101 protein-coding genes, 1 pseudogene and 1 riboswitch are annotated in these 103,538 nt (G+C 65.1%); of the genes and pseudogenes, 41 read left to right on the top strand and 61 right to left on the bottom strand.

Annotated elements, in window-relative coordinates; all coding sequences use genetic code 11:
* Positions 1-366: 366 nt before the first annotated feature.
* From LQG66_RS37220 to LQG66_RS37165, 12 genes are all read right to left on the bottom strand, one after another.
* A complete protein-coding gene (locus LQG66_RS37220; RefSeq protein ID WP_231321992.1) occupies positions 367-2,106 on the bottom strand; it encodes a nitrilase-related carbon-nitrogen hydrolase in 1,740 nt (579 codons plus the stop codon).
* A gap of 15 nt (positions 2,107-2,121) precedes the next feature.
* Positions 2,122-3,111 carry an acetamidase/formamidase family protein gene (locus tag LQG66_RS37215; protein ID WP_231321989.1) on the bottom strand — a complete coding sequence of 330 codons (990 nt, stop codon included), beginning with the start codon at positions 3,109-3,111 and terminating at the stop codon, positions 2,122-2,124.
* Positions 3,112-3,150: 39 nt separating this feature from the next.
* Entirely contained in the window at positions 3,151-3,867 is a 717-nt protein-coding gene (locus tag LQG66_RS37210) for an ABC transporter ATP-binding protein (RefSeq protein ID WP_231321987.1), read from the bottom strand.
* Positions 3,860-4,576, bottom strand: a complete 717-nt coding sequence (locus LQG66_RS37205) for an ABC transporter ATP-binding protein (RefSeq protein ID WP_231321985.1) — start codon at positions 4,574-4,576, stop codon at positions 3,860-3,862. The genes LQG66_RS37210 and LQG66_RS37205 overlap by 8 nt, the downstream gene beginning before the upstream one ends.
* Positions 4,576-5,640, bottom strand: coding sequence for a branched-chain amino acid ABC transporter permease (locus LQG66_RS37200; RefSeq protein WP_231321968.1), 1,065 nt, complete (start codon positions 5,638-5,640; stop codon positions 4,576-4,578). Before LQG66_RS37200 ends, LQG66_RS37205 begins: the two co-directional genes overlap by 1 nt.
* 11 nt (positions 5,641-5,651) lie before the next feature.
* Positions 5,652-6,524 carry an ABC transporter permease subunit gene (locus LQG66_RS37195; RefSeq protein ID WP_231321965.1) on the bottom strand — a complete coding sequence of 291 codons (873 nt, stop codon included), beginning with the start codon at positions 6,522-6,524 and terminating at the stop codon, positions 5,652-5,654.
* A gap of 93 nt (positions 6,525-6,617) precedes the next feature.
* On the bottom strand, positions 6,618-7,856 hold the full coding sequence (locus LQG66_RS37190) for an urea ABC transporter substrate-binding protein (protein ID WP_231321963.1): 1,239 nt from the start codon (positions 7,854-7,856) through the stop codon (positions 6,618-6,620).
* A gap of 9 nt (positions 7,857-7,865) precedes the next feature.
* A complete protein-coding gene (locus tag LQG66_RS37185; protein WP_231321961.1) occupies positions 7,866-8,531 on the bottom strand; it encodes an ANTAR domain-containing response regulator in 666 nt (221 codons plus the stop codon).
* A complete protein-coding gene (locus tag LQG66_RS37180) occupies positions 8,528-9,688 on the bottom strand; it encodes a transporter substrate-binding domain-containing protein (protein ID WP_231321952.1) in 1,161 nt (386 codons plus the stop codon). The genes LQG66_RS37185 and LQG66_RS37180 overlap by 4 nt, the downstream gene beginning before the upstream one ends.
* Before the next feature lie 299 nt (positions 9,689-9,987).
* Positions 9,988-10,248: a hypothetical protein gene (locus LQG66_RS37175; RefSeq protein WP_425601271.1), complete on the bottom strand. Its 261-nt coding sequence runs from the start codon at positions 10,246-10,248 to the stop codon at positions 9,988-9,990.
* A gap of 268 nt (positions 10,249-10,516) precedes the next feature.
* On the bottom strand, positions 10,517-10,726 hold the full coding sequence (locus LQG66_RS37170; RefSeq protein ID WP_231321951.1) for a PRC-barrel domain containing protein: 210 nt from the start codon (positions 10,724-10,726) through the stop codon (positions 10,517-10,519).
* A gap of 143 nt (positions 10,727-10,869) precedes the next feature.
* A complete protein-coding gene (locus LQG66_RS37165) occupies positions 10,870-12,537 on the bottom strand; it encodes a tannase/feruloyl esterase family alpha/beta hydrolase (protein WP_231321949.1) in 1,668 nt (555 codons plus the stop codon).
* Positions 12,538-12,735: 198 nt separating this feature from the next.
* On the opposite strand from LQG66_RS37165, the gene LQG66_RS37160 reads away from it, so the two are divergent.
* Positions 12,736-14,118, top strand: a complete 1,383-nt coding sequence (locus tag LQG66_RS37160) for an LLM class flavin-dependent oxidoreductase (RefSeq protein WP_231321947.1) — start codon at positions 12,736-12,738, stop codon at positions 14,116-14,118.
* Between the two features lie 26 nt (positions 14,119-14,144).
* Here the strand turns inward: LQG66_RS37160 and LQG66_RS37155 are convergent, their stop codons facing one another.
* On the bottom strand, positions 14,145-14,795 hold the full coding sequence (locus LQG66_RS37155; protein WP_231321945.1) for an aspartate/glutamate racemase family protein: 651 nt from the start codon (positions 14,793-14,795) through the stop codon (positions 14,145-14,147).
* Positions 14,796-15,112: 317 nt separating this feature from the next.
* Positions 15,113-15,775 carry an O-methyltransferase gene (locus tag LQG66_RS37150; RefSeq protein ID WP_231321943.1) on the bottom strand — a complete coding sequence of 221 codons (663 nt, stop codon included), beginning with the start codon at positions 15,773-15,775 and terminating at the stop codon, positions 15,113-15,115.
* Between the two features lie 92 nt (positions 15,776-15,867).
* Between LQG66_RS37150 and LQG66_RS37145 the strand changes: the two genes are divergently transcribed.
* A complete protein-coding gene (locus LQG66_RS37145) occupies positions 15,868-16,515 on the top strand; it encodes a TetR/AcrR family transcriptional regulator (protein ID WP_231321940.1) in 648 nt (215 codons plus the stop codon).
* Positions 16,516-16,717: 202 nt separating this feature from the next.
* Positions 16,718-17,401, top strand: a complete 684-nt coding sequence (locus LQG66_RS37140; RefSeq protein ID WP_231321938.1) for a hypothetical protein — start codon at positions 16,718-16,720, stop codon at positions 17,399-17,401.
* 247 nt (positions 17,402-17,648) lie between these two features.
* Here the strand turns inward: LQG66_RS37140 and LQG66_RS37135 are convergent, their stop codons facing one another.
* Both LQG66_RS37135 and LQG66_RS37130 read right to left on the bottom strand, forming a co-directional pair.
* Entirely contained in the window at positions 17,649-17,861 is a 213-nt protein-coding gene (locus LQG66_RS37135; RefSeq protein WP_231321935.1) for a hypothetical protein, read from the bottom strand.
* A gap of 370 nt (positions 17,862-18,231) precedes the next feature.
* Positions 18,232-18,447: a hypothetical protein gene (locus tag LQG66_RS37130; RefSeq protein WP_231321932.1), complete on the bottom strand. Its 216-nt coding sequence runs from the start codon at positions 18,445-18,447 to the stop codon at positions 18,232-18,234.
* A 21-nt stretch (positions 18,448-18,468) separates the two neighbouring features.
* Between LQG66_RS37130 and LQG66_RS37125 the strand changes: the two genes are divergently transcribed.
* From LQG66_RS37125 to LQG66_RS37105, 5 genes are all read left to right on the top strand, one after another.
* Entirely contained in the window at positions 18,469-19,470 is a 1,002-nt protein-coding gene (locus tag LQG66_RS37125) for an aliphatic sulfonate ABC transporter substrate-binding protein (RefSeq protein WP_425601270.1), read from the top strand.
* Positions 19,471-19,572: 102 nt separating this feature from the next.
* Positions 19,573-20,193 carry a nitroreductase family protein gene (locus tag LQG66_RS37120; protein WP_231328083.1) on the top strand — a complete coding sequence of 207 codons (621 nt, stop codon included), beginning with the start codon at positions 19,573-19,575 and terminating at the stop codon, positions 20,191-20,193.
* Between the two features lie 367 nt (positions 20,194-20,560).
* Positions 20,561-21,856 (top strand): O-acetylhomoserine aminocarboxypropyltransferase, encoded by a 1,296-nt coding sequence (locus tag LQG66_RS37115; protein ID WP_231321930.1) that lies wholly within the window; start codon positions 20,561-20,563, stop codon positions 21,854-21,856.
* A gap of 3 nt (positions 21,857-21,859) precedes the next feature.
* Positions 21,860-22,642, top strand: coding sequence for an alpha/beta fold hydrolase (locus tag LQG66_RS37110; protein WP_231321928.1), 783 nt, complete (start codon positions 21,860-21,862; stop codon positions 22,640-22,642).
* A 220-nt stretch (positions 22,643-22,862) separates the two neighbouring features.
* A complete protein-coding gene (locus LQG66_RS37105) occupies positions 22,863-23,384 on the top strand; it encodes a hypothetical protein (protein WP_231321926.1) in 522 nt (173 codons plus the stop codon).
* 170 nt (positions 23,385-23,554) lie between these two features.
* Here LQG66_RS37105 and LQG66_RS37100 read toward each other — a convergent pair whose 3' ends face one another.
* The 11 genes from LQG66_RS37100 to LQG66_RS37050 form a co-directional block, all read right to left on the bottom strand.
* The gene (locus LQG66_RS37100) at positions 23,555-24,463 is read right to left on the bottom strand and encodes a flagellin (RefSeq protein WP_231321924.1); all 909 of its coding nucleotides are present in this window, start codon (positions 24,461-24,463) and stop codon (positions 23,555-23,557) included.
* 15 nt (positions 24,464-24,478) lie between these two features.
* The gene (gene flgK / locus LQG66_RS37095) at positions 24,479-26,236 is read right to left on the bottom strand and encodes a flagellar hook-associated protein FlgK (protein WP_231321922.1); all 1,758 of its coding nucleotides are present in this window, start codon (positions 26,234-26,236) and stop codon (positions 24,479-24,481) included.
* Positions 26,237-26,263: 27 nt separating this feature from the next.
* The gene (locus tag LQG66_RS37090; protein ID WP_231321905.1) at positions 26,264-26,716 is read right to left on the bottom strand and encodes a flagellar protein FlgN; all 453 of its coding nucleotides are present in this window, start codon (positions 26,714-26,716) and stop codon (positions 26,264-26,266) included.
* Positions 26,717-26,732: 16 nt separating this feature from the next.
* Positions 26,733-27,002, bottom strand: a complete 270-nt coding sequence (locus LQG66_RS37085) for a hypothetical protein (protein WP_231321903.1) — start codon at positions 27,000-27,002, stop codon at positions 26,733-26,735.
* 2 nt (positions 27,003-27,004) lie between these two features.
* Complete coding sequence (flgE, locus tag LQG66_RS37080; RefSeq protein WP_231321901.1) at positions 27,005-28,243, bottom strand: flagellar hook protein FlgE; 1,239 nt, start codon at positions 28,241-28,243, stop codon at positions 27,005-27,007.
* A gap of 22 nt (positions 28,244-28,265) precedes the next feature.
* Positions 28,266-28,931 carry a flagellar hook assembly protein FlgD gene (locus tag LQG66_RS37075; RefSeq protein ID WP_231321899.1) on the bottom strand — a complete coding sequence of 222 codons (666 nt, stop codon included), beginning with the start codon at positions 28,929-28,931 and terminating at the stop codon, positions 28,266-28,268.
* Positions 28,932-29,385: 454 nt separating this feature from the next.
* Positions 29,386-29,658, bottom strand: a complete 273-nt coding sequence (locus LQG66_RS37070; RefSeq protein ID WP_231321898.1) for an MATH domain-containing protein — start codon at positions 29,656-29,658, stop codon at positions 29,386-29,388.
* Positions 29,659-29,892: 234 nt separating this feature from the next.
* Entirely contained in the window at positions 29,893-30,318 is a 426-nt protein-coding gene (locus LQG66_RS37065; RefSeq protein ID WP_231321896.1) for a flagellar export chaperone FliS, read from the bottom strand.
* On the bottom strand, positions 30,318-32,030 hold the full coding sequence (fliD, locus tag LQG66_RS37060; protein ID WP_231321884.1) for a flagellar filament capping protein FliD: 1,713 nt from the start codon (positions 32,028-32,030) through the stop codon (positions 30,318-30,320). Before fliD ends, LQG66_RS37065 begins: the two co-directional genes overlap by 1 nt.
* Before the next feature lie 61 nt (positions 32,031-32,091).
* On the bottom strand, positions 32,092-32,916 hold the full coding sequence (locus LQG66_RS37055) for a flagellin (protein ID WP_231321882.1): 825 nt from the start codon (positions 32,914-32,916) through the stop codon (positions 32,092-32,094).
* 138 nt (positions 32,917-33,054) lie between these two features.
* Positions 33,055-33,759: an RNA polymerase sigma factor gene (locus LQG66_RS37050; protein WP_231321880.1), complete on the bottom strand. Its 705-nt coding sequence runs from the start codon at positions 33,757-33,759 to the stop codon at positions 33,055-33,057.
* A gap of 298 nt (positions 33,760-34,057) precedes the next feature.
* Here LQG66_RS37050 and LQG66_RS37045 point away from each other — a divergent pair, with 298 nt between their 5' ends.
* The 3 genes from LQG66_RS37045 to LQG66_RS37035 all read left to right on the top strand — a co-directional run bounded on the left by LQG66_RS37045 (position 34,058) and on the right by LQG66_RS37035 (position 36,785).
* A complete protein-coding gene (locus tag LQG66_RS37045; protein WP_231321878.1) occupies positions 34,058-34,396 on the top strand; it encodes a hypothetical protein in 339 nt (112 codons plus the stop codon).
* 302 nt (positions 34,397-34,698) lie between these two features.
* Entirely contained in the window at positions 34,699-36,033 is a 1,335-nt protein-coding gene (locus tag LQG66_RS37040; protein ID WP_231321876.1) for a hypothetical protein, read from the top strand.
* A gap of 26 nt (positions 36,034-36,059) precedes the next feature.
* Positions 36,060-36,785, top strand: coding sequence for a formyltransferase family protein (locus LQG66_RS37035; protein ID WP_231321874.1), 726 nt, complete (start codon positions 36,060-36,062; stop codon positions 36,783-36,785).
* 1 nt (position 36,786) lies between these two features.
* Here the strand turns inward: LQG66_RS37035 and bluB are convergent, their stop codons facing one another.
* Positions 36,787-37,443, bottom strand: a complete 657-nt coding sequence (gene bluB, locus LQG66_RS37030; protein ID WP_231321870.1) for a 5,6-dimethylbenzimidazole synthase — start codon at positions 37,441-37,443, stop codon at positions 36,787-36,789.
* Entirely contained in the window at positions 37,440-38,780 is a 1,341-nt protein-coding gene (locus tag LQG66_RS37025) for a cobyrinic acid a,c-diamide synthase CobB (protein ID WP_231321867.1), read from the bottom strand. Before LQG66_RS37025 ends, bluB begins: the two co-directional genes overlap by 4 nt.
* Before the next feature lie 47 nt (positions 38,781-38,827).
* Here LQG66_RS37025 and LQG66_RS37020 point away from each other — a divergent pair, with 47 nt between their 5' ends.
* Positions 38,828-39,958, top strand: coding sequence for a cobalt-precorrin-5B (C(1))-methyltransferase (locus LQG66_RS37020; protein WP_231321865.1), 1,131 nt, complete (start codon positions 38,828-38,830; stop codon positions 39,956-39,958).
* Here the strand turns inward: LQG66_RS37020 and cobM are convergent.
* From cobM to cbiE, 3 genes are read right to left on the bottom strand one after another with little or no spacing between them, the layout of a single operon-like run.
* Positions 39,928-40,689: a precorrin-4 C(11)-methyltransferase gene (cobM, locus tag LQG66_RS37015; RefSeq protein WP_231321863.1), complete on the bottom strand. Its 762-nt coding sequence runs from the start codon at positions 40,687-40,689 to the stop codon at positions 39,928-39,930. The two genes, LQG66_RS37020 and cobM, sit on opposite strands and share 31 nt — an antisense overlap.
* A complete protein-coding gene (locus LQG66_RS37010) occupies positions 40,686-41,084 on the bottom strand; it encodes a cobalamin biosynthesis protein (protein ID WP_231321852.1) in 399 nt (132 codons plus the stop codon). The genes cobM and LQG66_RS37010 overlap by 4 nt, the downstream gene beginning before the upstream one ends.
* Positions 41,081-42,316: a precorrin-6y C5,15-methyltransferase (decarboxylating) subunit CbiE gene (gene cbiE, locus LQG66_RS37005; protein WP_231321849.1), complete on the bottom strand. Its 1,236-nt coding sequence runs from the start codon at positions 42,314-42,316 to the stop codon at positions 41,081-41,083. Before cbiE ends, LQG66_RS37010 begins: the two co-directional genes overlap by 4 nt.
* A 14-nt stretch (positions 42,317-42,330) precedes the next feature.
* On the opposite strand from cbiE, the gene LQG66_RS37000 reads away from it, so the two are divergent.
* A complete protein-coding gene (locus tag LQG66_RS37000; RefSeq protein ID WP_231321847.1) occupies positions 42,331-43,104 on the top strand; it encodes a cobalt-precorrin-6A reductase in 774 nt (257 codons plus the stop codon).
* On the opposite strand, the gene cobJ is transcribed toward LQG66_RS37000, so the two are convergent.
* From cobJ to LQG66_RS36965, 7 genes are read right to left on the bottom strand one after another with little or no spacing between them, the layout of a single operon-like run.
* Positions 43,068-43,835 carry a precorrin-3B C(17)-methyltransferase gene (gene cobJ / locus LQG66_RS36995; RefSeq protein WP_231321845.1) on the bottom strand — a complete coding sequence of 256 codons (768 nt, stop codon included), beginning with the start codon at positions 43,833-43,835 and terminating at the stop codon, positions 43,068-43,070. The genes LQG66_RS37000 and cobJ overlap by 37 nt on opposite strands.
* Positions 43,832-44,590, bottom strand: coding sequence for a precorrin-2 C(20)-methyltransferase (locus tag LQG66_RS36990; RefSeq protein WP_231321842.1), 759 nt, complete (start codon positions 44,588-44,590; stop codon positions 43,832-43,834). The genes cobJ and LQG66_RS36990 overlap by 4 nt, the downstream gene beginning before the upstream one ends.
* On the bottom strand, positions 44,587-45,219 hold the full coding sequence (locus LQG66_RS36985) for a precorrin-8X methylmutase (protein ID WP_231321840.1): 633 nt from the start codon (positions 45,217-45,219) through the stop codon (positions 44,587-44,589). Before LQG66_RS36985 ends, LQG66_RS36990 begins: the two co-directional genes overlap by 4 nt.
* Positions 45,212-46,492 carry a precorrin-3B synthase gene (cobG, locus tag LQG66_RS36980; RefSeq protein ID WP_231321838.1) on the bottom strand — a complete coding sequence of 427 codons (1,281 nt, stop codon included), beginning with the start codon at positions 46,490-46,492 and terminating at the stop codon, positions 45,212-45,214. The genes LQG66_RS36985 and cobG overlap by 8 nt, the downstream gene beginning before the upstream one ends.
* Positions 46,489-49,911 carry a cobaltochelatase subunit CobN gene (cobN, locus tag LQG66_RS36975; RefSeq protein WP_231321836.1) on the bottom strand — a complete coding sequence of 1,141 codons (3,423 nt, stop codon included), beginning with the start codon at positions 49,909-49,911 and terminating at the stop codon, positions 46,489-46,491. The genes cobG and cobN overlap by 4 nt, the downstream gene beginning before the upstream one ends.
* A 9-nt stretch (positions 49,912-49,920) precedes the next feature.
* Positions 49,921-50,958: a cobalamin biosynthesis protein CobW gene (gene cobW, locus LQG66_RS36970; protein WP_231321834.1), complete on the bottom strand. Its 1,038-nt coding sequence runs from the start codon at positions 50,956-50,958 to the stop codon at positions 49,921-49,923.
* Positions 50,955-51,374, bottom strand: a complete 420-nt coding sequence (locus LQG66_RS36965; RefSeq protein WP_231321831.1) for a DUF1636 domain-containing protein — start codon at positions 51,372-51,374, stop codon at positions 50,955-50,957. Before LQG66_RS36965 ends, cobW begins: the two co-directional genes overlap by 4 nt.
* 204 nt (positions 51,375-51,578) lie before the next feature.
* A riboswitch (cobalamin riboswitch) is annotated at positions 51,579-51,770 on the bottom strand.
* 47 nt (positions 51,771-51,817) lie between these two features.
* Here LQG66_RS36965 and cobU point away from each other — a divergent pair.
* From cobU to LQG66_RS36950, 3 genes are read left to right on the top strand one after another with little or no spacing between them, the layout of a single operon-like run.
* Positions 51,818-52,354, top strand: coding sequence for a bifunctional adenosylcobinamide kinase/adenosylcobinamide-phosphate guanylyltransferase (cobU, locus tag LQG66_RS36960; RefSeq protein WP_231321828.1), 537 nt, complete (start codon positions 51,818-51,820; stop codon positions 52,352-52,354).
* Positions 52,355-52,375: 21 nt separating this feature from the next.
* Positions 52,376-52,984, top strand: a complete 609-nt coding sequence (gene cobO / locus LQG66_RS36955; protein ID WP_231321826.1) for a cob(I)yrinic acid a,c-diamide adenosyltransferase — start codon at positions 52,376-52,378, stop codon at positions 52,982-52,984.
* Between the two features lie 3 nt (positions 52,985-52,987).
* Positions 52,988-54,481, top strand: coding sequence for a cobyric acid synthase (locus tag LQG66_RS36950; RefSeq protein WP_231321824.1), 1,494 nt, complete (start codon positions 52,988-52,990; stop codon positions 54,479-54,481).
* Here the strand turns inward: LQG66_RS36950 and cbiB are convergent.
* The gene (gene cbiB, locus LQG66_RS36945; protein WP_231321812.1) at positions 54,468-55,439 is read right to left on the bottom strand and encodes an adenosylcobinamide-phosphate synthase CbiB; all 972 of its coding nucleotides are present in this window, start codon (positions 55,437-55,439) and stop codon (positions 54,468-54,470) included. The two genes, LQG66_RS36950 and cbiB, sit on opposite strands and share 14 nt — an antisense overlap.
* Before the next feature lie 22 nt (positions 55,440-55,461).
* Between cbiB and cobD the strand changes: the two genes are divergently transcribed.
* Positions 55,462-56,487 carry a threonine-phosphate decarboxylase CobD gene (gene cobD, locus LQG66_RS36940; RefSeq protein ID WP_231321801.1) on the top strand — a complete coding sequence of 342 codons (1,026 nt, stop codon included), beginning with the start codon at positions 55,462-55,464 and terminating at the stop codon, positions 56,485-56,487.
* A gap of 6 nt (positions 56,488-56,493) precedes the next feature.
* On the opposite strand, the gene cobS is transcribed toward cobD, so the two are convergent.
* From cobS to cobT, 3 genes are read right to left on the bottom strand one after another with little or no spacing between them, the layout of a single operon-like run.
* Positions 56,494-57,216 (bottom strand): adenosylcobinamide-GDP ribazoletransferase, encoded by a 723-nt coding sequence (gene cobS, locus LQG66_RS36935; RefSeq protein ID WP_231321788.1) that lies wholly within the window; start codon positions 57,214-57,216, stop codon positions 56,494-56,496.
* Positions 57,213-57,806 (bottom strand): histidine phosphatase family protein, encoded by a 594-nt coding sequence (locus LQG66_RS36930; RefSeq protein ID WP_231321785.1) that lies wholly within the window; start codon positions 57,804-57,806, stop codon positions 57,213-57,215. Before LQG66_RS36930 ends, cobS begins: the two co-directional genes overlap by 4 nt.
* Complete coding sequence (gene cobT / locus LQG66_RS36925) at positions 57,806-58,861, bottom strand: nicotinate-nucleotide--dimethylbenzimidazole phosphoribosyltransferase (RefSeq protein WP_231328082.1); 1,056 nt, start codon at positions 58,859-58,861, stop codon at positions 57,806-57,808. The genes LQG66_RS36930 and cobT overlap by 1 nt, the downstream gene beginning before the upstream one ends.
* A gap of 205 nt (positions 58,862-59,066) precedes the next feature.
* Here cobT and LQG66_RS36920 point away from each other — a divergent pair, with 205 nt between their 5' ends.
* The 5 genes from LQG66_RS36920 to LQG66_RS36900 all read left to right on the top strand — a co-directional run bounded on the left by LQG66_RS36920 (position 59,067) and on the right by LQG66_RS36900 (position 64,678).
* On the top strand, positions 59,067-61,424 hold the full coding sequence (locus LQG66_RS36920; protein WP_231321776.1) for an Orn/Lys/Arg family decarboxylase: 2,358 nt from the start codon (positions 59,067-59,069) through the stop codon (positions 61,422-61,424).
* Positions 61,425-61,432: 8 nt separating this feature from the next.
* Entirely contained in the window at positions 61,433-62,008 is a 576-nt protein-coding gene (locus LQG66_RS36915) for a GNAT family N-acetyltransferase (RefSeq protein ID WP_231321773.1), read from the top strand.
* Between the two features lie 192 nt (positions 62,009-62,200).
* Positions 62,201-62,737: a TetR/AcrR family transcriptional regulator gene (locus LQG66_RS36910; RefSeq protein WP_231321771.1), complete on the top strand. Its 537-nt coding sequence runs from the start codon at positions 62,201-62,203 to the stop codon at positions 62,735-62,737.
* 70 nt (positions 62,738-62,807) lie between these two features.
* Positions 62,808-63,752 carry a DMT family transporter gene (locus LQG66_RS36905; protein WP_231321768.1) on the top strand — a complete coding sequence of 315 codons (945 nt, stop codon included), beginning with the start codon at positions 62,808-62,810 and terminating at the stop codon, positions 63,750-63,752.
* On the top strand, positions 63,749-64,678 hold the full coding sequence (locus LQG66_RS36900; protein ID WP_231321757.1) for an alpha/beta fold hydrolase: 930 nt from the start codon (positions 63,749-63,751) through the stop codon (positions 64,676-64,678). The genes LQG66_RS36905 and LQG66_RS36900 overlap by 4 nt, the downstream gene beginning before the upstream one ends.
* Before the next feature lie 29 nt (positions 64,679-64,707).
* Here LQG66_RS36900 and LQG66_RS36895 read toward each other — a convergent pair whose 3' ends face one another.
* Positions 64,708-64,920, bottom strand: a complete 213-nt coding sequence (locus LQG66_RS36895; protein ID WP_231321755.1) for a hypothetical protein — start codon at positions 64,918-64,920, stop codon at positions 64,708-64,710.
* A gap of 418 nt (positions 64,921-65,338) precedes the next feature.
* The gene (locus tag LQG66_RS36890) at positions 65,339-66,388 is read right to left on the bottom strand and encodes a hydroxyacid dehydrogenase (RefSeq protein WP_231321753.1); all 1,050 of its coding nucleotides are present in this window, start codon (positions 66,386-66,388) and stop codon (positions 65,339-65,341) included.
* 155 nt (positions 66,389-66,543) lie between these two features.
* Between LQG66_RS36890 and LQG66_RS36885 the strand changes: the two genes are divergently transcribed.
* From LQG66_RS36885 to LQG66_RS36875, 3 genes are all read left to right on the top strand, one after another.
* A complete protein-coding gene (locus LQG66_RS36885) occupies positions 66,544-67,095 on the top strand; it encodes a thiamine pyrophosphate-binding protein (RefSeq protein WP_231321751.1) in 552 nt (183 codons plus the stop codon).
* The gene (locus LQG66_RS36880) at positions 67,092-67,706 is read left to right on the top strand and encodes a thiamine pyrophosphate-dependent enzyme (protein ID WP_231321749.1); all 615 of its coding nucleotides are present in this window, start codon (positions 67,092-67,094) and stop codon (positions 67,704-67,706) included. Before LQG66_RS36885 ends, LQG66_RS36880 begins: the two co-directional genes overlap by 4 nt.
* Before the next feature lie 122 nt (positions 67,707-67,828).
* Positions 67,829-68,182, top strand: coding sequence for a VanZ family protein (locus LQG66_RS36875; RefSeq protein ID WP_231321747.1), 354 nt, complete (start codon positions 67,829-67,831; stop codon positions 68,180-68,182).
* A gap of 59 nt (positions 68,183-68,241) precedes the next feature.
* Here LQG66_RS36875 and LQG66_RS36870 read toward each other — a convergent pair whose 3' ends face one another.
* Positions 68,242-68,631: a DUF1236 domain-containing protein gene (locus LQG66_RS36870; protein WP_231321743.1), complete on the bottom strand. Its 390-nt coding sequence runs from the start codon at positions 68,629-68,631 to the stop codon at positions 68,242-68,244.
* A 1,019-nt stretch (positions 68,632-69,650) separates the two neighbouring features.
* Between LQG66_RS36870 and LQG66_RS36865 the strand changes: the two genes are divergently transcribed.
* Positions 69,651-71,051 carry a TAXI family TRAP transporter solute-binding subunit gene (locus LQG66_RS36865; protein WP_231321741.1) on the top strand — a complete coding sequence of 467 codons (1,401 nt, stop codon included), beginning with the start codon at positions 69,651-69,653 and terminating at the stop codon, positions 71,049-71,051.
* A gap of 266 nt (positions 71,052-71,317) precedes the next feature.
* Here the strand turns inward: LQG66_RS36865 and LQG66_RS36860 are convergent, their stop codons facing one another.
* From LQG66_RS36860 to LQG66_RS36840, 5 genes are all read right to left on the bottom strand, one after another.
* Entirely contained in the window at positions 71,318-73,120 is a 1,803-nt protein-coding gene (locus tag LQG66_RS36860; RefSeq protein WP_231321739.1) for an adenine deaminase, read from the bottom strand.
* 161 nt (positions 73,121-73,281) lie between these two features.
* Entirely contained in the window at positions 73,282-73,530 is a 249-nt protein-coding gene (locus tag LQG66_RS36855) for a hypothetical protein (protein WP_231321737.1), read from the bottom strand.
* 63 nt (positions 73,531-73,593) lie between these two features.
* Positions 73,594-74,421 (bottom strand): hypothetical protein, encoded by an 828-nt coding sequence (locus tag LQG66_RS36850; RefSeq protein ID WP_231321735.1) that lies wholly within the window; start codon positions 74,419-74,421, stop codon positions 73,594-73,596.
* Between the two features lie 32 nt (positions 74,422-74,453).
* Positions 74,454-75,065: a hypothetical protein gene (locus LQG66_RS36845; protein WP_231321733.1), complete on the bottom strand. Its 612-nt coding sequence runs from the start codon at positions 75,063-75,065 to the stop codon at positions 74,454-74,456.
* 188 nt (positions 75,066-75,253) lie between these two features.
* Positions 75,254-77,398, bottom strand: coding sequence for an acetate--CoA ligase family protein (locus LQG66_RS36840; protein WP_231321730.1), 2,145 nt, complete (start codon positions 77,396-77,398; stop codon positions 75,254-75,256).
* 190 nt (positions 77,399-77,588) lie between these two features.
* On the opposite strand from LQG66_RS36840, the gene LQG66_RS36835 reads away from it, so the two are divergent.
* The 3 genes from LQG66_RS36835 (at position 77,589) to frc (ending at position 81,471) form a co-directional block, all read left to right on the top strand.
* The gene (locus LQG66_RS36835) at positions 77,589-78,320 is read left to right on the top strand and encodes a GntR family transcriptional regulator (RefSeq protein WP_231321727.1); all 732 of its coding nucleotides are present in this window, start codon (positions 77,589-77,591) and stop codon (positions 78,318-78,320) included.
* Positions 78,321-78,394: 74 nt separating this feature from the next.
* The gene (oxc, locus tag LQG66_RS36830; protein ID WP_231321724.1) at positions 78,395-80,128 is read left to right on the top strand and encodes an oxalyl-CoA decarboxylase; all 1,734 of its coding nucleotides are present in this window, start codon (positions 78,395-78,397) and stop codon (positions 80,126-80,128) included.
* Between the two features lie 65 nt (positions 80,129-80,193).
* The gene (frc, locus tag LQG66_RS36825) at positions 80,194-81,471 is read left to right on the top strand and encodes a formyl-CoA transferase (protein ID WP_231321711.1); all 1,278 of its coding nucleotides are present in this window, start codon (positions 80,194-80,196) and stop codon (positions 81,469-81,471) included.
* Positions 81,472-81,940: 469 nt separating this feature from the next.
* On the opposite strand, the gene LQG66_RS36820 is transcribed toward frc, so the two are convergent.
* From LQG66_RS36820 to LQG66_RS36795, 6 genes are all read right to left on the bottom strand, one after another.
* Entirely contained in the window at positions 81,941-82,459 is a 519-nt protein-coding gene (locus tag LQG66_RS36820; protein ID WP_231321708.1) for a protein phosphatase CheZ, read from the bottom strand.
* 946 nt (positions 82,460-83,405) lie between these two features.
* Positions 83,406-83,885: a peptidoglycan-binding domain-containing protein gene (locus LQG66_RS36815; protein ID WP_231321699.1), complete on the bottom strand. Its 480-nt coding sequence runs from the start codon at positions 83,883-83,885 to the stop codon at positions 83,406-83,408.
* Positions 83,886-84,212: 327 nt separating this feature from the next.
* Positions 84,213-84,992, bottom strand: a complete 780-nt coding sequence (locus LQG66_RS36810; protein ID WP_231328081.1) for an alpha/beta fold hydrolase — start codon at positions 84,990-84,992, stop codon at positions 84,213-84,215.
* Between the two features lie 2 nt (positions 84,993-84,994).
* Complete coding sequence (locus LQG66_RS36805; RefSeq protein WP_231321696.1) at positions 84,995-85,582, bottom strand: hypothetical protein; 588 nt, start codon at positions 85,580-85,582, stop codon at positions 84,995-84,997.
* A 107-nt stretch (positions 85,583-85,689) separates the two neighbouring features.
* On the bottom strand, positions 85,690-86,184 hold the full coding sequence (locus LQG66_RS36800; RefSeq protein ID WP_231321694.1) for a DUF302 domain-containing protein: 495 nt from the start codon (positions 86,182-86,184) through the stop codon (positions 85,690-85,692).
* Between the two features lie 123 nt (positions 86,185-86,307).
* A complete protein-coding gene (locus LQG66_RS36795; RefSeq protein WP_231328080.1) occupies positions 86,308-87,078 on the bottom strand; it encodes an alpha/beta fold hydrolase in 771 nt (256 codons plus the stop codon).
* Positions 87,079-87,294: 216 nt separating this feature from the next.
* Here LQG66_RS36795 and LQG66_RS36790 point away from each other — a divergent pair, with 216 nt between their 5' ends.
* From LQG66_RS36790 to LQG66_RS36735, 12 genes and pseudogenes are all read left to right on the top strand, one after another.
* A complete protein-coding gene (locus LQG66_RS36790) occupies positions 87,295-88,257 on the top strand; it encodes an AraC family transcriptional regulator (protein ID WP_231328079.1) in 963 nt (320 codons plus the stop codon).
* A pseudogene (locus tag LQG66_RS36785) lies at positions 88,257-88,657 on the top strand (CoA transferase); the annotation flags it as partial. The gene LQG66_RS36790 and the pseudogene LQG66_RS36785, both read left to right, overlap by 1 nt.
* A gap of 234 nt (positions 88,658-88,891) precedes the next feature.
* The gene (locus tag LQG66_RS36780; protein WP_231321692.1) at positions 88,892-89,029 is read left to right on the top strand and encodes a hypothetical protein; all 138 of its coding nucleotides are present in this window, start codon (positions 88,892-88,894) and stop codon (positions 89,027-89,029) included.
* A gap of 269 nt (positions 89,030-89,298) precedes the next feature.
* Positions 89,299-90,585 (top strand): oxalate/formate MFS antiporter, encoded by a 1,287-nt coding sequence (gene oxlT, locus LQG66_RS36775; RefSeq protein WP_231321683.1) that lies wholly within the window; start codon positions 89,299-89,301, stop codon positions 90,583-90,585.
* Positions 90,586-90,840: 255 nt separating this feature from the next.
* A complete protein-coding gene (gene oxlT, locus LQG66_RS36770; RefSeq protein WP_231321681.1) occupies positions 90,841-92,157 on the top strand; it encodes an oxalate/formate MFS antiporter in 1,317 nt (438 codons plus the stop codon).
* A gap of 183 nt (positions 92,158-92,340) precedes the next feature.
* Positions 92,341-92,760: a CBS domain-containing protein gene (locus LQG66_RS36765; protein WP_231321679.1), complete on the top strand. Its 420-nt coding sequence runs from the start codon at positions 92,341-92,343 to the stop codon at positions 92,758-92,760.
* A 139-nt stretch (positions 92,761-92,899) separates the two neighbouring features.
* Positions 92,900-93,868 carry a quinone oxidoreductase family protein gene (locus LQG66_RS36760; RefSeq protein WP_231321669.1) on the top strand — a complete coding sequence of 323 codons (969 nt, stop codon included), beginning with the start codon at positions 92,900-92,902 and terminating at the stop codon, positions 93,866-93,868.
* 108 nt (positions 93,869-93,976) lie between these two features.
* Positions 93,977-95,365 carry a cation diffusion facilitator family transporter gene (locus tag LQG66_RS36755; RefSeq protein ID WP_231321667.1) on the top strand — a complete coding sequence of 463 codons (1,389 nt, stop codon included), beginning with the start codon at positions 93,977-93,979 and terminating at the stop codon, positions 95,363-95,365.
* A 207-nt stretch (positions 95,366-95,572) separates the two neighbouring features.
* Entirely contained in the window at positions 95,573-97,900 is a 2,328-nt protein-coding gene (locus LQG66_RS36750; protein ID WP_231321665.1) for a sensor histidine kinase, read from the top strand.
* Positions 97,901-98,109: 209 nt separating this feature from the next.
* Positions 98,110-98,280: a hypothetical protein gene (locus LQG66_RS36745; protein WP_231321656.1), complete on the top strand. Its 171-nt coding sequence runs from the start codon at positions 98,110-98,112 to the stop codon at positions 98,278-98,280.
* Positions 98,281-98,492: 212 nt separating this feature from the next.
* A complete protein-coding gene (locus tag LQG66_RS36740; RefSeq protein WP_231321654.1) occupies positions 98,493-99,020 on the top strand; it encodes a thermonuclease family protein in 528 nt (175 codons plus the stop codon).
* Positions 99,021-99,246: 226 nt separating this feature from the next.
* Positions 99,247-100,350 (top strand): D-alanine--D-alanine ligase family protein, encoded by a 1,104-nt coding sequence (locus LQG66_RS36735; RefSeq protein ID WP_231321652.1) that lies wholly within the window; start codon positions 99,247-99,249, stop codon positions 100,348-100,350.
* Between the two features lie 54 nt (positions 100,351-100,404).
* On the opposite strand, the gene LQG66_RS36730 is transcribed toward LQG66_RS36735, so the two are convergent.
* The 4 genes from LQG66_RS36730 to LQG66_RS36715 all read right to left on the bottom strand — a co-directional run bounded on the left by LQG66_RS36730 (position 100,405) and on the right by LQG66_RS36715 (position 103,533).
* Entirely contained in the window at positions 100,405-101,073 is a 669-nt protein-coding gene (locus LQG66_RS36730) for a transposase (protein WP_231321650.1), read from the bottom strand.
* Between the two features lie 57 nt (positions 101,074-101,130).
* Positions 101,131-102,420, bottom strand: coding sequence for an extracellular catalytic domain type 1 short-chain-length polyhydroxyalkanoate depolymerase (locus LQG66_RS36725; protein WP_231321648.1), 1,290 nt, complete (start codon positions 102,418-102,420; stop codon positions 101,131-101,133).
* 4 nt (positions 102,421-102,424) lie between these two features.
* Entirely contained in the window at positions 102,425-102,844 is a 420-nt protein-coding gene (locus tag LQG66_RS36720; protein WP_231321647.1) for a CopG family transcriptional regulator, read from the bottom strand.
* 275 nt (positions 102,845-103,119) lie between these two features.
* Entirely contained in the window at positions 103,120-103,533 is a 414-nt protein-coding gene (locus tag LQG66_RS36715; protein WP_231321645.1) for a GFA family protein, read from the bottom strand.
* Positions 103,534-103,538: the final 5 nt, after the last annotated feature.

Genomic DNA, 103,538 nt, shown 5'->3' with positions numbered 1-103,538 from the left:
CACTTATTAGTTCACGAACTAATTAGTGCATCATCTTCGATCGTCTGTTTCGCCGAAGAAGTCCCGATGTCCGGGGCGCTTCAAATAGCTGATTTTCAGAGACCGTCAAGAGCAATTCCGAAGAAAAACTCAGGAGCCAGTCGGAAGAAAAAACATCGAAAGAAAACAACGTCGGTCCCGAAAGTCGGGTGCCTCAGTCATCAGTGATGTCCGGCTGGCGTGGTGGTGAGATAGTGCGATGCCGCATCCCGTGCAAGAACTTTTTGCGACGGCTGTGCAGAATTGTGGATAGCGCTGTCGCACCCCGCTCTGCGCCCCGTCACACGCCGTTTCCGTTCCATTTTGGAACGGATGGCGCGTGCAGCGTCAGAAGTTGCTCGCTTTCGCTTGCACCAGACCGCGGTAGGCGTGGGGCATGCGCATGCAGACGAGATCTTTCCGCCGGACGACGTTGGTTGGATAGACGCTGTCGAGATTGCTGGTGTCGATCTCGATGCTCGCGATCCCCTCCCCGCCTGCGATGATCGCCTCGCGGCGCGGAAACGCGAACGTATCCGGACCGAACACGCCGCTGAGCCCGGGATAGCCGTTCGCGGCATCGCACACATTCGCGAATGCGAAGTAGGCGTTGTTCTCGCCACCGCGAACTCGGAAGTGGTGCCAGTGATGCGGATCGGCGCCGGTCGGGATCGGCGCGGGCTGCGCCACCTCCGTCCCGGCATGCGCCGAGCTGAAGGAGCCCTTCACCGCGGCCGGACACACGATCAGGTCGCAGCCGCGCAATGCGAGCACGCGACCTGCCTCCGGAAACGTCGCATCGTGGCCGATCAAGACGCCGATCCGCCCCAGGGGGGTGTCGACGACGGTCCACGCATCCCCGGCGCTGGCCCAGCTGCGCTCGGCCGTCGTGAGATGGGTCTTGCGATAAATTGAGATTGTCCCGTCCGGTGCCACCAGGACGGCCGAATTATAGGTGGTATCTCCGTCACGTTCTGCAAGCCCGCAGACGATGGTCAGCCCCTGCTCTGCCGCGATGGCGGCGAGCCTTGCCGTGATGGGGCCCGGGATCAGCTCGGCGGCTGCCGCCGGATCGGTCAGCCCTGTTGCCGCAAGTTCCGGGAACACGACGAGCTCGGCGCCGTCGACCTTCGCCGCGGCAGCCAAGTCTCCAATGCGCGCCAGGTTGGCAGCGACGTCGGACGCCGGCGCAAATTGCGCCACGCTGATGCGGGAGCGTTTGCCCACGGGCCACGGCTGATGGCCGTACAGACCAAAGAAGTCGCGCGGGTTCCAGCTGTAGGTGTTGGTCAGCAGATCCGGATACAGCTCCGGCCGGCGCTGCGCGAACACGGGCTCGCCGAGCACGCGCCGCGCTCGCGTTGCCGCGAGATCGATTTCGGCCAGCGCGACGCCGTCGCCCTTGTCGATCACGGCCGGATGCGTGCCGTCGGGGGCAATGACGCAGCTGCCGCCGGAGAACTGCACGGTGCGCTCCAGCCCCCAGCGGTTGCTCTCGATCACGTAGCAGGAATTTTCGAAAGCGCGGCTGATCCAGTATGGCGCCGGCGTGCGCTCGGCGAGCCAGTTCGAGATGTGGCAGATGATGTCGGCGCCGCCGAGCGCCATCAGCCGCGCCGTCTCGACGAAATGAATGTCCATGCAGATCAGCAGCGCGATCCGGCCGATGGGAGTTTCGAACACCTGGTTGTGCAGGTCGCCCGCCGCCGCCCATTTCGGCTCGGAGATATAGGGATGCGTCTTGCGGTGCCGGCCGATGACGCCGTCGGGACCGATCAGCACCGCGCTGTTGTAGTAGATGTCGTCGTCATCGACCTCGGGCATGCCGATCACGATGGTGCAGCCGTGACGCTTCGCCAGCGCCGCGAAGCGGTGCGTGGTCGAGCCCGGCACCTTCTCGACGAACGGCGCCACCTCTGCGCGGTCGTACCAGCAATAGCCGGTCGTGCCCATCTCCGGCGTCACGATCAGCTTCGCGCCCGACAGCGCCGCCTGCTCGCAGAGCTCGAGCAGGCCCGCGACGTTGCGCTCCTTGTCGCCCAATGTCGGCTCGAACTGGACGGTGGCGACCTTGACCTTCGACGACATCTCCGCCCTTCCCCGTCAGACCAGGAACGATTTCTTGATCGAGGCGCCGAGCGTGTATTTCGGATCGACCATGTTGCCGAGACGGACGCGCCCGGCCTGCGTCAGCAGCATGTAGGCGTCGATCTCCTCGAAGCCGTAGTCGGCCGCCATCCAGCGGCACAGCTCGCGATAGGCGATGCGCGCAGCATCCTCCATCGGCCGCGCCGAGCCGATGGTCATGATGACATCCTTAGTTTCGAGCCGCGGCCACGCAATGTGCCAGCCCTTGATCAGGTCGACCTGCACCGTCGTGACCGTCGGGTGCTCGATCGCAACACCGCACAATTCGCCGTCGCCCTGCGCGGCATGGCAGTCGCCGAGATAGAGCAGCGCGCCCTTGGTGTTGACCGGCAGATAGATGACCGCGCCGACGCCGACATCCGGCAGGTCCATGTTGCCGCCATAGTAGTCCGGGACCAGCGAGGAGATCGCCTCGATCTCCGGCGAGGTGCCGATGGTGCCGATGAACGGCTCATAGGGCAGCGTGATCTTGTCGTTCCAGACGGTGCCCTTTTCGGCCGTGATTTCGAGCTTTTTCACCCGCTCCGGCAGCGCCGGATTGAGCAACGCGGTGCTGCCGGTCGAGACCAGCCCGCCGAAATCCGGCATGACCACGGTGGTGCCACGCGGCTGCGGTCCCCGCGGCACGATGCTCTCGATGTAGACCGCGAGCGTGTCGCCCTTCTCGGCGCCGTTGACGTAGATCGGGCCGTTCTGCGGATTGAGGAACGGGAAGTTCAGGATCTTCGACGGACTGTCGGTCTCGTATTTGATGGCGCCCTCGAAGGCGTCGTGCGTCTCGGCGGAGACAACCGCACCGGGATCAATGGTCAGCACCGGATCGACATAGGGTCCGTAGACGTAGTGATACTTGCCCTGGTCCTTCTCGGTGATGACGTGGTGCACGCCGCGCGCACCCTTGGCGACGCCCTTGCGGGCCATGATCGACTCCGACTGCCAGGCCATGCTCGTTCTCCTTGTGCTCGTTGTTCAAGTTTCTTCAGCTTAGACGGCGAGGTGGCGGCGCATCTCGGTGGCGTCGTCGAGCGCCTCGCGCGCCAGGCTCGCGGTGATGCGGCCCTTGTCCATGACGTAGCAGCGCTGCGCCATGGCCCGGATCATGTCGAGATTCTGCTCGACCAGGATGATGGTGACGCCGGTCCTGCGGTTGAGCTCGACCATGTTGCGCGCGATGTCCTGGACGATGTTGGGCTGGATGCCTTCCGAGGGTTCATCGAGCAGGATCAGATGCGGATCGGCGATCAGCACGCGGCCGATCGCGAGTTGCTGCTGCTGGCCGCCGGACATGGTGCCCGCCCTTTGCGTCCAGCGTTCCCCCAGAATGGGGAATGCGCCGACGACGCGCTGCCGTCCCTCTTCCGGAATGCCGCCGCCCTTGATCGCCGCACCGACGGCGATGTTCTCGCCCACGGTCAGACGTGGAAAGACGTCGCGGCCCTGCGGCACGTAGCCCATCCCGAGCCGCGCCCGCTTGTGCGCCGGCAGATGCTCGACGGCCTCGCCGCGATAGACGATCGAGCCCGACATCGCCGGCACGAGACCGATCAGGCTCTTCATCAGGGTCGATTTGCCGACGCCGTTGCGGCCGATCACCGCGACGATCTCGCCTTCGCGGACCTCGATCTCGAGCCCCTGCAGCACCGGCTTGCCACCATAGCTGGCACGCAAGCCGAGCGTCGTGAGGATGACTTCCTTACGCATGCGCCTGCCCCAGATAGATCGCCGCGACCCGCTCGTCGGCCACGATCTCGTCGATCGAGCCCTGCGCGAACACCTGGCCGAGATGCAGCACGGTGACGCGCTGCGCGACCTGACGCACGAAGGCCATGTCGTGCTCGATCGCGAGCACGGTCATGCCGGCCGCATTCAGCCGGCGTACCATCTCGCCGGTCATGTGCGTCTCCTCCGGCGACATGCCGGCGGTGGGCTCGTCGAGCAGCAGCAGCCGCGGCTTCAGCGCGATCGCCATGCCGATCTCCAGCCACTGCTTCTGGCCGTGGCTGAGATTGCCGGCCAGCTGCGCCCGCTCGGCTTCGAGATTGAGGAAGGCCAACAGCCGGTCGATCTCCCTGGCGAGCGCCACGCCGTGGAGCCGGCTCTGCAGCGCGATCTCGAGGTTCTGCCGAACCGACAGGCCCTTGAACACGCCGGGCACCTGGAACTTGACGGAGAGGCCGCGGCGGATGCGCGCGAAGGATTTTAGCGCCGTGATGTCCTCGCCGGCGAAGCAGATCTGACCGCTGCCCGGATGATGCTCGCCGAGGATCAAACGGAACAGCGTGCTCTTGCCGGCGCCGTTCGGTCCGATCAGACAGTGGATCTCGCCCTGCTCCAGCACGAGGTTGACCGAGTTCGTGACGTGCAGGCCGCCGAAATGCTTGTTGACGTCGCGCAATTGCAGCAGCGCCATCACGCCGCCTCCTGCTTGCGCTGGGTCACGAGTTTCGTGATCCAGGTGATCACACCGAGCACGAGCCCGCTGGGCGCGATCAGCACGGTCAGCACCAGCAGCACGCCCATGAACACCAGCGCGTACTGGCTGCCATAGATGGTCAGCGCCTGGAAACCTGAGAGCACCACCAGCGTGCCAATGATGGTGGCCGTGAGGTCGCTGCGGCCGCCGACGGCGACCCAGATCAGCGGCAGCGACGCTGCCGTCATGCCCATGCTGGAGGGCGTGATGTACTGGCCCCACACGGTGTAGAGGACGCCGGAGAGGCCGGCGAGGGCAGCGCCGATGACGAAGGTGATCAGCTGATATTTTCTGATATCGTAGCCCAGCATCTCCGCACGCTCGGGATTTTCCCGGATCGCGACGATGACGTTGCCGAACGCGGAGTTCATCAGGATGCGCAGGCCGAGATAGACCAGCACGAGCATCGCGAGCACGACGTAGTAGAGCCCGACATCGGCGAACAACACGATCGGCCCGCCGAACCAGGGAATGGTCAGCGGCGGCATCGCGCTCATGCCGTTGAAGCCGTTGAGTCTGGCAGCGCCGATGCGCCATTCGGGACCTGCGGTCTGCGCCATGAAGCGCTCGAGCATCAGGGTCACGGCCAAGGTGACGATGCCGAGGAAGACGCCGGCGATGCGGCCGAAGAACATGAAATAGCCGAGCAGCGCCGCGATCAGTGCGGCCATGGCGACGGCAAGCAGCAGCGCGATCCAGGTGAAGCCGTAAGATGCGCCGAAATTGATGGTGAGGATGCCGTAGCTGTAACCGGCGATGCCGAAGAACGCGGTCTGGCCGAACGACAACGAGCCGCCATAGCCCCAGATCAGGCTGAGGCTGAGCGCGATGAACACCCAGACGAAGAAGTAGACGGTGTTGCCGACGGTGTAGCCGTCGCTGAATAGCGGATAGGCCACCGCGCCCGCCAGCACCAGCGCGAACAACGCCCAGAACGCGCGGCCTCGGCCGAGCGTCTGCGGTCCTTCGAGACGGCGAAACAGGGAGAGAAATCCGGTCATCGCGGCACTCCTCACGTCCGCTCGCGCAGCACGAAGCCGGAGATGCCTTTCGGCAGCACCCGGACCACGATGATCACCGCGATCAAGAGCCCGATCTGGCCGAACAACTGGCCCTGCCAGGACGTCATGCCCGATTTCACGATGGCGAGGATGCCGCCGGCCGGCGCGGTGCCGAGGAAGACGTCGGCGCCGCCGATCACGACGGTGACGAAGGCCTCCATGATGAAGGTCGCGCCCATGGTCGGCACCAGGGTCATGGTCGGCGCGTAGAGCCCTCCGGCGAGACCGGCGAGCCCTGCCCCGCAGGCGAAGGTCAGGCTGTAGATCAGGCGGGTATCGACGCCCAGCGCCGCCGCCATGTGCGGCACCTGGATGGTGGCGCGCGCGAGCACGCCGAATCGGGTCCAGTTGAACAGCGCATAGAGCGCACCGAGCACGGCCAGTGCCGCGACGAACAGGACGATGCGATAGATCGAGTACGAATAGGCGCCAACCTGGAAGCTGCCGAACGGCGTACCGACCCCGGCCATCGTCGACCCGACCAGGATCAGCGTGCCTTGCGTGGCGATCAGGCTGAGACCCCAGGTCGCGACGATGGTGTCGAGCGGCCGGTCATAGAGATGCCGGATGACCAGCAGCTCGACGAGGACACCGACCAGCGCCGAGACCAGCGTGCCGCAGACGATGCCGAGCGGCAGCGGTAGGCCGGCATGCACGGTCGCTGCGGTGACATAGGCGCCGCACATGATGAACTCGCCATGGGCGAGATTGATCACGCCCATCATGCCGAAGATCACCGCGAGCCCACAGGCCGACAGCACCAGGAAGGCGAACGCGTCACCGAACTGGTAGAGCGCAGAGAATGCGAGGGTTGCGATGTCCATGGGTCCGTCGGGTCTGACTGGGAAGCGGAGTGGCGCGATGAGCGTGTCATCGTTGCCCCGGCGTGAGGGGACGCCGGGGCAACGACCCGCCGATCAGGGCTTCGGCGGCGGATTCGACGGCGTGTATTGCGCCATCGGATCCTTCTTGGTCAGGTCGCAGCCGGCGTCGCCCAGCCAGTACGGCTTGATGTCCTCCCAGACCTTCGGGAACGAGATCGAATGATCGGCGCCGACCTTGGCGAGATAGATCGTGTGGGACATGTGCTGGCTCTTGGGGTCGATGCAGACCTTGCCTTCCGGCGCATCCATGCAGACGTCGCCCGTCGCGATCACCTTGCGGATCTCGTCGCGATTGGTCGACTTCGCCCGCTCCACCATCTGCTTGTAGAGATAGAGCGCGAGATAGGAATTCTCGGCCTCCTGGTTCACGTAGGGCTCGTTCGGGAACTTGGCCTTGAACTTGGCGTAGAATTCCTTGCTTTTCGGGCTATCGATCTCCTCGATGTAGTTGGTGGTGACGTACATGTCCTTCAGGCTCGGCGGCTTGAAGCGCTTGTGCTCGTAGCCCTGGCCGACATTGACGGACGACGCCATCGGCAGGTTGACGTTGGCGGAGGCCGCCTGCTCGTAATAGGAGGCCTGCGCGGTGCCGACCAGCAGGGTCACGACGAAGTCGGGCTTGGCCTTCTGGATGTTCTGGATGCTCTGCGAGAACTGCGACACGCCGAGCGGGATGAACTCCTCGCCGGCCATCTCGCCGCCGTTCTCCTTGACGATCTTGCGCACCCACTCGGCCGAGATCTGACCGAAATTGTAGTCGGCGGCCAGCGTGTAGACCTTCTTGCCGTAGGCCTGCATCATGTAGGGGATCAGCGTCGAGAACTGCTGCTCGGGGACTGCGCCGGTCACCACCATGTGGCCGTCGCAGACACCGCCTTCATACTGGTTGTTGTAGAAGGCGAAGCCGTTGAACTGGTCGACGATCGGCCGATAGGCCTCGCGCGAGGCCGAGGAGAAGCCGGCGAACACGGCGTCGACCTTGTCACGCTGCAGCACGCGTCGCATGAATTCCTGGTAGCGGGTGTTGTCCGACTGGGTGTCGTAGGTCACGAGTTCGAGCGGCCGGCCCATGATGCCGCCAGCCTTGTTGATCTCCTCGGCGGCGAGCTGGATCGCGTGGACCTTGCCGATGGTGGCGGCGGCGAAGTCGCCGGACTGGTCCTCCAGCACGCCGAGCTTGATCGGGTTTTCCGCAGCAAATGCGCCTGACGCGAAGACAAGCGTCCCCGAGAGGGCCGCGGCGCGCAGCCCTCGCACTACAGATCTGGTCATGTGATGCTCCTACATCGCTTGCTTGTTGCCGCCTTGCAGCGTGACGCTGCTCGTGCGGTCCGGCGTATCGGGCGGCCTCGCCCGTCTCTTCAGGAACTCCTCGCAGTAGAGCTCCAGGCTCTGCCGCGCCCGCATGCTGTCGCGGCGAAGCGCGGAATAGGCGTCGTCGTCGTTGAGACCCGTCTCCTGCATCAGAGCCACGACGGCGCGGATGACCGCGCGGCGGCCGCGACGGCGGCTCTCGAGATCCTGCAGCTTCTCGTACATCTCCGTGCGCAGCAGGAACTGGTTGATGCCCAGGAACAGCGACGTGTAGACGGCGCCGCCATGCACGGGCTTGCGCAGGAACGAGGTGGCGCCGAGATTGACCAGCGCCTTGAGCCGGCTCGGCGCCTCGACGCCGACCAGACCGATCACCGGCACCGGCGGCAGCCGCGACGCCGGATCGACCTCGATCGCCACGGCGCCTTCCAGGTCGCCATCGATGAACAGGATGTCGCGCTCCGGAAGCAAGGCGGCAATGTCGATCTGCGCGCGGCTATCGACGATGTCCGGGTAGTCACAGGCAACGCCCAGCTTGGCGAGCGTCGTTTCCAAGGTGGTTTCCCACCCCGCCCGCTTCGTGATCACGAGCGCGCGGCCGCCCTTGAAGTTCTGCAGCAATCGGAAGGTCATGACTTCACCATTCGGAGCAGCGGAGGACGCATTGATGTCGCGAAGCGCGGCGACGACTGCACGAGATAGGGATCGGGCGCGATCGGCTGGCGCGCCTCCAGCAGCAGTTCGAACTGGCCGTCGGCCGCGGACCGGCCGATGCGCGGCGTCAGCCAGGCGTGATAGGTCTGCGGATCGATCCGCACCTCGCCCTGCGGCGCCAGCAGGCGCTGGTTGGCCACGGCTGATCGCACCAGGCGCGATTCGTCGCTGCCGGCCTGTGTCAGAGTGGCAGCCAGCAGTTTCACGGCGATGTAGGACGCCTCGGCGTCGGCCGAGACGACCGGACCGTCGGGAAACGCGGCCGTGTAGGCCTGCATGAAAGCCGCGTTCTCGGCCGTGTTCAGCGACGCGAAATACACGCTCGACGACAGGTGGCCGTCGACGGCAGCGGTGCCGATCTCCTGCAGTTCGGGCTCCGACAAGGTGCAGCTGGCGACCGGGATCTGCTTCGCCTGGTCGATACCGGCGGCGCGGCAGGCGGCACGGAAGGCGCGGAAGAACGCGTAGGCGCTGGTGCCGATCAGGTTGTTGAAGACGAAGTCGGGGCGCTGTTCGAGAATGGCGGCGATCACCTGGTCGAACTCGGTGTCGCCGACCGACAGATAGCGCTCGGCCAGCACCGTGCCGCCCCGCGCGGTCAGCGCCTCGCGAAAGATGCGGTTGTTCTCCCAGGCCCAGATGTAGTTCGAGCCGACGCAGAAGGCGCGCTTGCCGACGCGAGAGGCGAGGTAGTCGACCAGCGGCAGCACGTGCTGGTTCGGTGCGGCGCCGGTATAGATGACGTTGTCCGAGCTCTCGAAGCCTTCATAGTGCGACGGATACCAGAGCAGCCCGTCGAACTTCTCGAAGCAGGGAATGACTTCCTTGCGGCTCGACGAGGTGTAGCAGCCGACCACCTGATGGATGCCGGAGCTCAGGAGCTCCCGGGCCAGCGCACGATATTGCGCGAGATCGCCGGCCGGGTTGACCACCACGGGCTCCAGCGCGATCGGACCGTTCGCGGCGTTGATCTCCGCGAGCGCGAGCTGCGCGCCGTTCAGCATCGAGCGTGCGACGACGCTGTACGAGCCGGTCGTCGAGAACATCACCCCGATGCGAAACGTCGTCCGTGTCATTCCGCGTCCCAAAACAAAAAAGCGCCCGTCGGCTGTGAAGCCGAGGGCGCCCTCGCCGCCAACCAAACACGCTTCAAGCAGCGCGGTGTTGGAAATGGTTTGATCGTGTTGCGTCAACGGGCTGCTTTGCCCAACGCATGGACAATACGGTCCCTTAGAACACCTATCCTGTCAAGCGCGTTGTTGCAGCGATGGCTGCACCAATTCATGCTCCCGTGCAGCAAAATGATGCAGGGTGCGACAGACTGGCCCGGCGCATGCAGCGCGTCGACAATTCCGCGTTCGCGCGAGCAGAGAGTTCAGCGCGAACGCGGCACGTCCTGACGGACCGGACTCCTCAGGAACTGATCGAGGTCGGCAATCGCTTCGGCTTCACGCGCCCGGCGCAATTGCTCAGCCTGTTCGACGCCCGGCGGCAAGAGCTCCGCCGTCTCGCGCGCCTTGCGTGCCATCTGCTTCAGACGCTCGCCCAAGGATAAAGTTTGCTTGACGCGCCGACGCCGTTTCTTTTGATCTTCTATTTCCATTTCTTCTGATCTTCTATTTCCGCCCGAACTCATGTCCAGTTTCGCCTGTCATACTACTCAACCGTAGATAATACGTCCACATTCATGCATCAACATAGGTGAATCAAGGATCGGGGAGTGCTCGCTCCGCCATTCGGAAGCTCCCGACACGCACACGATCGCTCCGATGCTAGCTGCGGCACTCGGCAGCACCCGTATCAAATGATACAGAATCGGATCATCGGCCAGCCCGCCGGGAACCGATCGGACCAGAACAGCCTCGCCCGCGCGCATGCGCTGAACATGCCGGCGCCGACCGACGTCACGTTTGCGCGAACTTGATGGTCGAGACCGGCCAGCGTCCCTCATGGCCGCTCAGCTCGATGCGCAGCCCGTGGAACTCGTCGAGATAGAGGTGCTTCACCGTGCCGGCCTTGCCGTCGCTCAACGCCACCGCTTTTCCGATCAGTTCGGCCTGCGCCTGTTCGAATTCGCGCAGGATGCAGAAGGCTCGCGATTTGACGGCAACCATGAGGACCTGTGATGGACTGACGGCGACGATGCAGGGCACGGCTGCGCATGCAGCCGCCCCCGCCGCTCAAGTCGGCATGCGACGGACCAGGGTCAACCGCTCATCAAGCGATCGTGCAGGCCAGTGAAGGCGGCGCCCGACGCTCAGCGGCACTCGAAACTGGCCGCGTCCTCGAGGCTGCCGGTCCCCTTGTAGGCCAGCACCTTCGGGAACGCGCAGATATCCCGCGTCCGGCCCGGCCACGGCACATCCGGCGCACGCCGTGCGGTGGCGCGGATCGACTCCGGCGCCGAGCCGGTGCCCTCCACCCATGTGTCGAGCGCGCTCAGCAGGTCGAACTGGTCGGTCGCAGGCCCCCCGCCGCAATGGTTCATGCCGGGAACCAGGAACAGCCGCGCGAAGCCGTCGGTGTCGGCACCGTACTTCGTCTTGAGCTGATCGACATAGTCGATCGTGTCGAGCGCCGAGAAGATCGGGTCGGCGGCGCCGTGATACAACAGCATCTTGCCGCCCTTGGCCTTGAAGGCGTCGAGATCGGTCGAGGTCGCCGCCTCATATTCCATGCCGGCGTCGAAGCCTCCGGCGCCCTTCATCACCTTCGGCGGATCGCGGTTGAGATCGAAATTGCGCACCCAGGCGACGAGATCGTCCGGCTTCTCCGGTGGGCTCATGAAGTCATAGGCGACGCCGCCGGGAATGAGCGTGAGGTTGCGCGCATTCGGCGGGCTCGATTTCGGCGTGCCGAGCTTCCAGGCGCGCCAGCCGGGCGCGGCGAGGCCGGGATCGTAGGGCCAGCGCGCGTAGATCAGCTGGCCCATGGAATTGCGGCTGCCATCGAACATCAATCGAACGGCCTTGAGCTTGGCGTCCGGCAGGCACTGCGATGTCTGGCCGTCCTTGCAGGCGAGCACGGCCGGATCGAAGCGGCAGGCCATGACATCCTGCACCATGCCGTCCTTGGCACCATCGGCGGCATCGCAGGCCGTGATGACGGCATCGGCGACCGTCTTCAGATCATCATCGGTCAGCGCGCTGCCGACATCCGCCTTGCCGTCGGCACCGGGCGGCGCGATCGCCAGCAGCGCCTGCTCCTGCGCGATCACGTCGATGCCGGCGAGCGGCACGCGATAGGCCGGCGCACCTGCGATCACGCCGTCGAACAACTCGGGAAAACGCTGCGTTACCGCCATGGCCTGGCGGCCGCCATTGGAGCAGCCGACGAAGTAGGAGCGGCGCGGCGCATTGCCGTACAGCTTTTCCGTTGCAGCCTTCGCCGCGGCCGCCACCGGCGGAATCGAGCTGTAGCCCTTGTCGCGCCGCGCCTGCGGATCGAGACCGAACAGATACGGCCCGAGCGCCCCGGGCTCTTCGAGATGGCCGGAATCGGTCGAGGCCACCGCATAGCCGTTGGACAGTCCATTGGGCGGCGTGACACCCGTGACCAGGCCGAGCGCCGGCCGCAGCACCCCGTCGACGCCGCCACCGCCCTGGAAGAAGAATTTTCCGTTCCATGTCGCGGGCAAACGTAGCTCGTAGCCGATCGCATAGGGCTTGCCGTCGATGCCGGTGCGCTCATTGATCCTGCCGCGGATCAGGCAATGGTCCGGCGCGGGTCCGGTGACACCGGCAGGCGCCGGCGGCGCCAGCTGCACGCCGCCCGCGGCGACGAACTCCGCCGCCACGATGCGGCCGCTGCCGGAAAAACCTTGCGCCAGCGCGGCGCAGCTCGCCTTGAAATCCTCCGCATGGACGGAGGCCACAGCCGACGATGTCAGTGCCAGCGCAACCAGCGCCGTGATCCGGATCGCCATCAACCTCGTCTCCCCACATGCGGACCAAGATGCGAGCCAAGGCCCGGCCTGCGCCGTCATTGAAGCCGCGGCGCGCTTGATCCGTTCCGACCATAGCCGAGCTTGCGCACGCTGCAAGCGGCCGTGCGCACGCACGCGATTGAAAACCATCGGCAAAGCATGCCATCTGGTCGCGCACGACAATTTCGAGGGACCATCATGGCTGCGGACATCCGGTTGAATGCGTTTGCGATGAACTGCGTCGGCCACCAGTCGCCCGGCCTGTGGCGGCATCCGCGCGACCGCTCCAGCGACTACAATCGCCTGCCCTATTGGCTCGACCTCGCGAAAACGCTGGAGCGCGGCCGCTTCGACGGGCTGTTCCTCGCCGACGTGCTCGGCGTCTACGACGTCTATGGCGGCAATCCCGACGCGGCGCTGCGCCACGCCATCCAGGTGCCGGTGAACGATCCGATGATGCTGGTTTCGGCGATGGCCGCGGTGACCGAGCATCTCGGCTTCGGCGTCACCTGCACCTTGTCCTACGAGCCGCCCTACCCGTTCGCGCGCCGCATGTCGACGCTGGATCATCTGACGCAAGGCCGCATCGGCTGGAACATCGTCACCGGCTATCTCGACAGCGCCGCGCGCGGCATGGGCAAGGCGCGCCAGACCGCGCATGACGACCGCTACGACGTCGCCGACGAATACATGGAGGTGGTCTACAAATTGTGGGAAGGCAGCTGGGAGGACGACGCCGTCAAGCGCGACCGCGCCAGCGGCATCTTCACCGATCCCGCAAAAGTCCACCGCGTCAGCCATCACGGCGAGAACTACCAGCTCGACGCCATCCATCTGTGCGAGCCGTCGCCGCAGCGGACGCCGGTGCTGTACCAGGCCGGCACCTCGCCGCGCGGCCGCGTCTTCGCCGGCCGCCACGCCGAATGCGTGTTCATGTCCGGCCCCTCGGCCAAGATCATCGCGCCGCGCGTCGCCGCGATCCGCCAGGCCGCCGCCGAGGCGGGGCGCGCAGGAGACGACATCGTCATCTTCAGTATCGCCACCGTGGTGCTCGGCGAGACCGATGCGGAGGCCGAGGCCAAGTTCGCCGACTACCGCCGCTACATCGATCACGAGGCCTCGCTGACCCTGATGTCGGGCTGGACCGGCGTCGACTTCTCGACCTACGACCTCGACCAGCAGGTCCGCCATGTGCTCAACGACGCCGGCCGCAGCGCGATGGACAACGTCACCCGCGCCGATCCGGACCGGGTGTGGACCGTGCGCGAGGTCGCCGAGCATGTCGGCATCGGCGGCATCGGCCCGGTGTTCGTCGGCTCGCCCGCGAAGGTCGCCGACGCGATCGAGGCCTGGATCGAGCAGACCGGCGTCGACGGGCTCAATCTTGCGTTTGCGCTGTCGCCGGAGAGCTTTGCGGATGTTGCCGACATGCTGGTGCCGGAGTTGACGAAGCGCGGCCGCTACAAGAAGGCGTACCAACCGGGAACGTTGCGCGAAAAAATGTTCGGCCGCGCCCGGCTCGCCGCGCCGCATCCGGCGGCAAGCTACCGGCCAAACGCGATGTCGTCCGCAGCGGACTGAAGCCCGGCAGTCGCAGGCCACGCCGTTCAGGCCGGCAGCTGCCGCAGCAGTTGCGCCATCGCCGCCGCGATCGGCTTGATGATGGGGACCTCGAACTGTGGCTGCAGCTGATCGGCGGCCTGCGCCAGCGGACCGCCGCCGATGATCACGGCCTCGGCGCCATCGGCGTCGATGCAGGCCCGCGTCGCCGCGGCCAGCGCAGCGACGAGCCGCGCCGGATCGGCAGCGAGGGCGGCCGGATCACCCTCGGTCAGCCGCGTGCCGGTGAATTGCGCTGACAGCCCGAGCCCGTGTGCGAGAGCCGCGATGCTCGCGACCAGCGCCGGCGTCACGGTGGCGACGCCGAAGCGCCGCCCGCCCTGCGCGGCCGCGCGCATCGCCGCCTCGCCGATTCCCACCACCGGCCGAGAGCCGAAGCTGCGAATCTCGGCCGCGCCGGGATCGCCGAAGGCGGCGACGATGATGCCGTCGCAAGCGTCGCGATGCGCCCGGGCGATCTCGACGACTTCCGTGGCCGACGCGACAAGCGCCGCGCCATCCGTGATCATGGTCGGTGCCCGCTTTGCGGTGGCGCCAAACACCTCGGCCCGATCTCCGCAGCACGACGCCGCGATCGACACCATCATCGCGGTGGTCGCCGCCGAGCTGTTGGGGTTGATCAGAAGGATGCGGGGCATGAGGGTCGATCGCTCACGATGACGGGAGTCTCGTCGTGAACAATTGCCGCCCGCACGTCAACTCCCGGCCTATTCGCTCGTGCGTGCTGATGGGCGATTGCGGATCCCGTGATGGGGTAACTGGACTGATCGTCCCCAACCGCGGTCATGCTCCGCGCAGGCGGAGCATCCAGTACGCCTCGGCGGGTGTGAGACGCGAGGCGTCTGCGTTGACTGGATCGTCCGCCTCCGCAGACGATGACAGCTCGGGTCGAGGAGATGCCGGCCGCCGCGCCACTTGTGCGACCAGCGATATTCGCGCGCGCTCCGCGCAGACGTCACCTGAGCCGCATCGACAACTCGACCTCTTCACCGAACGGCACCGACAGATAGCCGTTGTCAGGCGAACGGACATAGGCGAGATAATCAGGGCTGTGATCGGCATTGTCGGCGACGATGAACGCGCTGGGGCTGAGCCGGCTCTCCAGCAGCGCGAGCACGTCGCCATAGAGCGGCTTGGCGCCGTCGAGCAGAACCAGATCGATCGCATCGGGCAGATCGGCGCCGAGCGTCTGCAGCGCGTCGCCCTGGCGGATCTCGACGAGATCGGCGAGGCCGCCGGCCGCGAGATTGGCGCGGGCACGCGCGATCTTGGATGGCTCGAACTCCGTGGTGATGAGCCGGCCGCCGCCATTGTCGCGCAGCGCCGCGGCGAGGAACAGGGTCGAGATGCCGAACGACGTGCCGAACTCGACGATGGTGCGCGCCCCGAAGCTGCGCGCGAGCATGTAGAGCAGCACACCGGTCTCACGCGAGACCGGCAGCGGAAAGTCCTTCAGTTGCGTGTAGAGCTCGACATGGCCGGACTTGCTGCGCATCAGCTCGTCGGCCCGTTCGAACATGCCGGCGAATGCCGGACTCTCCTCCGGCCGCAGCAGCGCAGCCTCGGCAAGCAGGCGATCCAGCAGCGGTGCCAGCGGTTGAGTGATCAGAGTGTTCATGGGAATCTCCAGGCCTCGTGGGTCGCGTCGTTGTGTCCTGGTCAAAATACGAATATTCATTCGCATTCGCTAATCGCATTTCGGAACACCCCATGGCCCCGCATCGAACAGCCCCGATTTCCGCGCGAAAACAGCCGCAACAGGCGCGCTCGACCGACCTCGTTGCAGCCATTCTGCAGGCTGCTGTTCAGGTTTTGACAAAGGACGGCGCGCAGCGTTTCACCACGGCGCGCGTCGCCGAGAAGGCCGGCGTCAGCATCGGCTCGCTCTATCAGTACTTCCCCAACAAGGCCTCGATCCTGTTCCGGCTGCAGAGCGACGAATGGCAGCAGACGACGAACCTCTTGCGCAGCATCCTGGAGGACAGCAGCCGTCCTCCCTTGGCGCGGTTGCGCGCGCTGGTGCACGCCTTCCTGCAATCGGAGTGCGACGAGGCTCCAGTGCGCGGTGCGCTCGACGACACAGCGCCGCTCTATCGCGACGCGCCCGAGGCCCGGCAGGCCAAGGCAAACGGACGTCGCGCCATGCTGGCGTTCATGCGCGAGGTGCTGCCAGAGGCCGGTGCGCCGGAGCGCGCGCGTGCCGCCGACTTGATCAAGACGACGCTCAGCCAGGTCGGCAAGCACTTCTCGGAAACGCCGCGCAGCCGCGCCGAGATATCAGCCTATGCCGATGCGATGGCGGACATGTTCTGCGCCTACCTGGAGAAGGCCGGCGCACGGCGAGGGCGTGCGCGTTGACAACGCGTGCGCCGTCCGAGTTGCCCGCAGCGCGGTCTCTCCCCACGTCATTCCAGGGTATTCGCGTCCAAAATGGCGAAGCCATTTTAAGGCAGCGCGAATGAGCCCGGAATCCATATCCACAGGCGGTTGTTTGGATCCGACATGCCCCTCCATGGCGCAAACTTCACTGAGGGGATAAGCTGTGCCTCGGAGGTGAGGGATGGACGTTGTCAAGTTCTATCTTTTGGTCATTCGCGAAGCTTTCAAGCATTCGCTAGATATCGCGCAAGCAGTAATTTTCGCCATCGTATTGCTTGCGGGGGCCATTGTTTACGGCAATCCGGGGATTAAGCCAGTGATCGAGGCTTATGATCTGGGAGGTTGGAAAACGATGGCGTTAGTTTTTGGCGGCATTATCGCAATGCGCCTGCTCTTAGCTCCTTATTGGCTGTGGAAAGCCGCCGAATCCAAAACCATTACAACGCCAGAAAAATCCATTGATTATAAACTGACAGTCTCTCGCATTGAGAGCAGGAATGACAAAAAGAAAAAACTGATTCAGATAGTATTTGTTTTGAAAAACCATTCCTACTTCCACTCTCTCACTTACGAAGTAGAGGAAGTATTCGTCGAAGTTCAGGGCAATACCTTTGAGGGGGAGCCAACCTGGTTCAACAAGGGGCAGATCATTCCGCCAGACATGGCGTACAATTTTGAATACCCTACGTTTCCCGTAAAGAAATGGATCGATCTGCCGGGCGCAATTGGACACGCCAAAATCACGTTTAAGTACGGCTCAGCTGGTCAACCATTCACTCGTCGCAAGCGACTAATCACGCCACTTTTCTTTGACAAGAATTCGATCAGAATGACCCCTACGGAGGATTCCGACGAGGCCATTTAAATCAAAGCGGCGAAGAGCCCGAGCGATGCTCAGGTCTTCCACTTGACTGATGCGGACGCGTTCTCAAGGATTTTGCCACCCAGCTCGGCATGCAGCCGTTGAAGCGTACTGAGGGCGCGGCGAGTGTACGGGTCTTTGGTCGGTTGTATTGACATTGGGCCACCTTGCCGATCGAAAAGGTAGGGCAGCATCGCACATTCCTCTTGTCGCCTTTGCGTCGTAATCGCGCCGCCTCGCGTCTCGCACCTCACTGATTGTCGTGGATATGGATTCCGGGCTCGCGCTGACGCGCGCCCCGGAATGACGACCTTTTGGGAGGAGACAGCTCGGCCGACATCATCGCCCAAGATCGTCCGCCGCCCTTCGCCAAAATCCGAAGTTCGCCTGCATTCTCAAGCTGATTTGCCCTGTCCAGTCCTGCCGCGAAAAATATTCTTGTTTCTTTTTTTTCAGAATTCATGATTGAATCACCCCATCCTGCCCGATCGAGGGGCGCTTCGCGAACGTCACGAAACGTTGGTGCGGGATGCGATGGCCGGTTCTCGTCGCAGCGTGCGTCATGCGCGTGGACGGACGATGGGAGCCGGACGGCGAAATCGCGTGGTCCTGATACTCCGACGCTAGTATCAAGTTTGCGACGAAGCTTCGCTTCGCGCAGATGACGGTGGCCAATAAGCCCGGTGCACCGAGGAGAGCGCGTATAAGCCGTAAGCCCATTGCGCAGGGAAGGCCGGATGTCCGGCTGATCCTGTGGTTCCTGCCGCCTGCATTTTTTTCTGCAGGCGGGCCATGGGTGTCAGTCGATGCCCGGCCTTCCCTGTGCCCTCTCTTCAAAGAGGGACGAACGGCAGACACATCTCGGGCGCCTTGCGCGTCGCGAGCGTGAGAGCGGCTGTCCGGCCGAATGCTCCGTCAAACGCGCGCTCGTTGCAGAACAGATTTCTCGCTGCGGCGCCGAATGAAGAATTTTTCTCTTCATCCCGGCCGATCTGCAAAATTGCGCAGGGCATCCGATCCTGCGAATGATCGGTCAGGCTTGCAGGCATCGGCTTTCAGGAGATTTCCGAATGACATCATCTTTCAGCGGCGTGATGCGTCGCTCACGACCCTTGGATCTCGCCCGTCGCGGCCTCCTGGTGATGGCCATCGCCCTGCTCGGCAGCTTTTCCGTCTCAGGGGCTGAAGCAGCCGAGACCCTGCGCATCGGCTATCAGAAATCCTCCACCCTGATCGCGATCCTCAAGACCAACGGCGACTTGGAAAAGGCGCTGGCGCCGCTCGACATCAAGGTGTCGTGGCACGAATTCTCCAGCGGCCTGCCGCTGCTGGAAGCCATCAACATCGGCAGCATCGATTTCGGCGCCGATGTCGCCGACACCGTGCCGGTGTTCGCGCAGGCCGCCGGCGCCAAGCTCGCTTATGTCGCGGAGGAAACGCCCTCCCCGTCGGCACAGGCGATCCTGGTGGCGACCGCCTCGCCGATCAAGACGCCCGCCGAGCTCAAAGGCAAGAAGATCGCGGTGACCAAGGGCGCCGGCAGCCACTATCTGCTGCTCGCCGCGCTCGCCAAGGCGGGTCTGACCTTCAAGGACATCACGCCGGCCTATCTGCCGCCGGCCGACGGCCGCACCGCTTTCGTCAGCAACAATGTCGACGCCTGGGTTGCGTGGGACCCGTTCCTCTCCAGCACGATCCGCCAGTCGGGCGCACGCGTGCTCGCCGATGGCAGTTACGGGCTCGCCAGCTACAAGCGCTATTATCTCGCCTCCGCCGACTATGCCGCCAAGCATGGCGACGCCCTCAACGTCATCTACGGCAGGCTGGTCGAGACCGGCAAATGGGTGAAAGCCAATCCCACCGCTGCGGCAGGCCTGCTCGCGGCGCTCTGGGGCATCGATGCGGCGACCGTCGAGGAAGCCAACAGCCACCGCTCCTACCAGGTCGGCGCGGTCACGCCGGCCGGCCTGTCGGAGCAGCAGAAGATCGCGGACGCTTTTCTGGCCGAGCGCGTGCTGCCCGCGAAGGTGGACACATCTGCGTTGGCGATCTGGACTCCGAAGGCGCCGTGAGCCACAGCATGCTATGGAACTGTGCTCCGCAGCGAAGCGGACCAAGACCGAGACCAAGGCTACATCAAGGCTCGATGAAGAGCTTGAATGAAGGAGACCACTTTGACTGCCCATCTTCTCCCGCCGACCGACCGCGCCACCGAGCACCCGGCGCATCGCCTCTTCGTCGACCGCTGGTCGCCGCGCGGCTTCGCCGACGAAGCGATTCCGGAAAAAGAGCTTCTGACCTTCATCGAGGCGGCGCGCTGGGCACCCTCCTCCTATAATTCGCAGCCTTGGCGCTTCCTCTATGCGCTGCGCGGGTCAGCTGAGTTCGACACCTTCCTGGGACCGCTGGTCGAGTTCAATCGCGGCTGGGCGCAGCATGCGGCAGCGCTGGTCTATGTGCTGTCGAAGAAGACCTTCATCCCGGCCGGCAAGACCGAGCCGGCGCCCACGCGCACCCATTCCTTCGATGCCGGCGCCGCCTGGGCCAATTTCGCCAACCAGGCCGCAATCTCCGGCTGGGCCACCCACGGCATGAGCGGCTTCGACGTCGCGGCAGCCCAGAAAGTGCTCGGCGTGCCCGATGATTTCGCGGTCGATATCGCGATTGCAGTCGGCCGCAAGGGTGATGGCGACAAGCTGCCGGCGATGCTGAAGGAGCGCGAGAAGCCGAGCCCGCGGCTCGCGGTCGGCGAGATCGCTTCGGCCGGCCTATTCCCGCAGCGCTTCGGCGGTTGATCCCCTCGGGGGGCGGCGTCACGCCGCCCCCTCAGAGGACGAGAACGACGAGGAACGGGAGGATCTTGTGTCCGCGGCCATCCTTCGAGACGCCCGCCAAGGGGCGGGCTCCTCAGGATGAGGGCTGAATGTGCGGAGAGATGAGGACATATGTGCGCCGAGCTCTGCTGCGGCGAGCTCTCCCCCTCATGGTGAGGAGCGCCGCGCAGCCGAGCTGGCCGACGCAAAGCGAGACTGGTGTGGACGCGGCGCGTCTCGAACCATGAGGCCACCGCAACGCAAACCGAGGCCTGCGCCACGCCTGACGTCTGATGAAATCTATGGCAGAAAGCAGAACCAGCAGTCTGACGAGAGAGCGTAGCCCCGCATGCCGCCGCCGAAACCGCCTGCCTTCGAAACCCTGAGCCTGCATGCGGGCCAGCATCCGGATTCCGCAACCGGCGCCCGCGCGGTGCCGATCTATCAGACCACGTCCTATGTGTTCGAAGACACCGAGCACGCCGCCGCACTGTTCAATCTCGAACGCGCCGGTCACATCTATACCCGCATCTCCAACCCGACCACATCAGTGCTCGAAGAGCGGCTCGCCGCGCTTGAAGGCGGCGTCGGCGCGGTCTGCACCGCGAGCGGCCAGGCCGCGCTGCACCTGGCGATCGCCACCTTGCTCAATGCCGGCGACCACATCGTCGCCTCGTCGTCGCTCTATGGCGGCACCATCAACCTGCTCGCGCACACCTTGCCGCGCTTCGGCATCACCACGAGCTTCGTCAAGCCGCGCGACCATGACGGCTTCCGCGCCGCGATCAAGCCGAACACGCGGCTGCTGATCGGCGAGACCCTGGGCAATCCCGGCCTCGAGGTGCTGGACATTCCGAAAGTGTCCGCGATCGCGCATGAGGCCGGCGTGCCGCTGCTGATCGACAACACCTTCGCGACGCCCTATCTCAGCCAGCCGATCGCGTTGGGCGCCGACATCGTGATGCATTCGGCCACGAAGTGGCTCGGCGGCCATGGCATCGCGATCGGCGGCGCCATCATCGATGGCGGCGGGTTCGACTGGCGCGCCTCCGGCAAGTTCCCGCAGCTCACCGAGCCCTATGCCGGCTATCACGGCATCGTCTTCGACGAGCAGTTCGGTACCGCAGCCTTCATCATGCGCGCGCGCACCGAGGGCCTGCGCGATTTCGGCGCCTGCCTGTCGCCGACCAACGCCTTCCATTTGCTGCAGGGCGTCGAGACGCTGCATTTGCGCATGGAGCGGCACGTCGCGAACACGCGCGCGGTGCTGGAGGCTCTCACCGCCAACAAGGCGGTCGACTGGGTGCTGCATCCCTCGCTGGAGAGCCATCCGGACCACGCGCTCGCCAAGGAGCTGCTGCCGCGCGGCGCCGGCTCGATCATCTCGTTCGGCATCAAGGGCGGCCGGCCTGCGGGCCGCAAGTTCATCGAGAGCCTGAAGCTGATCAGCCATCTCGCCAATGTCGGCGACGCCAAGACGCTCGTCATTCATCCCGCCTCGACCACGCATCAGCAGATGGACGCAGCCCAGCTCGCTGCGGCGGGGATCGGCGAGGAGCTGATCCGGCTCTCGGTCGGCATCGAGGCCGCCTCCGACATCATCGACGATCTCGGACAGGCGCTGCGCGCCTCGCAGAAGGTGTGAGCCATGCAGCTGTCCATTGCCGATCGCACGGTGTTCGTCGCCACCGGGGGCCGCGACTTCGATCCGACCTTGCCCGCAGTGGTGCTCCTGCATGGCGCGGGCTTCGACCATTCGGTCTGGGCCTTGCACAGCCGCTGGTTCGCCCATCATGGCTTTGCGGTGCTGGCGCCCGACCTGCCCGGTCATGGCCGCTCTGCCGGACCGGCGCTGCCGACCATTTCCGCGATGGCCGACTGGACCATTGCGCTCTTGAATGCCGTGAACGCGAAGCCCGCGCATCTGATTGGCCATTCGATGGGCTCGCTGATCGCGCTCGACGCCGCTGCGGGGCATCCCGATCGCGTCTCTGCACTCAGCCTGATCGGCACCGCAGCGACAATGACGGTCGGGCCCGATCTCCTGAAGGCCGCCGAAGCCAATGACCACGCCGCGATCGACATGGTGTCGATCTGGGGCCTTGGTGTCGCCGCCGAGCTCGGCGGCAGCCGAGCCCCGGGCCTGTGGATGCATGGCGGCGCCCAGGCGACGCTGGAGCGCTGCGCGCCGGGCGTGCTGTTCAACGATCTCGCCGCCTGCAACAATTATCAGGACGCGCTGGCCTCGGCATCCCGGATCAAGGTGCCGACCCGTCTCATTCTCGGCGAGAAGGACATGATGACGCCGGTCAAGGCCGGCAAGGCGCTCGCGGCTGCGATTCCCGCGGCGCGGACCGTCGTGCTGCCGGGCGCGGGTCACACGATGATGGCGGAATGTCCCGATGCGCTGCTCGACGCGCTGATCGATTAATGGAGTGGCGAGGTTGCGGTTCCGCTTGTGGATCGCGGTGAGGCGCATCGAGCCCCGCCCGTGACAACGACAGGGCCGGTGCCCGCACCGGCCATCCCGTGACACGACGTGGGCGCGACAATCGGTCCTTGGAACCTTTGCAACAAAGCCGCGAACCTTTGCAACAAAGCCGCTCCCGGCCCGTTGACCAAGTCTCTTATCCGAACTGGAGACCATCGTCATGGGACATTTCAAAGCTGCCGCCACGCTCGCAATTGCGGGCGTGATGTCGTTGTCATCCCTGCAATTGGCGAGCGCGGCGCCGCTGACTGCCCTGTCGGCTTCGGCCAAACCCGCGGTTGACGATCAGCACACGGTCCAGGTCCGCTATGGTGGTTGGCACGGCGGTTGGGGCGGCGGCGCCGCGATCGGCGCCGGTCTCCTGGCCGGCGCGGTGATCGGATCGGCGATTGCGGCCCCTGGCTACTACGGCGGCTATGGAGCCTATCCCGCTTACGGCTACGGCTATGCCGACTCGCCGTATTACGGTTACGGCGGCGGCTACTATCCCGTTGCAGCCTACCGCCCCTATTATGGCGGCTATGGCTACGGATATGCGCCGCGCCGCGTCTATCGTAGCTATGGTTATTACCACCCGCGCCCGTGGCGGCACAGCTATGGCTACTATCGCGGGGGATACAGCCACGGCTGGTATGGCGGGCATCGCTACGGCCACGGCATTGTGAGGGCCCGCCACTGGTAGCAACCAGGGCTCGTCTCCGGACCGCGCCACTCAACGAAAAGCGAGGCGCAAGCGGCAGATCTTCTTGCGCCCACGCAGCTCCCGCACCAAATCCACGGGCAGGATAATGCTCGCCGTATTCTCGCGTGGGCTGTCCGCTTTCAGCGTTTTCCTTTTGGAGAGCGCCGAAGCTACCGCAGGTAGCTCGCCAGATTGACGCTCTGGATCTTCGAAATGGCCGAATAGGAGGCCGTCAGCTGGGCTTGGTAGGTCGACAGTTGCGCAGTGACTGCCGCGACATCGACGCTGGTGAGATCTGTCGCAAGACTCTCGGCGTAGCTCTTGAAGTCGGTCTGCTGCGACTTGGCGCTCTCGATCCGCGAGGCGGCATCCGACAGCTTGGCCTGCACGGTGGCGACATCGTCGACCGCCTGGTCCGCAACCTTGAGGGCCGCGGTGATATCCGTGCCCGACAGACTCGAACCGTTCGCCACGAATTTCAGGACGCGCATGACCTCCTCGAACGCGGCATTGTCGGCGGTCACCCCATAGGTGACGGACTGCCCGTCGGAGACACGGACCGAGCCAAGCTCGCCGTCCCCCTGATAATAACTCGTGTCAGTCGCCGTCAGCGATCCGGTTCCGGACGCGAAGGTCGACGTGTCGACGGCCGCCGTCGAGGTCCGCGCCCCGCCGAACAGATACTGCCCGTCATACTGGGTATTCAGAACGCCCGCCATCTGCTGCAGCAATTGCTGCGCGGAGCTGATCGCGGACGTGGTTCCCGTGCTGCTGCCGGAGCTCGCGGCGCTCAAGGCCGTGCGCAGCTGGCTGACGATGTCCGACACCTGGCCCACCGCGGAGTACATGACCTGCACCTTGCTGTCGGCAAGGGTCGCGGCATCGATATAGGACTGCGCCCGAGTGACCGTCACCTGCAGATTGACGACGTGCTGGGTATCGGCGCCGTACTCGGCGAGATATTCCGATTTCAGTCCCGACGCCTCCTGGACCTGCAGATTGGCCATCGTCGCCTGCGTGCGCAGCGCGCTGGAAATCATCTGGTCCGAATTCGAGAAGGTCGCAATCCGCATGGTCATGTCAAACGCTCCGGACTAGGTCGACTGCACCGCGGTGAGCAGCGAGGAGAACATGCTGTTGACCGTCGAGATCAGCTGCGAGGCGGCCGCATATTTGTTCTGCAACGCGCTCAGCCGCGCCGTCTCCTCGTCGATGTTCACGCCGGACTGCGACGACAGCGAGCTGGCGTAGGTGGACTGCGCCGTGGATTTCGTAGTGTAGACGCTCGAGGCCTGCGATGCCCTGCTGGCCACGTTGGCGACGATGGCCGCGGCATAGTCGGCGAAGGAGCCGGTCGTTGCGCTCAGGCCGCCCGCGGACGAGAAGCTGGTCGACCCGGTCAGCGCATCATAAAGCTGATTGATGACCGTTGCCGAACCTGCCGTCAGCACTTGGCTACCGGTCGTCAATGTCGCGGAGCTATCGAGCGTGCCGGTCGGCAGACCCGATGCCCCACTAAGAATGCTGCTGCTGACAGCGAAATTGGAGGCGCCGGTCCCGGTGACTAGATCGTTCATGCCGAAATAGTCGGAAAAACCGGCCCCGCTGATCGCGCTCGTCATGTCGTTGATCGCGACACCGTTCGACGACGACGTTGCGCTGATCGACAGATGGCCATTGGAATCGATCGACGCCGACACGCCGGAGATGCCGTTGAGCGCCGTGACGAGATCGCCGACGGTGGCATAGGACGAGAGATCGAGGTCCTGGTAAGAGACGAGATTGCCGCTTTGGTCAGCCACCGCGATCCGGACCGTTCCCGAAGCCGACAGCGCCGTGGTGCTGCTGACGCTCGCCGTTCCGGTGAGGCTGGTCGGCGGCGGCACTGCCGACGCCCCATTCGTGATCCCATTGAGCGCCGATTTCAGCTGCGAGGCCAACTGATCGAGCTGCGTCTGCACTGCCGGGAGGGTCTGGTCGCGCAAATTGATCAGTGCACCGACCTTGCCCGACGTGATCTGGGACGTCACGTCCACGCCGTCGACCGTGATGCCGCTGAAACCGCCGGACGCATAGCTCGACGCCGCCGACACATTGGCGGAGGCCGTATAGCTCAGCGTGTGAGCCGAGCTGTCGACGAGCGCCCTGCCCGACGAGGTGTAGACCTGAAGGTCCCCGTTCGACGCCGTGTAATAGCTGACGTTCATATAGGACGACAGGTCCTGCAGCGCCGTGTTGCGCTCGTCCTCCAGATCGGCGGTCGACTGGCCGGTCGCAGACATCTTGCGGATCTCGACATTCAGATCGGAGATCTGCTTCAGATCGTCGTTGATGCTCTGGACGGAGGATGCGATATTCTTGTCGGCGTTCGCGCGCAGCGTCTGCACACCGCTCGACGTGCTGCGCAGCTGGCTTGCGAAATCGTCGAGTGCGCTGACGGCGGCCGATTGCAGCGAGACGCTGCTGGGCGAGCTCGCCAGCGACGACAAGGCGGACTCCAGCGATGCCAGCGAGTTTGCCAGCGACGTCCCGGTCGTCGATGTGCCGGAGGTCGAGGCGCTGCCGAACAACTGTTGCAGCTGTGTCAGATAGCTGTTCGCAGTGTCGGCCGCACCGAGCTCGGAATTGGCTCCGATCAGGGATTTGAGCAGCAGCTTGTCGACGTTGCTCGAAATGCCGGTGATGGAAACGCCGGTTCCGATTCCCCCGGTCACGTTCGTGACCTGGTTGGCCGTCTTCTGGGTATATCCCTTCGTGTCGGCGTTCGAGATGTTCGACGACGCCACGCTGATCTGCAATTCCGTGGCGGAGATGCCGCTGAAGGCGACCAGCCGTGCTATATCGAGCGACATCGCCCTACTCCCGCTGCTGGTTGGCCATCACGCCCTGACATTCGTTCCGCAGGAGGTCGCACGCGCGGTGCGCCGCCCGCTCGCGCCATAGGGCGAGGCATTCGCGATCTGCTCGCGGATCGCCTGCATGACGGCTTCGATCCGGCGATTGCTCGCCTCGATCGCGGCGCGCAGGCGCAGGAGATTCTCATCCATCGCGCCGCGCAGGTCGAGGATGTGCTCCATCAGCTGCTCGCGCAGCATCCGGTCTCGCACGTCGAGGCTCGCCGTCCGTTTGGCGCACTCGGCAACCCGCTGCTCGAACAGTCCGGCCAGCCGGTTCTTGTCGTCGAGCTGCTTCGAGCGCGAGGCCGGCAGGCCCTTGGCGAGCTCCGCATTCTCCTCCGACACCACCGCGATCAACTCGTCGATCAGCGTGATCAAGGCCCGCACCTCGTCCTCGCTTGCGGCCCGTTTATCCGCCTGGATTGCGTGTTTCATCTCGTCGCTCCCAATCTCAATTTTCACGCTGCGGCCGGCGGCTCGTCTGTGCGACCCGCGCATAGGTGTTCAACGCCGTCACGCGGACCGCGGCGACCCTGAACTCCTCCTCGAGCTGCGCGCATTCGCGCAGAAGCTTTCGTCGGACCGTCTCGATGTCGTCCATCAGCGCCAAGAGCTGCGCGCGGTCGTCCTTGCCGGCAGCGGCGGCGCGCAGCCGCAACCGCCTCATCTTCTTCAGCAACGCCTCGCCTTCGCCGGGCCGCTCTCTCTTCGGTTCGGCCATGATCATCGCATCGACGAGATCAGGGTGTCGTACATCTTGTTCACCGCCGAGATCACCTGCGATGCCGCCGAGTAGGCCTGCTGAGCCGAGATCATGTTGCTGAACTGGCCCGTCGTATCCGTCGTGCTCGACTCCAGTTCGCTGCCATAGACGGTTCCCGCGCCGTTCTCGCCGGACGCCTGCAGGGTCGCATTGCCGGATGTCGCCGTCGACGTGTACATGCCGTTGGAGTGCGCCACGAGACCGTCGGGATCCGCGAAGGTCGCGACCGCGATCTTGTAGATCGGCACCGTCTGGCCGTTGGAATAGGTCGCATCGACGAGGCCGTTCTTGCCGACCGAGATGCTGCTCAGGGTCCCGAAGGAAATGCCGTCGGAATTGGCGCTGAAATTCGAGACACTCGGCGTCGTGCTGCCGGACGACAGCTGAGTCAGACCGTCGGTGCCGCCGCCGGTGGTGCCGAAGCCGAGCGTGATCGAGCTGGCGGCCGCGCCGTTGTTCCAGGTGATTCCGAGATTGGTGGACGAAACGGTATTGAGCGAGCCGTCGGAATTGAAATCGATCGTATAGCTGCCGCTGGTCACCGTACCGTCCGACGCCGTGGCCGGCGCGAACTGCGCGGTCCATTCGTTCGCCGTCGTTGCCTTGGTCCAGGTCACGTTGAGCGTGTGCGATTGACCGAGCGAATCGTACACCGTCATCGAGCTGCTGAACGTGTCTCCGCTGGCCGCATCAGCCGGCAGGTTCGCGGCTAGCGAGGTCTTGGTGGTCGCACCTCCATTCGTCAGAGCCACCTTGGTGTTGATCGGCTCGAGGCCGTTGCCGACCACGTTGCCGCTCGCGTCGGTGCGCCAGCCTTCGATATAATAGCCGCTGTTCTCGAGGTATCCGGCATTATCCGTCGTGAACGCACCGTTACGCGTATAGAACGTTTCCCCGCCGGCCGACGTCGCGTTGGTCGCAACGAAGAATCCAGACCCTTGAATCGCCACATCGGTCGCATTGGTCGTCGCCGCCAGCAGGCCCTGCTGGGTGATGTTGGCGCGGCCGGAGACCGACACGCCGCCGGAGGAATAGGCCTTCGAGCTGCTCGATGCCGTCACCAGCTGCTCGAACAGACCGGAGGTGGTCTTGTAGCCGGTCGTGTCGGCGTTCGAGATATTGTCGCTGATCATGGCGAGCGACGAACTCTGCGCGTTGAGCGCCGAGATCGCCGATGACAAGGCTCCAGTAAGACTCATGTTGATACTCCGGATGATGTCGTCAGGAAGTGACGCCGATGATGTTGCTGGCGCTGACCGGAACACCGCCGACAGTGAGCGTCGGCGTGCTGGTAGAGGTATCGATTCCGGTCACCGTTCCGGTGATCGTCGTGTAGTTGAGAACGGAGTTGCCGGCCGTGTCCGTCGCGGTCACGGAGATGGTGTACTGCCCGCCATCGCTGAGCTGATTGCCGCTCGAATCCGCACCGTTCCAGGTGATGGTGTTGGCCCCCTTGTTGCCGGTGCCCGTGCCTGTCCAGACCGTGTTCCCCGAGGAATCCTTGATCGCGACCGAGACGTTCGATGCAGCAGACGAGAGCGAATAGCCGAAGGTGGCCGAACCATTCGACAGGACGGCCGTATCCGTCTTCGCCTCAACGGTATGGCCGATGTAGTTGACCGAGTTCAGCGTCACGAGGCTGGAGAACGAGCCCGCGAGCGAGCTCATGCTGCTGTTGGTCGACTGCTGCTCAGTAAAGTTGGCGTAGGACGTCATCTGGTTGATGAAATCGGTCACGCTCGTCGCGTTGAGCGGATCCTGATTCTGCAGCTCGCTCACCAGAAGCTTGAGAAAATCGGTGGAGCTGAGGCTCGTGCGCGACGAGGCCGAGGATGATGAGGTCGAAGAGGTGGTCGCGGTCGACGAACTCGTCGCGGAAACGGTCATGGCAGGACTCCGGCTCCCCGCAACCAGCGGCGGGACACAGCACGCATCCGATCGTCGCGGAGGCGTTTGCAGATCAAACGGCCGGAGCGCCGAATCCAGGCGGACAATCGGTCGATGGAATTAGTTGATCTGACGGCAGAATTTGCCGCCGAGGCGTTAGGCAGGGGCGGCAAAAATCGCCCAGTGCGTCGCTCCCGCATTCATCGATCGCGCGGCGTTGGAGCCTGCTCGATCGAGCGCAGCAGGAAGCGGATGGAATGGGGAAAGTCGATGTCTGCGCGATCCGCCGACTGGACGTCACAGCGCATCATGGGACGCCCGCGGCATGCGTCGCCCGTTCGCGGGCCTCCGACGGCAGCTGTCTGCGCGGCGATGTAGCAGGAGCCGAGATCGACGAGGAAACACGGCGAGACCCAAGACCGGTCTCACGTCAGACGACAGGCGGAGCGCCGTCTCAGCCGGGCTGGTGGGCGTCCGCGGACACCGTTGTGGGCTCGTCCGTCGTCAAACGCTTGGCTGCGGCGGCGATCCGGTCGGCCAGGCCGGCGGGCGCACGGACCGGAGGCGAAGACAATGCCTCACGGACGAGACGGGCTTCCGAAACCAGGCGATTGGCATCTGGGGAGCAGGCAAGCAGTTCGATCGCGGCCTGACGTTGCTCGGCCGGCCAACGGGAGATGTCCTCCCCCAGGCGGTCGATCAGATCCTCGAATTCCCTGACGTCCATCGTCCGCCCAATCCAGCGTTCCGCGGATCGTCATAAAGCATTCTGCTGACGAACGAAATTGGATATCGAGCGATTGGGACGATCGACCACAAGGATGCGCCCGAAATTCCGTAGTTTCCGGGACTCGTATGCAACCAAGGTGGCGCAGGATACCGCGACGACGCGACAATGCAGCCTGTTTCCAGGCGATTTCCCAAGGTTTCCGCATCGCGGCAAGGCGTGATTCGCCGCGGCCTATCGCCGGTTGATCGAATCGCCCGGCGCTCGCGCGAGACGTGCGCCAGCGTCAACCGCTTCCCAGGCCTCCCGCAACTCCAGCAGACTGGCGGTGATCCGCTGGAAATTCTCGCGCATGTGGGGCCGGCCGTAGGCGCGCAGGGCGGCAACGATCAGCGCATTGTAGGTCTCGAACAGGCGGTCGGCCACCGCCCCGCCCCGCATGGAGTCGAGGTGAAGGCTCAATCCGCGCAGGATCGCCGTTGCCCGGGTCAGATGGGCATGCCCCTCCTCGAAGCGGCGCGCCTCCTGCGCTTGCAGGGATTTCTGCAGGTAGCTCATCGCGCCGTTGAGCAGCATGATGACCGCTCGCAGCGGTGGAACCGCCACGGCCGCACCGCGGTAGGCCTGACTTGCAAATTGCGCCATCGAACTCTGGGTCATCAGTTACTCGAACTCGAATTGAGGAGGGCTTTCAGATAGGTCAGCGTGTTGTTCGCGCTCTCGATCGCGGCCTGATACTTGGCGTATTGCGCCGTGAGCTGGGTCTGGAACGTCGCGGCCGCGCTCTTGATGTCGTTGACCTTGGCCGTCATCGTATCGTCCTGGGACGTCAGATTGTCGATCAGCGTCTGGAACGAGCCCGTGCTGGACGAGGCGGTCTTCGCGAGCTGGTAAATCTGGGTCGCGAGACCCTGGGTCGAGGTCACCGTGATCGATTGCGAGGTCGAGCCGGTGTAGGTGAAAGCCATGCCGGCATAGATCGTCCCGGATTTTCCGACGATCGTGTTGTCGCTGACGGTGAACAGCGAGCTGTCGCCGCCGACCGATGCGGCCGTGAGATTGCCGGACGAATCCACTGTCAGGTCCAGCGTGAAGGATTGCGGCGACGAGCCCGTATTGACGACGCTGAGCTGGCTCGATGATGTCGTCGTCTGCGCCGACAGCAGCGTGGTCACGCCGCTCAGATTCGTGCTGAGGATCGTCGACAAGGTGCCTGTATCGAGCTCAAGCTCGTTCTTCTCGTTGAACGACAGCCCGAGATCCGCCATCGTCAGCCCGCCGACGGAGGTTGCAAGCACCGCCTGGAGCGAATTCATGATGTCACGCATGGTGCCGTCGCCGAACAGCACCGAGCTGGATGAGGCCGTCCCGTCGGAATTGGTGGTCTGCTGGGCGAGTACGGCATCGCGAAATGCGTTGTAGTTGGTGACGAAGGTCTGCAGCGCCGAGGAGATCTGGCTGGTGTCGGTGCCGATGCTGATGTTCAGCGTCGTACCGGACGGCGTCGCCTGCAAGAGATCGAAAGTGACACCGCTGAGAACGTCGGTGATGTCATTGGTGGTGCGGGTCAGGCTGATCCCGTCGAGCGTGAACTGCGCCGCCTGCGCGGTCTGAAGGACCGTAGCGAAGGCACCCGAGCTGTCGGTCACCCCGAGCTTGTTGAGGATGTCGTCGCCTGACGAACTGGAATAGGTGATGTCGGCTGCATCCTGCGTACCCGTCAACACCAATTGATAGGACCCGCTCGACACCTGGACGATCGAGGCCTCGACATTCGTGGTCGAGGTCTGGGCGTTGATCGTGTCGACGACGTCCTGCATGGACATACCGCTGGTAATCGTAATGTCGGCCGTGCTGCCGCCGGACAGGCCGAGTGAGAATGTGCCGGAATAGCCGAGCGCCGTGGTCTGGCTCGACTGCGCCGTGCCCGACACCTTGTGTGCGGTGGCGATCTGGCTGATCGTCAGCGTGTGGCTTCCGGTCGCCGCGCCGTTGCTGACCGACATCGACAGGGCCGACGAGGCGCTGACGTCGCCGGTCGCGCTGATCGTGGCGGCGCGGGTCGCGAAGGCATTGGTCGCCAGCGAGTTCACCATCGATGTCGCCAGCGACGACAATCCCGACGACAGCGTCTTCAGCGCCGTCTGCAGCGTCTGATAGGCCGTGATCTTGGCTTCGTTCGCCGTCACCTTGGTGGATATCTGGGTCGCCTGGGTGAGCTTGGCGTTCACCGCCGACTGGATCAATGCGGTCCAGTCGACCGTGCTCGTGGTGCTCGTTCCGGACGTCGTAAGCGAGTTCGACGAACTCGACGACGACGAGGAAGACGATGTCGTGCTGCTCGTGCTCGAGGTCGCGCTGCTCACAGTCATTCGTCGACGTCCTCCGGAGAAAAGGCCGGACCGGCATGACGCCGGACCGGCAGATCACGTCTCAGCCGAGCAGCTTCAGCAGGTACTGCGGGAGCTGGTTCGCGGCGGCTTCCGCCGACACGGCGGCCTGGGTCTTCACCTGGGCCGACGACAGTTTCGCCTGCTCCGACGCGATATCCACGTCCTTGATCGCCGAATTGGCGGACTGCAGGTTCTGGGTCTGCGTCGAGATCGAGTCGGCCGAGAAGTTGAAGCGCGATTCCTGCGCACCGATGTCGGCGCGGGCCTTCGACACCGTGTCGATCGCGGTGTCCAGCGCGGTCAGCGCCGCGGTCGCACCGGTCTGGGTGCTGACGTCGAGCGAGGAGACGCCGAGCGTGCTCGCAGTGAGGTCGGACAGCGTGATGCTGATGGTGTCCGAGGCGGAGGAGCCCACCAGGACCGAGACGCCCGAAGAGAAGGTGCTGGTGCCGTCGAGCAGGCTCTGGCCGCTGTAGCGCGTTCCCGTCGCGATCGACGTGATTTCGCTGGTCAGCTGCGAGAATTCCGACTGGATGTAGGTGCGGCTGGTTCCGACCGTGGTGCCCGATGCCGACTCGGAGGCCAGCGATTTCATGCGGGCCAGGATGTCGCTGATGTTGGAGGCGCCGCCATCGGCGGTCTGCAGGATCGAGGTGGCCTGCGCGGCGTTGGTCGCGGCCTGCTGGAGCGTGGTGATGTCGGAGGAGATGCGGGTCGAGATCGCGAGACCGGCGGCGTCGTCCGAGGCTGACGTGATGCGCGAGCCGCTCGACAGCTTGGAGAGCGAGCTCGTTTCCTGGTTGGAGTTGATGTTCAGATAACGGACGGCGGAGTTGGCGGCGATGTTGGTGGAGATTGCGGGCACGGTGAAGACTCCTGGGTGATCGGCAAGACGCGCCGGATCGTGGAAGGACTGACGGTGCGGATCAGCCCCGTCTGCCCGATCAAACGGCGGCGCCTGCCAGGATCAGGCGCGAATTCTCGTACGACGCGAAATTTATGGTTAGCAATCGGTAAAGGCGCCGCGGATATCGCGCTCGTGCCGCCGCAGCATTTCGCGCAGCTGCTGGCGCCCGCGCTTCAGAAGCGACTCCACCGCGGCAACCGTCGTCTCCATCACCTCGGCGATTTCGCCGTTGCTCATGTTCTCGTGATAGGACAGGATCACTGCAACGCGCTGCTGCTCCGGCAGCCGCTGCATCGCGGCTTCCAGGATGTCGTTCATCTCGGCCCGCTCGATCACACTCACTGCATCCGGCTTGCCGTCCGCGACCTCGGGGACCACGTCGACATTCTCGGTGCGCGGCTTGCGGTGGATGTCGATGCAGCGGTTGCTGACCACACGATAGAGCCAGGTCGAGAATTTGGCCCGCCCGTGCTGCCAGCGCCCGCGATGAGTCCAGATCTTCAACATCGTGTCCTGCACGACGTCCTCGGCGTCGGCGGCATTCCCGACGATGCGCAACGCAATCGCGTAGGCGCGGTCGATGTGCCGCTCAACCAGAAGACGAAAAGCGATCTCGTCTCCGGCAGACAGACGGTCGAGCAGTTCCTTGTCCTCATCGAAGACGACGGGCTCGGAGGGCGGCCCGCAATCCGGAACGGTGGCGGCCGACTCGCTCCACGGCACGGCATCAACATCCGGCGCCGCCGGCTCCTTCGAAGACACGCCATCGGCCGGGGCCCAGACGTCCAGCGCGTAGCTCATTTCCGAATCTCCAACCCGCATTGCCGAAAGCGCACGTCGCAGACGGCTTCCGATCGTTGAACGCTGTGACCGGAATAAGCAGGCGGAGTATTTTCGTTATTTTTCAAATGCTTACGTGGAATGTTTTGCCTAGAGCCAGGCAAATTCTGCCGCACGCAGCCGACGCGCCGGGCAATTACGAAGGAAGAGAAGCCGATAGGCGGCATGGCAGGGTTTCATTCCGGGAAGACGAATTCAGCGGAAAACACAGCTCAACGCTTACTAACACTGCCCATCGGGCGCACCGCAAACACGAGAGATGACGCGATTGCGCGAGGTTCGGAACTCCGGCGGAGCGGACATCGAGCTCGGCAATTTTTTCCGAATCATCGAGACGAACGTATCGCATTTTTCGACTCTGTCAGTTGCCGCGGATGCGATTTTTGAATCGCTTGCCGATTTTTTTCAAATTCGTGCGCCTGATCTCGCGAACTCGTACGTTGTAGTTCGTAGGAGCGATGAAAACGAAGCGATTGACGCGGCGGCGTCAAGCGCCGTTGATGTGCGCGCTGTTGTTGAGCCGCCTCCAGCGCATCATCGAATGTTGCTGGATATTTCGTTCGACATCACCTGCGCTCCGACGCTGTTGCGCAACTGATAGCTGGATCGACACCGAAAACCTGAGCTTCGCGTCCATTTGCGTGTCCCGATCGGACACTTCGTTGTCGATCATGACTTTCAGATCAGGACGCATGACGCGTTGCTGCACAGGTTGACGCGGAGTTAGTCGCGGTGCTGCGAATTCCGGCGACACGTCGAGCAATATTGCGAAACGAACTTCACGCGATCCGTGCCGAGATCTCCGGCCACACCCGTGTCAACGCAAAGCGCCGACGATCCGCGCGATCGACGCGCCTGATTGGCTGTCGTGGTCCGTTCTACTGTGCAGGAGGACCCGGCATGATGCGGCAACACCCACACGGCATCGATCAAGATCCAGCGCAGGCCTTGAGCGCTTGCGGCGTCAGGCTTGGCAAGCAACAGGAGCGCCGCCTGCAGTGGCTGGCGCGCAGGTTCGGTCCGCTCACCTTGTGGGACGGCGACGCGGTCTCGCGCGAGGGGCGCACCCTCGTCATCATAGACCCGCCGACGGGCGCTGGTGCCGAGCTGTTGTACGGCGCGCTGACGGCGCATGACGCAATCGCCATCCCGTTCGGCGAAGATCCGGCGTTCGACTTCCTGAAGTCGAAGCTGACCGAATTCGGGACCGTCGGCGCTTCGTCGGAAGGGCCGCACGAATTGTGGTGGGGCGGTCTTGACTGGCGCCTGCCGAGCGATGATCGGCGAACGGATGCATTGCGGATCGTGTCCTGCCATCCTAGGACGGTCGGCGACCTTCACGTCTATCATCTCAGGCGTTCGCTCGAGCGGCTCGGTCTCCCGTTCGAGATCGAGCCGGTGGACACACGTCAGCGCAACTCTCTGAGCGCAGCCGAGAAGGCCGATTTCATCATGCGCCAATGGCAGCGGCACACTGCGCCGCTGCTGTTCGTCGAGGCCGACGTCATGCTGCAATCCGTTCCGAAGCTGCCGGTGCTCACCGGCTGCGATTTCGCGGTCCACAAGTGGAACGGCTGGGAGATGTCGGCGCGCACGCTCTATTTCGGCCGGTCGGAGGCTGCCGAGACCATGCTCAGGACCTGGCAGGAGATTGCCGCGTCCTGCCCGGATGTCTGGGACGGCTATCTCCTCGATCAGGCCTGGAGCCTGGCATCGTCGCAGATGCCGCTCGACACGGTCTGGCTGCCCCGCTCCTATCATGCCGTCGCAGGCGAAGCGGGGGCCGGAACCGCAGCGATCGTCCACAACCTGAAGCCTGCGAGCACCGATCTCGGTCCTGATCCTGACTTCGCCACCATGGTCCGATCACCCCGGCGCGCCGGTCGCGTCGGCGCTTCCGACTCGCTGCTCGTCGTTCGCTCCGAAGCAAAGTCCGACAGGGCCGTCACGGTGATCCTGCGCGATATCGAAGGCTCCAGCCCGCGCCTCACCGCTGCAAGCATCCAGGCGCTGACCGATGCCTTCGCTGTCGATTGCGGCGGCTTCTCTCGTCTCGAGCTCTCGCTATGCCCATGGCAGCAGGACGTGCGGATCGCCCGCGAGGCGGCGTTCCTGGCCGACAACAAGGTGATCGAGGTTACGCCCTGGCAGGAGCTGCCGCCCGATCTCTTCCGAGCGATCGCCGCCTCCGAGGCTGCGCGACAGCCCGACACCATTACGACCTACCGCCGCTGACGCCAACATCGGGACAAGAGCCGCTCATGTTCGACACCATCATTCTTCTGACCGGCAGCCGCGATCAGCAGCTCGCCCTGACCGAACTCCTCAAGGCGCACAATCCCGCGCTGTCGTTCCGCTGCGCGGTCAGCTTGCAGGACCTCCAGGCCATCGAGCCCGACGTGCTCGGCAGATCTCGCCTGCTCGCCTTCACGACGGGCGTCGTCGTGCCCGCTGACATTCTCGGCGCGCTCGGTCACGGCGCCTACAACTTCCACCCGGCGTCACCGGACTATCCGGGCTGGGCGCCCGCACATTTCGCGATGTACGACGACGCGACGAGCTTTGGTGCGACCGCCCATGTCATGGAGCCCCGCGTCGACTGCGGCGCCATCGTCGGGGTCGAAACATTCGATATCCCCGCAGGGGTCGATGTCCGCGGCCTCGAGCAGATGACGTTCGTGCGTCTTGCCTATCTGTTCTGGCGGATGTCGCGCGATCTTGCCTGCAACGCCGGCCCGCTGCCGGCGATCCCGATCCGTTGGAGCGGGATCAGGAGCACCAGGCGCATGTATGCGCAGATGTGCGACATGCCGGCCGACATCCATCCCGCCGAGATGACGCGCCGCATCCGCGCCTTTCACGACGACTTCCGCGGCATTCCGCTCACCGTGACCTTGCACGGCCTGCGCTTTCAGCTGGCCGGCGCGGCGCGACCGGCTGCGGAGCCGGTCATGGTGGATGCGCCCGCGCTGGCGATGGCATCGTGACCTAACGCTTCAGCGGCTTGATCACAGTGTGGTCGAGCCGCGTCTCCCAGCCGTGACGTTCGAGCTCGGGATCGTCATGTTCCTCTTCCGGCCAGCCGACGCAGAGATAGGCGACGAGCGTCCAGTCGTTCGGCAGCTCGAGCTGTCGAACGACCGCCGCCGGATCCAGGATCGATACCCAGCCGACTCCGAGCCCTTCGGCGCGCGCCGCGAGCCAGAACGTCTGGATCGCCGCCACCACCGAGTAGCGCAACGTTTCCGGCATCGTGGCGCGGCCGAGCCGATGACCGGTCTCTGCTCCCTCATCGGCACAGACGGCGAGATGCACCGGCGCCTGTGTCAGGCCTTCGAGCTTGAGCCCGACATAGAGCGCGCGGCGCTCGCCATCATAGCCGCCGAGCGCGGCCTGGTTGGCGCGCTTGAAATTGTCGATGATCGCGGCGCGCCCCTCGGCGCTCTCGACCAGCACGAAACGCCACGGCTGGCAGAAGCCAACCGATGGCGCATGCGCCGCGAGCGTCAGCAGTTGCTCAATCAGCTCCTCCGGGACCGGATCGGTGCGGAAACGGCGCACGTCGCGACGCCAGCGCACCAGCTCGGCAAGGAGCGCCTTGAAGGACGCATCGAAATGCGGCGGCTCTCGCGTGACGTCGCTCATGTGCCCTCGCCGCTCAAGACATGCAGGAACGATCCCGTCACCGATCCCCGCCGGGCGCCGCGCTCGGCGATCGCGCCGCCCGAGGCATCGCGGCAATCGATCAAGGGATCGTCCGCCTCGCTCAGGATGGTCGCGTAGTGAAACTCGTGACCGTGAACGACCGCTCCCTTCTGCCCGAGGCTGCAGTCCGCCAGCAGGGTAGCGCGGCGATAGCCCAGATGCAGGCGGCGTCTGGCGAACGAGGTCTCAAGCGACAACAATCCGGCCATCGCATGCCGCACGCCGTCAGCATCTTCGAGCCCGGTGCCCAGCATCATGTAGCCGCCGCACTCGCCATGGATGGCCGCGCCGCTCGTGGCCATGGCTCGCAGACCCGCGAGGAACGCGCGCGCCGAGGCCAATCGCCCCGCATGCAATTCCGGATAGCCGCCCGGCAGCCACACCGCATCGGCTGCACGGTCGGGAGCTTCGTCATTCATCGGCGAGAACGGAACGATCTCCGCGCCCTGTGCGTGCCAATACCGCAGAAGATGCGGATAGCTGAACGAGAATGCAGCATCGGAGGCCAGCGCGATGCGCTGCCCCGGCGGTCGGATACCGAAATCCGACGTTCGATCGGTCTGCCGGACGAAGCGCAGCGGCTGCGCCAGCGCAACCACGGCATCGAGATCGACTGATTTCGAGACGCAGTCCGCGAGGTGATCGAGATGCGCCTCGATCGTCGTGAGTTCCTGGGCCTGAACGAGGCCGAGATGCCGCTCCGGCAACGTCAATTGCGCGTCGCGCCCCAGCGCGCCCAGGACCCTGATGCCGACGGTCGCAAACGCCGGCTCGATCAGCGCCCGATGCCGCGCGCTCGCGACGCGATTGAGGATCACGCCGGCGACCTCGACGTCGTCGCGAAAACGTGCGCAGCCGAGCGCAACGGCCGCGGCCGTCTCGGTCTGCCCGCTCACATCGAGCACGAGCACCACCGGCCAGCCGAGCAGCGCGGCGAGATCCGCGGCCGAGCCCTTGCCGGCGCGGCCCGGCTGCGGCGCCCCGTCGAACAGGCCCATGACGCCCTCGACGACGGCGACATCAGCGTCGGCCGCGACGTCGCAGACGAGCCCCAGGAGCTGCCGTTCCGACATCGCCCAACTGTCGAGATTGTAGCTCGTCTGTTGCGCAGCCGCCGTATGAAAGGCCAGATCGATGTAGTCGGGCCCGCACTTGAACGGCTGCACGCGTTTGCCGCGCCGGGCAAGCGCCCTCAGCACCCCGAGCGTCACGGTGGTCTTGCCGGCGCCCGAACGCGGCGCAGCGACGATGATCCCGTTTGGCGCCGCCGCGGTCATGGCCGGGACACCGCCGGATCATGACAAAATGTGCTATGCGATCGGCCATGATGGAAACCGCGGCGCCGCCGAACCGACCGCTGAAGCGTGGCTGGACCACCGGCAGCTGCGCCACGGCGGCCGCGCGCGCGGCCTATGAGCTGCTGATCACCGGCAGCTGTCCGGCCATGGTCGAGATCGCCCTGCCCGGCGGACGCCGCGTCAGCTTTGCGGTCGCGATGCATGACGCCAGCGGCGCCAGCGCGACGGCCGGTATCGTCAAGGATGCCGGCGACGACCCGGACGTGACGCATGGCGCGGTGATCAGGGCAACGGTGCAACGGGCCGACGACGGCTCCGGCATCGCGTTCCGCGCCGGGCCGGGCGTCGGCACCGTGACGAAGCCGGGATTGCCGCTGCCGCCGGGAGAGCCCGCGATCAATCCGGTGCCGCGCGCGATGATCACAGCCGCCATCGACGAAGCGGCGACGCTGCTGGGTGCGACGCGCGACATCATCGTCGAGATCTCCATTCCCGGCGGCGAGGAGCTGGCGAAGAAGACGCTGAACCCGCGGCTCGGCATCGTCGGCGGCCTGTCGATCCTCGGTACCACCGGAATCGTCGTCCCCTTCAGCTGCGCAGCCTGGATCCATTCGATCTATCGCGGCGTCGATGTCGCGCGCGCCGCGGGCCTGCCGCATATCGCGGGCGCCACCGGCAGCATGTCGGAAAAGGCCGTGCAGCAACTCCACGGCCTGCCGGAGACCGCGCTGATCGACATGGGCGACTTCGCGGGCGGCATGCTGAAATATCTGCGCCGACATCCGCTGCCGCGCGTGACCGTGGCTGGCGGCTTCGCCAAGATGACCAAGCTCGGTCAGGGCCTGCTCGACCTGCATTCGCGCGCCGGCGAGGTCGATCTCGATTGGCTCGCGAACACGCTGCGCGACGCGGGCGCTCCGGATGAGTTGGTCACGACCGCGCGCAACGCCAACACCGCGCTGCAGGTGCTGCAGGACGCGCAACGCGCCGGATTTTCCGCCGGCGATATCGTCGCGCAGGCCGCCTGGCACACGGCGCACCGCGCGCTCGGCAACGACGCGATCGCCCTCGACGTCGCCGTGTTCGACCGCGACGGACGGCTGGTCGGACAAAGCCGTGGGCCAGATCACTCGCCCCTCCCGCGAAAGCGCCGCTGATAGTCGGCATCATACAGCGCGCTGTCGCGAAAATCCTCAGCCGCGAGCGCGCGGCCAACCAGGATCAGCGCGGTCCGTTCCATTGCGGTGGTCGCGACCTGATCGACGATCGTCGCCAGCGTGCCGGTCAGGATGCGCTGATCCGGCCAGCTGGCACGATAGACGATCGCCACCGGACAATCGTCGCCATAATGCGGACGGAGCTCATCGACCACCTTGTCCAGCACATGGATAGAGAGGTGAATGGCGAGCGTGGCGCGCGATTGCGCGAACAGTGACAGCTGCTCCGTTTCGGGCATCGCCGAGGCGCGGCCGGAGGTGCGCGTCAGCACCACCGACTGGGCGAGCCCCGGCAAGGTCAGCTCGCGCCCGAGCGCCGCTGATGCTGCGGCAAAGGACGGCACCCCGGGCGTCACCGTGTAGGGAATCTTCAGCGCATCGAGCCGGCGCAACTGCTCGCCCAGCGCGCTCCAGATCGAAAGATCGCCGGAATGCAGCCGGGCCACGTCCTCGCCGGCGGCCGTGGCGCGCGTGATCTCGGCCATGATCTCGTCGAGCGACAACGGCGCGGTATCGACGATGCGCGCGCCGGGCGGACAATGATCGAGCAGCGCTCTTGGAACGAGCGACCCGGCATAGAGGCAGACGGGGCAACGTGCGATCAGGTCGCGGCCGCGCACCGTGATGAGGTCCGGGGCGCCGGGGCCGGCGCCGATGAAATGCACCGTCATCGGCCGTCCTCCGCAGCGCCCTCGCCTTCGGCCAACGCGCACGTCGCAGATCCGTTGGCCATGCGCGGCAGGATCAGCCGCGCATTCCGTCCGGCGGCGGCGAGCGCCGCGGTCTCGGCGATCGACGGCACACCCTTGAGGCGTTGCACGCGATCACTCCGGGTGACCGCGAGATCGACGACCGCCGCGAGGTCCTCAACTGCAAGACCAATCAGCGGACGGCCAAGCCGCTTCGCAGCTTCGATCATGCCGGGCTCGCTGACCTTATCTGCCGCTGTCGCGACCACGGCAACATCGCCTGCCACGACGCGCGCAGCGGTCAGCGCTTGCGCGATGACCGCTGCGATCTCCTCTCCGCTCGCATTGCGGCGGCAGCCGATCCCGAGCGCGATCATGGCTTCGTCACCCGCCATTGCGTGACCGGCATCGCCGGCTTCCAGCCATGCATGCTGCCGACCGGCTTGACCTGCGAGATGGCAATACGAACCAGCTCGCCGCCATGCTGGCCGAACAGATCGATCAGCCGCGCCTCGCCTTCGAGCGACACCACGTTGGCGACGAGGCGACCGCCGGGTTTCAACCGCGACCACACCGCCTCGAACACGCCCTGTTCCGAGATGCCGCCGCCAATGAACACGGCATCGGGAGCTTCGAGATCGGCCAGTGCCATCGGCGCGGCGCCGACGACGATCCTGAGATCCGGCGCGCCCAGCGCAAGCGCGTTCCGCAGAGCCCGGTCGGCCCGGTCCTGCCGCGCCTCGATTCCAATTGCGCCAAGCGAACCGTGACGCAGCAGCCATTCGATCGCGACCGAGCCGGCACCAAGGCCGACGTCCCACAACAGCTCGCCCGGCTTCGGCGCCAAGGCCGAGAGCGTAACGGCGCGGACGTCGTGCTTGGTGAGCTGGCCGTCATGCTCGAACAGATCATCGGCAAGGCCCGATGTCAGCGGGATCACCGGCGCATCGGGCTCGGCGTCGACCTCGACCGCAATCGTCGTGAGCGGATGGATGTCCGACAGATCGAACGCATCGGCCGTCGCGCTGCGCACCCGCTCGTGCGGGCCGCCGATGGCCTCCAGCACCGTCAGGCGCGAGCGTCCCATGCGGCGCGATGTCAGCAACGCGGCGAGCTTCGCCGCCGTCGAACCGTCCCAGGCCAGCGCAAGAATGCGTGCGCCCGGCGCGAGATGGCGGATGATCCCTTCCAGCGCACGGCCATGGAGCGTGACCTGGGCCACGTCCGCAAGCGGCCAGCCCAGCCGCGCCGCTGCGAGGCTGAAGGCCGACGGCTGCGGCACGCACAGCATCTCCGCAGGCTCGAAGCGCTGCATGAGCTGCTTGCCGACGCCGTAGTTGAAGGGGTCGCCGCTTGCGAGCACGACGACGGGCTGCCCGCGGCGCGCAGCGATCTGCTCGAACGCCTGATGCAGCGGACTGGGCCACGCCAGCCGCTCGCCCTCGATCAACGCGGCTGCGAGCTCGAGATGACGTGCACCACCCACCACCAGCGCGGCCCGCGCGACGAGCTCGCGCGCCAGCATCGACAAGCCGCCGACGCCGTCCTCGCCGATGCCGACGATGGACAGCCAGCGCTGAGCGTTGCAAGTTGCGCCCGACCCCATCATGGACCATGCCCCGCATGCGCATTCTCATTCTCGGCGGGACCACCGAGGCTTCGGAGCTGGCGCGATTGCTCGCGGGCGACGACCGGTTCGCGCCGACGCTCTCGCTGGCGGGACGCACCGCCTCGCCCAAGCCGCAGCCGCTGCCGACACGCATCGGCGGCTTTGGCGGCATCGCCGGCCTGGAGGCATGGCTGCGGGACCACGCGATCGAAGCCGTGATCGATGCGACCCATCCCTACGCCGACCAGATCTCGCGGCATGCCGTCGCCGCGTGTCGCGCGGTCTCGGTGCCGCTTGTGTCGATCCAGCGCGCCGCGTGGCAGCGCCAGGATGGCGATTGCTGGATCGACGTCGAGAGTCCGCAAGCCGCAGCCACCGCGCTCGGACCGGAGGCTGCGCGCGTCTTCCTCAGTCTCGGTCGGCTGGAGCTCGCGGCCTTCGCCGCCGCTCCGCAGCATCACTACATCGCACGCACGATCGATCCGCCCGGCGACATCCCCCTGCCGCCCGACATTCGCTTCGTCTACGATCGCGGACCGTTCGATGAGGTGAAAGAGAACGCCTTCCTCGCCCAGGAGCGCATCGCCTTCGTCGTCTCGAAGAACTCCGGCGGCAGCGCGACCTATCCGAAGATCGCGGCGGCGCGGCGGCTGAACCTTCCTGTCGTGATGATCGCGCGGCCGGAGAAGCCGTCCGGCATCGCACTGGACAGCCCGCAATCCGCATTGCAATGGCTCGAGGCGCAACTCGCTCATCTGCCGCCCTCGACGTCACGGCGCAGGGTGTAGACCCAAGGTGCCTTCCCTTCGCGCGCGATCAGGCGCGTCGCCGACGATCCGATCAGCACGAGCGTGCGCATGTCGGCCGTGCCAGGATCGACCTCACCCAGCGTGGTGATGATCTGCCTGACCTCACCGCTGCCGGCGGCACGCACCATCACGACCACGGACGACGGCGGTATGGTCTCGCGCAGCAGCGCGAAGGCCTCGCCGAGCTGATGCGGCCGCGCCTTCGAGAGTGGATTGTACAGCGCGATGACGAAGTCGGCCCGAGCTGCCGCCTCCAGCCGGCGACGGATCGTCGTCCAGCTCTTGAGATTGTCGGAGAGCGAGATCGCACAGAAATCGCCGCCGAGCGGCGCCCCGACCTCTGCTGCAGCAGCCAGCATCGCGGTGACACCCGGTTCGACGCGGATCTCGAGCGCGCGCCATTCCGAAGGTCCCGCCTCGACCGCTTCGAACACCGCAGCGGCCATCGCGAATACGCCGGGATCGCCGCCAGAGATCACCGCGACCTGCCTTCCATGGCTCGCAAGCTGCAGCGCATGTCGCGCGCGATCGAGCTCGACGCGATTGTCGCTGGCGTGGCGGATCTGTCCCGGATGGCGCGTGGTGACCCTGTCGAGATAAGGTCCATAGCCGACGAGATCGGTCGCATCAGCGATCGCGGCTGACGCCGCCGGCGTCATCAGCTCGGGTCGCCCCGGGCCGACGCCGACGATGGTGAGCGTGCCCGTCACAGCTGCCGCCCCTGGCCGGGGATGAGGATCATCGAGAAATACGGCCCGCGGTCCTGCTCCACCTCGGCCAACGGCGCAACGCGTTGCGCCGCCATGGTCCCGCGTTCGACATAGATGGCGCGATCGAGCAATCCGGCGCTGATGATTGCGCGCTTCACCTTGGTCAGATTGCGTCCGACTTTCATGATCACGGCGGCCTCGCAGCGCGTCAGCCGATCATGCAGGATGTCCTCCGCCAACGTGCCCGGCAGCACGGAGAGGATGTCATCGCCCCAGGTGATCGGCACATTGGCCTTGGTCCAGCAGCCGGACATGCCGGTCACGCCGGGAACGACCTCGACCGGATGCTCGCGCTCGAGCCGCCGCCACATGTGCATGAACGAGCCGTAGAAGAACGGATCGCCTTCCGACAGCAGGCCGACCGATCGCCCCGCCGCCAGATGCGTTGCGATGCTGTCGGAAGCGCGACGATAGAAATCGGCGATCTGCGCCTGATAGGACGGGTCGGCCACCGGCACCTCCTCGGTGACGGGATATTCCAGCCGCAGCTCATGGCGCCCGGCGTCCATCAACGGCGCCACGATCCGCCGCGCATTGCCTTCAATGCCGCGCTTGGCGAAGAAGGCGACGACATCGACGGAACGGATCAAGCCCGCCGCGCGCAAGGTGAGGTAACGGACATCACCGGGACCGACGCCGATGCCATACAGCGTTCCGCCGCTCGCCGAACCCGCGATGGTGTCGAGCAGGCTCATTCGGCATCGCTCGCGATGGCATTGACGGCGGCAACCGCCATGGCGCTGCCGCCCTTGCGCCCCTTCACGATCAGATAGGGGACGCGACCATCGGCCGCGAGCGCGTCCTTGGACTCGCGCGCACCGACGAAGCCCACCGCCGTTCCGATCACGGCGGCCGGCCGCGGCGCCCCCTGATCGAGCATGTCGAGCAGATGAAACAGCGAGGTCGGCGCATTGCCGATCGCAACCAGCGCACCGCCGAGATGCGGCCGCCACAGTTCGAGCGCCGCAGCCGACCGCGTCGTGCCGAGCTGCACCGCGAGCGCGGGCACCGTGGGATCATCGAGCGTGCAGATGATTTCGTTGCCGGCCGGCAGCCGGGCGCGCGTGATGCCCTGCGCCACCATCTTGGCGTCGCACAGGATCGGCGCGCCACGATCGAGTGCAGCACGCGCTTCGGCGGCGAACTGATCGGACATCTCGATGTCGGAGGTGATCTCGACCATGCCGCAGGCGTGGACGATGCGCACCGCGATCTTCTCTTCGAGCCCGTGAAAGCGCGACAGGTCGGCCTCGGCGCGGATCGTCGCGAACGAACGGCGGTAGATCTCCGCGCCTTCCTTGATGTAGTCGCGCAGGTCAGACATGAGCTCTCTCTCTCGCTTCAAACAGCCCATTTCCCGTCGCGTCGAGGCCCGCTGGATCGAGGGTGCCACAAGGCTCGCTCTTGGCCGTGCCGTCCCGAACGATGCGATACCGGTCGCCATCGCCGACCAGCACCAGGCCGGCGGCTGCCGAGCGCGCGCATCCCTTGGCGCAGCCGGAGACATGCAGCGTGCCTGTGAACTGTGCGCGAGCCATTGCGCCGGCCAGCACGCGGGCATGCTCCCGCGTCGCCAGCGCGGTCGAGGGACAGCAGCCGACACCCGAGCAGGCATCGATGCGCATCAACGGATCAGTGTCGTCGACGATCAGGCCCAGGTGGGCCGCATCCGCAACGAGACGATCTGCGATCGCACGGTTCGCGGCGACATAGAACGTCCGCCACGGCGACATGCGGACGTCGGAGATACCGTGCGCCGCGAGCAAAGCGGCCAGTCGCGCCAGCGTCTCGCTGTCGGCGCGGCCGAACGGTACGCCGAGCCCGACGGCGCAGGTTTGCTCCGTCAGAAGGATGAGGCCGAGACGCTGCTGCGAGGCGGCGGCCGAAGCCGTCGCGATCGTGTCGGAGGCATCCAGACCCAGCTCGGCGCCGATACTGGCGGTCGCATCCGGTGGCAGATCCGCCGCACGCCGGGTCGAGCTCTGCTGGAGGACAGCGTGCGCGAGCTGCACGGCTGCAGACGCAGCATCGGCAACGGCCGTCGTCCCAAGCCATATGACGCCATCCGCCCCAGCGAGACCGACGGCGATGCGGCGTTCGTTACCTTGGCCACAAGCCACCAGATGGACGTCGGCAGCCATGCCCGTCAGCGGCAGCTTGCCGCCACCATCCAGCACGAAGCCGAATTTGCCGGGCAGCGCACGCAATGCTTCATCTGTCGCGAGCTCGGTCTCCAGCGCTTTTGCGACCGGATGCATGTCGACGATCTCGCCCGGATCGAGTCCCGCCAGCGGATTGAGCACGATGTTGCGGATGGCTTCGAGTTCGGCGTTGTCATCGAGCAGGTCGTGCGAAGCCATCAACGCCCACAAGGGCGCCAAGGTCTCGGACGAGACGCCACGGATCTGCAGATTGGCGCGGCGCGTGAGATCGATCTGGCCGTTGCCGAAGCGACGGGCCGCGTCGGCCAATGCACCGAGAGCCGCCACCGGCAAACGGCCGCCATGCGGCCTGACCCGGACAATGAGCCCGTCACCGCTCAGCATCGGGCGGTGCGCGCCCGGACACCAGCCTTTGATCTCGAACGCTGTGGTCACGGCACGATCTCCGTCTGCGTCAGGCGTGCGCGGGCGAGCGCAAGCTCGTCAGCGACCGCGTTCCGGCGCGGCACCCACAGCTGCCTGCGCAAGGCGTCCTCGAACCGCGACACGATGGCAGTGACAGCCGCCGGATTGCGCGCAACCATGCCGTCCAAGACTGCCTCGTCGCGCAGCAGCGCCGCATGTGCCAGATCAAACAGATGCTCGGGGACGGCGTCGGACGTGGCAGCGAAGGCATAGAGCGCATCGATCCCTTGTGCGATCTCCGCGACGCCGCGGTAGCCATGCGCGAGCATTCCCGCGATCCAGCGCGGATTGGTGAGACGGCCGCGCACCACCCGGGCAATCTCCTCGCTGAAGGTCCGCGCCTTCGGCGCTTCGGGGCGGCTGGTGTCGAGGTGCAGGAGCGCCGGCGTAACGCCGAGCGCCGCGGCGGCTGCCGCGAAGCCGCCGGCGAAATCGGCCACCTCCTCACCGTCGAGCAGGTCGCGCTCACGGTCGTCCTGCGGATGCACCAGCGCATCGGCGGCCCGGACGCGTTCGCGGAACGTATCGGAGGCAGGCACTCCGTCATGCACCCCGCCAAAGCTGTAACCTGTGCTTTCGAGATAGGCTTCGCCGAGCTGCGACCGGCTCTCCCAGTGCATCCCGAGCGCGAGGTCGGCAGCGACGGCGCCGTAGCTGCCGGGCGCGCCACCGAATACGCGCGCGAGACTGTCGCCGCGGCGTCGCGCTGCCGCCAGGGGATTGTCGGCATCGTCCTCATCGAGCGCAGCCACCGTCTGCACGGCAAGGTCGAACAGCGCGATCTGGCTCTCGAACAGATCGCGAAACAGCCCCGAGATTCTCAGCGTCACGTCGATGCGCGGGCGGTCGAGCACGGCCTGCGGCAGCACGTCGATGCCGGTGACGCGGTTGGAATTGAAGTCCCAGCGTGGCCTCGCACCAAGATAGGCGAACGCCTGGGCCAGATCGTCACCACCGGTGCGCAGCGATGCGGAGGCCCAGAGATCCAGCACCAGCGCATGCGGGTAGTCGCCGTGATCCTGCAGATAGCGACGGATCACCTCGTCGGCCGCACGCACGCCGACCAGCGCGGCCGTGCGCGTGGGGATCGCGCGTGGATCGATCGCGGTCAGATTGCGTCCCGTCGGCAGCACGTCGAGCCGCCCGCGGCTCGGCGCGCCGGCGGGTCCGGCAGCCACCCGTCGGCCGTCGAGGGCCGCGAGCAGCGCGCTGCGCTCAGCCGTTGCGCTCGCCTCGATCCGCACTGCGATCTGCGAGCGATCGATGGCCTCGCCGCCCTGCATTGACACCGCCGAAATCGCATCGGTGAGCAGATCGATCGCGGTCGCATCGGGAGCCCGGCCGAACACGTGCAGACGATCGCGCACCGCCAGTTCCTTGATGTCGCACAATTGCGCATCGAGCTGCGCGATCGCCTCGCGTCCGCTCATGGTCCGGTCGAGACCGCAATCCGCAGCGAGGCCGTTCCGCCAGGCTCGCGCGACGATCTCGTCCTCCAGCAGCATCATGCGCCGCTTGTCGAGCCCGTCGGCCTCGGCATATTCCTCGACCAGGCCTTCCAGCTCGAGCAGCGGACCATGCAGCCCGGCCTGCGACAGCGGCGGAGTCAGATGTCCGAGCGTCAGCGCCGACAATCGGCGCTTGGCCTGCATCGCCTCGCCGGGATTGTTGACGATGAACGGATAGATCACCGGCAGCGGGCCGAGCACGGCCTCCGGCCAGCAATTGCGGGACAGCGCCAGCGCCTTGCCCGGCAGCCATTCCAGCGTGCCATGCGCGCCGAGATGGATCAGAGCGTCGATCCGCTCGGCCTCGCGCAGATGCGCGTAGAGCGCCACATAGGCATGCCGCGGCGGCACCGTCGTGTCGTGATAGCCGGACTTGCGATCGGCGCGGCTGCCGCGGTCGGGCTGCAGCAGGATCGAGAGCTTTCCGGCCCGCAACACGGGGTAGCGGAATGCACCGTCGCGACACGCCGGATCGGCGTCCGCCGTCCCCCAACTCTCCTGCAAGGCGCGCTGCAGATCATCCGGCAGCAGCGCAAACGTCCGCTGATAGCTCGCGAGCGGCACGATGAGTTCATCCGCCCCGTCCCGCAGCAACGCTTCGACATCCCGAGCGGCTGGAGGCGCGCCTCCAACGTCGTATCCTGCGCCTGCCAGCAGCCCCGCGATGCTCGCCACGCTCTCGCTTGTGTCGAGACCGACCGCATAGCCGCGGCGTCCGCCGCGCGCGGGATAGTCGGACAGCATCAGCGCGATGCGCCGCTCCGCGGCCGGCAGCGCCCGCAGCCGGCCCCACCGCGCGGCAAGCTGCGCGACATAGGCGATGCGATCGGCCTGCGGCACATACCGTGCAACGCCGAACTGCAGGCGTTCATCTGCCGCCGTCTCACCCTTGAAGGCGATCGGCCGCGCCAGCAGACGGCCATCGAGCTCGGGCAGCACGACGTTCATGGCGAGATCCGTCGGCGACAAGCCGCGGGACGAGGAGGCCCAGGCCTCTTCGGTGCTCTGCGCCTGCACGATCTGCAGCACCGGCACGTCGGCGAGGTCGAGCACGCTGGTACCGTCGTCGCGCAAGGCGGAGAATGCGGTGGCGTTCAGGATGATCGAGACACGCCGTTGCCTGATCAACTGCGCCAGCGGCGCGGCAATGCCGGGATCCTTCAGGCTGGTCACCGCAACGGCCACCGCCGCGAGCCCTTCACGCTCGACCGCAGCCATCAGCTCGGCGATCCCTGCGGTGTCGGCCGCCAGCAGGCTGGCGCGGTAGAACACGACCAGCGCGGTCGGCCGCCCGTCGTCCGATCGGCAGAGATCGTCGATCGCGACGGCTCCGCGATCCGGCACGAAGCCGACGATCGAGCCGATCGCCACCGGCTCGGCAAAACGCGTGTCACGACCGAGCAGCGCAGCGAGATAACGCAGCGCCTCGCGCGCATTGCCGACGCCGCCCTCGTGCAGATAGCCGTAGAGCCGCGTCGTCGTCTCCGGCGGCAATGTCGACAACGCATCGAGCCGTTCGTCGGCGCGGTCATCGCCCGGCAGCGCCGCGAACAGGATGCCGCGGCTCCGGCAGACGGCAGCGAGACGCTCCAGCCCGTAGCGCCAGTAGTCGAGCCCGCCGAGACAGCGCACGACGACGGCGCGCGCGCCGAGCACGACGCGGTCGATATAGAGATCGACCGACATCGGGTGCTTCAGCCGTTTCAGGCTCGCAAGCCGCAGGCTCGGCAGCTCGGCTGAAGATGCCGTCCAGGCCTCGGCCAGGGCGGACAGGTCGCTGTCGGAGAACGACAGCACCACGACCTCGGCAGGCGACTGCGCAAGATCCACGGCCTGTTCGAGGTCGTCGATATCAGCGCCGGATGTCGCCAGGAGATGCATCGGCCTCGCCTAGCCCGCGATCAGGCTCTTGATCGCAGCGGCATCGAGGCCGCGCTCACCGATGACCACCAGGCGCCCCTGCCGCGCTTCACCGGCGCGCCACGGCCGCTCGAACTGATGCTGGATGCGGCTGCCAACGGCCTGCACCAGCAGACGCAGCGGCTTGCCCGCGACCTCCACGAAGCCCTTCACCCGGAGCACGTCATGGGCATCGACAGCCGCCGCGATGCGATCGACGAGCGCATCCGGCGAGGCCTGCGCCGGCACGTCGAGCACGAAGCTCTCGAAATCATCGTGATCGTGCTCGGCCTCATTGTCGTGATGCGACGGTCGCGCCGCGAGATCGTCCTCCGCGGCGGCACCGAGCCCGAGCAGCACCGAGGCCGACAGCCGGCCGTGCTCGGTCGCGATCACCTTGACGGCGCGCTGCACCTTCGCCGTGATCTCCGACGCGACATGCTTGCGCTGCTCGTCGCTCATCAGGTCGCTCTTGTTCATCACGACGAGGTCGGCGCAGAGCAGCTGATCCTCGTAGACCTCCTCGAGCGGATTGTCGTGATCGAGCGAATCGTCCGCGGCGCGCTGCGCGGCAAGCGCCACGGGATCGTCGGCAAAGCGCCCCGCCATCACGGCGGGCCCGTCGACGACCGCCACGACACCGTCGACGGTGACGCGCGTCGCAATCTCGGGCCAGTTGAACGCCTGCACCAGCGGCTTGGGCAGCGCCAGCCCGGACGTCTCGATCACGATGTGCTCGGGCGGCTCCTTCTGATCGAGAAGGCTGCGAAGCGCCGGCACGAAATCATCGGCGACCGTGCAGCACAGGCAGCCGTTCGAGAGTTCGACGATGCGATCCTCCGGGCAATCCGGCACGCCGCAGCCTTTGAGGATGTCGCCGTCGATGCCGACATCGCCGAACTCGTTGACGATGATGGCGAGCCGCCGTCCGTTCGCGGTCTCGATCAGGTTGCGCACGAGCGTGGTCTTGCCGGCCCCGAGAAAGCCGGTCACGATGGTGCAAGGCGTCTTGGCGAACGACTTCGTCATGGCAGCGGTGCCTCTTGTGTCCGACTTGGAGCGGGCGTTGCCGGCACGCGCGCGATGGTGTTTTTTCTGATGTATTCGGGACGTTCCCGCCACGCGGGCAGGCCCGCCTCGTGCTGCTGGTGCAGCCGTGCGAAGGCCAGCACGTCCTCGGCATGCACGTCCGGATCGAGCGCGCCGAGCACATAGGTCCATTTGCCGGGCGCAGTCACGGCGACCGTACAGGCACGATTACAGTTCGACAGGCATTCGACCGGGACGACCGTGACGGCGGGCCGCAGCTCCGATGGCACCGCTTCGATGGCCGCGAGCAACCGGGCTCCGGCGCGCGGCTGATCATCCGATGCGTTTTCGCCCGCCTGGGCACGACAGGTGATGCAGACGAACAACGTCGTCTCGCTCTTCGCTGATGCGGACATCAATCAGGCGATCACGCCAAGGGCTTTGATCACACGGGCTTTGATCACAGGAGCTTTGATCATCCGAGAAGGATTGCACTGCATGGCCGTCTCCGTCGCTTCCGGACCCCAGAAGAGTTCCGTAAAATGCGCTGCACCCGACGGCATCCCGCCCATCCCGGCGGGATCAAAACCAGCATCGCGACTCCCCGCGCGACGGGTCGGCCAACAGCAATGTCGACGGCAGGTCTCCTGGCTCTCGGGTCGCCGCGTGAGACCGCCTTCCCGGTTTCCCAGTGGCTTTTTGGCCTCACACTCGCCGATTACAGTTGCGGGGGCAGCCACGGCCTTGGGTGTGATCCCGCACCGTGTTCCCTAAATCTCTCCTTTCGGAGAACCGTCATCTGTTAGATACGGATCGAGCCGAAGCCCGTCAATCGGAATCCTGGAGCCGTCCCGGAGCCATGCCCCCCGCCCTCCCGCATCCTGCCCTCCCGCGCCTGACCCTGGTGCTCGGCGGCGCGCGCTCGGGCAAGAGCCGCCACGCCGAGGCCCTCGTGACCGCCTGCGCCCCGCCCTGGATCTACATCGCGACCGCGCAGGCGTTCGACGACGAAATGAAGGACCGAATCGCGCAGCACAAGGGACGCCGCGCCGAGGGATGGCAGACGCTGGAGACCACGCATGATCTCGCAGGCCTGGTCCGTGCACAGGCAAATTCGAGCGTGCCGATGCTGATCGATTGCCTGACGCTCTGGCTCAGCAATGTGATGCTCGCCGACATGAACGTTCCGGCACGATGTGCCGAGCTGATCGAGGCGCTCGCGATGGCGCGCGGTCCCATCGTCGCCGTATCCAACGAGGTTGGTCTCGGCATCGTGCCGGACAATGCGCTTGCCCGCGCGTTCCGCGATGCCCAGGGCCGACTGAACCAGGACGTCGCGGCCGTTGCGGATCGCGTGATCCTGATGGCCGCGGGTCTGCCGCTGACCTTGAAATGATGGTGAGATGAGGACATGCCGATGACCGAGAACGCCGACGATGCGCGCCATAAGACCAAGATGGAGAACCGCAAGGCCGTCCAGGATGCCGAAGTCGCGTCGAAGTCGATCGAAAAGGGCCTGCTGATCGTCCACACCGGCAAGGGCAAGGGCAAGTCGACGGCGGCCTGGGGCCTGATGCTGCGCGCCCTCGGCCGCGGCTTTCGCATCGGCGTCGTGCAGTTCGGCAAGGGCGCCTGGGAGACCGGCGAGCGCAAGGCGATCGCAGCCTTCGGCGACCAGGTGTCGTGGCACACGCTCGGCGAAGGCTTCACCTGGGAAACCCAGGATCGCGCACGCGATGTCGCCGCCGCCGAGAAGGCCTGGGCCAAGGCCCTGGAGTTGATGGCCGATCCCTCGATCGGGCTGGTGATCCTCGACGAGCTCAACATTGCGCTGCGCTACGACCATCTGCCGATCGCCGACGTCGTCGCAAGTCTGTCGGCGCGACGCCCCGATCTGCACGTCGTCGTCACCGGGCGCAACGCCAAGCCCCAACTGATCGAAGCCGCCGACCTCGTCACCGAGATGGGGCTCGTGAAGCATCACTTCGCCGCCGGCGTGAAGGCGCAGGAAGGCATCGAGTTCTAGATCATGCCCGCGCGCGCCATCATGTTCCAGGGCACCGGCTCCGACGTCGGCAAATCGCTGATCGTCGCGGGCCTCGCGCGCGCGCTGACCTTGCGCGGCCTGCGGGTGGCGCCGTTCAAGCCGCAGAACATGTCGAATAATGCCGCCGTCACCGCCGATGGCGGTGAGATCGGCCGCGCCCAGGCGCTGCAGGCGCGCGCGGCGCGGCGGCCGACCTCGGTCCACATGAACCCGGTGCTGCTGAAGCCGCAAAGCGACATCGGCTCGCAGGTCGTGGTGCAGGGCCGCGTCATCGGCCACGCCAAGGCATCCGCCTATCAGGCGATGAAGCCGCGATTGATGGCTGCGGTGCTGGACAGCTTTCATCACCTGGCTGCCGATGCCGACATCATGCTCGTCGAAGGCGCGGGCTCGGCGTCGGAGATCAACCTGCGCGCCGGCGACATCGCCAACATGGGCTTCGCGCAAGCAACCCAAACTCCGGTCGTGTTGATCGGCGACATCGATCGCGGCGGCGTCATCGCGAGCCTCGTCGGCACCAAGGCGGTGCTCGCGCCGGACGACGCCGCGCTCATCGCGGGCTTCCTCGTCAACAAGTTCCGCGGCGATCCCGCCTTGTTTGCCTCGGGCATGACCGAGATTGCGGCACGGACGCAGTGGGCGTCGCTCGGCCTCATCCCGCATTTCGCCGACGCCAGACGTCTGCCGGCCGAGGATGCCCTCGGCCTGCCTGAACACGGATCCGCCGGAGGGCATCGGACGAAGGTCATCGTGCTCGCCTACCCCCGCATCTCCAATTTCGACGAATTCGACCCGCTTCGATTGGAGGATGGAATCGATCTGCAATTCCTGCGGCCGGGCACGCCGATCCCGGGCGATGCTGGAATCGTGATCCTGCCGGGCTCGAAGGCGACCATCGCCGATCTCGCCGCCTTGCGCGAGGCCGGCTGGGATATCGATCTCGCTGCACATCTGCGCCGGCACGGCCGCGTGCTCGGCATCTGCGGCGGCTATCAGATGCTGGGCCGCAGGATCAGCGATCCTGACGGACGCGAAGGTGCACCGGGCTCGGTGGCTGGGCTCGGTCTGCTCGATGTCGAAACGACGCTGACGCCGGACAAGGCGCTGCGCGAGGTCCAGGGAATCCTGACGCAGGACGAGGTATCCTTCCGCGGCTACGAGATGCATATCGGCCGCACCGAGGGCCCCGACACACGCTGTCCATTCCTGACGTTCTCCGACGGCCGCCGCGATGGCGCCGTCGCGGCCGGCGGCCGGATCGCCGGCTGCTACGTGCACGGCCTGTTCGCCGATGATGGCCTGCGCGCCCATTGGCTGCGCGGACTCGGCGCGTCCGCGAGCGACCTGGCCTATGAGAGCGACGTGGAGACAACGCTGGATGCGCTCGCGGCGCATCTCGAACGCCACATCGACGTGGGGCGCATTCTTGCGCTGGCCGTTGAGCCCGGGCCGCGTACAGCCACTACAAAACCCTGACGAGGAAAAGTCCTGCGATGAACAGAGCCTGGATCAGGCACGCCAGCCGGTAGAGCCGCAAGGCGCGCCGGATGTCGGAGGCGTCCAGGTCGGCGCGACCATGCCCCATCCAGGCATCCGTGACGAGGTGACCGTGATAGACGCGCGGCCCGGCCAGCCGCAATCCCAGGGCGCCCGCCATCGCCGCTTCCGGCCAGCCTGCATTCGGCGAACGGTGCTTCGAGGCATCGTGTCCAACCGTTTCCAGTGCCGCTGCCGAGGAGGCTTTGGGAACGCAGGCGGCAGCGGCTGCTATCCACAGCGCGGACAGCCGCGACGCCGGCAGGTTGACGAGATCGTCGAGCCGCGCCGCCGCCCAGCCGAACGCGCGGTGACGCTCCGAGAGATGACCGATCATGCTGTCGGCGGTATTGATGGCCTTGTAGATCAGGATGCCCGGCAGGCCGCCGACGACCAGCCACAACAGCGGCGCGACGACGCCGTCGGAAAAGTTCTCCGCCAGGCTTTCAACGGCCGCGCGTGAGACGCCGGCTTCGCTCAAGCTCTCCGGATCGCGGCCGACGATCATCGCCACCGCCCGACGGCCGCCGTCGATCCCCTCGTTCTCCAATCCCGCCGCGACCGCCGCGACGTGCGTGTCGAGACTGCGTTGCGCCAGCAGGCTGCTTGCCAGCAGTCCAAGGACGGTCGTTGCAGCCGGTTCGCCCACCACGGCCTGCATCGCCCAGGTCGCGGCCAGGCCGATGGCCATCATCGCGACGATGAGCAGAACGACGAGCCCCACGCCGCGCGCACGGCGCACGGCGTGGCTGGCTTCGCCCTGGTTCCAGCGGCGGTCGGCCCATGCTATCAGCGCGCCCATCCACATGACGGGATGGCCGATCCGCTGCACCAGGACCTGGGGATAACCGACCGCCACCTCGACGAGGAGCGCCGTGAGCGCGAGAGAGACGAACATCGATCTCCGCTAAGGGACAGACATGGACGACGACAGATCGACTAGCACGTGCACGGAAGAGCCGGAAGCGATCCTTCACGGCGGCGATCTCGACGAGATCAGCCGTCGCTACCCGGATGCGCCACGGCCGTGGATCGACCTGTCGACAGGCATCAACCCTGTGCCCTACCCCGTGCCGCAAATCCCGCCCGCGGCCTGGGCCCGTCTGCCAGCCAGATCCGAGCAGCATGCGCTGCTCGCGGCGGCAGCAGCGCGCTATGGCGTGGAAGCGCCCGCAATGATCGTTGCCGCGCCCGGCACGCAGGCCCTGCTGCAGATCCTCCCGCGGCTGCGCCCGCGCGCGACCGTCGCAGTGCTCGCGCCGACCTATGAGGAGCATGCGCTGTGCTGGCGCCGTTGCGGTCATCGCGTGGCCCTGGTCGATGATGTCGACGCGCTCGCCGTCGCCGACGTCGCTGTCATCGTGAATCCCAACAACCCGACCGGCCGCTTGCTGCCACGTGACACGCTGGTCGCACTGGCCGCGACGCTGCGACGACGCGACGGCCTGCTGATCGTCGACGAGGCTTTCACCGATCTCCATCCCAACGCGAGCCTCGTGGCCGACCTGCCGCCCGCGACGATCGTGCTGCGCTCCTTCGGCAAGGTCTACGGCCTTGCCGGCGTCCGCCTCGGCTTTGCGATCAGCTCCGAAGACATCGTGCGGCGACTGCCCGAAGAGCTCGGACCGTGGGCGATATCGGGACCCGCGATTGCCATCGGGACGGCGGCGCTGGCCGACGATGCTTGGCTGGCGCAGACAGGTGCGCGGCTAACGGCAGATTGCCTGCGCCTTGATGCGCTGCTCGGCAGCGCGGGCTGCAATGTCGTCGGCGGCACGCCGCTGTTCCGGTTGATCGACACCGCGAACGCGCCTGACATCGCCGAGCGGCTCGCTCGTCACGGCATTCACGTCCGGCGCTTTCCGGCCCATCCGGCCTGGCTGCGCTTTGGCCTGCCGGGAGATGAGACGAGCTGGCAGCGGCTGGCGCAGGCGCTCGGCCGCTGACGCAGTTCAGCCGAGGACGCAGGCGAGCAGCAGCAGTGTCTCGGTCACCTCGATGCTGGCGCCGTGACAGTCGCCGGTGATGCCGCCGAGCCGCCATTGCCAGTAGAAGGCGACCGCCGGAACGACAGCGATGGCTATCAGGGTGGCAGGTGCGCCGGCGAATGCCGCAATGGCGAGCGCAATGCCCCAGGCGACAATGACGTTCCAGCCGACGCTGTTCGCGATGCTCGCGCCCAGTCCTGGCTTCAGCGAGAGCAGCGTCTTGTTGCAGACCAGCGTGCCCCATCGCGCCCAGGCCGGGATCAGAACCAGCGCCCAGAGCGCGGCAGGCTCGGTCGCCAGCTCGGCGACGAGCACCAGCTTCGCGATCATCTGCAAGGTGATCGCGACGACGGCGAAGCTGCCCGCATGGGGATCACCGAGCACGGCGATGAACCGCTCCGGCTTGCCATGCGAGGCTCCGAACGCATCGGCGACATCGCCGAGCCCATCGAGGTGCAGCGCGCCGGTGATCCAGATCCAGACGACGAGCACGGCGAGCGCAACGATCCACGGATCGGCGCTGTGAAGAAGCCGGGCGATCAGAGCCAGACACAGCCCGACCACCAGTCCGGCCGCGGGAAACCACGGCGCTGCGCGCGCGAGATCGTCCGGGCGCGGATCGATGATGCGCGGCGTCGGCAGCCGCGTCAGGAATTGCAGCGCGATCCAGAATTCACGGAAGCTCATGGCTGGATGATCTCGACGATTTCGCCCCAGGGTGCGCCATCCCCGCCCTGCCCGGCAGCGAGCATGATGCGGGTCCCCGGATGAATGCGCAAACTCCACAATTGATGCAACGGCCAGCCGAGCAGATGGGACAGCGCGGCGCGAATGGCGCCGCCATGCGCGACCACCAGGACCGGCGCGGGTTCGGGACGGGCGAGAATACGATCGAGCGCACGCGCCACGCGCTGCTGCAGATCGGCCCAGCTCTCGCCATCCGGCGCTGATGCCGCGGGATCAGCATGGAAGGCGTCGAGCAAGGCGGCCCCGCCAGGTTCGGCCGCGATGTCGCTGCGCTTACGCCCCTCCCAGCGCCCGAAATCGAGCTCGCTCCAATCGGCGTCGATGTCCAGCGCACACCCGGTCCGTCGCGCATAGTCCTCGGCGGCTGCACGTGCCCGCGCCCGCGGCGAGCTGACGACGCGGCGCCAGATGCCACCTTGCGTCTGCCGCCGGAATTGGTCCCAGCCGGCATCGCTGAGCGGCGGATCGGTGCGGCCATCGAGGTAACCATCGCGGCCGGTCGTGCCATGGCGCAGAAGATCGATCCGCATCAGGATTCGCGTCCCGATACGGCGGCCTCCGCGAAGGTCGCCATGCCGTTGTGGAGCGCGCAGGCGAGCCGGATGATCGGGAGCGCCGTCGCCGCGCCGGAGGCCTCGCCGAGCCGCAGATCGAGATCGATCAAGGCCCGGGCACCGAGCGCCTCGAGCACCATGCCGTGGCCGCGCTCGGCCGAGCGGTGCGAGAACAGCAGCCAGGGCCGGCACGAGGGATTGAGCCTGACGGCCACGAGCGCCGCGACCGAGACGATGAAGCCGTCGACCAGCACCGGCCAGCGCCGCTGCGCGGCGGCGATGATCGCGCCGGTCATCGCGATGATCTCGAGGCCGCCGACGGCTTCCATCACCTCAGCGACCGGCGCGTCAGATGCAAGGCCATGCCGCGCCAGCGCATCGGCGATGACCTTCGCCTTCTTCGCCCGGCCCTCGGCGTCGAGCCCGGTCCCGCTGCCGACGATGTCGGCAGGCGCGCATGACAGCAGCGCGGCTGCCATCGCGGCGGCCGAGGTGGTATTGCCGATGCCCATCTCGCCGAAAATCAAGAGCTGCGGAGCATGGCCGGCCTGCCGCTCGACGGCCCGGTGTCCGACATCGCACGCAAATGCGACCTCCTCCGGCGTCAGCGCGCGTTCGACGCTGAAATCGCGGGTACCGCGCCGCGGCTTGTCGACGACCACCCCCCGCATCGGTTCAACGGCCAGGGTGCCGGCATCCACGACCTCGAGAGGACAGCCCAGGCTGCGCGACAGCACCGAGATCGCCGCCCCGCCGCCGGCGAAATTGCCCAGCATCTGCACCGTGACTTCGGGCGGATAGGCCGAGACCCCCCGCGCGGCGATGCCGTGATCCCCGGCGAACAGCACCACAGGGACGCGGTCGGCACCTGGCGTCTTTGAGGCCTGCAGCGCCGCAAGCGCGACCGCGACCTCCTCCAGCCGTCCGAGCGCTCCCATCGGCTTCGTCAGTTGCGCCTGGCGCGCCAGGGCCGCCTCGCGATGAGTCTCGGAGGGAGCCGCACATTCAACGCTGATCCATTCAGGGAGCACCACGGATCCTTTCAGCTCTGCTAAGTGTTGGGACGATTGCCACTGCGACACGGCCAACACAAGCGCATGGGCGCGGTCCCCTAGAGCGCAGGACGCGAACAAAGCAGGCTCATTGGCAGAACCTTGGCGCGCCCTATGCCTGATTGTCATCCACCTGTCATCGAACCGGTCGAGACGTGACTGCCCACCAGCCCGAAAGACTCGCATGGATTACTTCCGCCGCTTCACCTTCCTGTTCGCCGCGCCCGTCTTCGAGACCGACGACCTCGCCGGCGTCCGCTTCAACCAGATCATCGAGGAGATCCAGCGCTCGGGGTTCGAGGTCGTGCGCGCTCGCAAGCTGGAGGATGCCGAGATCGCCGTGCAGACCGATGCCGCGATCGGCTGCATGGTCGTGGAATGGGGCAAGAAGGGGCTGGAAGGCAAGACGGCGTCGCTGATCAACCTGATGCGCCGGCGCGGTCTGGATTTCCCGATCATCCTCCTGATTCGGCGCAAGCGATTCGAGGACCTGCCGGTGGAGGTACTCGACTTCATCGACGGCTACGTCTTCCTGTCGGAGGAGACCCCCGCCTTCATCGCCAAGAACCTGATCAGCCGGCTGAAGCAATATGCCGAGACGCTGAAGACGCCATTTTTCGGCGCGCTCGTCGACTATGCCGAGGAAGGCAACCAGCTCTGGACCTGCCCCGGGCACAATGGCGGCGTGTTCTACAGCCGCAGCCCGATCGGACGGGTGTTCGTCGAGCATCTTGGCGAGGCCGTATTCCGCGACGATCTCGACAATTCGGTGCTCGACCTCGGCGACCTCCTCACCCATGAGGGACCGGCGCTGCGCGCCCAGAAGGAAGCGGCGCAGATCTTCGGCGCCGAGAAGACCTATTTCGTCCTCAACGGTACCTCGACCTCGAACAAGGTGGTGCTTGGGGCGCTGGTCACCGACGGCGACCTCGTGCTGTTCGACCGCAACAACCACAAGGCCGCCCACCATGGCGCGCTGCTGATCTCGGGCGGGGTCCCGATCTACATCCCGACGGTGCGCAATCCCTGGGGCCTGATCGGCCCGATGCGCTGGGACCTGCTCGACGAGGAGCACCTCAGACAGCAGATCCGCAACAGCCCCCTGGTGAAGGACCCCGACGCGTGGCGCAAGGAGCGGCCGTTCCGGATCGCCGTGGTCGAGCAGTGCACCTATGACGGCACCATCCACAGCGCGGAGATGATCCTGAAGCGCATCGGCCATCTCTGCGACTACATCATGTTCGACGAGGCCTGGGCCGGCTTCATGAAATTTCACCCGCTCTATGCCGGGCGCTTCGCCATGGGACTCGGCGAGCTCGGACCCGACGCTCCCGGCATCATTGCCACCCAATCGACCCACAAGCAGCTCGCGAGCTTCTCGCAGGCGTCCCAGATCCACGTCAAGGACCGCCACATCAAGGGCCAGCGGCGACGGGTCGAGCATCGCCGCTTCAACGAAAGCTTCATGCAGCACGCCTCGACCTCGCCGTTCTATCCGCTGTTCGCGTCGCTTGATGTCGGCGCGCAGATGATGAAGGGCCGCTCCGGCGAGGTGCTGTGGGACGACACGATCCGGCTCGGCATCGAACTGCGCAAGAAGATCCGCGCGATGCGCCGCGAGTTCGAGGAGAAGGAGAAGGACCCGGCCAGGCGCTGGTTCTTCGAGCCGTTCGTGCCTGATCGGGTGTCCATTCCCGATGCGGCCAGTGCGGACGCTCGCCACGACGTGGCCTGGGAGGCGATCTCGACCGACCAACTCGCGACCGACGCCTCGCTTTGGCAGCTCGCGCCCGGCGCGGCATGGCACGGCTTTCCGGATCTCGCCGCAGGCTTCGCCATGACCGATCCGAACAAGCTGACCCTGCTGACCCCCGGCTTCGATCGGGTCACGGGCGGCTATGCCGAACACGGCATCCCCGCCCCGGTCGTCGCCCAATATCTACGCGAGAACCGCATCGTGGCGGAGAAGAACGATCTCAACTCGCTGCTGTTCCTGCTTACGCCGGGCGTTGAGGCGAGCAAGGCGGGCACCCTGATCAGCGGGCTCGTCGCGTTCAAGCGGCTCCACGACGACAACGTGCTGCTGGAGGATGCTATCCCGGAATTCACGCGCCGCCGATTTGCCAGATACGGCAAGGTGCGGCTGCGCGACCTCTGCGCCGAGATGCATCGGTTCTACCGCGAGGCCGACGTGAGCGCGCTGCAGGCCAAGCAGTTCCAGCCTCAGCACATGCCGGAGATCGCGATGTCGCCACGCGAGGCGGCGCGTGCGCTGATGCGCAACGAGGTCGACTACCTGCCGATCGATCAGATCGCGGGACGCATCGCGACAACGCCTTTCGTGGTCTACCCGCCGGGCATCGCCACCATCGTGCCAGGCGAACGACTCGCCGACCGCGCCAAACCGATGATCGACTACCTCAAGATGTTCGAGCGCGCCTTCAACACGTTCCCGGGCTTCGACGTCGAGATTCAGGGATTGTACAAGGAGATCGACGAATCTGGTCAGATTCGGCTCTACACCTATGTTTGCGCAGAGTAATCCGAACCATGGACAGCACGACGACCGCTCTCGAAACCGAACCGCCGGTCAACGTCCGGCCGTCACGTGACGAGGACGTCGAGGCGATGCTCGCGATCTACCGGCGCCACGTTCGCCGCGGGGTCGAAGACAGCGCCGCCGGTTCGGGGGCTCCGGAGCCGGATGACCTCAAGCAGCGGCGCAAGAACCTGCGCAATCAGCGTCTGCCGCATCTGGTGGCGACGTTTCGCGGCGAGGTCGTCGGCTACGCCTATGTGGTGCAGTTCAGGAAGCGGCCCGCCTACCGGTTTGCGGTCAAGCACTCGATCTACGTGCATCACGAGCATCTCAGCCGCGGGGTCGGCCGGCTGTTGATGCAAGCTCTGATCGACGCCTGTGCCGCTGCCGGATATCGCCAGATGATCGGCTACATCGATGCGGACAACACCGCTTCGCTCAGCATCCACGAGCGGTTCGGCTTCGTCCGGGTCGGGCTGCTTCCAGGGGTTGCGTACCGCTATGGCCGCTGGTCCGATACGGTGATGGTGCAACGCTCCCTCGGTCCGGGCGCCAGCGAGGCACCGCCTCCAGGGCTCGGCCGCTAAGGACCGCCGCGACCGGATGACCGCATACTCCCGGTTGTCCCGGCGCCGGTGCTGAAACCGATCTTCCAGGAGACCTCTTGCATTTAACGACCGAACGGTCATGATATATGAATGATGGCACGAAACACCTCAGCAAGGTTGCCGAGAGGCCGCCCTCGAGAGTTCGACCCGGAAACGGCCGTCGAGCGCGCCATGGATGTGTTCTGGTCGCACGGCTATCACGGCACATCGCTTCCGGACCTGCTTGAAGCGACAAAGCTGTCGCGCGGCAGTCTCTACACCGCCTTCGGCGACAAGCACGGCCTGTTTTTACGCTCCCTCGACCGATACATCGACGACGCTCTGGCCCGGCTCGATACCGAGCTCGACTCCCGGCAGAACGCGCTCGCGGGCCTGCGTGCCTGTCTCGACGGCTATGTCGGTCGCACCAGTGGTGCCAAAGGAAAGCGCGGATGTCTGGTCGTGGCGACGGCGATGGAGCTCGTCGCGCACGACGTCGAGGTCGAAAAGCGCATCCGGCGCTTCTTCACGACGATGGAACGGCGGCTGGCTGACGCACTGGCACGCGCGCGGGCCGAGGGCGAGCTGGCGGATGGAGTCGAGCCCTTGAGCGCCGCGCGCATCCTGTTGTGCCTGGTCGAAGGCCTCCGTGTCGTCGGCAAGACGGGGATCGATCGAACCGTGTGGCAAACCACGGTCGACGCACTGTTCGACCGTTTCACAAAGTAGGGGACAGCGTGAGTACCAAGTTCCACAAGCACCTCTATATCTGGACTGAACGGTCGTGAAAGAGGCGTCGATGTCGCCGATCGAAATCGCTTGCGCCCTGCTGGTGCCGCTGCTGTGGGGATTCCAGTTCGTTGTGATCAAGGTTGGCCTGACGGCGTTTCCTCCGCTGTTTTTTCTCGGCCTGCGCTTCGCGATCATCGCCGCGCTCGTGCTTCCGTTCGTCGGGCGCCTCACGCGGCGCGAGCTTGGGCCGGTCGTCGGGATATCGATTTTCATGGGTGGCCTGAATTTCGGACTGGTCTATGCCGGGCTCGCACACGGCGAAGCGGGTGTGTTGGCGGTCGCGTTCCAGCTCCAGACACCGTTCACGGTTCTGCTCGCTTGGCCGCTCCTCGGCGAGCGACCGCCGCTGCGGGTGGTCCTCGGCGTGGCGGTCGCATTCGCAGGCGTAGGACTCACGGTCGCGGCGCCGACGGTGCCGATCGAGCTCCTTCCGACCTTGCTGGTCATCGGCGCCGGGCTTGCCATGGCAATCGGAAACGTGCTCACCAAGCGTTACGGTCCGTTCGAGCCTCTGAAGCTCATGGCCTGGGTGTCGCTCTTCACCGTGCCGCAAGTTTGGGTGGCCTCGGCGTTGCTCGAGCATGGCCAACTCGCCTCACTGCACACCTCCCCGCCCCTGGCGTGGGTGGCCTTTGCCTACACTGTCGTGCTCGGCGGGATCGCCGGCTTTGGCTTGTGGTTCTGGCTGATCGCGAAATGCTCGATGGCACGGATTGCACCCTACGGGCTGCTCCAGACGGCCTACGCGATAGCCGGTGGCGTGATTTTCCTGCACGAGCCGCTGACCGCGCGCCTTGCCGCCGGCGCGCTGATTTGCATCTGCGGCGTGGCGATCACCCAAAGCCGATCCTTTGCGCGGCCCGGCGCCCGATCGCGCCCTGCGAGCCCGTCGAGAGCCACGCCGCCCGAGCCCGTTCATCAGTCGCGATCGACTCAAGGACGAACGCCATGACCAGTGACACCAGCCATTCCTCGCCCCATCGCCTGTTCGAAGGTTTCGCCAGGCTCGACCATGCGACCTCACGCACGCGCTTCAGTGGGGTCGTTGGCGGAAACGGGCCGCCCGTCCTGCTGTTGCATGGCTATCCGCAAGACCATGCCTGCTGGCATGCTGTCGCGCCGGCTTTGGCGACCCGCCACACGGTCATCGTTCCCGACCTGCCAGGCTACGGGAACAGCCAGACGCTCGATGCCGGGCCCTGGGACAAGCGCTCGGTCGGCATCGAGCTGGTTGCCATGATGCGAGCCCTCGGTCATGAGCGCTTTGCCGTCGTTGGGCATGATCGTGGCGCGCGCGTCGGTTATCGGCTGACGCTGGATCACCCGGATCACGTCCGCGCCTATGCCGCCCTCGCTGTCGTGCCGACCCTGGATGTCCGAGCCGCCGTGGACTGGCGGTTTGCCATGGGTGCTTTCCATTGGTTTCTGTTAGCTCAGCCCGGCGATCTCCCCGAACGCCTGCTGGCCTCCGATCCGGACGCCTTCCTGGACGCCACGCTCGAACAGATGGCCGGTGGGATCCACAAACTGCATCCCGACGCCGTTGCCGCCTATCGTGAGGCTTTCCGAAAGGCGTCCGTACGCCATGCGATCATCGAGGATTACCGTGCCGCCAATGGCCCCGATGTCGCGCATGATTTGGCTGACCGTGCCGCCGGCCGCAGGATCGCATGTCCGGTGCTGGTGCTATGGGCCGCAGAGCGTTTGGTCGCCGAGGGGATGGAGAGCGGCACGCTCACCGCCGCCGAAGTTTGGCGCCGCTGGGCCGACGACGTGCGCGGTGTCGAGATCGCCTGCGGTCATTTGCTGCCGGAACGGGCTCCCGACGCCGTGCTCGATGCCTTGACCCCGTTTCTTGAGGGAACGGGGTTCGCGTAGGGCGTCTCGAAGCGATGGCCTACGTCGCATCAGGACGGAAAGTCGGCCGACTTCACCCGGATGCGATCAGCGTGCAGCGACCAATCGCGCAGCGCCTGCTGCTCGCAGAATCTCTTCTTTGCAATTTCAGTGGCTTGGCCTTCACTCTCGGCATCAACTTCAAGCGTGCACTGACAGATCTCGCTCTCGCGGCCGTTCTCGCCGAGCACATCTTTCATGAAGTGAACGACATAGTGGGACATGGAACCTCCCTGCTGTTTCAGCAGTCCTTGAAGTCCATGTTACCGCGCTCGCGCCGTGGCTGTTGACCGATATCAATCGGTCGATGCAAATATTTGATGCAGCAACGGAACCGGCTCAGGCGCCGGCGGATGGCAGGCTCGCAGCAGCGATCGCGACGAAGTTCGAGACGGCGCGACGAACGCGACCGTGTGTTGCCCTCAGGATTGAATTCAGCCGACGCATCTGACCAGGTCCTTCTGCGCCGAGCGAAGGATCACCCCTAAGCTCATGGCGCAGAAAGGAAAATGATCAGCCTGGCGGCGGCTGTCGAGACGCGCCGGAAAATAGCAATGTCCGGTTCGTCGAAGCCGGCCTGGAGAGAAGATTCATTGCTGCATCACGGCTTCCGACGCATGAAATCTTCTCGGTCGCACCTGGCTACGCGGGCGCCACCCCGAACGTCTCGCGGAAACGGGCACTGTAGAGCGGCCACGCCTCCGGATTGATCAGGCGCGGCGGCCGCCCGCCGTCAAGCGCAGCGAGCAGCTGCTCGGCGGCGATCTGCCCCATGTTCTGCCGCGCCTCCCGGGTGACCCCGGCCGTATGCGGGCTCGCCAGGACGTTGTCGAACTGCAGCAGCGGATGCTCCGGCGGCGGCGGTTCCTTGGACCAGACGTCGAGCCCGGCACCGGCGATGCGCTTATCGCGCAGCACCTCGAGCAGCGCATCCTCGTCGTGGATGAAGCCGCGGGCTGTGGTGATGAAATAGGCACCCGGCTGCATCAGCGCGAATTCGCTGGGACCGATCATGCCCCGGCTTTCCCTGGTCAGCGGGCAATTGATCGAGACGAAGTCGGACTCCCGCATCAGTTCATGGAGCTCGACCTTCGTCGCGCCACGCGCGGCGATCTCCGCTGCGGAGAGATAGGGATCGTAGGCCAGAACGGTCATCCCGAGCAGGCCGCTGCACAGCGCGGCGATGCGGCGGCCGACCTGGCCGAGCCCGACGATGCCGACCGTGCGGCCCTGCACTTCATGCCCGATCAGGTCGTTGCGGTTGACGTCACGCTCCCGGCGCAGCCTGCGATCGGACTCGATGATCCGCTTCGACAGGGTCAGCATCATGCCGAGGGTGTGCTCGGCGACCGAATGGGCATTGCCGCCGGACTGGTTCACGACCAGGACGCCCGCCTTGGTGCAAGCGTCAACATCGACCGGGTCATAGCCCGCGCCGTTGCTGGACACGATCAGCAGATGGGGCGCGCGCCGCAACAGCTCGGCATCGACGTGGAAGTGCGGCGCAAGCTCATCACGGGCCGCGCCGACCTGGTAGGCATGCGCCGCGGCGAGGATCGGCGCGGCCACCTCGTCGGAACTGTCGTTCTCCAACCGATCGAGCCGGACATCCGGACGGGACGCAAGGTGTTCGCTGAAGATCGGATGCGCCAGATATTTGACGTAGAAGACGCGCTTCAAGTTCGCGGCCATGATCGGGGCGACCTCCTGGTTTCTTGTTGCTTGATTTCGGATTCGGGCGGCGGATGCCTGACCGGCCGGCCGACATGTTGACAATCAGGCCGGCCGCGTCAAGCTCGGTGGAGCGTCATCTCGGAAGACACGATGAGCGCCAGGGAGGAACAGCAATGGCCGCCGAAGCCGATGCGGCGCGATCAGCATCACCCGCGCCAAGCTGGCATGACATCGTCCTGCATACGCTCAAGCGCAACGCGGTCGACCTCGTTCCCTATGTGCCCGACCGCGTCCTGACCCCGCTGATCGAGAGCCTGCACGCCGATCCATTCTTCACGACGTTCGCCACCGCGCGCGAGGAGGAAGCCGTCGGCATTCTCTCGGGCGCCTGGATGGGCGGCCGGCGCGGCGCGCTGCTGATGCAGACCTCGGGGTTCGCGACACTGGCCAACGTGCTGGCCTCACTGGTCGTGCCCTGCCAGATCCCGCTGATCATGGTCGTGTCCGAGCGCGGCACGCTCGGTGAGTTCAACTATGGCCAGTCGCTGGTGTGCCGGACGATGCGGCCGGTGCTGGATGCGCTGGCCATGGAGCACCACACCATGACCCGCCTCGACGAGTTGGAGTTCGTCGTCGATCGCTCGATCAAGCAGGCCATAGCCACGCAGGCGCCGGTGGCGCTGATCCTGTCGCCCCTGCTCACCGGCGGAAAGGTGTTCGCATGAGCGCAGCCGAGACCGGCCATCACGTGCGCAACACAAAGGTCATGAACCGCTTCGATCTGACCTGCCGGCTGGTCGCGAAGCTGACACGCGAGGAAGCCGTGATCGGCGGCATCGGCAACACCAATTTCGATCTGTGGGCGGCGGGCCAGCGGCCGCAGAACTTCTACATGCTCGGCAGCATGGGCCTCGCCTGCCCGATCGCGCTCGGCGTCGCGCTGGCGCAGCCGCAGCGTCGCGTCGTCGCACTCGAAGGCGACGGCTCGCTGCTGATGCAGCTGGGCTGCCTGACCACGATCGCGACACGTGCACCGAAGAATTTGGCCATCATCGTGATGGACAATGGCGTCTATCAGATCACCGGAAGCCAGCCGACGCCGGCGCGGCATGCCGACATCGTCGCGATTGCCGCGGGGTGCGGCATCTCCGCCAGTCATTGGGCGGCGGACGAGGAGGATTTCGAACGCCTGGTCGACCTCGCGCTACAGGCCGCCGGCCCGGTGCTGATCGCGGCGCGCATCGACGACAAGCCGGGCGTGGGGGCCACGCGGCGCGATCCCGCGCAGATCCGGGAGCGCTTCATGCAGGGTCTGGGCGTGCGGCAGCCGATCTGAGCGCCGCCGGCCGGCAGCCCGCGGTATGATGAGAAAGCTTCGCTCGGAGCCACGTTAACTACATCGGCGGCTCAAGCGGCTGTGACCCCGGCTGATGGCCCGGATCATGCTATGCAGCGGGCATGAAAATCGTATTTCGCCTGTCGGCCTGGCTGCTCGCCGCAGCCGTTGCCTTCGCAACGCTGGGGCCCCCGAACTATCGGCCCCATTCCCATCTTGGACAGGATGGCGAACACGCCTTGGCCTTCATCCTGATCGGCCTGGCCTTCGGCCTCGCCTATCGCAGTCATCGGTTGCTGGCGACGACCATCGCGGTGGTGCTGATCGGTGCGCTCGAAGTCGCGCAGTTCTGGGCGCCCGGGCGTCACGCGCGCCTGGAGGATTTCCTCGTCGACGCCGCGGCCGCCTGTATCGGCTTCGGCCTTGCCGCCACCTTCGACTGGCTCGCCCGGCAGGTTCGCGCGCAAACGACCTGAGCGCAAAGAAAGGCCCCGCCGCGTCAGCAGCGAGGCCTCCCCTGTGTGACGGCGTCAGATCACTCGATGATCTTGATCACGCGGCGCGTGCGCGGATCGACGATCACCCGCCGATCATTGACGACCGCATAGCGATACTCGGTGTAGCGCGGCACGGGGCGCAGCTCGACCGTATCGGGCAAGGGCTCGCCCACCACGACGCGCTCGCGCACGACCACCGACGGCGCGCGCTCGGCATCGATCGAGGTGATCACGGCATTCGGAATCTCCAGGCCCGCACCGACGGCCGCTCCGACCGTCCCGCCGACCATGGCACCGACCGGTCCGGCAACAGCGCCACCGGCCGCAGCGCCGTTCGCGGCGCCCTCGACGGTCGTGGACTGGGCAAAGGCGGCAGTCGAGGCCAGCAGCGACGCGGCAACCAGCGAAACAGCAACACGTGTTCTCATCTTCGTCCTCCAGTGTGTTCAAGATGTCCGCTCAACACCGAGAGATCGCCTGCAGTTCCGGTTCCACGTGACCTAAAGTTCGTCATGCCGACGGAACGAACCACGCCGAGCCTGCGCCAGGGGCGCGATTGAAGGAGATCGTTCTGGTCCTATCCACGTTTCAAACAGCTGCGGCCGTGCGTTCGTAGCCTCGCGGCGGATCACGCCCGAGTGCTGCGATCGAGATGCCCTCGAATAGCGAGAGGGCGCAGGGAATGCCGGGTGAAGGCCTCACCCATGGCCCGCCTGCGAAAAAAATGCAGGCGGCAGGTACCACAGGTTCAGCCGTTCAACCGGCATTCCCCGCGCGGCGGTCTTAACGCTTCTTTCGTGCTCTCCCCGGGGACCGGCTGATTGACCCCGTCGCCTGCAATGCATGATCACAGGTTTGACCTCGGCACCGGGAGGCCAGGACCACACGACTTCGCGTCCGTGATGCGTCGTTCGTCCACATGCGATAAGCGCACGCTGCGACGCTCCACGGCCACCGCATCCCCGCCTCACGTGTCGTGACGATCGCGCGCAACGTCCCTCTCATCGAGGCGGGATGCGCGCATCATGCATGATTTCTGAAAAAAAGAAACAAAAATTTTTCGGCGGGCGCTCGCAGGTCCGCCTCCCTCTGATTTGGCTTGAGAAATGCTGCCCGTCGCGCTGACCGGGCGTCGCCGCGCATGACCCTGCAATGGTGCAAAAGCGCGCGAACGACCGGGCTGATTTGCCCGACGTGCAGGCCGACGAGAGCCGCGCACCGCTGTATTCGAACAGCGGCGAGGGCCAATGGTCATCAGCTCGGCGTTCTATACAGCGACAGCTATAACCCGAAGCGGACCCTGGAGGCCTAAGGACCGCCCGTCGCAAACCTGGCCACCTTTCGTGAACTCTCTAGGCGCGGCGGAACATTCCAGACGGAAACCGGTTCGCCCAGGTTCCCGGCGCGCTTGTAGCCGAACAGGCGTTCGTTGTGAGAGGGTCCGCTGATGTCACCGTCCGATCCAGTCAGGAGTGCTCACGATCGTCGTCAACGAAGGTTGCTCATCGTGTTGGCTTTGGGATTTGTTGCCTTTGGCGCCGCTGCGGCCGCCCTCTTCTACGTCTTGCAGCCCGAGACTCTCCGGATCGCCGTTGGACCGGCAGGGAGCGACGACCACCAGGTGGTCCAGGCGATGGCCGACGCTTTCGGTGAGGAAAGCAGGACGGTCAGGCTCTCCCCCATCACGACCGGAGGAGCGGCTGAATCGCTCGCCCTGCTGTCCGCCGACAAAACCGACCTGGCGGTCGGCCGCGGCGACCTTGGCATGCCGCCCGACGCGCAAACGTTGGCCATCCTGCGGAAGAACTACGTCGTCCTGTGGTCGCCCTCCGGACGACGCGGCAACGAGCCCAAGAAGAAGGCCACCGGCAAGATCGGAGAGATCGCGCATCTGGCGGGTCACAAAGTCGGCATCATCGGGAGGACCGGAGCAAACGTCGCAGTCCTCCAGACCATTCTGGAGGGCTCCGGCGTGCCCCCCGATAAGGTTGCCACGGCCCAATTTGGGACAGACGAGATCGAAAAGCTTGCGCAAGACCCTACCCTCGATGCGTATCTCGCCGTCGGTCCGCTCGACAGCAAAATCACGGCAAACGCCATCGCCGCGACTGCCCGAGCGCGCGGAGCTCCCACCTTTCTTCCAATCGACGCATCCGAGGCCATTGCTCTGAAGCACGCGCGCTATGAGGCCGAGGAAATTCCGGCCAGCGTCTTCAACGCGCAGCCGGCCTGGCCGGAGGACAAGGTCGACACGATCAGCGTCAACCACCTGATCTTGGCGAGAAAGGAACTGTCTGAAGCCAAGGCGGCGGCCTTCTATCGGCAGCTTTTCGCGGTGCGCGACACGATCACGCAAGGCGTGGCCGGCGCTTCGCACATCACGAAGCCCGACACGGAGAAGGAGACTGAACCCTCGGTGCATCGGGGCGCCGCGGCGGTCATCAACGGCACGGAGCGAACCTTTCTGGACAAGTACAGCGACTACTTCTGGTTCGCCCTGCTTGTTCTTTCCGGCATCGGTTCCGCCGCCGCCTGGCTGCGTCGCTATCTGAACCACGACGAACCGGACGACAACACCAGCTGTCGCAACCGCATTCTTGCCGCGGTGTCGGAGGTGCGCAATGCCGGGTCGGAAGACGATCTGCTGACAGTGCAGCGCGAGGTCGATGCGATCATCGGCGAGACCCTCAAATTCTACGATGATGGAGCAATCGAACAAGAGGACCTGGCCGCATTCGGTCTGGTCCTTGAACTTTTCAATCATGCCATGGCCGAAAGGCGAGCGACGCTGCAGAGCGCCACGGCCGATCAAACGAAGACCGCTCCAACCCTCGCCTCTCGGCGATAGGCGCGCCCGGCCAAGGTCCTCATCGGCGCCTTGAGTCGCGACGAGCTGCTGCAAGTTCCGACCCTGCCGGATACGGTGTTCGAACACATCGCTTCTGCATCCGCTCAGGCCTCGCCGCGGGCAGACGGGCTCGAAGTAAGCCCTCCCATGGCAGGAAGGCATCTTTTTGATCCGAAGCGGGCGCCGTCCCGGAGAGGGAGCGCACAGTCCTTTGCGAAACAGCTCGGTCCCGTCTTGCTGCAAACGACGTCCGAGATCGTGCCGGCCTATTCGAACAGCGGCGCCAGCTCCATCTGCGGCACCAGGACGAGGCCCTTGTCGGTGATGCGGATCTCCGGGATGACCGAGAGCGGGATCAGGTTGAAGCCCATATAGGGAATGGTGCAGCCGGCCTCGGTCCATTCCGCCTTGAGCAGCTTGACCTGTTCGGCCACCTCGGTGACGCGCTTGTCGGACAACAGCCCCGCGATCGGCAGCGGCACCATCGCCCTCACCTTGCCGTCGGCGACGACGCAGACACCGCCCTGTTGCGCGCCGATCGCGGCCACGGCGGCCTGCATGTCGGCTTCGTTGGTGCCGGCCACGATGATGTTGTGGCTGTCATGACCGACGCTCGAGGCGACCGCACCACGCTTGAGGCCGAAGTCCTTCAGCAGCCCATGCGCGACATTGCCGGCCGACTTGCCGTGCCGCTCGATCACCGCGACGAAACACAGGCCGTGGCGCGCGAACAGCGTGTCCCAATCCTTCGCCGGCTCGATCGCCACCTTGTCATGAATGAGTGTGATGCCCGGCAGCGCCGTCTTGATCGCGTTCACCGTGCAGGCCTTGGTCGGCAGCTCCGGCGTCAGCGTCATCTGCGCCGGCAGCTTGACCGTGGCATAGGCCGCCTTCGGGTACTGGTAGCGCTGCGACAGCGCCTGATCGAGACGCGGCGTGATCCGGCCCTGGTCGACCACGAGTTCGCCGCCATACCAGGTCGATTGCGGCTTCAGGCCGTCGTCGAGCAGCACGAGATCGGCGCGGCGGCCGCCGCCGAGGCCGCCGATTTCGCCGTCCATGCCGAACCGCGTCGCGCCATGCAGCGAGCCCATCGACCACGCCTGCTCCGGCGACATCCCGGCCTTCACGGCTTCGCGCACCACCCAGTCGAGCCCGAACAGCATGAGGTCGTCGGCGTCGCGATCGTCGGTACACACGGCGGTGCGCTTATGCGAGGCGCCGAGCTCGGTGATGGTGCGGATCGCCTGCGGCAGGCTGTGCCACGGCGTGGTCGGCGGTCCGCCGCGCAGGAAGATCCACACCCCGGCGTCGAGCAGGTCATCGGCGATGTCGCGGTCGATCGCCTCATGGGTGTCGGTCACGCCGCTCGCCGCATAGGCCGCGACGAACTCGCGGCCATAGACATGCCCCGACACCGGCCGCCCGCGCTTGAGCGCCGCAGCGAGAATGGCATGGCTGCGCTCGTCGCCCATGGCCACCGGCACGAAGTCCATCTTCTCGCCGAGCCCGACCGCCTCCGGCCAGCGATCGAACAGGCCGGCGATCTTGTCCGGCGTGAGATCGCCGCCGGCCGTCTCCAGCGCCGCCGAGGTCGCCGGCACGGTCGAGGGCACGGTGAGAAAGATCGACAGCGGCGCCTCGCGCGCGTCCTCCAGCATGGCTTCGACGCCGGCGACGTCCATTACGTTGCCGATCTCGTGGCTGTCGCAGAAGATCGTCGTAGTGCCGTTGAGCAGAGCGGCCTCGGCATAGGCGCAGGCCGTCACCATCGAGGACTCGATATGGATGTGCGGATCGACCAGGCCCGGCGCGATGATGCCGGCGGCCGCGTCGTAGATGGCGAAGCCACCCGCGAAGGACTTGTGAGCCCCGGCCGGCTTCACTGCCGCCATCCGCCCACCGGTGATCCAGAGCTCGCGACCCGGATGAATGCGCTCCGAATAGGTCGAGAGCACGCGCGCGCCGGTGATGACGAGATCCGGCGCGACGCGCCCCGAGGCGACATCGGCCAATCGGCGCGTCATGGTGTGCAGGGGGGCGACCGCAAAGCGCGTGAGTTTGGTCATGGCAGTCTCGCTGGCGTGTTCAGGTGATCCGGCACGATGGTTGCGCGCGATGCGGACGACCGCAAGCCCAAATAGGTCGGCAGAGCTGATTACGGCTTAAGCAGCGCATGGGCGAGCGGGCCATCCCCTCTCCCTGATCTTCATGGCATTGGCCGCGCACCCTACGGCCCGTCAGGCAACCAATTCGCCATGACCGAGGGGGGCTCACGCTCGGACTGCTCGCACTGCCGACCGATCTGCCGCGCATCCAGGTCTGTGCCTTGCGAGCGCTCGTCGATGCAGCCAGGGCGCGCAACCGGCAGCGTCATCAGGCCACGATTCTGATCAACGCCGCGCGAGAAGGTGTGGCGGTTCAACGTCGCCGAGCGGATGGTGCTGAAGGCGCCGCCGGTGATGGGTATTGTGGTCATAATGCTCCACTGCACGGTACCGCAATTTCGTAACCGACAGCATGACAGTCGTTTTAGCTCAGCTTAATGCAACCACCAGAATAGATGCTCGATAAGGTGGCTCATGTGAGACTTAACGACTTCCCTGAGCGCCATGAGCGTGCCGTCGATCGTCTGTCCTTTTATCGTGTCAGCAAATCGGACGCTGCTAATCCTCAATCCGTTGACAATTCTCCGCATCCATCCGACGCTCACAACACCCGACTTAAGCTTGTCTAATCCTCCCTTGAGGTCTTGAACGACCGCGTCACGCTCTTGCGGATGCTTGATGGAGTATCCGTTGTCCTGCTCGATCGCTTCCGTCGCTGCGCCAAGCTGTTTAGTGGCTTCCGTGACGACGGGGTCGGTCTGATCGAGTGTGATTGGCGCCCATTCATCGGCAGGCTCAGGATGGGCGGCCTCAGCAAACGAATCTGACGTGAATTCGGAGACTGCTGCGGCGGAATAGTCGGCGCTCGTGATTTTGAGATCCTGTGCGGTGCCGTTGACCTTGGGGAGAGCGGCCATAAGCCACTCGCGCCGGTCCCCCGACATCCTTGCCTTGTAGAACACGCTCGACGGCGTTTTCTCCCATTCGTCCAGCAACCTCTCGAAGTTCGGGCCACGATGCCAAAGTATTGGCCCGAAGGCATCTAAAACCAACTTGATCGCGCCTAGTCTTTCTAAACGCCGCAACGCCTCCTGACGAAGCGGAGCGCTCTCGACGAAATCATGCCATTCGCTATCATCATTTACTGCAAAGTCCCTGGCAAAACTTGACTCACCGTGCAGATCGCGCGGGTAATCGAAATGGATAAACAGCGCGAGCATGTAGTACTCGGGCGCCAACTTGAGAAACGTATCTCGATCCATGCTAGTTTTTCCACCTGGAAATGGGCGGGAGCTCAACCAGAAGGGACACTCCTGCCGCTCTTCTTGTTGAGGCGTTCTTCCCACATCTCCAATTGAATCAGGAAGAATGACGCCTGCCGCACGTACTCCTCGATCTCACTTTGACTTAGCCGCCGAGCGTGGGCGAGCACGTTTCGTCCTTCCTGTAGGGTGTCGAACAACTTTGCGAAGCCGCTGTCGATCTGCTTCTGCGATCGCAAATGTCTCACTACGTCCCTGGCGTGGAGCCTTCCCTTTTGAGGTGCCAGACCGAGCGCGATTCCTATGTTAATAAGCTTCAGTTCTATATCTTTGAATAGGACCATTGCCTGTCCTTCGTCCGCCGGCTGGGAACGAAGGTCTTTGAGCCTATCGATATGCTTACTCAGAGTTTTCGTCATCTCCTCTGCGGTCTCTTCAGGCTCTTCCTCTTTGGCCTGCTCGATCAGTTCCGCGCCCGTCGATAGCAGCTTATCGAACTTAACCGTTGCGCCCCCGAAGCTCAGTTCAAGTATCCGTTCGGCCAATGAGCCCAAGTGCTTGCGCACGGCAAACACGATGATCAGCACAACAACCGGCCACGCAAGATGGCCTACAATGTCCGCGATGAATTGGAGCCAGTTCATCGAGCGCCCTCAATTCCGATAGAATGATATTCTACCCGAAGCCCCCTGGCAAAGCCATTAGCCTGACTGTGCACTCAATTGCGCGAGCCGCCCGATCGATGGGGAGCTATCCCGCCAAGATCAAATAAGATGACGCCGCCCCGGTCATCCCAGAGCGGCGCCATCGCAGTCCTCAGCTTATCGCGTCCTTAGAGCAGCCCTGCCCCGCGCGCCCACTTGTACTTGGCGCCGAGCACCTCGACCGGCAGCTCGGTCGAATAGGCGTAGGCCGGGATGCCGTTCTGGTAGAGATATTCGGCGGCTTCCTCGACCTCGACGTCGCCGGCGAGCGAGGCGACGATCGGCTTGACGAAGCCCTTGGCCGCCATCTCGTTCTTCACCTCGACCATGTTGCGGGCGAACACCATCGGCGGGGTGACGATCGTGTGCCAGTAGCCGAGGATCAGCGCGTGGATGCGGTCGTCCGACAGGCCGAGCTTGACCGTGTTCACATAGGTGATCGGCGGCTCGCCACCGGTGATGTCGACCGGATTGCCGGCGGCGCCGAACGGCGGGATGAACTTGCGGAAGGCGGCGTCGAGATCCGCCGGCATGCCCATCAGCGACATGCCGTTGTCGACGACGGCGTCGGACAGCAGCACGCCCGATCCGCCGGCGCCGGTGATGATGACCACGTTCTCACCCTTGGGCGTCGGCAGCACCGGCACGCCGCGGGCGAATTCGAGCAGCTGGCGCAGCGAGCGGGCGCGAATGACGCCGGACTGCTTGAGCACGTCCTCATAGATCTTGTCGTTGCCGGCGAGCGCGCCGGTGTGCGACGAGGCGGCCTTGGCGCCGGCCGAGGTGCGGCCGGCCTTGAGCACGATGACCGGCTTCTTCTTGGAGACGCGCTTGGCGGCTTCAGCGAAGGCGCGACCGTCCTTGAGGTCTTCGCAGTGCTGCGCGATCAAATTGGTGTTGGGGTCCTGCTCGAAGAAGGCGAGCAGATCGTCCTCATCGATATCAGACTTGTTGCCGAGGCCGACGATCGCGGAGACGCCCATCTTGGCCGAGCGCGAGAAGCCGATGATGGCCATGCCGATGCCGCCGGACTGCGACGACAGCGCCGCGTGGCCCTTGACGTCATAGGCGGTGCAGAAGGTCGCGCAGAGATTGGCCGGCGTGTAGTAGAAGCCGTAGATGTTCGGCCCCATCAGGCGGATGTTGTACTTGTTGCCGATCTCGACGATCTCGGCCTGCAGCTCCGGAGCGCCGGCTTCGGCGAAGCCCGACGGGATCAGCACCGCGCCGGGGATCTTCTTCTCGCCGCACTCGACCAGGGCGCCGGCGACGAACTTGGCGGGAATCGCGAACACCGCCGTGTCGATCACGCCGGGGACGTCCTTGACGCTCTTATAGGCCTTGTAGCCGAGGATCTCGGAGGCCTTGGGGTGGATCGGGTAGATCTCGCCCTTGTAGCCGCCATTGATCAGGTTCTTCATCACGGAGTTGCCGATCTTGCCGTCCTCGGCGGAGGCGCCGATCACGGCGATCGCGGTCGGCATCATGATCCGCTTCATCGCGGTCACGATCTCCTCGTTGGAGCGCGGCGCCGGACGCGGCTTGTAGTCGAAATCGACGACGATGCGGACGTCGGCGGCGATGGCACCGGCCTTGGTCGCGAACACCGGGTTGAGGTCGAGCTCGACGATCTCCGGGAAATCGCTGACCAGCTGCGACACCTTGACGATGACGTCGGCGAGCGCCTCACGGCTGACCGGCTCACCGCCGCGCACGCCCTTCAGCATCTCATGGGCCTGGATGCCGTCGAGCATGGAGAGCGCGTCGTCCTTGGTCGCGGGCGCGAGCCGGAAGGTGACGTCCTTCAGCACCTCGACCAGCACGCCGCCGAGGCCGAACGCCACCAGCTTGCCGAACGATCCGTCGGTGATCGAACCGACGATCACCTCGGTGCCGCCGGTCAGCATCTGCTGTACCTGGATGCCTTCGATCTTGGCGTCGGCCTTGTACTTCCTGGCGTTGCCGAGAATGGTCTCATAGGCCGCCTTCGCATCGTCGGCGGTCTTGACGCCGACGATGACGCCGCCGGCCTCGGTCTTATGGAGAATATCCGGAGAGACGATCTTCATGACGACCGGGAAACCCATGTCGCCGGCCATCTTGGCGGCCTCGGCCGCCGATTTCGCCACGCCCTCCTTCGGCACCGGAATGCCGTAGGCGTCGCACACCAGCTTGCCCTCGGGGGCGGTCAGGCTGGTGCGTTTATCCGCCTTCACCCGATCGAGAACTTCGCGGATCGTGGCCTTGGCATTGGGAACGGCGGCGTCAGACATCGGGGCTTCCTCCTGAGGGACAGACACGTTTTATGGCATTTGGTATGCCAGAAGCAAACTTTGTCAAGCGCATCGAAGATGTGGAAACGCTGAAAAATCACGCAGCTTGACAGTCTGGCATTTGGTATGCCAAAAATCTTGGACGCAAAATGCTGTATACAGCCATCTCCCAAGGAAGAGGAGATCGGTCTTGTCTACACAGAAAACAAGCAAGGCATTGCCCATCATGGCCGAGGCCGACATTGCGATCGCTCGCATCGCCCCGGAGACGAGCTTCAAGAACAAGGCTTACGAAGCCTTGCGGGAAGCTATCCTGAAGATGGACATCTATGCATCGCCCGAGCCGGTGATGCTCGACGAGCGCGCGTTGTCCGAGCGTCTCGGTGTCAGCCGCACGCCGATCCGCGAAGCGATCGCCATGCTCGAGCAGGACGGCTTCGTCAAGACCGTGCCGCGCCGTGGCATCGTCGTGATTCGCCGGACCAAGAGCGAGATCGTCGACATGATCCGCGCCTGGGCTGCGCTGGAAAGCATGGCCGCACGCCTGATCACGACCATCGCGCGCAAGAAGGACATCACCGCGCTGCGCGACTACTTCAAGGATTTCGGCAAGGACCGCCCGCCGCAGGATCATATCGAGGAATATTCAAAGGCGAACATCGCGTTTCATCAGGCGCTGATCTCGCTGTCGGAATCGCCCGTGCTCGTCGACATGACCAGCGACATCCTGCTGCACGTGCGCGGCTACCGTCAGCTCACGATCGGACGTACCGACCGTATCGCAGCGTCCCTTCCCGAGCATCTCGCGATCATCGATGCGCTCGAAGAACGCAACACCGAGCTCGCCGAGAAGCTCGCCCGCGATCATACACTGGGGCTTGCGACCTACGTCGAGACGCACGGCCAGGAATTATTCAGCTGATCATCAGCAGGCAGGTTCAAAGAGAAGAAGACGCTGAACGCGCCTTCGACATAGACGACCAGGGAGAGAGGCGCATGGCGCAGACTGCTGTGAAGACCGAGGCACCGGATACCCACGAGGAGCTCACCGACGGCTTCCATCTCGTCATCGACGCGATGAAGCTGAACGGGATCGATACGATCTACAACGTTCCGGGGATTCCGATCACCGACCTCGGTCGCATGGCGCAGGCTGAAGGCATCCGCGTGCTGTCCTTCCGCCATGAGCAGAACGCCGGTTATGCCGCCGCGATCGCCGGCTTCCTCACCAAGAAGCCGGGCGTATGCCTCACCGTCTCCGCCCCCGGCTTCCTCAACGGCCTCACGGCGCTGGCGCATGCCACGACCAACTGCTTCCCGATGATCCTGGTCTCGGGCTCCTCGGAGCGCGAGGTCGTCGACCTGCAGCAGGGCGACTACGAAGAGATGGATCAGCTCGCGATCGCCAAGCCGCTGTGCAAGGCGGCGTTCCGCGTGCTGCATGCCCAGGACATCGGCATCGGCTTCGCGCGCGCCATCCGCGCCGCCGTGTCGGGCCGTCCGGGCGGCGTCTATCTCGACCTGCCGGCAAAACTGTTCGGCCAGGTCATGAACGCGCAGGCCGGTGCGGCCTCGCTGGTCAAGGTGATTGATCCGGCGCCGGCGCAGATCCCCTCGCCCGACTCGGTCAAGCGCGCGCTCGATCTGTTGAAGAATGCGAAACGCCCGCTGATCATTCTCGGCAAGGGCGCGGCCTATGCCCAGGCCGACGAAGCCATCAAGACTTTCGTCGAGACGAGCGGCGTCCCGTTCCTGCCGATGAGCATGGCCAAGGGCCTGCTGCCCGACCTGCACCCGCAATGCGCCGGCGCGGCGCGCTCCACCGTGCTCAAGGACTCCGACGTCGTCATGCTGATCGGCGCCCGCCTCAACTGGCTGCTTTCGCATGGCAAGGGCAAGTCCTGGGGCGATGCCCCCAAGAAGTTCATCCAGGTCGACATCGAGCCCAAGGAAATGGACTCCAACGTCGAGATCGCCGCACCCGTCGTCGGCGACATCGGTTCTGTCGTGTCAGCCTTCGCCGAGGCGATGGGCAGCAACTGGCCCAAGGCTCCGGTCGAGTGGCTGAGTGCCGTACAAAAGAAGCGCGAGGACAACGTCGCCAAGATGGCGCCGCGGCTGATGAACAACAACTCGCCGATGGACTATCACGGCGCGCTCGGCGTGCTGCGCACCATCATCAAGGAGCGTCCGGACGCGATCCTGGTCAACGAAGGCGCCAACACGCTCGACCTCGCCCGTGGCGTCATCGACATGTATCAGCCGCGCAAGCGCCTGGATGTCGGCACCTGGGGCGTCATGGGCATCGGCATGGGCTCGGCGATCGCCGCGGCGGTCGAGACCGGTAAGCCGGTGCTGGCGATCGAGGGCGACAGCGCCTTCGGCTTCTCCGGCATGGAGGTCGAGACCATCTGCCGCTACAATCTGCCGATCTGCGTCGTCATCTTCAACAATGACGGCATCTATCGCGGGACCGATCAGAACTCGGCGGGCGACGATCCGGCGACGACGGTGTTCGTCAAGGGCGCGCGCTACGACAAGATGATGGAAGCCTTCGGCGGCGTCGGCGTCAACGCCACGTCTCCGGACGAGTTGAAGCGCGCCGTCAACGAGGCGATGGATTCCGGCAAGCCGACCTTGATCAATGCCGTGATCGATCCCGCGGCCGGCTCCGAGAGCGGCCGCATCGGCAACCTCAATCCGCAGAGCGCGCTGACGAAGAAGAAGTAAGGGCCACCCGCAAGACATCACCTGCCCGCTCGTGCGGGATGACCATTCGTTACGGAGATCAACACATGACCAAGGCGCTCGAGGGCGTTCGCATTCTCGACTTCACCCACGTCCAGTCAGGGCCGACCTGCACCCAGCTTTTGGCCTGGTTCGGCGCCGACGTGATCAAGATCGAACGGCCGGGCGTGGGCGACATCACCCGCGGCCAGCTGCAGGACATTCCGAACGTGGACAGCCTCTATTTCACGATGCTGAACCACAACAAGCGCTCGATCACGCTCGACACCAAGAACCCGAAGGGCAAGGAGGTCCTCACCGAGCTGATCAAGAAGTGCGACGTGCTGGTCGAGAATTTCGGCCCCGGCGTGCTCGACCGCATGGGCTTCCCCTGGGAGAAGATCCAGGCGATCAACCCCAAGATGATCGTCGCCTCGATCAAGGGCTTCGGCCCCGGTCCGTACGAGGACTGCAAGGTCTACGAGAACGTCGCCCAGTGCACCGGCGGCGCGGCATCGACGACCGGCTTCCGTGATGGCCTGCCGCTCGTGACTGGCGCCCAGATCGGCGATTCCGGCACCGGCCTGCACCTCGCGCTCGGCATCGTCACCGCGCTCTATCAGCGCACCCATTCCGGCAAGGGCCAGCGCGTCACCGCCGCGATGCAGGACGGCGTCTTGAACCTCTGCCGCGTAAAACTGCGCGACCAGCAGCGCCTCGAGCGCGGCCCGATGAAGGAATACAGCCAGTTCGGCGAAGGCATTCCGTTCGGCGACGCTGTGCCGCGCGCCGGCAATGATTCCGGCGGTGGCCAGCCGGGCCGAATCCTCAAGTGCAAGGGCTGGGAGACCGACCCGAACGCCTACATCTACTTCATCACCCAGGCCCCGGTCTGGGAAAAGATCTGCGACGTGATCGGTGAGCCGACCTGGAAGACCGACCCGAACTACGCCAAGCCGGCCGCCCGTCTGCCGCGCCTCAACGAGATCTTCGGCCGCATCGAGCAGTGGACCATGACCAAGACCAAGTTCGAGGCCATGGACATCCTCAACGAGTTCGACATCCCCTGCGGCCCGATCCTGTCGATGAAGGAGATTGCCGAGGACGAGTCGCTGCGCAAGACCGGCACCCTGGTCGAGGTCGACCACCCGACCCGCGGCAAGTACCTCTCGGTCGGCAACCCGATCAAGCTCTCCGACAGCCCGGCCGACGTCACCCGCTCGCCCCTGCTCGGCGAGCACACCGACGAGATCCTGCGCCAGGTTCTGGGCTTCAGCGATCACCAGGTCGCGGAGATCCACGATTCCGGCGCGCTCGCGCCGCCGCGCAAGGAAGCCGCAGAGTAAGCGGCGACCTGGCGCCAGAGAAGACAGGCGCGGCGCGACCGCCGCCGCACATGCCTCCCATCGACATCAAGCCGCCGGCATCGCCCGGCGGCTTTTTGATTCGCACAGCGGGGGAATTGATCTCTCCCGCCGCACGTCGTCGGGGACCTTAGTTTCGGCCTACGATCACGCCTCTATCGAGAATGTCTGAAATCAGGGACGCAGCGGACATAGCGCAGTCGCTGGCGATTCGACTGCTTGTGAACCTAAGCGGAAGTCGCGCCCGGTTCATTCAATTGATCATTCTACACGTCAAAGGTTGCCGCAACCAATTCTAAAACCTATCCGATTATTCTCGGCTACCTTGTTGCATGTCCGTGCTGTCCGCGTCCTGCAGAGAAATCTCGGGACCGTCCGCGTGCCGGTCGATCTGGGTGAGCGCCACCTCGATCTGACCGTTCGCCGCTATGGGCATCCGGTTTGAGGCAGTTCACGCGAACAGCTTGTCGATGTCGTCCTGGGAAATCGCCACGCCCGGCCGCTTCGGGCCCTCCATCAAGTCTGGGGCGCTTTGGACAGCAAGCTCGGCGGCCATCCGTGCCAGCTCCTCTTTTCCCCACATGCGGACCAGCCTGTTGATGTGGTCCTCCATGAACTGCAGCGACTTGATCACTCGCGTGATCCGCTGCCCTGTGAGGTCCTGAAACGCGCAAGCCTCGAACACCTTGTTGGTGCTATCGACGATCTCATCGCTGACCAACGCGACAGTCGGGTCGTTGACGCTCTGCAACTTCGCGACGCTGGCGCCGATCGCCTCCATGCTTTCGAGGATCGCGTTCCCGGCTGCCTCCGTATTCTCGACGATCGCGTCGAGGGTGTCTGTCATCGTCGCGATACTGCCCTTGCTGTCACCTTGAAGAGCGGCGAATTCCCGCCGCATGCTGCTAATGTGGCCGAACATCTCGACCAGGTGCGTTTTCAGCACCCTCTCTTCTTCTGGCGCAATCATCAGAAATCCCCGACTTCAACGTTTCCTTATTAAGGGCTTCACGATGTAGTTGCAAACCTCGGCCTGCTGGTCTGCAATGACATTTCGGATTTCGATTCGGCGGCGACCAGGTCGCGACGCGGCCACAGAGATCGATCGCAACCTGGAAACGGTACTGTGGTCAGGGTAGGTGAAGATCAGCTGCTTCCCACTTTCGTTCAGGGCGTGGGTTGATTCACTTCAAAAGTCGTCAATTGGACCCGAAGCAGACCTTGTCGGCAAAGCGTTGATACCCGATCCCGGGCCCAAATCGATGCTAACCGATAGCTTTGCCTCAACATTAGTTTTAACTCTTTTTTCATGATCATAGGTAAGTCGGCTATCGCAATAGCCGTCCAATACAGGACCTAAGCAAAGTGGAACTTGATGGCGTTCTCTACTTGCTCGGCTTGATTTTCGGCTGGCCGCTTCGCTGTTTCAGGAGCTGGCTTGATCGACAGCCGCATCGCGAACCCTCGCAGATTTCCGTGCTACATAAAGCTGGTCGACTCGCTCTTGGGATTTCAATGTGCCTGATGATCCTGACGCCCTCGGCTTGGGTCATTCTGCGATGACGCTCCTCGCGTAAGTCGCTCCTGCCCCAAGACAGACCTTTCCGCGGTGTCTGACGATGACGGCTTCTGGCCCATCTCGGACTGAAGATCATTGATTGCGACGGGCTCTTTTTTGAGCGACAGCAGACCTCTACCCGAAGATCTGCCAGCACCTCTCCTTCTCCGGTGGAGACGAGCCCAGCAGCATCCCGAAGTGCAAGGGCCGGGAGGACTCGTTGTCCTGAAAGCGGGTCTGGCCTGCCCCGTCCGCCCAATATTGCACACCACACCGACATGCGCCCCGTGGTCGTGGTCATAACGGTCCCCCGACTTGCGAGGTGCTATGGGCGTCTTCCGACAATCTTGCGGTTGGACTACCTGCGGAATATTCCGCCCACCACGCTGTGCATTGCACCGCCGATCGCGCCTATTGGACCTCCGACATTCCGCGAATATCGCCCACGCCCCCCGGCGCGACGACGGGCTTCACGGTCGGATTTGGCAGCCTCCGTGGCTGCATCCATCAGGACCTTGTGCTGGGCGGCATTGAGGAAGCCGGTCGCGGGGTAGCCGCGCTCCTCCTGCCAACGCGCGATGACGGCGCGAGACGATTCGTCGAACGTCCCATTGACCTTGGTGCCGAACCCGAGCCTGGTCAGCCCGCGCTGCACTGCACGACGCTTCGCCTTGGTGAGGCCGATCTGGTTCTCGGTCTGCTGATTTGCTTCCTCCGAGGCGATCGTGGTCTCGGCGGGTGCGCTCGATCCACGAGGCGAACTGCTCAGACCGGCGTTCGCCACGTTCGGGCTCGCAACAATCGTCAGGATGAACAATGCCAGGATCAAGGCGCGCATGGCCCTTCCTTCGCCCCCAAATCTGCCGAAAATTTGTTTTCACCGGGAGAGAGACAGGCGACGAACTAAATTATCGACATCCCGCGGCGCCATCCCGCTTCGTTGCTGAGTAACTGCGGTCCGTCCTGCACGGTTCCCTAGGCTGGCGCCGATTGTTACATCGCATCGCACGCGGGGCATGGACCAGCGCAAACCTGGGCCGTCTTGGCGAAAGATGGTTTGAATGCCTCTTCAGGCAGCGAGATCTGCTGGTCTCGTCGGTGAGCCCTCCTCGAAGACTGACCCCGAACGACACCAAGCAAGCCCTCCGCCGCACGCATGCCGTCGTCAGGCGCGCTGTCCCGCGGCTTCGAGGATCAGCCCCGTGATGTCGTCGGGATGGGAGATCAGCGAGAGATGGCTGGCCTTCACCTCGATGGTCTTGGCGCCCATCCGCTTGGCCATGAAGCGCTCGAGGTCCGGATCGATGGTGCGGTCTTCGGTCGACACGGCATAGTAGCTCGGCTTGGATCGCCAGGCCGCGTTGGTGGTCTTGCCTGAGAGCAGCGCCTTTTGGAACGGCTGCTGGACGGCGTAGAGCACTTTTGCTTTTGCCTTCGGCAGGTCGCTCGCGAAATCGCGCAAAAATGCCTCTTCGCTGAGACGTCCTTCGTCGCCATCGAAGACAATACCGGCCGTCGCCGGCGGCGTCGGGTAGGTCTTGGCCAGAGCGGTGTAGTCCTCGCCCGCGTCCGGCGCACGCGCAGCCACATAGACCAGCGCGGAGACGTTCGGATGCACACCAGCCTCGGTGACGATCATCCCGGAGAAGGAATGCCCCACCAGCACCGTCGGGCCATCTTGCCGCGCCAGCACACGTTCAGCCGAAGCCACCGCGTCAGGAAGCGTCGTCAGCGGATTTTGTACGGCCGTGGCATTGAGCCCTGCCCCTTGCAATCGCGCGATCACCTCGGACCAGCACGAGCCGTCGGCGAACAGCCCGTGCACGAGCACGACGTTCCTCGCCTTCACTGGAGTTGAAGTTGCGGCCATGCCGGGTGTGGAGATCAGCGAAGCCGCAACTCCGGTCAGGAGAGCGGCAGAAAAAGTGCGTCTGTCCATCATGATATCTATCCTTCAGGGTTGGATGCGATGTCCGGTTCATGACGCAAGCGCGCACGCGTTCCGCGCGAGCCCTTCGCGGCCGGTGCCGGCGGCACCGGCAGAATGATTTCGGAAGCGACCTTCCAGTCGTTCCCGATGCGAAGCCAATTGATGATCATCAAAAACGGCCTGGCTGTTCCATCCTGCCCCGCATATGAGACCGTGATGTTCATCGACACATAGGACTCCGCGACGTCGCGCGTCAGGCCGACGACCTTGAGCTTCGAATAATCTGGCTCGAGCACGACCGGACCAGAGCTACCGATATCATGCAGCTTTTGATCAACTGCCTCGTTACCCCAAAAGCCGGCCCAGTTCCCCTCGGACTGGATCGCGCTCTTGGCCACCAACAGGGTCGAGGGCGATTGCCAGAACATGTCATGCAGAGCCTTGAAATCGTGGTCGTTGGCCAATTCCATCAGCCTACGGAACTTCAATTCGATCCCGCGGAGGGTTGCAGCATCCAGCGGCTCTTTGCCGACGGCAGGAGCAGACGCCACAGCCCCGGTGGAAAGAGCCAAAGCGGTGAGAGTGACGAACAGTGTCTTGTACATGCAGGACATTTCCTTCCAATGTCTGGCTCGCGTCATGACAACGCCCGCCGCGCCGCGATTGAAATGAGGGACCCACGTGCATCGGCCGAAGACGTCATCAGGACGTTTCAGCTGGCACATTCGCCTAGCAAGGTTGTGACTTTCGCATCGAGATTTCGAGCGACCGCTAGAGCCTCCGAGCTGCCATAACGCAGCAGATAACTCTCCATCTTGTCATAAGAGACATGCACGCCATCGGGACGTTCGTCGATGAGGATTGTGACTGGAGCGTAGGATCCAGCATCGGGAACGTGCTTGACCATGTCTTTCATGATGAGTGGATTGCCCACCACGAACCGCATGATCTTGGGCGTCTTGGATCCGGTTTCGCGACGCAGAATGTCGCCCAAATCGAATTCCGCGAAGAGCATGAGGTCCGTTCGGCCGAGGCCGCTTTCCACAATGCGCTTTAGTTCCGCGAAGGAGTGCGTAGCCCTCGTCGCCTTGAAAAATTCGACCATGTCAGGTTGCCCGACTGCCGACTTGAGCGCAGCCACGACAGCGTCGAACGGCTTTGAGCTCGTGAGGCTGAAGCGTTCCACCTCGACTTTTGCGATTGTCATTTGTCCTCCGTAACAACTGTCAGGGATAAAGTGCCTTGGTTGCGCCGTCGCGGTACGAGGCGTTCTGCATTCCTCTGAACCAGCGTGTGCACTCCCGGCGCGAAAGCGCCGGGAGCGATACCGTCACTTCGCGAGCGCTGCCTTTTCGATGACCTCAGCCACTTGCTTCGCATGGACGACGAGCGACGCATGGCTGCCGGCGACTTCCGTCGTCTGAGCGTGCATCCTGGCTGCGAACGACTTCTGGGCCTCGGGCGCGAGGACTTTGTCCTTCGTGCTGATGACATAGAAAGTCGGCTTGTCGTGCCAGGCCGCAATGTCGACGGGGGCTTCGAACGCAACGTGGTTCAGCGGAAGCTGCGAGTTGGCCAGGTGCGCGGCGATTTCCGGAGGAAGGTCAGCCGCGACGGCCGACGGAAACACCTTGGGATCGATATACAAATTACCCTTCGCGTCGGGATGGATCGCGTTGCCGCCTTCGGTCGGCGGCCCGGCCTTTGCCAGCGACGCCAGGGATTCACCGACCTCCGGCGCGAAGGCGGAAACATAGACCAACGCCGAAACCTTGGGATCGTTGCCGGCTTGCGTGATCACCACGCCGCCCCATGAGTGGCCGACCAGAACGGTCCTGCCGTCCTGCTTCGCGAGGGCCTGCTTGGTGGCATCAACGTCGGCGACGAGCGAAGTGAGCGGATTTTCCACCAGCGTGACGCTGTAGCCCTTCTTCGCGAGAATATCGGCAACGGGCTGCCAGCTCGTCTGATCGACGAAAGCGCCGTGCACGAGCACGATGTTGTGGGCTGCTCCCTTGGGCGGTTCGGCGGAATGGGCGGAGCCGACCAATGTCGATCCGGCCAGGAGTACGGTGGCGGCTGAGAGGAGGATATTTTGCATTGAATGTTCCTGTTGGCATGTCGGACGAAATGAGGTCCGGGGGAATGGACAGGCGTTTCCAGCCAGATCGCGGTTCTTCCATCCGCCGCTGGCGAAGTGGTTGCCGCACGTGACGGCGGCCCGTCGCGACATGAACTAATCCGCGGACTTTTCGGACGATAGGGATCGATCGTCCGGATGTTGTGTCCAATCGTCCACCCGGCTAACTTCGGCGGCATGGATATCCTCGCCCAAGTGCTCGATCGCGTTCGTCTCGGTGGGACGCTGCTCTTTCACTTCGAGCTCGGCCATCCCTGGAGTCTGGCGCTGCCTGCGCGCCCCTACGCGCTGTTTCACTATCTCAGCCGGGGCTCGGCGACCCTCGCGCTCGAACAGGGGCAGGAAATCCAGATGACGGAGGGCGATTTTGTCGTGATCACACGCGGCGAGCCCCATACGTTTTATTCGGATCGACGGGCCGAGCCTTTGCGGATTATGGATATCGATCGATCGTCGCCACACCTTGGCGTCGTTCGTCACGGCGGCCGCGCAAAACCGCTCGCAACCATGATATGCGGCAATTTCACCGTGTCGCGGCCGCTGTTTGGCAGCGTGATGGAGCTACTTCCGCCCGTGCTCCTGCTGAAGCCGACCGCGGACGGTGACTGGCTCGAAGCCATCCTGCGGCGCATGGTCAGCGAGTCCGCGCTCGAGCGTCCCGGCCAGCGCGTCGCGCTTTCACGACTGACGGAAGTGCTCTTTGTCGAGGCGCTGCGAAGCTGGATCGCGTCCCTCAGCCCCGGACAAGGCGGCTGGCTCGGGGCGATATCGGATCCGCATATCGGACCGGCGCTCAAGCTGATCCACGAAAACCCGGGGCGGACCTGGACCCTGAGCGACCTTGGCCAGCGCGTGGGGCTCGGCCGCTCGGTATTTTCGGCCCGCTTCACGAGGCTGGTCGGCCAGTCCATGCATCGTTATGTCATCGAACGCCGGATGGCGGAAGCGGCGTTCCTGCTTGAAACCAGCGACGAGCCGATCGCACGAATTGCGAGCCGGGTGGGTTACGAGACAGCGGCGGCATTTTCAAAGCTGTTTCACCGGCATCACGGACTGTCGCCGGGCCGCTACCGAGCCTCTCGACGCGCCGACGGAAGCCACGCGCAAATGGACGGTTCGGAATTACAAGTATCCGATTGAACGACGCCAAGCCGGCCGCTCGTCTGCCGCGCCTCAACGAGATCTACGGGCGCATCGAGCAGTGGACCAAGACCAAGTTCGAGGCCATGGACATCCTCAACGCGTTCGACATCCCCTGCGGTCCGATCCTGTCGATGAAGGAGATCGCCGAGGACGAATAGCTCGCGCAAGACCGGCACTCTGGTCGAGGTCGACCACCCGACCCGCGGCAAGGCCCTCTCGGTCGGCAACCCGATCAAGCTCTCGGGCAGCCCGGCCGAGGTCACCCGCTCGCGCCCCTGCTGGGTGAGCACAGCGACGAGATCCTGCGCCAGATGCTCGGCTTCAAGCGACCACCAGGTCGCGGAGATCCACGATCTCCGGCGCGCTCGCCCCGCCGCGCAAGGAGGCCGCGGAGTGACGCGGCACCCCAAGGCGCGATTACTATAATACCCATGAAGATCATAAGCCGCCCATTGGGCGGCTCATTCCGTATGAAAACCCTTATTTCGATTGGAATTCCAAATCGTTGCATATCTGCTGCAGCGCAAGATCCTCATGCCGCCATGCAATATGAAGCGTTGTATCTGGCATCTGGTATACGTAAATTCTTCTCAGTCAAAACGTCATGCCGCCAAACTGATGGAGACAAACAATGGCCAAGACCGTCGCCCTCCCCCTCGTCCACTCCGTGTCCCTGTTCGGCCGCTTCCTGGCCGCCCTCGACCGCGTCCTGATGTCGAGCGCGCGCGCCGCCAACCGCAACGGCGACCTGCCCTATTTCGGCCTCTGATTGCCAAATCGAAGAGCTGCAACCGCGGCCTCGGATTAGGCTAAAGGTCAACCTCCCGACTGATGGCTCCGGATTTACCGGGGCCATTTTTTTGTGCTTTGCTCGTTCCAGCAAATTGCCGAATTCGACGCCGACGAATGCAACTTAGGCGGGTCGAACCGGTATGCGACATATTGGCGCGTAACTCTGGAACAGCTTGAGCGCTGGCATAAGGCATACAAGGATGAGCTCCAGCGCCAATCAGAAAGTAAAAGCGCATGGGAGGACAAATGACGGACTTGGCTCACGCGGGAGCCCCCGCAACTGCAAGAGTAAGCGACGCCTATCGCTGGACACAGCTCGCTGTCGGCGTCGCTGCCATGGTGATGATTGCCAACTACCAATATGGCTGGACCTTCTTCGTCCCTGACATTCAGAAGGCGTTCGGCTGGGATCGTGCCTCCATCCAGTGGGCGTTTACGCTGTTCGTGCTGTTCGAGACCTGGCTGGTGCCGGTCGAAGGCTGGTTCGTCGACAAATACGGTCCGCGAATCGTCGTTCTCGTCGGCGGCGTGCTTTGCGCGATCGGCTGGATGATCAACGCCTATGCCACCAGCCTCAACGGCTACTATCTCGGCATGATCATCGCGGGCATCGGCGCCGGCGGCGTCTACGGCACCTGCGTCGGCAACGCGCTGAAGTGGTTCCCCGACAAGCGCGGCCTCGCGGCCGGCATCACGGCTGCCGGCTTCGGCGCCGGCTCTGCGCTCACGGTGGCACCGATTCAGGCCATGATCCGCGACTCCGGTTTCCAGACGACGTTCCTGTATTTCGGCCTCGGCCAGGGCATCATCATCGTCATCCTCGCCTTCTTCCTGTTCGCACCGAAGGAAGGTCAGGTGCCTGCCGTAGTTCAGAACACGAACCTCTTGCAGAGCCGCCGCAACTACAATCCGACCGAAGTGATCCGGCAGCCGATCTTCTGGCTGATGTACTTCATGTTCGTGATCGTCGGCGCCGGCGGCCTGATGGTGACCGCCAACCTCAAGCCGATCGCGGGTGACTGGAAGGTCGACAACATTCCGGTGACGCTCGTCGGCCTGACCATGACGGCCGTGACCTTCGCCGCGACCATCGACCGTATCCTGAACGGCCTGACGCGACCGTTCTTCGGCTGGATCTCGGACATGATCGGCCGCGAGAACACGATGTTCATCGCCTTCGGCATGGAAGGGATCGGCATCTGGGCCCTGTACATGCTGGGCCATGATCCGGTCTGGTTCGTGATCCTGTCGGGCTTCGTGTTCTTCGCCTGGGGCGAGATCTACTCCCTCTTCCCGTCGACCTGCACGGATACGTTCGGAACCAAGTTCGCAACCACCAATGCCGGTCTGCTCTACACGGCGAAAGGAACGGCGGCGCTGCTGGTGCCGATCGCCAACTACGTGCAGCAATCGTCCGGCACCTGGGATCAGGTCTTCATCATTGCAGCCGGCGCCAACATTCTGTCGTCGATCCTGGCGATCGCGGTGCTCAAGCCGTGGCGCAAGGTCGTCGTGCAGAAGTCCATGCTGTAGGCGACGCGGCCTCCTTTGCGCCGCAGCAGAAAATAAAATGGAACGATTCCAATCACCGAACGCTCGGCATTTTGCCGAGCGTTTTCTTTTGCTTACGTCACAAATACCGCCGGTTTGCAGAGCAGCATCAATGATGGGGTCGTGACGGCCATATTGCAGGCTGGAATATATTATACCAGTATACCAAGACGCGTAGACGGGCGCCGCGCTGGCCGCGGTGGCAACCTGGAAGAGAACGCGATTTTGGGAGGACTCATGGTTTCCAGCACAGAGGCAACACCGCCTGTCCCAGCACAGTCCAGCAGCTTTCGCTGGATTCAACTCGCGATGGGCATCGTCTGCATGGCGATGATCGCCAACCTGCAATACGGCTGGACGCTGTTCGTCGACCCGATCGACGCCAAGTATCACTGGGGCCGCACCGCGATCCAGCTGGCCTTCACCATCTTCGTGGTGACAGAGACCTGGCTCGTGCCGGTGGAAGCCTGGTTCGTCGACAAATATGGCCCGCGAATCGTCATCATGTTCGGTGGCGTCATGATCTCGTTGGCCTGGTTGCTGAACTCCTATGCCGACTCGCTCACCCTGCTCTACGCCGCGGCCGTGATCGGCGGCATCGGCGCCGGCGCCGTGTACGGCACCTGCGTCGGCAACGCGCTGAAATGGTTTCCCGACCGCCGCGGCCTTGCCGCCGGTGCAACGGCCGCCGGCTTCGGTGCGGGCGCAGCTCTCACCGTCGTGCCGATCGCCAGCATGATCGCCACAAGCGGCTATCAGAGCGCCTTCTTCACCTTCGGCCTCGGCCAAGGCATCATCGTCTTCGTGCTCGCCCTGTTCCTGCGTCCGCCGACCCATGCCGCGCCGGCCAGGAAGAAGCAACTGAACCTGCCGCAGACCAAGATCGACTACACGCCGCCGCAGGTGCTGCGCACTCCGATCTTCTGGATCATGTATCTGGTGTTCGTCATGGTGGCCTCCGGTGGCCTGATGACCGCCGCCCAGATCGCGCCGATCGCAAAGGACTTCGGGATCGCCAACGAGCCGGTCGCCCTCGCAGGCTTCCAGATGGCAGCGCTGACCTTCGCGATCTCGCTGGATCGCATCTTCGACGGCTTCGGTCGGCCGCTGTTCGGCTGGGTCTCGGACAATATCGGCCGCGAGAACACGATGTTCATCGCGTTCGGCACGGCGGCGCTGATGCTGCTGACCCTGTCCACCTACGGCCACATCCCGCTCGTCTTCGTGCTGGCGACCGCGGTCTATTTCGGCGTGTTCGGCGAGATCTACAGCCTGTTCCCGGCAACCTCCGGCGACACCTTCGGCAGCAAATACGCGACGACCAACAACGGCATGCTCTACACGGCCAAGGGCACGGCATCGCTGCTCGTTCCGCTCGCGAGCCTGGTGTCCGCCAAATATGGCTGGCAGGCCGTGTTCGTGATCGGCGTCGCACTGAATGCGACGGCCGCCTTGACGGCGCTGTTCGTGATCAAGCCGCTGCGCCGCGCCTTCATCCTCGGCAAGGAGGCCGCAGCCGCCGAGCCGGCGGCACAGGATGCCCGCCCGGCCTGATCGCCCTGCATCTTCCCACACCTTCGAGAGGCGCATCCCGATGCGCCTCTTTTTTTGCGCGCCGGCGTGGGCCTGGAGGTGATTTCGGTGGTCTTAAGCGCACAAAAACCATTCAAACCAATTGACTTCTGGCATAATGTATACCAGACTTCATCCACTCATTAAAACCAACGGGAGGGTGCCATGAAAGTCGGAGACATCCTGCGCAGCAAGACGGCGCGCGTGATCACGGTGCGAATGAACGAGACCGTCGGCGTGGCGGCGCAGCTGATGCGCGCCAGCAATGTCAGCGCCCTCGTCGTCAAGGACGTCGTCCGCACCGAGGGCAACACCGCCGCCGGCATGTTCACCGAACGCGATGTCGTGCGCGCCATCGCGGAGCACGGTGCTGCCGGCGTCACCCTGAAGGTCTCGCAGCTGATCTCGCCGCAGCGCCTGATCTCGTGCAGCACGGACGACACGCTCGAGCACGTGCGCCATCTGATGAACGTGAACCACATCCGCCATTTGCCGGTCATCGACGACTTCGCGCTGGCCGGCGTCATCAGCATGCGCGACGTCTCGGCCGCGTTCGACGAAGCCGCGGCCGCGGTGGCCGCCTGACGGCGGGCCCGCCTCTCGCGGAACCAGCGTTGCGCGTTCGGAGTCTTGTCGGGATGACGTGCCGCCTGATAGGCGGTGCGTCGCGGGAAACGGCAGAGTAAGGTCGCCGCTCCCTTTGCCCCGACAGGATTCCTTCGCGATGAAAGCCTACGTCTATGGCGCCGAGGGCGCCACGATCACCGACATCGCCAAACCGGCGCCGAAGGGCGCGCAGGTCTTGGTGCGCGTGCGCGCCTGCGGCCTCAACCGCGCCGATCTCGGCATGACCAAGGGGCATGCTCACGGCGCGGCCGGCGGCATCGGCACGGTGCTCGGGATGGAATGGGCCGGCGAGGTCGCAGAGCTCGGCCCCGACGCCAGAGGCGTAAAGGTCGGCGACAAGGTGATGGGCTCCGGAGCGGCCGCCTTTGCCGAATACACGCTCGCCGACCACGGCCGGCTGTTCAGCGCACCATCGAACATGAATTTCGACGAGGCCGCCACGCTGCCGATCGCGCTGACGACGATGCACAATGCCGTCGTCACCAACGGCGCGCTGCAGCCCGGCCAGAGCATCCTGGTCCAGGGCGCGAGCTCCGGCGTCGGCCTGATGGCGATGCAGATCGCCAGGCTCAAGGGCGCCTCGCTCGTGATCGGGTCCTCGACAGATGCGACGCGCCGCGGACGCCTGGCCGAGTTCGGCGCCGATCTCGCGATCGATTCCAGCGACCCCGCCTGGGTCGACCAGGTGCTGAAGGCGACGGATGGCCGTGGCGTCGACCTGATCATCGACCAGGTGTCGGGCAAGGTCGCCAACCAGAACCTTGCCGCGACCAAGGTGCTCGGACGCATCATCAATGTCGGCCGCCTCGGCGGAACCCACGCCGACTTCAACTTCGATCTGCATGCGGCGCGCCGCATCAGCTATGTCGGCGTCACCTTCCGCACCCGCTCGATCGAGGAGATCCGCGCAATCTTCGACGAGGTGAAGAAAGACATCTGGGACTCCGTGGAATCCCGGACTCTGCGGCTGCCGATCGATCGCGTCTTCCCCTTCGACGACATCGGCGAGGCTTTCGCCCACATGGAGGCCAACCAGCATCTCGGCAAGATCGTGGTGACCCTGTGAGCCGGATGTTCTGACATTTAGACGCAATCGAAACAGCGCGCGGCAAAGGCGATTTTGCCGCGCGATGCTGGCTTTCACGGCACTCTCTCGGCTGCTACATCCGCGCCCATGAAAGATGCCGTCTCTCACGCCGATTCCGGAAAAGGCCGCGTCGCCGCGATCTCGATTGCGGCGAGCGCCAGCATGGCCGCGGCGAAGTTCGCAGTCGGCATCCTCATCGGCAGTCTCGCCCTCATCTCCGAGGCGCTGCACAGCGCCGTCGACGTCGTCGCGACCGTCATCACCTGGATGGTTGTTCGGGTATCGGACCGGCCCGCCGACGACGAGCATCATTACGGCCATGGCAAGCTGGAAAGCCTGTCGGCGCTGGGCGTCATCGCCCTGCTCTATGTCCTGGCCGGCGGCGTGCTGGTCGAATCCTACAGCCGCCTGCGCGAGGCCACGCCGCCGCCGGCGCTGTCCGCCATTCCCTTCGTGGTGCTGCTGATCGACATCGCCGTCAACTTCTGGCGTGCCCGCGCGCTGCATCGGGCCGCGCACGAGACCCACAGCCAGGCGCTCGCAGCCGACGCGCTGCACTTCGCTTCCGACGTGCTCGGCTCGATCGCCGTCATCGCCGGCCTCGTCCTCACCGCGCTCGGATTCTGGTGGGGCGATTCCGCCGCCGCCGTCGCGGTCGCGCTGATGATATCAGTGCTCGGCCTCAGGCTTGCGCGCTCCACCGTAGAAACACTGCTCGACCGCGCACCGGAAGGCGCGGCCGAGAAGGCCAACGCCGCGATCCGTTCGGTAGCCGGCGTCGTCGATGTCGAACGCCTGCGGGTGCGGCTCGTCGGCGCGACTCATTTCGTCGACGTCACGGTGCAGGTGCCGCGCACCTATCCGATCGACCGCGTCCACGAGATCAAGCGCAAGGCGCAGGCGGCCGTCGACGCCAAGCTGTCCGGCGCCGACGTCACCTTCACCACGGTGCCGGTCGCCGTGAGCAATGAGAGCGTGCGCGAACGCATCATGGTGATCGCGCGCAATTCCGGGCTCGCGATCCATCACGTGACCGTCCACGACGTCGGCGGGCGGCTGATCGTCGCCATCGATCTCGAGGTCGACGGCGACATGAGCCTGGTCGCGGCGCATGCGATCGCCCACGAGCTGGAGCGCAGCATCCGCGACGAGTTCGGCGCCGACGTCGAGGTCGACACCCATATCGAGCCGCTCGAGCCCGAGCTGCCGTTCGGCGTCGACGCACCGACGCAGCGGGTCGAAGAGATCGACGCGGCCCTGCAGCGCTTCGCCGCCGAGACCGACATGTACGACGTGCACAATGTCCGCGTCCGCAACACCGAGGCCGGCGAGATCGTCAACTTCCACTGCCGCGCCGCGCCGTCGATGAGTGTGCTCAAGGTGCACGACAACGTCGACCACATCGAGCGCGGGCTACGCCGCGCCTTCCCGACCGTGAAGCGCGTCATCAGTCACGCCGAACCGCCGCACGGCTGAAGCGATTAAGTCATGCTGCGTTCCCGCTTCGGACTCGTCCCGCCGGCTTTTCGCCGCGACAATTCCGCATTGGATAAGATTTATTAGCTTTTGCCAAATCGTTGACTCTCGACAGCCCGACAAATCTGGATTCAAATCGACTTGATTCGGAAGCGGCTGGGGCTCTTTCGAAATTCGGGTATCCACGAAGTTTCGGGGGTCTACAGCATGGCGCGTGCGCATGCCGCGAACGCGTGCGTCCAATCTTCTGATTCGATCAAAGGGTTGGCGCAATCGATCGCGAAACCGGCCTATCAAAGGCTGTTGACTGCAGAGCCGGTATTGCGTCGTGCCGTCCCCACTTTGATCATCGCCTTCCTCGTCACCATCTGCCTCGGCGCCTTCGTCCAGGTGCTCGATCAGAGCCGGCAGAAGCGCGGCGCCACCAAGCGCGACCTCGCCGCGATCTCCGACCTGCTCGCCGACCGCATCGGCCACCTCGCGATGCGCTCGGACCGCATCGCCAACATCGAGCATCTGCAGAGCCTGCTGCCCGATCTCATCCCGGCCTGGGGCACCGCGCCCGGACGACACGTGATCGTGACCGGCGCCGACCTCCGCATTCTCGCCCGGGTTCCGATCGAATCCGGCCTCGGTGAGAACGACCGCATCCTCGATCTGATCTCGACCGCGCAGCTGCTGGCGACGCCGGGCCTGCAGGGCACTGTCACCGAGATCACGCTGCCGAACGGCCGTCCGGCGTTTGCCATCTCGCAACTGATCAAAGCGCTGCCCGGCCGCGTCGTCGTGATCCAGGAGAAGCTCGAGCCGATCTGGGGCTCGGACGCCGCGCTCTCGGTCACGCTCTCGGCCACCACCGGCTTCGTCGTCCTGATCCTCGGCTTCGCCTTCCACTGGCAGTCGACCCGCGCCCGCGAGGGCGACCTCATCAACGACGCGGTGCGCGGGCGCATCGACACCGCGCTGAACCGCGGCCGCTGCGGCCTGTGGGACTGGGACCTGTCGCGCGGCCGCATCTTCTGGTCGAACTCGATGTTCGCGATGCTCGGCCTCGGCAACCGCACCGACCTCCTCACCTTCGGTGAGGTCAACGCGCTGGTGAACTCCGACGACATCGACCTGTTCGCGATTGCCGATCAGCTCGTGGCCGGCGAGATCCACAACATCGACCAGAGCTTCCGGATGCGCCACACCGAAGGCCACTGGATCTGGCTCCGGGTCCGCTGCGAGCTGAGCCAGGGCGCGACCGAGTCCGGCCTGCACCTGATCGGCATCGCCGTCGACATCACCGAGCAGAAGAGCCTCGCCGAAAAGACCGTCGAAGCCGATCTCAGGCTGCGCGACGCGATCGAGACGATCTCCGAGGCCTTCGTGCTGTGGGACGCCAACAACCGCCTGGTGCTCTGCAACTCGCACTTCCAGAAGCTGCACAAGCTGCCGGACTCCGCCGTGATCCCCGGCACCTCCTACGAGACCGTGATCGAGGTCGGCAAGATGCCGGAGATCCGCACCCGGCTGCACGACAACAGCGGCCAGCAGGCGCCGGGCGCGCGCACCTTCGAGGCGCAGCTCGACGACGGCAGCTGGCTGCACATCAGCGAGCGCCGCACCAAGGACGGCGGCTACGTCTCGGTCGGCACCGACATCACCCGCATCAAGGAGCACGAGCAGAAGCTCGTCGACAACGATCTGCGCCTGCGCGCCACCGTGATCGACCTGCAGCGCTCGCAGACCGCGCTGGAGCGCCAGGCGATCGAGCTCGCCGACCTGGCCGAGAAATACTCGCAGGAAAAGACCCGCGCCGAGGAAGCCAACCAGACCAAGTCGAAATTCCTCGCCAACATGAGCCATGAGCTGCGCACGCCGCTCAACGCCATCATCGGCTTCTCGGAGATCATGGGCAGCGGCATGTTCGGCTCGCTCGGCTCGGAGAAGTACCAGGAATACTGCCACGACATCCTGACCTCGGGTCAGTACCTGCTCGAAGTGATCAACGACATCCTCGACATGTCGAAGATCGAGGCCGGGCGCATGAAGCTCGACATGGAGCCGCTCGATCTCGCCAAGACGCTCGCCGAATCCCTGCGCGTGGTGTCCGGCCGCGCCCAGGACAAGAGCCTGGTGCTCGATGCCGACATCGAGGGCAGCATCCCCGTGGTGGCCGACCGCCGCGCCACCAAGCAGATCATCGTCAACCTGCTGTCCAACGCGGTCAAGTTCACGCCGGATGGCGGCCGGGTGACGATGCGCAGCCGCGTGTTCGAGGACAAGGTCGTGCTGCTGATCGCCGACACCGGCATCGGCATCCCCGCACAGTCGCTGGCGCGGCTCGGCCGTCCGTTCGAGCAGGTCGAGAGCCAGATGACCAAGACCTATCACGGCTCCGGCCTGGGACTGGCGATCGCGCGCTCGCTCGCCCAGCTGCATGGCGGCTCGATGCGGCTGCGCTCCCGGATCGAGAGCGGAACGGTGGTTCGCGTCACCCTGCCCCGCGACGCCTACAAGGCCACTGCGACGATCTCGGTCGCGGCGTGAGACGCTGACGCCTGACTACGGCCGCCACTGTTCGCCGTTCGGAAATCGGCAGCTTCGTGCGCCTGACGGCGGCGTACCGCTGCAGAGCTGTATTTCGATCGGGCGACCTGCCCCTCCGCGATTTTTTTCGGGATCACAGGAACAGAATTCAACGACGGTCGTTTCGAAATCTTGCCGGCGCGGCAGGGAAGCGAACGATGTCAGACTTGATGACCCAGCCGGACAAGCTCCGGTCGGATGCGGCCGAATGTGCGCTCATCCGTGATCTCGCGACCGACCGCGACAAGCGCGAACTGTTCGCGCGCCTCGCCGAACATCTAAGCAACCTCGCCGCCGAGGTCGAGCGGACGGCGCGTAGACCGGACACCGGCCGGAGCTGAACATCCGCAGCACGCGCGACGCGGGCCCAAAGCACGATCCGAGGCGCGATCCGAGCTGCCATGCAGGGCATGGAGCAAGGTGCGGAGATCGTCGCTCGTCGGCCGCCACACAATCGCGCAACTCGGCTCGGCTATAAGACGTTCCGAGCAGCGTTGATTCGTCGGCGGACGAAACGACGGTCACGCCCGTGCGCCCAGGTGTCGATTTGCGTTTGATCCTCCCTTCCCTCGCGTGCATCGTTCTGTCGCTCGCCACGGCATCGCCGGCCGCTGCACTCGACCTGACCGGCCGCGCCAGCATCGTCGATGGCGACACGCTGGACATTCACGGCGAGCGCATCCGTCTCTGGGGCATCGACGCGCCCGAGAGCGCGCAAGCGTGCCGCGGCCGCGACCGCAGGCCCTATCGCTGCGGCGCGCTGGCCGCCAACACGCTCGACGCCTTCACGCGCAACAAGACTCTGCGCTGCATGCCGGTCGACGGCGATCGCTACGGCCGCATCGTCGCGCGCTGCGCCGTCGGCGGCATCGATCTCAGCCAGCTGATGGTGTCGCGCGGGCTCGCCATCGAGGAGCCGCAATATTCGCGCGGCCACTACGCTGCCGATCAGCTCGCGGCGCGCCGCGCCGGCCGCGGCCTCTGGTCCGGCCGCTTCGTCGAGCCGCCGCTCTATCGCAGCTGCATGCATGCCGGCGGCACGCCGGCGGCGTGTTCGGATAGCGGGATGGGATGGCGGTGAGGAGCCACCTTCCGTCATTGCGAGGAGCGCAGCGACGAGCAACGAAAGCGTAGGTGGGTAAAGGCGCCCTGCTCCGCCCGCGCCACAAATCAAAATGCAACGGCGCCGTGCCCACCATCACGACCACGCACGCCGCCGGTAGGCACGGGCCGCAACACCTCAATTGCCACGTGCTGACCTCTCGCTGTACGGTCGCGCACCGCAAGACCTCAGCTGGACAGCGACGATGACAGACAAAAAGACCAAAGTGGCGATCCTGTTCGGTGGGCGCTCTGCGGAGCATGACGTCTCCCGGGCCTCGGCCGCCAACATCTTTCGCTCGCTCGATGCCGGCCGTTACGCCATCACGCTGATCGGCATCACCACCGATGGTCGCTGGGTGCTCGCCGACGCCGTCAACGACGGCACCAGCGCGGCGCTCACGGTGCCTGGGGACGGGCCACAGATCGTGCTGCTGCCGGCCGGCCAGGGACGCGCCCTGGTGCTTGGTGACGGCGCGGCCGGCGCGCGCGAGCTGGCGTTCGATGTCATCTTTCCGGTGCTGCACGGTCCCAATGGCGAGGACGGCACCGTGCAGGGTGCGCTCGAACTGGCCGACGTCGCCTATGTCGGCGGGCGCGTGCTGGGATCGGCGGCCGCGATGGACAAGGACGTCGCCAAGCGGCTGCTGCGCGATGCCGGCCTGCCGATCGTGCCGTTCGTGACGATGACAGAAGCCGCGCCGGTCAGCTATGAGAACGCGGTCGGCGCGGTCGGATCATCCGAGCTGTTCGTCAAGCCGGCCAATCTCGGCTCGTCGGTCGGCATCTCCAAGGCGCGCAACGCCGATGAGTTCGACGCCGCCTGCCGCCTCGCGCTGCGCTTCGACCGCAAGATCCTGATCGAGAGCGCCATCGCCCCGGTGCGCGAGATCGAATGCGCGGTGCTGGAACATGCCGACGGCACGGTCGCCGCCTCGGAGCTCGGCGAGATCGTGCCGGCCGACAGCCACGGCTTCTATTCCTACGAGGCGAAATACACCGACGCCAAGGGCGCCTCGCTGCACGTTCCGGCGCAGGTCGAGCCGGCGCTGGCGGCGCGCATTCGCAAGCTCGCCGTCGCGGTGTTCGGCGTGTTGTGCTGCGAGAGCCTCGCGCGTGTCGACTTTTTCGTCAGCGGCGACGAGGTCTACGTCAACGAGGTCAACACGCTGCCCGGCTTCACCAATATCAGCATGTACCCGAAGATGTGGGAGGCCACCGGCCTGCCCCAGCCGGCGCTGATGGACCGCCTGATCGCGCACGCGCTGGCGCGGCATGCGCGGATCAGAGGGCTGGCATCGCAGCGATAATTTCGGTGACAGTGCACAAGACTGAGCAAGGCGCCGCGCGGGGCTTCGCCGCGCTCACTCCTCCGCCGGCTTCGGCCCGCGCTTCGCCGGCTTGAGCACGCGTCCGGTCAGCTTTTCGATGCGGGCGAGGAAGCGGTCGCTGCCGACCGGCCGGCCGATGCTCTCGGCGGCACGCAGGCGGGCGAACAGCTCGTCCTCGTCCTCCGGCGCGCGGCTCAGCAGCCCGGCGATGTCGGGAAACATCTTCTTCACCGGCGCGCGCGCGGTCAGGCCGTCGTCGCGCCCGCGCAGATGCGCGCGCGTGCTCGACCATTGCCAGTCCTGCGCCCGCGTCACCAGCCGCGCCCGCACCGGGTTGAGGCTGACGTAGCGCAGCGCCGCCGCGAGATGCGCCTCGTCCATCGCCACCGCGCCGAACCGGCCCTGCCAGAAATGCCCGCTGCGCTTGCGGCGCGCTTGGATGATGCCGGCGTAGATGCGATGCACGCGCGACAGCGCCCGGCGCAGGCCGTCGGCATCCGACGGCACCAGGATCAGATGCACGTGGTTCGGCATCAGGCACCATGCCCACACCGCGACATCCGCCGCCTCGCAATGGGTCGCGAGCAGGTCGCGGTAGAGCGCATAGTCGTCGTCGCCGAAGAACGTCCGCGCGCCGCCATTGCCACGCTGCGTGACATGGTGCGGCAGACCGGGAATGACGACACGGGCAAGGCGGGCCATGCGCCATCATGCGCCGCCGGACGGCCGATGTCAAATTGAGTGCACTGTCACCGTAATTTAGTCCCCGCGTGAATGCGCGAGGAAGAAGCGCAGCATCTCGCGGGTTGCGTCCGGGCCTTTCGGATCGGTGTAGGAGCCGGCCGGGCTGCCGCCCGACCAGGCGTGAGCGGCGCCGTGAATAGTCCAGTGCTCCGATGTCACCTTCCCGCTGGCCTCCGTCAGCATCGTCCGCGTAAAGGCATGGCCGCCGGGCACCCGCCCGCGCACGACCGACGATGTCCCGCGCATGGCTGTGGTCGACTGCGCGACGATCCGGTCGCCATTGGCGGGATGCACGGTGCTGTCGCGGTCGCCATGGAAGACGATGGTCGGCACAACCGATCTCTGATCCGCCATGTGGCCGGAGCCGGCGCCTTGACGCATGGCCATCAAGGCCGAGGGGAGATCGCGCGCGGCCCCGCAGGCGAGGCCCGAGTGGACGCCGACCGCGGCGTAGAGATCGGGATAGGTCGCGGCCATGATGGCGGCGGCGGCGCCTCCGGCCGACAGGCCGGCGACATAGACGCGCCCGGGATCGATCGCATGGTCACGCATCACCTGGCGGGTGATGCCCGCGATCAGCGACGGCTCGCCGCCATCGCGCTGCTGGTCGCCGGTGCGAAACCAGTTCCAGCATTTCGACTGATTGGCGCCGCTCGGCTGCTCGGGATAGACGATGAAGCAGCTCTGCTCGTCGCCCGCGAAGTTCATCCGTGTGCCGGCCGCAAAATCGTCGGCCGACTGGGTGCAGCCATGCAGCATGACGACGAGCGGAAGCTGACCTCCCTCGGCCCGGCTGGGGATCAGCAGCTTGTAGGCCCGGCGTCCCGCCGCATTGCTGAAGCTGGCCTGGATGAACCTCGCGCCCTCGGGAGTGGTCTCACGCGCCGAAGGCGCGCGCAGATGCGGACCTCGCAAGCTGAACCCCGGCAGCTCACCGAGATCTTCGCGCCGGGGGGGTCGCTTGCGCGCCTGAGCAGGCTTGGCCTGAGTAGACTTGGCCTGAGTAGACTTGGCCTGAGTGGACTTGGCTTGGGTAGACCTGGCTTGCGACGGCTTAGCCTGCGTGGCCTGAGCTTGCGTCGGGGCGGCCTGCGCGGATGGACGGTCGCGCTCGCTGACGCGCGTCGCCTCTCCCTCGATGGTCGGCGGCGAAAGCCGCGCCGGCACCGATCGCGCGGGACCGGCCGATGCCGCGGCCGGCGCGCTGTCGCCACGCAGCATGCGTTGCAGCAACGCGGTGGCCTCGACCAGTTGGCCGGCCCGCGTCAGGCGAGTCGCTTCGCGCATGATCTCCTGGTTCAGCATCGAACTACCTCATTCTGTCGGCGAGAGCGGCCTTGACCGCGGGGGTGGCATGCAGCGCGCCCAGCACCGCAACCGAGGCGATGGTGGCGCGGGCCAGTTCGGGCGTCACATCGGCGGCGATGGTCGCAAGCCCGAGGACGTTGATCTGCAGCATCTGCCCGGCGCGCTGCGCCGCTTCGAGATCGGCACGGCTGTAGTTCCGCAGGCCGAGGTCCAGGCTGTTGCGCACCGTCGACTGCTTGACCACGTCGCCGTGCCGGTCGAGCTGGTTACGGATCGCGGTGCGGATGAAATCGGTGCGGTTGGAATAAAACCCTTCCCGCACCATCAGGTCGACCTGGCCGAGATCGACATAGCCGAGATTGACCGTGATCTTCTCGGTGTCCGGGACTTTGGCGCGGAGCGGGTGGACATTGTCGGGCATCGGCGACATCCATTTTCACCATCCACATGGATGGTGCATGGATGGCATATGGATGCTGTCGAACGACATTCAAGGCGCGGTTGTGAGGTTCCGCCAGGGGAACCGCGCCCGATTGATGCCCAGCAGTCGTTCGTCCATGGAGTTACGGTAACAGCGGCGCCCGCCGTTTCGGCGCGCCATTTTGGTGACAGTGCACTTAACTGCCGTCCTGCATCGGAGCTTCGATGCAAGCCAGCGTCATTGGTGGTCGCGCCTCGATCCCGGGCAGCGTGACCTCACCGCGGCGGCATCTTGTCGAATGTCGGCAACGCCGGATCGAGATGATCCCAGGCATATCCGGCCGCGGTCCACGACACCAATTGCGGCTTGTAGCGGCCGGGGTCGTCGAGGCTCGCCGGCGGGACGATGAACACGTCGGGCATCGCTGGGAATGTCAGGTGGAGGTGCGAACCGCAGGTCGGGCAGAAGGCACGCCGCTTCACGGTGCCGCCGTCGCCTGTGGTCTGCCACTGCGACACGTTGCCATCGATCTTCACCTCCGCCGCGACGAAGGTGAGGTGCGACTGATGCCCGGTGCCGCTGTCGCGCTGGCATTGCCGGCACTGGCAGTCCAGCATGACGGCCGGCTCGCCCGAGATCTCGTAGCGGACCGCGCCACAGGCGCAGCCACCGACATAGGATGTCGTCATGTCGT

It is taken from the genome of Bradyrhizobium ontarionense (genome assembly GCF_021088345.1).
In the GTDB taxonomy this organism is placed as follows: Bacteria; Pseudomonadota; Alphaproteobacteria; order Rhizobiales; family Xanthobacteraceae; genus Bradyrhizobium; species Bradyrhizobium ontarionense.
The sequence above is the reverse complement of the archived record's forward strand: the minus strand, read 5'-3'. Positions and strand labels throughout refer to the sequence as shown.

Bases quoted from the DNA above. Each gene is read 5' to 3' on its own strand.
- LQG66_RS37220 (WP_231321992.1), bottom strand. From the start codon at position 2,106: ATGTCGTCGAAGGTCAAGGTCGCCACCGTCCAGTTCGAGCCGACATTG.
- LQG66_RS37215 (WP_231321989.1), bottom strand. From the start codon at position 3,111: ATGGCCTGGCAGTCGGAGTCGATCATGGCCCGCAAGGGCGTCGCCAAG.
- LQG66_RS37210 (WP_231321987.1), bottom strand. From the start codon at position 3,867: ATGCGTAAGGAAGTCATCCTCACGACGCTCGGCTTGCGTGCCAGCTAT.
- LQG66_RS37205 (WP_231321985.1), bottom strand. From the start codon at position 4,576: ATGGCGCTGCTGCAATTGCGCGACGTCAACAAGCATTTCGGCGGCCTG.
- LQG66_RS37200 (WP_231321968.1), bottom strand. From the start codon at position 5,640: ATGACCGGATTTCTCTCCCTGTTTCGCCGTCTCGAAGGACCGCAGACG.
- LQG66_RS37195 (WP_231321965.1), bottom strand. From the start codon at position 6,524: ATGGACATCGCAACCCTCGCATTCTCTGCGCTCTACCAGTTCGGTGAC.
- LQG66_RS37190 (WP_231321963.1), bottom strand. From the start codon at position 7,856: ATGACCAGATCTGTAGTGCGAGGGCTGCGCGCCGCGGCCCTCTCGGGG.
- LQG66_RS37185 (WP_231321961.1), bottom strand. From the start codon at position 8,531: ATGACCTTCCGATTGCTGCAGAACTTCAAGGGCGGCCGCGCGCTCGTG.
- LQG66_RS37180 (WP_231321952.1), bottom strand. From the start codon at position 9,688: ATGACACGGACGACGTTTCGCATCGGGGTGATGTTCTCGACGACCGGC.
- LQG66_RS37175 (WP_425601271.1), bottom strand. From the start codon at position 10,248: ATGAGTTCGGGCGGAAATAGAAGATCAGAAGAAATGGAAATAGAAGAT.
- LQG66_RS37170 (WP_231321951.1), bottom strand. From the start codon at position 10,726: ATGGTTGCCGTCAAATCGCGAGCCTTCTGCATCCTGCGCGAATTCGAA.
- LQG66_RS37165 (WP_231321949.1), bottom strand. From the start codon at position 12,537: ATGGCGATCCGGATCACGGCGCTGGTTGCGCTGGCACTGACATCGTCG.
- LQG66_RS37160 (WP_231321947.1), top strand. From the start codon at position 12,736: ATGGCTGCGGACATCCGGTTGAATGCGTTTGCGATGAACTGCGTCGGC.
- LQG66_RS37155 (WP_231321945.1), bottom strand. From the start codon at position 14,795: ATGCCCCGCATCCTTCTGATCAACCCCAACAGCTCGGCGGCGACCACC.
- LQG66_RS37150 (WP_231321943.1), bottom strand. From the start codon at position 15,775: ATGAACACTCTGATCACTCAACCGCTGGCACCGCTGCTGGATCGCCTG.
- LQG66_RS37145 (WP_231321940.1), top strand. From the start codon at position 15,868: ATGGCCCCGCATCGAACAGCCCCGATTTCCGCGCGAAAACAGCCGCAA.
- LQG66_RS37140 (WP_231321938.1), top strand. From the start codon at position 16,718: ATGGACGTTGTCAAGTTCTATCTTTTGGTCATTCGCGAAGCTTTCAAG.
- LQG66_RS37135 (WP_231321935.1), bottom strand. From the start codon at position 17,861: ATGAATTCTGAAAAAAAAGAAACAAGAATATTTTTCGCGGCAGGACTG.
- LQG66_RS37130 (WP_231321932.1), bottom strand. From the start codon at position 18,447: ATGCCTGCAAGCCTGACCGATCATTCGCAGGATCGGATGCCCTGCGCA.
- LQG66_RS37125 (WP_425601270.1), top strand. From the start codon at position 18,469: ATGACATCATCTTTCAGCGGCGTGATGCGTCGCTCACGACCCTTGGAT.
- LQG66_RS37115 (WP_231321930.1), top strand. From the start codon at position 20,561: ATGCCGCCGCCGAAACCGCCTGCCTTCGAAACCCTGAGCCTGCATGCG.
- LQG66_RS37110 (WP_231321928.1), top strand. From the start codon at position 21,860: ATGCAGCTGTCCATTGCCGATCGCACGGTGTTCGTCGCCACCGGGGGC.
- LQG66_RS37105 (WP_231321926.1), top strand. From the start codon at position 22,863: ATGGGACATTTCAAAGCTGCCGCCACGCTCGCAATTGCGGGCGTGATG.
- LQG66_RS37100 (WP_231321924.1), bottom strand. From the start codon at position 24,463: ATGACCATGCGGATTGCGACCTTCTCGAATTCGGACCAGATGATTTCC.
- flgK (WP_231321922.1), bottom strand. From the start codon at position 26,236: ATGTCGCTCGATATAGCACGGCTGGTCGCCTTCAGCGGCATCTCCGCC.
- LQG66_RS37090 (WP_231321905.1), bottom strand. From the start codon at position 26,716: ATGAAACACGCAATCCAGGCGGATAAACGGGCCGCAAGCGAGGACGAG.
- LQG66_RS37085 (WP_231321903.1), bottom strand. From the start codon at position 27,002: ATGGCCGAACCGAAGAGAGAGCGGCCCGGCGAAGGCGAGGCGTTGCTG.
- flgE (WP_231321901.1), bottom strand. From the start codon at position 28,243: ATGAGTCTTACTGGAGCCTTGTCATCGGCGATCTCGGCGCTCAACGCG.
- LQG66_RS37075 (WP_231321899.1), bottom strand. From the start codon at position 28,931: ATGACCGTTTCCGCGACGAGTTCGTCGACCGCGACCACCTCTTCGACC.
- LQG66_RS37070 (WP_231321898.1), bottom strand. From the start codon at position 29,658: ATGGACGTCAGGGAATTCGAGGATCTGATCGACCGCCTGGGGGAGGAC.
- LQG66_RS37065 (WP_231321896.1), bottom strand. From the start codon at position 30,318: ATGACCCAGAGTTCGATGGCGCAATTTGCAAGTCAGGCCTACCGCGGT.
- fliD (WP_231321884.1), bottom strand. From the start codon at position 32,030: ATGACTGTGAGCAGCGCGACCTCGAGCACGAGCAGCACGACATCGTCT.
- LQG66_RS37050 (WP_231321880.1), bottom strand. From the start codon at position 33,759: ATGAGCTACGCGCTGGACGTCTGGGCCCCGGCCGATGGCGTGTCTTCG.
- LQG66_RS37045 (WP_231321878.1), top strand. From the start codon at position 34,058: ATGACGCGATTGCGCGAGGTTCGGAACTCCGGCGGAGCGGACATCGAG.
- LQG66_RS37040 (WP_231321876.1), top strand. From the start codon at position 34,699: ATGATGCGGCAACACCCACACGGCATCGATCAAGATCCAGCGCAGGCC.
- LQG66_RS37035 (WP_231321874.1), top strand. From the start codon at position 36,060: ATGTTCGACACCATCATTCTTCTGACCGGCAGCCGCGATCAGCAGCTC.
- bluB (WP_231321870.1), bottom strand. From the start codon at position 37,443: ATGAGCGACGTCACGCGAGAGCCGCCGCATTTCGATGCGTCCTTCAAG.
- LQG66_RS37025 (WP_231321867.1), bottom strand. From the start codon at position 38,780: ATGACCGCGGCGGCGCCAAACGGGATCATCGTCGCTGCGCCGCGTTCG.
- LQG66_RS37020 (WP_231321865.1), top strand. From the start codon at position 38,828: ATGATGGAAACCGCGGCGCCGCCGAACCGACCGCTGAAGCGTGGCTGG.
- cobM (WP_231321863.1), bottom strand. From the start codon at position 40,689: ATGACGGTGCATTTCATCGGCGCCGGCCCCGGCGCCCCGGACCTCATC.
- LQG66_RS37010 (WP_231321852.1), bottom strand. From the start codon at position 41,084: ATGATCGCGCTCGGGATCGGCTGCCGCCGCAATGCGAGCGGAGAGGAG.
- cbiE (WP_231321849.1), bottom strand. From the start codon at position 42,316: ATGATGGGGTCGGGCGCAACTTGCAACGCTCAGCGCTGGCTGTCCATC.
- LQG66_RS37000 (WP_231321847.1), top strand. From the start codon at position 42,331: ATGCGCATTCTCATTCTCGGCGGGACCACCGAGGCTTCGGAGCTGGCG.
- LQG66_RS36990 (WP_231321842.1), bottom strand. From the start codon at position 44,590: ATGAGCCTGCTCGACACCATCGCGGGTTCGGCGAGCGGCGGAACGCTG.
- LQG66_RS36985 (WP_231321840.1), bottom strand. From the start codon at position 45,219: ATGTCTGACCTGCGCGACTACATCAAGGAAGGCGCGGAGATCTACCGC.
- cobN (WP_231321836.1), bottom strand. From the start codon at position 49,911: ATGCATCTCCTGGCGACATCCGGCGCTGATATCGACGACCTCGAACAG.
- cobW (WP_231321834.1), bottom strand. From the start codon at position 50,958: ATGACGAAGTCGTTCGCCAAGACGCCTTGCACCATCGTGACCGGCTTT.
- LQG66_RS36965 (WP_231321831.1), bottom strand. From the start codon at position 51,374: ATGTCCGCATCAGCGAAGAGCGAGACGACGTTGTTCGTCTGCATCACC.
- cobU (WP_231321828.1), top strand. From the start codon at position 51,818: ATGCCCCCCGCCCTCCCGCATCCTGCCCTCCCGCGCCTGACCCTGGTG.
- cobO (WP_231321826.1), top strand. From the start codon at position 52,376: ATGACCGAGAACGCCGACGATGCGCGCCATAAGACCAAGATGGAGAAC.
- LQG66_RS36950 (WP_231321824.1), top strand. From the start codon at position 52,988: ATGCCCGCGCGCGCCATCATGTTCCAGGGCACCGGCTCCGACGTCGGC.
- cbiB (WP_231321812.1), bottom strand. From the start codon at position 55,439: ATGTTCGTCTCTCTCGCGCTCACGGCGCTCCTCGTCGAGGTGGCGGTC.
- cobD (WP_231321801.1), top strand. From the start codon at position 55,462: ATGGACGACGACAGATCGACTAGCACGTGCACGGAAGAGCCGGAAGCG.
- cobS (WP_231321788.1), bottom strand. From the start codon at position 57,216: ATGAGCTTCCGTGAATTCTGGATCGCGCTGCAATTCCTGACGCGGCTG.
- LQG66_RS36930 (WP_231321785.1), bottom strand. From the start codon at position 57,806: ATGCGGATCGATCTTCTGCGCCATGGCACGACCGGCCGCGATGGTTAC.
- LQG66_RS36920 (WP_231321776.1), top strand. From the start codon at position 59,067: ATGGATTACTTCCGCCGCTTCACCTTCCTGTTCGCCGCGCCCGTCTTC.
- LQG66_RS36915 (WP_231321773.1), top strand. From the start codon at position 61,433: ATGGACAGCACGACGACCGCTCTCGAAACCGAACCGCCGGTCAACGTC.
- LQG66_RS36910 (WP_231321771.1), top strand. From the start codon at position 62,201: ATGGATGTGTTCTGGTCGCACGGCTATCACGGCACATCGCTTCCGGAC.
- LQG66_RS36905 (WP_231321768.1), top strand. From the start codon at position 62,808: ATGTCGCCGATCGAAATCGCTTGCGCCCTGCTGGTGCCGCTGCTGTGG.
- LQG66_RS36900 (WP_231321757.1), top strand. From the start codon at position 63,749: ATGACCAGTGACACCAGCCATTCCTCGCCCCATCGCCTGTTCGAAGGT.
- LQG66_RS36895 (WP_231321755.1), bottom strand. From the start codon at position 64,920: ATGTCCCACTATGTCGTTCACTTCATGAAAGATGTGCTCGGCGAGAAC.
- LQG66_RS36890 (WP_231321753.1), bottom strand. From the start codon at position 66,388: ATGGCCGCGAACTTGAAGCGCGTCTTCTACGTCAAATATCTGGCGCAT.
- LQG66_RS36885 (WP_231321751.1), top strand. From the start codon at position 66,544: ATGGCCGCCGAAGCCGATGCGGCGCGATCAGCATCACCCGCGCCAAGC.
- LQG66_RS36880 (WP_231321749.1), top strand. From the start codon at position 67,092: ATGAGCGCAGCCGAGACCGGCCATCACGTGCGCAACACAAAGGTCATG.
- LQG66_RS36875 (WP_231321747.1), top strand. From the start codon at position 67,829: ATGAAAATCGTATTTCGCCTGTCGGCCTGGCTGCTCGCCGCAGCCGTT.
- LQG66_RS36870 (WP_231321743.1), bottom strand. From the start codon at position 68,631: ATGAGAACACGTGTTGCTGTTTCGCTGGTTGCCGCGTCGCTGCTGGCC.
- LQG66_RS36865 (WP_231321741.1), top strand. From the start codon at position 69,651: ATGTCACCGTCCGATCCAGTCAGGAGTGCTCACGATCGTCGTCAACGA.
- LQG66_RS36860 (WP_231321739.1), bottom strand. From the start codon at position 73,120: ATGACCAAACTCACGCGCTTTGCGGTCGCCCCCCTGCACACCATGACG.
- LQG66_RS36855 (WP_231321737.1), bottom strand. From the start codon at position 73,530: ATGACCACAATACCCATCACCGGCGGCGCCTTCAGCACCATCCGCTCG.
- LQG66_RS36850 (WP_231321735.1), bottom strand. From the start codon at position 74,421: ATGGATCGAGATACGTTTCTCAAGTTGGCGCCCGAGTACTACATGCTC.
- LQG66_RS36845 (WP_231321733.1), bottom strand. From the start codon at position 75,065: ATGAACTGGCTCCAATTCATCGCGGACATTGTAGGCCATCTTGCGTGG.
- LQG66_RS36840 (WP_231321730.1), bottom strand. From the start codon at position 77,398: ATGTCTGACGCCGCCGTTCCCAATGCCAAGGCCACGATCCGCGAAGTT.
- oxc (WP_231321724.1), top strand. From the start codon at position 78,395: ATGGCGCAGACTGCTGTGAAGACCGAGGCACCGGATACCCACGAGGAG.
- frc (WP_231321711.1), top strand. From the start codon at position 80,194: ATGACCAAGGCGCTCGAGGGCGTTCGCATTCTCGACTTCACCCACGTC.
- LQG66_RS36820 (WP_231321708.1), bottom strand. From the start codon at position 82,459: ATGATTGCGCCAGAAGAAGAGAGGGTGCTGAAAACGCACCTGGTCGAG.
- LQG66_RS36815 (WP_231321699.1), bottom strand. From the start codon at position 83,885: ATGCGCGCCTTGATCCTGGCATTGTTCATCCTGACGATTGTTGCGAGC.
- LQG66_RS36805 (WP_231321696.1), bottom strand. From the start codon at position 85,582: ATGTACAAGACACTGTTCGTCACTCTCACCGCTTTGGCTCTTTCCACC.
- LQG66_RS36800 (WP_231321694.1), bottom strand. From the start codon at position 86,184: ATGACAATCGCAAAAGTCGAGGTGGAACGCTTCAGCCTCACGAGCTCA.
- LQG66_RS36795 (WP_231328080.1), bottom strand. From the start codon at position 87,078: ATGCAAAATATCCTCCTCTCAGCCGCCACCGTACTCCTGGCCGGATCG.
- LQG66_RS36790 (WP_231328079.1), top strand. From the start codon at position 87,295: ATGGATATCCTCGCCCAAGTGCTCGATCGCGTTCGTCTCGGTGGGACG.
- LQG66_RS36780 (WP_231321692.1), top strand. From the start codon at position 88,892: ATGGCCAAGACCGTCGCCCTCCCCCTCGTCCACTCCGTGTCCCTGTTC.
- oxlT (WP_231321683.1), top strand. From the start codon at position 89,299: ATGACGGACTTGGCTCACGCGGGAGCCCCCGCAACTGCAAGAGTAAGC.
- oxlT (WP_231321681.1), top strand. From the start codon at position 90,841: ATGGTTTCCAGCACAGAGGCAACACCGCCTGTCCCAGCACAGTCCAGC.
- LQG66_RS36765 (WP_231321679.1), top strand. From the start codon at position 92,341: ATGAAAGTCGGAGACATCCTGCGCAGCAAGACGGCGCGCGTGATCACG.
- LQG66_RS36760 (WP_231321669.1), top strand. From the start codon at position 92,900: ATGAAAGCCTACGTCTATGGCGCCGAGGGCGCCACGATCACCGACATC.
- LQG66_RS36755 (WP_231321667.1), top strand. From the start codon at position 93,977: ATGAAAGATGCCGTCTCTCACGCCGATTCCGGAAAAGGCCGCGTCGCC.
- LQG66_RS36750 (WP_231321665.1), top strand. From the start codon at position 95,573: ATGGCGCGTGCGCATGCCGCGAACGCGTGCGTCCAATCTTCTGATTCG.
- LQG66_RS36745 (WP_231321656.1), top strand. From the start codon at position 98,110: ATGACCCAGCCGGACAAGCTCCGGTCGGATGCGGCCGAATGTGCGCTC.
- LQG66_RS36735 (WP_231321652.1), top strand. From the start codon at position 99,247: ATGACAGACAAAAAGACCAAAGTGGCGATCCTGTTCGGTGGGCGCTCT.
- LQG66_RS36730 (WP_231321650.1), bottom strand. From the start codon at position 101,073: ATGGCCCGCCTTGCCCGTGTCGTCATTCCCGGTCTGCCGCACCATGTC.
- LQG66_RS36725 (WP_231321648.1), bottom strand. From the start codon at position 102,420: ATGCTGAACCAGGAGATCATGCGCGAAGCGACTCGCCTGACGCGGGCC.
- LQG66_RS36720 (WP_231321647.1), bottom strand. From the start codon at position 102,844: ATGCCCGACAATGTCCACCCGCTCCGCGCCAAAGTCCCGGACACCGAG.
- LQG66_RS36715 (WP_231321645.1), bottom strand. From the start codon at position 103,533: ATGACGACATCCTATGTCGGTGGCTGCGCCTGTGGCGCGGTCCGCTAC.